This window comes from Desulfomonilaceae bacterium, assembly GCA_041662605.1.
Taxonomy (GTDB): Bacteria; Desulfobacterota; Desulfomonilia; order Desulfomonilales; family Desulfomonilaceae; genus CAJBEZ01.
On the sequence record JBAZSD010000004.1, the window covers coordinates 57,672 to 173,014 of the forward strand.

General features: G+C 47.2%; 113 protein-coding genes and 1 tRNA gene (2 of these 114 cut by a window edge). 73 read left to right on the plus strand and 41 right to left on the minus strand.

Going from position 1 to position 115,343, the window contains the following annotated elements:
- Both WC647_04610 and WC647_04615 read left to right on the plus strand, forming a co-directional pair.
- Positions 1-688, plus strand: partial view of an ATP-binding protein gene (locus WC647_04610; protein ID MFA6221574.1) — the 3' end only. The gene continues 980 nt to the left of window position 1, outside the view; only the last 688 of its 1,668 coding nucleotides appear in the window; the start codon falls outside the window, past its left edge; the stop codon is at positions 686-688.
- A gap of 296 nt (positions 689-984) precedes the next feature.
- Positions 985-2,505 carry a benzoate-CoA ligase family protein gene (locus tag WC647_04615; protein MFA6221575.1) on the plus strand — a complete coding sequence of 507 codons (1,521 nt, stop codon included), beginning with the start codon at positions 985-987 and terminating at the stop codon, positions 2,503-2,505.
- 29 nt (positions 2,506-2,534) lie between these two features.
- Here WC647_04615 and WC647_04620 read toward each other — a convergent pair whose 3' ends face one another.
- Positions 2,535-3,089 carry a hypothetical protein gene (locus WC647_04620; GenBank protein MFA6221576.1) on the minus strand — a complete coding sequence of 185 codons (555 nt, stop codon included), beginning with the start codon at positions 3,087-3,089 and terminating at the stop codon, positions 2,535-2,537.
- A gap of 279 nt (positions 3,090-3,368) precedes the next feature.
- Between WC647_04620 and WC647_04625 the strand changes: the two genes are divergently transcribed.
- Complete coding sequence (locus tag WC647_04625; protein ID MFA6221577.1) at positions 3,369-4,553, plus strand: pyridoxal phosphate-dependent aminotransferase; 1,185 nt, start codon at positions 3,369-3,371, stop codon at positions 4,551-4,553.
- A 75-nt stretch (positions 4,554-4,628) separates the two neighbouring features.
- Here WC647_04625 and WC647_04630 read toward each other — a convergent pair whose 3' ends face one another.
- Positions 4,629-5,429, minus strand: coding sequence for a hypothetical protein (locus WC647_04630; GenBank protein MFA6221578.1), 801 nt, complete (start codon positions 5,427-5,429; stop codon positions 4,629-4,631).
- 521 nt (positions 5,430-5,950) lie between these two features.
- Here WC647_04630 and WC647_04635 point away from each other — a divergent pair.
- Positions 5,951-6,562 (plus strand): hypothetical protein, encoded by a 612-nt coding sequence (locus WC647_04635; protein MFA6221579.1) that lies wholly within the window; start codon positions 5,951-5,953, stop codon positions 6,560-6,562.
- A 133-nt stretch (positions 6,563-6,695) separates the two neighbouring features.
- Here WC647_04635 and WC647_04640 read toward each other — a convergent pair whose 3' ends face one another.
- On the minus strand, positions 6,696-7,334 hold the full coding sequence (locus WC647_04640; GenBank protein MFA6221580.1) for an endonuclease III domain-containing protein: 639 nt from the start codon (positions 7,332-7,334) through the stop codon (positions 6,696-6,698).
- A 144-nt stretch (positions 7,335-7,478) separates the two neighbouring features.
- On the opposite strand from WC647_04640, the gene WC647_04645 reads away from it, so the two are divergent.
- Positions 7,479-7,961 carry a hypothetical protein gene (locus tag WC647_04645; protein ID MFA6221581.1) on the plus strand — a complete coding sequence of 161 codons (483 nt, stop codon included), beginning with the start codon at positions 7,479-7,481 and terminating at the stop codon, positions 7,959-7,961.
- 36 nt (positions 7,962-7,997) lie between these two features.
- Here WC647_04645 and WC647_04650 read toward each other — a convergent pair whose 3' ends face one another.
- The 5 genes from WC647_04650 to WC647_04670 form a co-directional block, all read right to left on the minus strand.
- Complete coding sequence (locus WC647_04650) at positions 7,998-8,507, minus strand: DUF721 domain-containing protein (GenBank protein MFA6221582.1); 510 nt, start codon at positions 8,505-8,507, stop codon at positions 7,998-8,000.
- A 62-nt stretch (positions 8,508-8,569) separates the two neighbouring features.
- Positions 8,570-9,061: a MogA/MoaB family molybdenum cofactor biosynthesis protein gene (locus tag WC647_04655; protein ID MFA6221583.1), complete on the minus strand. Its 492-nt coding sequence runs from the start codon at positions 9,059-9,061 to the stop codon at positions 8,570-8,572.
- Entirely contained in the window at positions 9,027-9,449 is a 423-nt protein-coding gene (gene speD, locus WC647_04660; protein MFA6221584.1) for an adenosylmethionine decarboxylase, read from the minus strand. The genes WC647_04655 and speD overlap by 35 nt, the downstream gene beginning before the upstream one ends.
- A 43-nt stretch (positions 9,450-9,492) precedes the next feature.
- Positions 9,493-9,705 carry a hypothetical protein gene (locus WC647_04665; GenBank protein ID MFA6221585.1) on the minus strand — a complete coding sequence of 71 codons (213 nt, stop codon included), beginning with the start codon at positions 9,703-9,705 and terminating at the stop codon, positions 9,493-9,495.
- A 287-nt stretch (positions 9,706-9,992) separates the two neighbouring features.
- Entirely contained in the window at positions 9,993-10,850 is an 858-nt protein-coding gene (locus tag WC647_04670; protein ID MFA6221586.1) for a PrsW family glutamic-type intramembrane protease, read from the minus strand.
- Between the two features lie 138 nt (positions 10,851-10,988).
- Here WC647_04670 and WC647_04675 point away from each other — a divergent pair, with 138 nt between their 5' ends.
- The 4 genes from WC647_04675 to thyX all read left to right on the plus strand — a co-directional run bounded on the left by WC647_04675 (position 10,989) and on the right by thyX (position 16,182).
- Positions 10,989-12,005 carry a dipeptide ABC transporter ATP-binding protein gene (locus tag WC647_04675; protein ID MFA6221587.1) on the plus strand — a complete coding sequence of 339 codons (1,017 nt, stop codon included), beginning with the start codon at positions 10,989-10,991 and terminating at the stop codon, positions 12,003-12,005.
- Positions 12,006-12,422: 417 nt separating this feature from the next.
- Positions 12,423-13,862 carry a diadenylate cyclase CdaA gene (cdaA, locus tag WC647_04680; protein ID MFA6221588.1) on the plus strand — a complete coding sequence of 480 codons (1,440 nt, stop codon included), beginning with the start codon at positions 12,423-12,425 and terminating at the stop codon, positions 13,860-13,862.
- The gene (locus tag WC647_04685) at positions 13,859-15,343 is read left to right on the plus strand and encodes a diguanylate cyclase (protein ID MFA6221589.1); all 1,485 of its coding nucleotides are present in this window, start codon (positions 13,859-13,861) and stop codon (positions 15,341-15,343) included. The genes cdaA and WC647_04685 overlap by 4 nt, the downstream gene beginning before the upstream one ends.
- A gap of 95 nt (positions 15,344-15,438) precedes the next feature.
- Entirely contained in the window at positions 15,439-16,182 is a 744-nt protein-coding gene (thyX, locus tag WC647_04690; protein ID MFA6221590.1) for an FAD-dependent thymidylate synthase, read from the plus strand.
- Here thyX and cobK read toward each other — a convergent pair.
- From cobK to cbiB, 3 genes are all read right to left on the minus strand, one after another.
- On the minus strand, positions 16,125-16,931 hold the full coding sequence (gene cobK, locus WC647_04695) for a precorrin-6A reductase (protein ID MFA6221591.1): 807 nt from the start codon (positions 16,929-16,931) through the stop codon (positions 16,125-16,127). The genes thyX and cobK overlap by 58 nt on opposite strands.
- A gap of 68 nt (positions 16,932-16,999) precedes the next feature.
- On the minus strand, positions 17,000-17,644 hold the full coding sequence (gene cbiE / locus WC647_04700) for a precorrin-6y C5,15-methyltransferase (decarboxylating) subunit CbiE (GenBank protein ID MFA6221592.1): 645 nt from the start codon (positions 17,642-17,644) through the stop codon (positions 17,000-17,002).
- A 58-nt stretch (positions 17,645-17,702) separates the two neighbouring features.
- Positions 17,703-18,668 carry an adenosylcobinamide-phosphate synthase CbiB gene (gene cbiB, locus WC647_04705; protein ID MFA6221593.1) on the minus strand — a complete coding sequence of 322 codons (966 nt, stop codon included), beginning with the start codon at positions 18,666-18,668 and terminating at the stop codon, positions 17,703-17,705.
- A 187-nt stretch (positions 18,669-18,855) separates the two neighbouring features.
- Here cbiB and WC647_04710 point away from each other — a divergent pair, with 187 nt between their 5' ends.
- The 5 genes from WC647_04710 to dtd all read left to right on the plus strand — a co-directional run bounded on the left by WC647_04710 (position 18,856) and on the right by dtd (position 21,838).
- The gene (locus WC647_04710; protein MFA6221594.1) at positions 18,856-19,974 is read left to right on the plus strand and encodes a rod shape-determining protein; all 1,119 of its coding nucleotides are present in this window, start codon (positions 18,856-18,858) and stop codon (positions 19,972-19,974) included.
- Positions 19,975-20,037: 63 nt separating this feature from the next.
- Entirely contained in the window at positions 20,038-20,508 is a 471-nt protein-coding gene (locus WC647_04715; protein ID MFA6221595.1) for an AsnC family transcriptional regulator, read from the plus strand.
- A gap of 14 nt (positions 20,509-20,522) precedes the next feature.
- On the plus strand, positions 20,523-20,834 hold the full coding sequence (locus WC647_04720; protein ID MFA6221596.1) for an MTH1187 family thiamine-binding protein: 312 nt from the start codon (positions 20,523-20,525) through the stop codon (positions 20,832-20,834).
- 36 nt (positions 20,835-20,870) lie between these two features.
- Complete coding sequence (locus WC647_04725; GenBank protein MFA6221597.1) at positions 20,871-21,392, plus strand: NUDIX domain-containing protein; 522 nt, start codon at positions 20,871-20,873, stop codon at positions 21,390-21,392.
- Entirely contained in the window at positions 21,389-21,838 is a 450-nt protein-coding gene (gene dtd / locus WC647_04730) for a D-aminoacyl-tRNA deacylase (GenBank protein MFA6221598.1), read from the plus strand. Before WC647_04725 ends, dtd begins: the two co-directional genes overlap by 4 nt.
- Before the next feature lie 48 nt (positions 21,839-21,886).
- On the opposite strand, the gene WC647_04735 is transcribed toward dtd, so the two are convergent.
- The gene (locus WC647_04735; GenBank protein ID MFA6221599.1) at positions 21,887-22,369 is read right to left on the minus strand and encodes a hypothetical protein; all 483 of its coding nucleotides are present in this window, start codon (positions 22,367-22,369) and stop codon (positions 21,887-21,889) included.
- 55 nt (positions 22,370-22,424) lie between these two features.
- The gene (locus WC647_04740) at positions 22,425-24,578 is read right to left on the minus strand and encodes a transglycosylase SLT domain-containing protein (GenBank protein ID MFA6221600.1); all 2,154 of its coding nucleotides are present in this window, start codon (positions 24,576-24,578) and stop codon (positions 22,425-22,427) included.
- A gap of 245 nt (positions 24,579-24,823) precedes the next feature.
- Here WC647_04740 and nifA point away from each other — a divergent pair, with 245 nt between their 5' ends.
- The 10 genes from nifA (at position 24,824) to cbiR (ending at position 36,050) form a co-directional block, all read left to right on the plus strand.
- The gene (gene nifA / locus WC647_04745) at positions 24,824-26,389 is read left to right on the plus strand and encodes a nif-specific transcriptional activator NifA (protein ID MFA6221601.1); all 1,566 of its coding nucleotides are present in this window, start codon (positions 24,824-24,826) and stop codon (positions 26,387-26,389) included.
- Positions 26,390-26,670: 281 nt separating this feature from the next.
- Positions 26,671-27,909 carry an ammonium transporter gene (locus WC647_04750; protein ID MFA6221602.1) on the plus strand — a complete coding sequence of 413 codons (1,239 nt, stop codon included), beginning with the start codon at positions 26,671-26,673 and terminating at the stop codon, positions 27,907-27,909.
- 102 nt (positions 27,910-28,011) lie between these two features.
- Positions 28,012-28,350 (plus strand): P-II family nitrogen regulator, encoded by a 339-nt coding sequence (locus WC647_04755; protein MFA6221603.1) that lies wholly within the window; start codon positions 28,012-28,014, stop codon positions 28,348-28,350.
- Between the two features lie 347 nt (positions 28,351-28,697).
- The gene (locus WC647_04760; GenBank protein ID MFA6221604.1) at positions 28,698-29,909 is read left to right on the plus strand and encodes an ammonium transporter; all 1,212 of its coding nucleotides are present in this window, start codon (positions 28,698-28,700) and stop codon (positions 29,907-29,909) included.
- 98 nt (positions 29,910-30,007) lie between these two features.
- Entirely contained in the window at positions 30,008-30,346 is a 339-nt protein-coding gene (locus WC647_04765; protein MFA6221605.1) for a P-II family nitrogen regulator, read from the plus strand.
- A 118-nt stretch (positions 30,347-30,464) separates the two neighbouring features.
- Entirely contained in the window at positions 30,465-31,877 is a 1,413-nt protein-coding gene (gene glnA, locus WC647_04770) for a type I glutamate--ammonia ligase (protein ID MFA6221606.1), read from the plus strand.
- A gap of 200 nt (positions 31,878-32,077) precedes the next feature.
- Positions 32,078-33,793, plus strand: a complete 1,716-nt coding sequence (locus WC647_04775) for an NAD+ synthase (protein MFA6221607.1) — start codon at positions 32,078-32,080, stop codon at positions 33,791-33,793.
- The gene (locus WC647_04780; GenBank protein ID MFA6221608.1) at positions 33,790-34,485 is read left to right on the plus strand and encodes a type 1 glutamine amidotransferase; all 696 of its coding nucleotides are present in this window, start codon (positions 33,790-33,792) and stop codon (positions 34,483-34,485) included. Before WC647_04775 ends, WC647_04780 begins: the two co-directional genes overlap by 4 nt.
- A gap of 10 nt (positions 34,486-34,495) precedes the next feature.
- Positions 34,496-35,245, plus strand: coding sequence for an adenosylcobinamide-GDP ribazoletransferase (cobS, locus tag WC647_04785; GenBank protein ID MFA6221609.1), 750 nt, complete (start codon positions 34,496-34,498; stop codon positions 35,243-35,245).
- Between the two features lie 13 nt (positions 35,246-35,258).
- Positions 35,259-36,050: a cobamide remodeling phosphodiesterase CbiR gene (cbiR, locus tag WC647_04790; GenBank protein MFA6221610.1), complete on the plus strand. Its 792-nt coding sequence runs from the start codon at positions 35,259-35,261 to the stop codon at positions 36,048-36,050.
- A 128-nt stretch (positions 36,051-36,178) separates the two neighbouring features.
- Here the strand turns inward: cbiR and WC647_04795 are convergent.
- Together WC647_04795 and WC647_04800 are read right to left on the minus strand one after the other, a co-directional pair.
- Positions 36,179-36,265: transfer RNA gene (locus WC647_04795), tRNA-Leu, on the minus strand.
- A 91-nt stretch (positions 36,266-36,356) separates the two neighbouring features.
- On the minus strand, positions 36,357-36,641 hold the full coding sequence (locus WC647_04800; protein ID MFA6221611.1) for a hypothetical protein: 285 nt from the start codon (positions 36,639-36,641) through the stop codon (positions 36,357-36,359).
- Positions 36,642-37,064: 423 nt separating this feature from the next.
- On the opposite strand from WC647_04800, the gene WC647_04805 reads away from it, so the two are divergent.
- From WC647_04805 to WC647_04820, 4 genes are all read left to right on the plus strand, one after another.
- The gene (locus WC647_04805; protein MFA6221612.1) at positions 37,065-37,394 is read left to right on the plus strand and encodes a hypothetical protein; all 330 of its coding nucleotides are present in this window, start codon (positions 37,065-37,067) and stop codon (positions 37,392-37,394) included.
- A 373-nt stretch (positions 37,395-37,767) separates the two neighbouring features.
- Positions 37,768-38,058 carry a nucleotidyltransferase family protein gene (locus WC647_04810; protein ID MFA6221613.1) on the plus strand — a complete coding sequence of 97 codons (291 nt, stop codon included), beginning with the start codon at positions 37,768-37,770 and terminating at the stop codon, positions 38,056-38,058.
- Positions 38,059-38,476: 418 nt separating this feature from the next.
- A complete protein-coding gene (locus tag WC647_04815) occupies positions 38,477-40,399 on the plus strand; it encodes a thiamine pyrophosphate-dependent enzyme (protein MFA6221614.1) in 1,923 nt (640 codons plus the stop codon).
- Positions 40,400-40,402: 3 nt separating this feature from the next.
- A complete protein-coding gene (locus tag WC647_04820) occupies positions 40,403-40,987 on the plus strand; it encodes an indolepyruvate oxidoreductase subunit beta (GenBank protein ID MFA6221615.1) in 585 nt (194 codons plus the stop codon).
- A 46-nt stretch (positions 40,988-41,033) separates the two neighbouring features.
- Here the strand turns inward: WC647_04820 and WC647_04825 are convergent, their stop codons facing one another.
- The 6 genes from WC647_04825 to WC647_04850 form a co-directional block, all read right to left on the minus strand.
- Positions 41,034-41,858 carry an amidohydrolase family protein gene (locus WC647_04825; protein ID MFA6221616.1) on the minus strand — a complete coding sequence of 275 codons (825 nt, stop codon included), beginning with the start codon at positions 41,856-41,858 and terminating at the stop codon, positions 41,034-41,036.
- A gap of 77 nt (positions 41,859-41,935) precedes the next feature.
- Positions 41,936-43,654, minus strand: a complete 1,719-nt coding sequence (locus tag WC647_04830; protein ID MFA6221617.1) for a discoidin domain-containing protein — start codon at positions 43,652-43,654, stop codon at positions 41,936-41,938.
- 161 nt (positions 43,655-43,815) lie between these two features.
- Positions 43,816-43,968 (minus strand): DUF5989 family protein, encoded by a 153-nt coding sequence (locus WC647_04835; protein MFA6221618.1) that lies wholly within the window; start codon positions 43,966-43,968, stop codon positions 43,816-43,818.
- Between the two features lie 105 nt (positions 43,969-44,073).
- Positions 44,074-44,514 (minus strand): SxtJ family membrane protein, encoded by a 441-nt coding sequence (locus WC647_04840; protein MFA6221619.1) that lies wholly within the window; start codon positions 44,512-44,514, stop codon positions 44,074-44,076.
- Positions 44,515-44,566: 52 nt separating this feature from the next.
- Positions 44,567-46,384 (minus strand): carbamoyltransferase, encoded by a 1,818-nt coding sequence (locus WC647_04845; GenBank protein MFA6221620.1) that lies wholly within the window; start codon positions 46,382-46,384, stop codon positions 44,567-44,569.
- A gap of 6 nt (positions 46,385-46,390) precedes the next feature.
- On the minus strand, positions 46,391-47,974 hold the full coding sequence (locus tag WC647_04850; protein ID MFA6221621.1) for a discoidin domain-containing protein: 1,584 nt from the start codon (positions 47,972-47,974) through the stop codon (positions 46,391-46,393).
- A gap of 517 nt (positions 47,975-48,491) precedes the next feature.
- On the opposite strand from WC647_04850, the gene WC647_04855 reads away from it, so the two are divergent.
- The 4 genes from WC647_04855 to WC647_04870 all read left to right on the plus strand — a co-directional run bounded on the left by WC647_04855 (position 48,492) and on the right by WC647_04870 (position 51,932).
- Positions 48,492-49,022 carry a hemerythrin domain-containing protein gene (locus WC647_04855; GenBank protein MFA6221622.1) on the plus strand — a complete coding sequence of 177 codons (531 nt, stop codon included), beginning with the start codon at positions 48,492-48,494 and terminating at the stop codon, positions 49,020-49,022.
- 297 nt (positions 49,023-49,319) lie between these two features.
- The gene (locus WC647_04860) at positions 49,320-49,583 is read left to right on the plus strand and encodes a hypothetical protein (GenBank protein ID MFA6221623.1); all 264 of its coding nucleotides are present in this window, start codon (positions 49,320-49,322) and stop codon (positions 49,581-49,583) included.
- Between the two features lie 164 nt (positions 49,584-49,747).
- Complete coding sequence (locus WC647_04865) at positions 49,748-50,989, plus strand: 2-hydroxyacyl-CoA dehydratase family protein (GenBank protein ID MFA6221624.1); 1,242 nt, start codon at positions 49,748-49,750, stop codon at positions 50,987-50,989.
- A gap of 151 nt (positions 50,990-51,140) precedes the next feature.
- Positions 51,141-51,932 carry an acyl-CoA dehydratase activase gene (locus tag WC647_04870; protein ID MFA6221625.1) on the plus strand — a complete coding sequence of 264 codons (792 nt, stop codon included), beginning with the start codon at positions 51,141-51,143 and terminating at the stop codon, positions 51,930-51,932.
- A 32-nt stretch (positions 51,933-51,964) separates the two neighbouring features.
- On the opposite strand, the gene WC647_04875 is transcribed toward WC647_04870, so the two are convergent.
- The 4 genes from WC647_04875 to WC647_04890 are packed head-to-tail and all read right to left on the minus strand — an operon-like array spanning position 51,965 to position 55,078.
- The gene (locus WC647_04875; protein ID MFA6221626.1) at positions 51,965-52,720 is read right to left on the minus strand and encodes a metallophosphoesterase family protein; all 756 of its coding nucleotides are present in this window, start codon (positions 52,718-52,720) and stop codon (positions 51,965-51,967) included.
- 16 nt (positions 52,721-52,736) lie between these two features.
- Positions 52,737-53,498 (minus strand): dihydropteroate synthase, encoded by a 762-nt coding sequence (locus WC647_04880; protein MFA6221627.1) that lies wholly within the window; start codon positions 53,496-53,498, stop codon positions 52,737-52,739.
- Positions 53,499-53,552: 54 nt separating this feature from the next.
- Entirely contained in the window at positions 53,553-54,143 is a 591-nt protein-coding gene (locus WC647_04885; GenBank protein ID MFA6221628.1) for a cyclodeaminase/cyclohydrolase family protein, read from the minus strand.
- Positions 54,144-54,163: 20 nt separating this feature from the next.
- Positions 54,164-55,078, minus strand: coding sequence for a CoA ester lyase (locus tag WC647_04890; protein ID MFA6221629.1), 915 nt, complete (start codon positions 55,076-55,078; stop codon positions 54,164-54,166).
- Between the two features lie 437 nt (positions 55,079-55,515).
- On the opposite strand from WC647_04890, the gene WC647_04895 reads away from it, so the two are divergent.
- The 7 genes from WC647_04895 to WC647_04925 all read left to right on the plus strand — a co-directional run bounded on the left by WC647_04895 (position 55,516) and on the right by WC647_04925 (position 64,148).
- The gene (locus WC647_04895) at positions 55,516-55,926 is read left to right on the plus strand and encodes a hypothetical protein (GenBank protein ID MFA6221630.1); all 411 of its coding nucleotides are present in this window, start codon (positions 55,516-55,518) and stop codon (positions 55,924-55,926) included.
- Between the two features lie 91 nt (positions 55,927-56,017).
- Entirely contained in the window at positions 56,018-58,027 is a 2,010-nt protein-coding gene (gene metG / locus WC647_04900; protein ID MFA6221631.1) for a methionine--tRNA ligase, read from the plus strand.
- Between the two features lie 130 nt (positions 58,028-58,157).
- Complete coding sequence (locus tag WC647_04905) at positions 58,158-59,540, plus strand: TrpB-like pyridoxal phosphate-dependent enzyme (protein MFA6221632.1); 1,383 nt, start codon at positions 58,158-58,160, stop codon at positions 59,538-59,540.
- Positions 59,541-59,620: 80 nt separating this feature from the next.
- Complete coding sequence (locus WC647_04910; protein ID MFA6221633.1) at positions 59,621-59,911, plus strand: hypothetical protein; 291 nt, start codon at positions 59,621-59,623, stop codon at positions 59,909-59,911.
- Positions 59,912-60,057: 146 nt separating this feature from the next.
- Positions 60,058-61,470, plus strand: a complete 1,413-nt coding sequence (locus WC647_04915) for a UTP--glucose-1-phosphate uridylyltransferase (protein MFA6221634.1) — start codon at positions 60,058-60,060, stop codon at positions 61,468-61,470.
- Between the two features lie 91 nt (positions 61,471-61,561).
- The gene (locus WC647_04920) at positions 61,562-62,638 is read left to right on the plus strand and encodes a mannose-1-phosphate guanylyltransferase (GenBank protein ID MFA6221635.1); all 1,077 of its coding nucleotides are present in this window, start codon (positions 61,562-61,564) and stop codon (positions 62,636-62,638) included.
- Positions 62,639-62,774: 136 nt separating this feature from the next.
- Positions 62,775-64,148 (plus strand): phosphomannomutase, encoded by a 1,374-nt coding sequence (locus tag WC647_04925; protein MFA6221636.1) that lies wholly within the window; start codon positions 62,775-62,777, stop codon positions 64,146-64,148.
- A gap of 82 nt (positions 64,149-64,230) precedes the next feature.
- Here WC647_04925 and pyk read toward each other — a convergent pair whose 3' ends face one another.
- Positions 64,231-65,712, minus strand: a complete 1,482-nt coding sequence (gene pyk, locus WC647_04930; protein MFA6221637.1) for a pyruvate kinase — start codon at positions 65,710-65,712, stop codon at positions 64,231-64,233.
- Positions 65,713-66,014: 302 nt separating this feature from the next.
- On the opposite strand from pyk, the gene WC647_04935 reads away from it, so the two are divergent.
- Positions 66,015-67,415 carry an NAD-dependent malic enzyme gene (locus tag WC647_04935; protein ID MFA6221638.1) on the plus strand — a complete coding sequence of 467 codons (1,401 nt, stop codon included), beginning with the start codon at positions 66,015-66,017 and terminating at the stop codon, positions 67,413-67,415.
- A 17-nt stretch (positions 67,416-67,432) separates the two neighbouring features.
- Here WC647_04935 and WC647_04940 read toward each other — a convergent pair whose 3' ends face one another.
- The 6 genes from WC647_04940 to WC647_04965 form a co-directional block, all read right to left on the minus strand.
- Positions 67,433-69,004 carry a GAF domain-containing protein gene (locus WC647_04940; protein MFA6221639.1) on the minus strand — a complete coding sequence of 524 codons (1,572 nt, stop codon included), beginning with the start codon at positions 69,002-69,004 and terminating at the stop codon, positions 67,433-67,435.
- Positions 69,005-69,136: 132 nt separating this feature from the next.
- Positions 69,137-71,095 (minus strand): 1-deoxy-D-xylulose-5-phosphate synthase, encoded by a 1,959-nt coding sequence (gene dxs / locus WC647_04945; GenBank protein ID MFA6221640.1) that lies wholly within the window; start codon positions 71,093-71,095, stop codon positions 69,137-69,139.
- A 17-nt stretch (positions 71,096-71,112) separates the two neighbouring features.
- On the minus strand, positions 71,113-72,009 hold the full coding sequence (locus WC647_04950) for a polyprenyl synthetase family protein (protein MFA6221641.1): 897 nt from the start codon (positions 72,007-72,009) through the stop codon (positions 71,113-71,115).
- Positions 72,010-72,013: 4 nt separating this feature from the next.
- Positions 72,014-72,256 carry an exodeoxyribonuclease VII small subunit gene (xseB, locus tag WC647_04955; GenBank protein MFA6221642.1) on the minus strand — a complete coding sequence of 81 codons (243 nt, stop codon included), beginning with the start codon at positions 72,254-72,256 and terminating at the stop codon, positions 72,014-72,016.
- A gap of 56 nt (positions 72,257-72,312) precedes the next feature.
- The gene (locus tag WC647_04960; GenBank protein ID MFA6221643.1) at positions 72,313-72,903 is read right to left on the minus strand and encodes a hypothetical protein; all 591 of its coding nucleotides are present in this window, start codon (positions 72,901-72,903) and stop codon (positions 72,313-72,315) included.
- Positions 72,904-72,997: 94 nt separating this feature from the next.
- Positions 72,998-74,068 (minus strand): OmpA family protein, encoded by a 1,071-nt coding sequence (locus tag WC647_04965; GenBank protein ID MFA6221644.1) that lies wholly within the window; start codon positions 74,066-74,068, stop codon positions 72,998-73,000.
- 186 nt (positions 74,069-74,254) lie between these two features.
- Here WC647_04965 and WC647_04970 point away from each other — a divergent pair, with 186 nt between their 5' ends.
- The 11 genes from WC647_04970 (at position 74,255) to fdhF (ending at position 84,452) form a co-directional block, all read left to right on the plus strand.
- Positions 74,255-75,346, plus strand: coding sequence for an alpha/beta hydrolase (locus WC647_04970; GenBank protein MFA6221645.1), 1,092 nt, complete (start codon positions 74,255-74,257; stop codon positions 75,344-75,346).
- A gap of 151 nt (positions 75,347-75,497) precedes the next feature.
- Positions 75,498-76,043: a YceD family protein gene (locus WC647_04975; GenBank protein MFA6221646.1), complete on the plus strand. Its 546-nt coding sequence runs from the start codon at positions 75,498-75,500 to the stop codon at positions 76,041-76,043.
- A 17-nt stretch (positions 76,044-76,060) separates the two neighbouring features.
- Positions 76,061-76,237, plus strand: coding sequence for a 50S ribosomal protein L32 (gene rpmF / locus WC647_04980; protein ID MFA6221647.1), 177 nt, complete (start codon positions 76,061-76,063; stop codon positions 76,235-76,237).
- 18 nt (positions 76,238-76,255) lie between these two features.
- Positions 76,256-77,221, plus strand: a complete 966-nt coding sequence (gene fabD, locus WC647_04985; protein MFA6221648.1) for an ACP S-malonyltransferase — start codon at positions 76,256-76,258, stop codon at positions 77,219-77,221.
- Positions 77,218-77,982 carry a 3-oxoacyl-[acyl-carrier-protein] reductase gene (gene fabG / locus WC647_04990; GenBank protein MFA6221649.1) on the plus strand — a complete coding sequence of 255 codons (765 nt, stop codon included), beginning with the start codon at positions 77,218-77,220 and terminating at the stop codon, positions 77,980-77,982. The genes fabD and fabG overlap by 4 nt, the downstream gene beginning before the upstream one ends.
- A 102-nt stretch (positions 77,983-78,084) precedes the next feature.
- Positions 78,085-78,330 (plus strand): acyl carrier protein, encoded by a 246-nt coding sequence (gene acpP / locus WC647_04995; protein MFA6221650.1) that lies wholly within the window; start codon positions 78,085-78,087, stop codon positions 78,328-78,330.
- Positions 78,331-78,366: 36 nt separating this feature from the next.
- Positions 78,367-79,608 (plus strand): beta-ketoacyl-ACP synthase II, encoded by a 1,242-nt coding sequence (gene fabF / locus WC647_05000; GenBank protein MFA6221651.1) that lies wholly within the window; start codon positions 78,367-78,369, stop codon positions 79,606-79,608.
- A gap of 1 nt (position 79,609) precedes the next feature.
- Positions 79,610-80,050: a ribose 5-phosphate isomerase B gene (gene rpiB / locus WC647_05005; GenBank protein MFA6221652.1), complete on the plus strand. Its 441-nt coding sequence runs from the start codon at positions 79,610-79,612 to the stop codon at positions 80,048-80,050.
- Positions 80,051-80,189: 139 nt separating this feature from the next.
- The gene (gene glyA, locus WC647_05010; protein ID MFA6221653.1) at positions 80,190-81,443 is read left to right on the plus strand and encodes a serine hydroxymethyltransferase; all 1,254 of its coding nucleotides are present in this window, start codon (positions 80,190-80,192) and stop codon (positions 81,441-81,443) included.
- 1 nt (position 81,444) lies between these two features.
- Positions 81,445-81,912, plus strand: coding sequence for a hypothetical protein (locus WC647_05015; GenBank protein ID MFA6221654.1), 468 nt, complete (start codon positions 81,445-81,447; stop codon positions 81,910-81,912).
- Between the two features lie 464 nt (positions 81,913-82,376).
- Positions 82,377-84,452, plus strand: coding sequence for a formate dehydrogenase subunit alpha (gene fdhF, locus WC647_05020; GenBank protein ID MFA6221655.1), 2,076 nt, complete (start codon positions 82,377-82,379; stop codon positions 84,450-84,452).
- A gap of 118 nt (positions 84,453-84,570) precedes the next feature.
- On the opposite strand, the gene fdhD is transcribed toward fdhF, so the two are convergent.
- Positions 84,571-85,437, minus strand: coding sequence for a formate dehydrogenase accessory sulfurtransferase FdhD (fdhD, locus tag WC647_05025; GenBank protein ID MFA6221656.1), 867 nt, complete (start codon positions 85,435-85,437; stop codon positions 84,571-84,573).
- Positions 85,418-85,807: a LysR family transcriptional regulator gene (locus tag WC647_05030; GenBank protein ID MFA6221657.1), complete on the minus strand. Its 390-nt coding sequence runs from the start codon at positions 85,805-85,807 to the stop codon at positions 85,418-85,420. The genes fdhD and WC647_05030 overlap by 20 nt, the downstream gene beginning before the upstream one ends.
- A 239-nt stretch (positions 85,808-86,046) precedes the next feature.
- Here WC647_05030 and WC647_05035 point away from each other — a divergent pair, with 239 nt between their 5' ends.
- The 4 genes from WC647_05035 (at position 86,047) to WC647_05050 (ending at position 89,934) form a co-directional block, all read left to right on the plus strand.
- Complete coding sequence (locus WC647_05035) at positions 86,047-87,150, plus strand: D-alanine--D-alanine ligase family protein (GenBank protein MFA6221658.1); 1,104 nt, start codon at positions 86,047-86,049, stop codon at positions 87,148-87,150.
- A complete protein-coding gene (locus tag WC647_05040; GenBank protein MFA6221659.1) occupies positions 87,147-88,115 on the plus strand; it encodes an NDP-sugar synthase in 969 nt (322 codons plus the stop codon). The genes WC647_05035 and WC647_05040 overlap by 4 nt, the downstream gene beginning before the upstream one ends.
- Positions 88,108-89,133, plus strand: coding sequence for a phosphotransferase (locus WC647_05045; protein ID MFA6221660.1), 1,026 nt, complete (start codon positions 88,108-88,110; stop codon positions 89,131-89,133). The genes WC647_05040 and WC647_05045 overlap by 8 nt, the downstream gene beginning before the upstream one ends.
- A 150-nt stretch (positions 89,134-89,283) precedes the next feature.
- Positions 89,284-89,934, plus strand: a complete 651-nt coding sequence (locus tag WC647_05050) for a hypothetical protein (protein ID MFA6221661.1) — start codon at positions 89,284-89,286, stop codon at positions 89,932-89,934.
- Between the two features lie 169 nt (positions 89,935-90,103).
- Here the strand turns inward: WC647_05050 and WC647_05055 are convergent, their stop codons facing one another.
- Positions 90,104-91,519 (minus strand): sigma-54 dependent transcriptional regulator, encoded by a 1,416-nt coding sequence (locus WC647_05055; protein MFA6221662.1) that lies wholly within the window; start codon positions 91,517-91,519, stop codon positions 90,104-90,106.
- Between the two features lie 111 nt (positions 91,520-91,630).
- A complete protein-coding gene (locus tag WC647_05060) occupies positions 91,631-93,442 on the minus strand; it encodes an ATP-binding protein (protein ID MFA6221663.1) in 1,812 nt (603 codons plus the stop codon).
- A 515-nt stretch (positions 93,443-93,957) separates the two neighbouring features.
- Between WC647_05060 and WC647_05065 the strand changes: the two genes are divergently transcribed.
- The 8 genes from WC647_05065 to WC647_05100 all read left to right on the plus strand — a co-directional run bounded on the left by WC647_05065 (position 93,958) and on the right by WC647_05100 (position 101,311).
- The gene (locus WC647_05065; protein MFA6221664.1) at positions 93,958-94,608 is read left to right on the plus strand and encodes a hypothetical protein; all 651 of its coding nucleotides are present in this window, start codon (positions 93,958-93,960) and stop codon (positions 94,606-94,608) included.
- A 147-nt stretch (positions 94,609-94,755) separates the two neighbouring features.
- Complete coding sequence (gene ruvX, locus WC647_05070; protein ID MFA6221665.1) at positions 94,756-95,187, plus strand: Holliday junction resolvase RuvX; 432 nt, start codon at positions 94,756-94,758, stop codon at positions 95,185-95,187.
- Complete coding sequence (gene mltG, locus WC647_05075) at positions 95,184-96,242, plus strand: endolytic transglycosylase MltG (GenBank protein MFA6221666.1); 1,059 nt, start codon at positions 95,184-95,186, stop codon at positions 96,240-96,242. Before ruvX ends, mltG begins: the two co-directional genes overlap by 4 nt.
- A gap of 97 nt (positions 96,243-96,339) precedes the next feature.
- Complete coding sequence (gene larC / locus WC647_05080; GenBank protein MFA6221667.1) at positions 96,340-97,536, plus strand: nickel pincer cofactor biosynthesis protein LarC; 1,197 nt, start codon at positions 96,340-96,342, stop codon at positions 97,534-97,536.
- Positions 97,536-97,775, plus strand: coding sequence for a MoaD/ThiS family protein (locus tag WC647_05085; GenBank protein ID MFA6221668.1), 240 nt, complete (start codon positions 97,536-97,538; stop codon positions 97,773-97,775). Before larC ends, WC647_05085 begins: the two co-directional genes overlap by 1 nt.
- A 234-nt stretch (positions 97,776-98,009) precedes the next feature.
- Entirely contained in the window at positions 98,010-99,746 is a 1,737-nt protein-coding gene (locus tag WC647_05090) for an aldehyde ferredoxin oxidoreductase C-terminal domain-containing protein (GenBank protein MFA6221669.1), read from the plus strand.
- A 116-nt stretch (positions 99,747-99,862) separates the two neighbouring features.
- Complete coding sequence (locus tag WC647_05095; GenBank protein ID MFA6221670.1) at positions 99,863-100,387, plus strand: hypothetical protein; 525 nt, start codon at positions 99,863-99,865, stop codon at positions 100,385-100,387.
- Positions 100,388-100,603: 216 nt separating this feature from the next.
- Positions 100,604-101,311: a class I SAM-dependent methyltransferase gene (locus tag WC647_05100; GenBank protein ID MFA6221671.1), complete on the plus strand. Its 708-nt coding sequence runs from the start codon at positions 100,604-100,606 to the stop codon at positions 101,309-101,311.
- A gap of 42 nt (positions 101,312-101,353) precedes the next feature.
- Here WC647_05100 and WC647_05105 read toward each other — a convergent pair whose 3' ends face one another.
- The 4 genes from WC647_05105 to WC647_05120 all read right to left on the minus strand — a co-directional run bounded on the left by WC647_05105 (position 101,354) and on the right by WC647_05120 (position 103,848).
- Positions 101,354-101,566, minus strand: a complete 213-nt coding sequence (locus WC647_05105) for a hypothetical protein (protein MFA6221672.1) — start codon at positions 101,564-101,566, stop codon at positions 101,354-101,356.
- 61 nt (positions 101,567-101,627) lie between these two features.
- Entirely contained in the window at positions 101,628-101,867 is a 240-nt protein-coding gene (locus WC647_05110; protein MFA6221673.1) for a hypothetical protein, read from the minus strand.
- 186 nt (positions 101,868-102,053) lie between these two features.
- Complete coding sequence (locus WC647_05115) at positions 102,054-102,914, minus strand: ARMT1-like domain-containing protein (protein ID MFA6221674.1); 861 nt, start codon at positions 102,912-102,914, stop codon at positions 102,054-102,056.
- Between the two features lie 31 nt (positions 102,915-102,945).
- Positions 102,946-103,848, minus strand: coding sequence for a LysR family transcriptional regulator (locus tag WC647_05120; GenBank protein MFA6221675.1), 903 nt, complete (start codon positions 103,846-103,848; stop codon positions 102,946-102,948).
- A gap of 208 nt (positions 103,849-104,056) precedes the next feature.
- On the opposite strand from WC647_05120, the gene WC647_05125 reads away from it, so the two are divergent.
- From WC647_05125 to WC647_05140, 4 genes are read left to right on the plus strand one after another with little or no spacing between them, the layout of a single operon-like run.
- Positions 104,057-105,682 carry an NAD(P)/FAD-dependent oxidoreductase gene (locus tag WC647_05125; GenBank protein ID MFA6221676.1) on the plus strand — a complete coding sequence of 542 codons (1,626 nt, stop codon included), beginning with the start codon at positions 104,057-104,059 and terminating at the stop codon, positions 105,680-105,682.
- A gap of 10 nt (positions 105,683-105,692) precedes the next feature.
- Positions 105,693-105,953 (plus strand): hypothetical protein, encoded by a 261-nt coding sequence (locus tag WC647_05130; protein MFA6221677.1) that lies wholly within the window; start codon positions 105,693-105,695, stop codon positions 105,951-105,953.
- Between the two features lie 45 nt (positions 105,954-105,998).
- Positions 105,999-107,663 carry an NAD(P)/FAD-dependent oxidoreductase gene (locus WC647_05135; GenBank protein MFA6221678.1) on the plus strand — a complete coding sequence of 555 codons (1,665 nt, stop codon included), beginning with the start codon at positions 105,999-106,001 and terminating at the stop codon, positions 107,661-107,663.
- Positions 107,664-107,675: 12 nt separating this feature from the next.
- Complete coding sequence (locus WC647_05140) at positions 107,676-108,431, plus strand: 3-oxoacyl-ACP reductase family protein (GenBank protein MFA6221679.1); 756 nt, start codon at positions 107,676-107,678, stop codon at positions 108,429-108,431.
- A gap of 2 nt (positions 108,432-108,433) precedes the next feature.
- On the opposite strand, the gene WC647_05145 is transcribed toward WC647_05140, so the two are convergent.
- The gene (locus tag WC647_05145) at positions 108,434-108,559 is read right to left on the minus strand and encodes a hypothetical protein (GenBank protein MFA6221680.1); all 126 of its coding nucleotides are present in this window, start codon (positions 108,557-108,559) and stop codon (positions 108,434-108,436) included.
- 99 nt (positions 108,560-108,658) lie between these two features.
- Between WC647_05145 and WC647_05150 the strand changes: the two genes are divergently transcribed.
- The 6 genes from WC647_05150 to WC647_05175 form a co-directional block, all read left to right on the plus strand.
- Positions 108,659-110,341, plus strand: a complete 1,683-nt coding sequence (locus WC647_05150; GenBank protein MFA6221681.1) for a PEP-utilizing enzyme — start codon at positions 108,659-108,661, stop codon at positions 110,339-110,341.
- 89 nt (positions 110,342-110,430) lie between these two features.
- Entirely contained in the window at positions 110,431-111,456 is a 1,026-nt protein-coding gene (locus WC647_05155) for a PEP/pyruvate-binding domain-containing protein (protein ID MFA6221682.1), read from the plus strand.
- A gap of 32 nt (positions 111,457-111,488) precedes the next feature.
- Positions 111,489-112,148 carry a hypothetical protein gene (locus WC647_05160; protein MFA6221683.1) on the plus strand — a complete coding sequence of 220 codons (660 nt, stop codon included), beginning with the start codon at positions 111,489-111,491 and terminating at the stop codon, positions 112,146-112,148.
- Positions 112,149-112,300: 152 nt separating this feature from the next.
- Positions 112,301-112,621, plus strand: coding sequence for an antibiotic biosynthesis monooxygenase family protein (locus WC647_05165; GenBank protein ID MFA6221684.1), 321 nt, complete (start codon positions 112,301-112,303; stop codon positions 112,619-112,621).
- Between the two features lie 26 nt (positions 112,622-112,647).
- Entirely contained in the window at positions 112,648-113,226 is a 579-nt protein-coding gene (locus tag WC647_05170; protein MFA6221685.1) for an HD domain-containing protein, read from the plus strand.
- A gap of 13 nt (positions 113,227-113,239) precedes the next feature.
- Positions 113,240-115,343 carry the 5' portion of a molybdopterin cofactor-binding domain-containing protein gene (locus WC647_05175; GenBank protein ID MFA6221686.1) on the plus strand. The gene runs 554 nt beyond the window's last position, so the window shows 2,104 of its 2,658 coding nt (coding positions 1-2,104); it begins with the start codon at positions 113,240-113,242; the stop codon falls past the right edge of the window.

Here is a 115,343-nt window from a genome sequence, read left to right on the forward strand (position 1 = left end):
ACGAGAGCATGAACAAATGGCGTACGTTGGGCGACTCTCCGCTTCCCTGTCGCACGAAATAAGGAATCCTCTGTCCTCAATAAAGATGAACCTCCAGATACTTGAAAGAAAACTCGAACTGGATGGCTATGATCGCAGACGTCTTGAAATTACGGTTCATGAGGTTTCGAGACTCGAGGATATTCTGAGGCAATTACTCGACACCGCCCGTCCTCTGACTCTTAACAAAGCGCCTGGGGACGTGACATCAATCGCAAGGAGATGCGTTGAACTGCTTGAACCAAAAGCCCAGGAAAAAAGTCTCAGGATAATTGAGCGCCATTCAAAAGGCATCCCAACGACAGAACTGGACTCGGCAAAAATTGAACAGGCTGTGATAAACCTTTTGCTCAACGCGATTGACGCCGCCCCTTACGGGGGCCGTGTTTCCATATGGACGAAACTGGTGGAAGGCAATGAGTTCCCGTCCCTGGAACTTGGCGTTAGAGACAACGGCCCGGAGATCCCGCCTGATCAGGCTCGACAATTGTTCACGCCTTTTAGCACGAGCAAAACTCACGGAAGCGGACTGGGACTGAGCAACGTCAAGCGTATCGTTGAAGCCCATTCCGGCGCGATCGAAGCGCGCAGCCGTAAGGGTCAGGGAGCGACGTTCCTTATCAAGTTGCCGATACTAACCCGGAGTTAATATTTGCCAGGTAAACGGCAATTATTTGCCGGATGTGGGAAGAACCTTACCAGTCTCCTGCTCCTGACTCGCCTGCTAAAAATTTCCCCGACTCGGCTTTTATCCATGAATTCAAACCTCTCAGGCTCTCCGCCACATTCCGGCGCCTATTAGGCATAGAGTTTGCTCTTGGCGTTACATCGTCAACCGTCTTTCCAGGTGGTAAACGCGGAATCCCCTCGTTTCACCAGCCACGAAGCAAACATGATTGCCTGACGTTCCTTCAGACAACCCACACACAACAGGAGGAAAGAAACATGGCGGCATTGGAAGCCGGACAAGAATTTGACCTGGTAACTGAGCTTCTTGGAAATCATCCGCGTATCAATGGGGATAAAATCGCCATTTACTGCGGAGACTGCAATATTACCTACAGGGAGTTGGACGAGAACATAAACAGATTCGTAAATGTTCTAAGAGACCTGGGTGTCGCGCCTAAGGATCGGGTCATGATCGTCGCCCCTGATTCGCCGAAGTTCATCTACGCTTTTTTGGGCGCTATAAAACTGGGGGCGTGGCCGGTTCCTGTAAACACCATGTTGACGGAAGATGACTACATCTACCTCCTCAAAGACAGCGCAGCGCGTTTGCTGGTTACCACTTCGGACAGCCTCGTCGCCAGTGTGGAAACTGGGGCTTCCTCCACCAAAAAGCTTTTTCTCGACAACGGTTTTGACCCGACCTTCGCTTCGGCCTCACCCCACGCCGACCCATATCTAACAAAACCTGATGACATCGCTTTTTGGCTCTATAGTTCAGGCAGCACTGGAAGACCTAAAGGCACACCGCATAAACAGACCTCTCTGCTTTTCACGGCGGACAATTACGCCAAGAATATCCTGAATATCTCTTCAGAAGATGTGTGTTTTTCCGTCAGCAAACTGTTTTTCGCTTACGGGCTAGGAAACAGCGTTTCATTCCCATTCAGATTCGGGGCGTCTAGCGTGCTCCTGTCCGACAGGCCTTCACCCGAGAAAGTGCTTGAGACGCTTACGAAATTCAGGCCCAGCGTGTTTTTTGGGGTGCCGACACAATATAATTCCCTATTGAAAAAAATGAACGGCGCCAAATTCGGTTGGGTGCGTCTCTGCGCCTCCGCCGGCGAAGCGCTTCCACCCGAAGTCTTCAAGAAGTGGAAGGAAAAAACCGGTTTAGAAATCCTCGACGGCATCGGCTCCACGGAAACGCTTCACATTTTCATTTCGAACCGGCCAGGCGCAACCCGAGCCGGCACATCCGGCAGGCTGGTTCCTGGATATGAGGCCAAAATAGTCGATGATGACGGCCAGGAGTGTCCTCCTGGGGATACCGGCCATCTCCTGATCAGAGGAGCGAGCGTCACCCCTGGATACTGGAACAGACCTGAAGAAAACGCGGACCGGATGCTCGCCGATGGGTGGTTCAGGACAGGTGACATGTATAGTGGAATGGACGGATATTTCACCTATCAGGGGAGAGGAGACGACATGCTGAAAGCCGGAGGATTATGGGTGTCGCCTATGGAGATAGAGCACATCCTGCTGGAGCATGAAGCCGTCAATGAATGCGCTGTAGTGGGTCACGAGATTGAAGGTCTTGTAAAACCTTTCGCTTATGTGACACTGAACGAGGGATGGGATCAGAGCATTGAAAACAATCTGGTCCAAGCTCTTTTGGATTTTCTGTCGCCCAGATTGCCAAAGTTCAAGCGTCCATGGGGAATACGTTTTGTCGATGATTTACCCAAAACAGCCACCGGCAAGATACAGAGGTTCAAGCTCCGTGGGCCCAACAAATAGTGCTTTCCGCAATTTTTCAGAGGGATCGATCAGGGCTGTTCCGATGGGTCGTTTTGCGAGGGGTCCAATGACTTGACCCAGTATTCCAGGTCAGTCTTGAACAAAGGATTTTTTGTCAGCCTGACAGACATCGTGAAAAGATCTATGGCCCTGGATGTGAGGCCGAGGTCCAGATAAGCGGCGCCGGTCATCAACACCGACCCGGCCTTTTCAGGAAACAGCTCTATTGAGGCCACGTATTTGACGGGGCTGTTTCTGGGGGAGACGACCCTGATTATATCCCCCGTATAAAAGGCGTAACCAAACAGAGGAGCAATATCATCGGCCTTGCTCCAATCCGAGACCGCTTCATAGACGTGGCCGCTTCGCATAAAGGCTGCGCCCCGGTTGATAAGGGCTTCGTAGGTTTGCGGCCTTCTCGCGAGATATGAGCTGAAAGACCGGATTGCCAAATCATCCTGACCGGTATCCATCGCCACAATGCCCCGCGCAAATTCATCAGCGATAGCGGCGTCACTCCAGATCAGCAGCGACAGGCCTAGAATAAGAGCGACCAGAGTGGTATTCTTAAAGCGTCTAACCATTGAGATGACTCGCTAACCACGTGAACAGCGTTCGTCGGGCGTTCGAAGTTTAATAAATTAGACTTCAAATGACAATGAACAGGAAAAAAGGAGTTGATTGACTCTCAGGCGCCCAAACAGCATGTGCCCAAATTCCCTTGACATATTGGCGCTTAATGTGTTAGGATTGGTCACCCTTAGCAAAAAAGGGCTGATGCAAGGTCGAAAGCCCGGCTAAAACTCATCTCAGATTTTCCGCCGGGCTTTCGTTTGTACGCAATAACCCGAGGAGGTCTACATATGCCCGTATCCGCGAAAATAGCCGAATTCATGGAACGTTCTTCATGGATCAGAAAGATGTTTGAACAGGGGGCCCTTTTAAAAAGTCAGTATGGACCTGAAAATGTTTTTGACTTTAGCCTCGGGAACCCCAATCTGGAGCCCTCTCAGTCCGTCAAAACGGCTATTTTACAAGCAGCTTCGGACATATCTCCGGGCGTCCACGCATATATGCCGAACGCCGGTCTGCCGGCTACCCGGGCCGCAGTCGCCAGGAAAATAGCCAGAGACGAATGCGTTGAAATTGACGAAAAGACAGTTCTAATGACGGTCGGGGCAGGCGGCGCCATCAATGTCGCTTTGAAGGCTATCCTTAATCCAGGTGATGAAGTCATTATCCCTAAGCCTTTTTTCGTTGAATACGTTTTCTACGTTGACAACCACGGTGGCAAACCGGTTCTGGTACCGACCAAGGCCGATTTCTCCCTGGATATTGAGGCTATTGAATCTGCCATGACTTCGACGACCGCCGCCGTTGTAATAAATTCACCGAATAACCCCACTGGAAAAGTTTACTCCCAGGCCGAAATTTCCCAATTGGGCGCTTTGTTGGCCACCAAAAGCAAAGAACTGGGCAGAACCATCACGTTGATATCCGATGAGCCCTATCGAGGGATAGTATATGACGGAATTACCGTGCCAAGTGTTCTTAACGCGTATCCAAACAGCATGGTCGTCACATCTTTCTCGAAAGACCTTTCTTTGCCTGGAGAGAGGCTTGGATACATCGCCATGAATCCTGCCATGGAGAACGCCAAGCAGACTTATGACGGTCTGGTCCTTTGTAATCGTATCCTGGGGTACGTCAACGCGCCTGCGCTGATTCAGAGAGCTGTTCAATTGTGTCTGGACGATATCGTCGACGTCGGAGTGTACAAACGACGGAGGGACACGCTTTACAATGCGTTGACCGCTTTCGGATATGATCTGGTCAAGCCTGAAGGCGCCTTTTATCTATTCCCCAAATCGCCCATCGAGGATGATGTGGCGTTTGTCAACCTCCTCCAGAAGAAACTGATCCTGACTGTGCCGGGTACGGGCTTCGGCGGTCCAGGATACTTCAGAATCGCCTATTGCGTTTCGGACGCTACGATTGAAGGGTCGCTGAAAGGTTTTGAAGAGGCTATCAAAGAAGCTCGAAGTTAATTAGAAAGAACTCGATCAAAAGAACAAAAAAAAGCGGGCATGATCCCGCTTTTTTTGTCTCCCGGCGTTGCGCTTCTAGCGTCTTTCAATGGCGTGCAGCTTGGTGCCGATCTCAAGAAGAGCGGATTTCTGGGCGGCTACAATATCCTCCAGGTCTTTAACCTTACCGAGCAATGCCTTCATATCCCTGGATGCGTCCGCGGTTACGGTCTGAGCCTTGGACGAGATGTTCTTTTTCTCTGTTTCCACTCCGCTTTTGAGTGTGCTTATGGATTCTTCCAGGGGCTGAAGTTTTTCCTTTAGTTCGGCTACAGCGGCCTCCTTCACCTTGGGCAGGGTTTTCTTTACGGCGCTGATGAGCTTGGTATTGTTGTCGAGGACTTCTTTTCTTACTTCACCCAAGCCCTTTGTGAGTTCATCCACTCTCTTGTTCATCGCGTCCAGGGACCTTTTTTCCGCAATTGACTCTTTACTGGCTGCGGCGATTTCCTTGCTCTTGGAATCGTATTTCTTCTTTAGATCCGTCAGACTTACTTCAAGCGTCTTAATTTTGTCCTTGACCGCTTCCCTTTCCTTCTGAGCTTCCTGAGCCCAGTCCCGAAATTCCTCGAGTTTACTGTTCAGCGGTTCTACCTTGGTCTTGATTGTCTGAGAAATTCGATCATTTTGATCTTCCAGCCGTTGGATATCAGCGCTGAAATCCTTCGCAGGAGCGAATTTGGTTGAGAATTCCCGCAGATCCTTGTCTTGCTTCTGGATTTTTTTGTCTAACTCGGCGATTCTTGTTTTCAGTTCCGCGGTGTCGTCGGTACAGGCCGAGAACATCATTGTTGCAGGAATCATTAACGTTATTATAACCTTAGTTAGGAGTCTCACAGGAACCTCCATGGCTGGAATTATTAGATGTTATCATATCAAATTTCAAGAAAAACGCAATGATGAATAGTTTAGTTGGCGTGGTTTATCAAATAAATTATTTTTTTCACGTTTCCTCTAGGGCTTTTGAAAGGAACAATTTCTTGACACTTCGCCGGAATTTGCTATATAGTCAGGCCTAATAGTCTATTGTTATTATTATTTTTCGTTATTAACACAAAGAGGTATGGATTGAAGCGAAATTAAATTTGCCTGCGGCGGTTCTTCCCTTTGCGCTCTTTGTGGTCGTTTGTCTCACCCTTTCAGCCACACCGTCTCATAGTTAGGATCTTTCTTCGTGGTTCTCATCAGGGACATGGTGGGACTGGTCGGATTATCGTTTCTTCGCCCCGCGATTAGTGTCCGGCTCTGTCACGCGACATTCCGGCGCAGAATATGATCGGCTAGCGTCTGCTTCAGGACTCAATTCTACAGCAGGAGGGCTTAACTTCGATCCTCAGCCAGAGCCATTCAATTCGTTCATGGCGCAACTACAGGTTGATAGACTTGGACTTCGATTGACTGTAGATGAAGACCTGATTTTTCGGGGGACAATCGGATCTAAAATTTTCACTAATACCCAATCCGCCGCGGATGACTATATAAGCGTGTCCGAACTGGACATCAGTTCAAGTCGGCTGGGCTTTTTCCTCGACATAATACGTAACCCCTTTCTACGTGCGGGAATTGACTTTGAGTGGAATGTCAACCCAGTAACTTTCCGTGACATGAAATTGGCAGTGACCCCTAAGCAGGGTGGCAGCACGATCACCGATTCCAAATATATCCCAACAATTCCCCCTGATCCTACTCCTCCTTGGTACCTCGAAGAGTACCGAATCGACGCTGTATATGGCGTTGGACGTCAACGCCTTCGGCAGAGTAGCAGCGGCCCTGCCTGTCTAGGTCTTCACATGTTCGCTATTCCGGCTCGGGTGAGAGAAGTTCCCATTACGGTACAGGCTAAAATCAATTTCCCCTTTCCTTACTGGCAAAAGATTTGGGGGATTGAGTATGAAGCCAGAATGTTGGGATGGGAGGTGACGGCCGGGGCGAGGCCCGCAGTCTGGGACGCTAGCGCCTTTGGCGCTTAGCACTTTCTCCCTTGGAATAGAAGCAGGTTTTCGGTCCGTAACCCTTGACTCGGATCTCGAGTATTCAGCAAAAGTCCATGCCCAGTGGCAGGGTCCTTTCTTTCAGATCGCTCTGTATTACTGACCCCCTACCCTACATTCCCTCCAAAGGACATCCTGAGCATTTGGGTTTGGTTCCACAATAATTGGAGCCTACAGCTACGAACTGCGCGTGAAAATCATTGTACAAGGCTACATCAGGCTCAATGTTCCTGTGAAAAACCGATTGAGCCTCATCGTAATCCGCTTCCGCGCCTAAAATTCCGTGCCGCCTCAAGACCCTTCTTGTGTAAACATCTATTACAAATATTGGCTTTCCGGCCGCATAGAGTATCATGCTGTCCGCAGTTTCCCTGCCAACTCCATTTATGGAAAGTAATTCCTTCCTGAGGTCATCCACAGAAGCCAGGAACATTTTATCCAGGGACCCGTCATGTTTCTCCACAACATGAGTTATGAAATTCTTTAGCCGTTTGGCCTTGATGTTATAGTAACCCGCTGGTCTTATAATGGTGGCGAGGTCTTCTTCCCGGATCTCATAGAGCCTGAGCGCATCAAGGCGGTCAGCTTCATCAAGATTCGAGATGGCTTTGACAACATTCTTCCACGACGTGTTCTGAGTGAGAATCGCTCCTACACACACTTCGAAAGGCGTCCTGGCGGGCCACCATCGCCTGTGCCCAAAGTGGGCGAAAAGTATCTGGTATATTGACCTCAACCTGTTTTCAATCAATGGAAACACCTCAAATTCCTTGGAGGCGGTCCCGGGAAATCCGGGTTGCCACAGGGACTGAATTTGTAATATGCTCCCTCAAATGACCCCTCAAGACAAGGGGAAGCGGCGCCTATATTAATCCCATGATTCGGAGTCGAAAATTTGCTGGATCTCCAGGTTCTCATCCTGACACTCATGCCTCTTTTTTCAGGCGTCACACCCCAGGAGGCGCCGGGCCTTTCTCCATCCACAAATCTTGTGGGTGTGTCTGACCCCATTACCGCCGATTTTATCGTGGGAAAATGGAGAAAACTGGATGAGTTTTCAAAGTGGGGCGTTACGGACAAGGAAAAGTCACGCGTGGTCCCAAATAACAAATCGCAGGCCTTTCTGGAGATAAACCCGGACGGCACATTTGTAATGAGCAACCTGTTCAAGCCGTCCAAAGGTCGATGGGATCTTACGGCCAAGGGACTGCTTATCTATGACCCCGAAGCCCCTGAGCGTGGGACACAGTTGATTCCTGTAAGGAAAAGGGATGCAAACAAGGTGTGGCTACTTCTACCGTTTTCCCGCGGATCTATTGGAATCGGGATGGTCAGGGACACATCCCCGCCGAAACCAGGCAAGGCCGAGTCCAAGTAACTCTAACCTCCCACAAAATTCAGGATTGAATATCGGCTATTTCGACGAGATTTTCTTGGTCGCCTGGAGACGAGCGTCCTTATATATAAGCCTCTCGATAATCTTTCGAACTTCTTCGTCTTTAACCAGGTTGATGTTGCTTCTGGATATTCTTAATGATTTCTCGTCGGGCTCAACTTTGGCCGACGAGGGCGCAGGTTGATCATTGGCCTCTTTTAGCTCCCCTCGCCGCCATGAAACCTGGCCAAACCTGATTTCCCGGATTTTGGGAATTCCAGGACCAAGCCAAGCGTTCAACTTGTCAAGCAGAGTTAGTCTGATGGCTGAAAGCTCATTCATCCACACGGACGAATCTACAACAACATAGAGGGTGTCACCAACCAGTCGTTCAGCCCTGGCGTGTTTAGCCACCGCAGACGCGACTATTTCAGGCCACCTTACTACAATAGACTGGCGGGCCAGAGAAGAACTCAGCCCCATTTCTCTTAGCGCGCCGTTCAGGATTGATCCCGCGGCCTGAGGAAAAGTCCTTTTCCTGATCTTCATGAGGGGCTCTAATTTAAATATTTCCTCGGGGATCGCTTCTTTCAACGACTGCTCGCAAGGGATCAAGCGCAGTCCGAAGGGTCTCCCTGGATTTTTGAAACAGCGTGTTCAAGCGCTTTGGCTATTGCGTCCAGATTCTCTACAGCTCCCCTTGGACTTCCCGGAAGGTTTACGATCAACGCCCTTGAGCGCACTCCGGCTATGGCTCTCGAAAGCATAGCGTGGGGGGTCTTACGAAGGCTGGCCGCTCTCATTGCTTCCGGTATTCCAGGGATAAGACGCGTGATCACGGTCTGGGTCGCCTCGGGAGTTACATCCCTTGGCGCCAGACCTGTGCCGCCCGTCGTCAGGATCAAATCCGCGACGTCTTTATCAGCCCATTCAATGAGCTGTCTGGATATGCTTGTCTCATCATCAGGACAAATAGCCGTGTCCACGATCCGCCATGACAAAGATCGAACACTGTCGATCAGGGCCGGGCCAGAGGCGTCCGGTCTGATTCCTTCCGATGACCTGTCACTAACAGTTAACACCGCTACACGAAGCATGCTCATGCTCTATCGCTCCATGACTGGACACTGCGTCGGTAATTTCCCAGGGAATTCCTCTTTGAAAATCCCTGACCTGCATATCGACAGCTTCTAGTTCCTGCCTCAGAAAAACGGCTGCTTTCCAGGGATCGACCTTGGACCCGCAGGTAAAGATGTCGATAGCGGCGTAGCCGTACTCAGGCCATGTATGTATGGTTAAATGTGATTCAGCTATAACAACGACACCTGAAACCCCTTGAGGGTTGAAGTTCTGAAACGCTGTCTTCAGCACTGTAGCCCCTGCGACTTCCGCCGCGGTGGCCATAATTTTTTCAAGGTAATCCATGTCGTCTAACTTTTGCCGGTTACAAGAGCAAAGCTCGATCAAGAGATGAATCCCTAAAGCTTTCATAGTCATCCCCCGTACCGAGTGGACCTAATCGCCTCTCGAAATATTATACGGATATTACGATTCTACACCCACCACATGCCGGGTCATCAGATCCGGAGTCATGAGCGCCTACACTTGAGTTTTCGGCCTTTGCCGGTTCAATGAACCGAAGCGCCGGCTCAAAAAGCCGATTGAGAGGAACCGCGTTCCTCCAACCCAGTGGGACTAGGATCTCAACCTTACGAGGAGGCGATCTAAGATCTCCCCGCTCAGGCAAACCCCTCCGTCAAACGATTTTTGAAGTGTGGAAATTGAATGACAGGGACGGACGCGACTTGAGACGTAGTTTTGCCCATAAAGCAATGGGGAACACTCTGTCGTCAAGGAAATATTCCAGTTCATAAGCCGTCCTGTTTTTATGGATCGTTATCATACCTTAACCTAGAGTTTATGCCGCTCCACACGACTAATTGTCAAGGAAAAAGATCCATACAAAATGAAATCTTTTCCAAATGTATTCATAAAAATTGTCCCGTCAATCATTTTTTTATTCAAACCGGAGGGTTATCCAGATTTTTTTAAAGATTCTTCATGAACGTCAGGAGCCTTGAATTGCCTGATGCGCACGTAGCATCTGGGGCAGCGCTTCGCTGTAGGCGCTATCCTGTGACGACATTTCCAGCAAAACCTGGGAGCCTCGGGATCAAGTTCGGTCAGGTTAGATCCGCATCGCTCGCACTTTTCCGAAGATTCGGGTGTATACGCCTCGCAGGAGGGGCAGACAATCAATAACGCGTCACCCAAATAAGGATAAGGGGAAAGTCTGGTCAATCTCCTGACAAGATAAACCGCCACCGCCGCAAGAACCAGCAACAACGGAATGAGGTTAATCTTTGCCCTGGCCGGGTCCAGGGCTACCACAAGGTTGTAAGAGCCGTGAAACAGTACCGAGACCAGAAATCCCCGCAGGATGATCCATATTTCTCCTGACGGGACAAATCTGGCGACCCCCAGGGAATAGCCCCAAACAGCGGAAAAAAGAAGATGGGCCGGGGTGGAGTAAAGCATTCGGGACCAGAGAATCTCCGGTCCCAGGCGTAATGTATACAGGGCGTTTTCAATCGCCACAAAACCTAGAGCCGCGGTAAGGGCATATATCAGGCCATCCATCGGACCCCGGAAATCCGATCTTCTGTATGCCCCCACCCATACAGCCAGCAGCTTGAAAAATTCCTCTATCGGCGCTATCAGGACAAAGCTTGCGAACAATGACTCCTGGAGTGTCCCCTTCTTCAGTGTCGCGTCAAAGGCATGCTCCAGAATCGCTGCCGGGATAGTAAAAGCCGCGGACCAGACGAACACCCGAAAGACGGTCTCGAAAGACTTCGCCTCGTTACGGTTAGCTATGAAGAAATAAAGCAACCATATTATTCCGGGCGCTATTCCCACCAGAGCGTATAAGAATTCTATGACTGTGGCCCTCGTTTGACTTTCTTTGCGTGACCGTATATCACGGATTTAAGAGGCCGCCAAGCTGGACGCCTCAAACGGAGACATGATTTGTCATCACATTCCGAACAGCTTCAGGAAACATATGAAAATCCGGTGGAATTGGTCCGGATCGAAAATATCGTCAAGACTTTCCCCATAGTCCAAACTTTTTTTCGACCGGGCAAACTTGTCGTCAGAGCTGTAGATGGAGTTGATTTATCCATTACCGAAGGTGAAACCCTCGGTCTTGTGGGAGAATCGGGATGCGGAAAAAGCACTCTGGGAAGACTCGTTCTCAGGCTCGAAAAACCGGATTCAGGGAAAATATGGTTCGAAGGTCGCGACATTGCCGATATCCCAAACAGCGAGATGAAACATTTACGCCGAAGGATGCAAATAATATTCCAGGATCCATATTCCGCTCTTAATCCTCGACGCACAGTCAAAAGCGCAATTATGGAACCCTTGACGATTCATCACATTGGATCAAGGAAAGACCGAATTGATAGGGTCAAGCAGCTAATGGAAGAAGTCGGTCTGAGAGCGGAATTTGCCGAGAGATACCCGCACGAGTTTTCGGGAGGGCAACGTCAGAGAATTGGAATCGCACGGGCCCTTGCGCTCAATCCCAGCCTCATTGTGGCCGATGAGCCGGTTTCAGCTCTGGACGTCTCCATCCGCGCTCAGGTTCTCAATCTAATGGAAGATCTCCAGAGGAAGTATAATCTTACATATCTATTCGTTTCTCATGATCTGTCCGTGGTAGAGCACATATCGGATCGTGTGGCGGTGATGTATCTTGGCAAGATAGTGGAAATAGGCCCTAAACGCGCCATATATGAAAATCCTCTCCACCCTTATACTGAAGCCCTTCTGAGCGCAGCCCCCATACCTGACCCGGAAATTGAGCGTCATCGGATCATCCTGGAAGGAGACGCGCCTAGCCCGATCAGTCCACCATCCGGATGCCGTTTTCATCCCCGGTGTCGGCTTAGGATAGAAATATGCCCGCAAATTACGCCTGTTCTGAAGGAAATGGGCAGTGGCCATAGCGCAGCGTGTCACGTGAGGGCCCCGGCGATTTAGGGTATACTTATGAAAAACAAAGCCCTGGATCGATTTGGTTTAAAGTTCCGTTGGGAAAACATTTTTCATTCAAAAAAATATGTTTATCAACAGATGTTTATAAGTATACCTCCAAAAATAAAGGGTATTTTAGGCGCCTCCTGAGATTACGGTCGTTTACACTTTTTGTTGATTTTATTGGCTTTTTTTGTGGCGCCCTATAATGGTACAAAGTGCTTTTCGTTGGGGTCATGCGTCCGGTTACCAAACTTATCAACAGGATTACACACCGGTTATCAACAGCTTCTGTGGATGTTCATTCTCATGCCTATGGTATTGCTTGCAAAAGGCCGCGAAATATGGTCTTGATTACTGCCGTTGATTATTTTGGGCAGTGTTCAATGTAAAATGTTATCTTTAAGCTTTTCAGAGATATAGATGTCGTTTATCAAGGAATTTATTCTTTCAATTAGCATCATCAACCTTATCGATATCGGCTTGATCTCGTTCATTCTCTATTTCGTCGCCATCTGGTTCAAGGGAACCAGATCTATGCAGATCCTGGTCACGCTCATAGGAACAGGCATATTCTATTTTCTGGCTACCAAGATGGGGCTGATCCTGACTTCGGTTTTGTTTCAGTATATATGGGCGGCGATCCTAATTGTGCTGGTGATTGTGTTTCAGCCGGAAATCCGGCAGATGTTAGACAGGGCTTCACCGATCAGACACTGGAGAAACAGGCGTTATCCGGATGCGGATTCAGTTCTGATCGAAGAGATCGCCGACGCCGTCACTGAACTGGCCCGCCAGAAAACCGGCGCTCTCATTGTTTTCCAAAGGCTTGACGGTCTGGACAATTTAATAGTAAAGGGCAAGGAATTGGATAGCGCCCTGTCGGCGGAATTACTCCAGGCCATTTTTCAAAAGAATTCTCCGCTCCATGATGGGGCGGCTTTAATATATAGGGATCGTATCAAGGCAGCGGCCTGCATCCTGCCATTGTCCCGCGCCGAGGATCTGAGCGCGAAATATGGGACCAGGCATCGTGCGGCAATTGGAATTTGTGAGAGGTCAGACGCGATTTGTGTCGTCATATCGGAGGAACGAGGAGAAGTTTCTCTTGTAGATGGGACCCAAATCACGCATTTCAAGAAGAGGAGCGAGTTCACTGAGGCCATTGATAAAAGCCTTTCGAATCACCGTGGCGCGGCAGGGGAGCATTCTCCCCGAACATGGCGATCCATATTCTCTTCCAACTGGCGTCTGAAGCTGCTTTCGGTAGCTACGTCCATATTTCTCTGGTTCCTCATAGTGGGTCCTCAACGCTCGGAAATCGGGATTTCCGTCCCGATTCAGTATACCAATCTTCCGTCTTCCATGGAAATTGTGGGACCCTGGATGGACAGGATAGATGTTCGCGTGAGAGGATCATCGTCCGGCCTGGAAAGCTTGAATCCCGGCGTTGTTAGGGCTGTGGTCGATCTCAGCAAGGTTACGCCCGGCCTGAATTTTTTTAGAATGACTCCAAACAGTCTCCAGGTTCCTCCCGGCATAACAATCGCCCAGATCAGGCCGTCAGATCTTCAACTCAACATTGAAGCGGCTTCTGTTAAGGTTTTTAAAGTTGTGCCGACAATTATCGGGGTCTTGCCGGAGAAGAGCAAAATAGTGGTGTCTCCTCCTGATGTCCGTGTCAGAGCTTCACAGGGAGACCTTAAAAAGCTTGTGTCCGTCACTACTGATCCGGTTAACATCTCCGAACTGGCCTTGAAGCAGCAAATGAAAGTTCCTGTCGCTATCAAACCAGATGGACTGAGAATCGATTCAATTGAGCCTATTCAGGTAACAGTAATCTTCGAGACGGAAAAACCTTGAAAGACGCTGATTATTCATCAACAAACTTTAGGTCAAGCCTGGTTCATCCCTTGAATACCGTGGTCCACTCCGCGCTTGAAACTGTCGAAGCCTTTACTGTGGCGCTGTATCTGAAATCCAGTATTGACAGGGCGTTTCGTTTAATTTCCCACAAGACTCTCAGCAAGCATTTCACCTGGGACATCCCGTTACTTCCGGAAAAGAGCCGAATAGTCGGTTTGGCGAGGAAAGGCTCTATCAGTCACGAGACTCACGCAAGCGTTCCCCCATTGGTCCAGGAGATCTATTCAAGACCTGAACCGGTTCTCGCAATGCTGATAGCGCCGATTGCGGACAGCGCATTACTCATCGTCGACACCACGGAATCTCCCGCCTTTCAGCCAAGCCAAATCAAATTTGTTCAGGGTCTTGCCAGAACCATAGAGGGGATTCTTGGCCTTGTGAATTCATCAGAAGGTGTGGAAACATCACGATCCGAGTTTTCCTCAATTGCCGAACTTCTTAATGAGTACCGCCTGGCGCCGAATATTTCCGACACCTTTTTTGATGGCATGGTGTCGAATCTGGTCAATAAAGGCAGATTCGATGGGGCGCTAATAGCCACGGTCTCAATCTCAACTATGATGTGTCGTATTCGTTCGGTTACGGGTTTCTCCAAATCCCTGAATAAGGGGCGCATTATCAAAATTAGGCCGGGTTGGGCGAAATGGGCCATCGAGAACCTTCAATCGGTTGTAATGGGCAGTCCCAAATCCGGCGAGGCGTTCATACCGATCTTTCACACGGGAGAAGCGTTAGGCTTTCCTGTCAAGAGCGCTGTAATAGTCCCCTGGACTAGGGATCAGGGAGTTGATGGGTTCCTGCTTCTGGCGGCCCGGAAAGAGGATCCTTCGCTCGACAAGGACAGGGGAGTATGGGAGTTCCTGGGGTCAGTCCTGGCCATAGTGAGAAGAAACATTGTTAATGAGAAGTTACTTAAGGCGGTCCGTTTGTACGATGGGGAATCCGGCCTAATGAACGAGAGTTTTTTCAGGGCGCAAACCCTGATAAAATTGTCACAGCTTTCAGGGGAACGCTCCTCTTGTCTGTTGATCCTGGTTCAAATTGAAAATATGGACTCGATTTACCTTGAGCACGACATTTCAAGAATCAAACGCTTTCTGACTATTTTCACGGAGAAACTTCTCAATCTGAGCAAGCGTAAATCCCTGGCCGGCAAATTCAGGACAGGCGGCTTCGGCGCTTTCATTGAAAATGTTCCGCTGGATGAGGCCACTGAGATAATCCACAGGGTTCAGGGCCTTTTCAGTTCTGAAAGCACCCACGTTGACGGAATTGAAATATCTCATTCCGTAAAAATCGGCTGGAGCCATTTTCCCACTGAGTGCAAGAGCTTCGAAGAGTTGTGGCGACAGACGCTTGCAAGGTTGTCCAAGAGCAAGCCGTTTACAAGGCAGGCCCAGGGTTGGACTAACCTGTAGATTGAGAATAGGCGGATTCAGTTTTTTGCGTTCCCATTAGACGCCCTGACCGAAATTCGCAACACAGCGACATCTTTTGAGACAAGGACAATATTATGGCTGAGACAACATTGCCAATGCTTACTATTGATGACCCATGGAAAGAATTACGGAAACAGTGTTTTGGAAATGTTGAGCCCGAAGTCACGCTCGAAGCGGTGACAGCGCCGCTTGACGCCTTTGGGAGGCTCGAAGAAACACGGGATTTGTGGACCAGAATTGAGACTCTTCCGGCGTGGTCGGCGGCTATCAGTTATGGAAGCAGGGAAAAGATGGCTGACGATCCGGATCGAAAAAGGGCGCTAAACAAGAAATTAATAAGCCTTGGTCATTTGACGCCGATTGAGTCAGTCCAGTTCAACTTTCACGTGTCGGGAATTTCCAAAGCGTGTGGGGCTCAAATCTCCCGCCACAGGATCGGCCAGGGTCACGTGAGTTCCAGCAGAAGATTCCAGGCCCAGGGAATTTCGTTTGTTTATCCCATTCTGAACTACATTACGGAAGAAGAGATTGTCAGAGACGCTCTGAGGCGCCTAAGCGAGGCCAACGAGAAAGCGTTCGAAGTATACGAGAATCTCCGGGATTCCAGTAAATTGCGCAAGGAAGACGCACGGAGGGCCATACCTGTGGCTTCATCCCAGGAAAGGATCTGGTGGATTAACGCTCGGGCGCTTCGCGATTTTCTCCGACTCAGACTCCCAAAAGACGCCGAGTGGGAAGTCAGAAGAATCGCTGTAAGGCTTTACAACCTGGTGACGGGGGTCGCCCCTTCCCTCTTCGAGGATGTGGTCGTCAAATAGCTCTTGACCGCTCCGACCATTTCGGGAGCGTCGCTGAACGACTCCAGTTCCTCATGATCCGGCCTCCTAACTACTATCAATTTACATCCCCGGCTTTGCGCGGCTCGAACCTTTTCCTCAACCCCGCCGCGCGAACCGCTGTCCTTAGTCACCACCGTTCTCACGCCGAATTCCTTGATGACGCGAATATTATCCTCGTAAGAAAACGGGCCTTGACCAAGGATCATGTCTCCCGGCGCTATTCCATTATCGGCCAGCGTTTTTATGGATTCAGGGTTAGGGAGCGCCCTTACCACCAATCTTACGCTTGTTTCACTTTGGATCCATGCGTAAAGACTTATATTTCTGACGCCTATCGTCAGCAGAATCGGACCTCCCGCTGCCAAAGCCTTTGTTGCGGCGTCCTGGTGGCTATCCGCGAAAATTATGTCAGGACCTTCCGGGACAACTGTATCTCTTGTCAGTCTGAAATATCTTATCCCAAGCCTTCTGGACACCTTTATAGCGTTCCTTGTAACTTCCTCCGCGTACGGATGGGTAGCGTCCAGCAACGCGATAGATCCACTATTCAGGATCAAGGCCTCCATTCCAGCCTCATCCAGACACCCCCGCCTTACAGTGATCAGTTTGGATTCCGGAAGATCCACCGGGATTTCGGTGGCCATTGAAAAAATCAGCGGTAGTCCTTCCTTGATAAGGAGCCTTGAGAGATCTATGGCGTCTGACGTTCCACCCAGGAGTAATATCATGTCATTTTTCCGAGTATTCGTTAAGCCGGCTCAACTTTTGCCTATCGTGAGAATCACGGCTTTTGTGATCATTCCAGCAGGTCGGGATGAACCATTACAACCACCGACCTGGAACTCACTCGAAGGCCCTCCAGTTTCTCACATGAAACCTCACGGACAGTTTCATCCTCGAGAGTAAGATTTTCAAATACAAAGATCCTCCTGGGAGCGGGGTACATCTGGAGGAATTCCTGCAGCCATTTCATGGAGCCTAATCTACCAAGCAGGACCGCGATCTTGGGTTCCACGGCCAATGACCTGCTCAATTCGTCTCCCGGGTCAGCCATGTGGGCGCTTATGATCCTGGCGTCAGCCCAATCGAGGGCAAGCCTTGCAAAAGCTACATGCGCGGAGCTTATCCCAGGAACAAACCTGACCTCATCCCTGCCGAATCTCTTTACAATCATTCTGGCAAAACTAAAAAGACCTGGATCCCCGCTGACCAGCACAGCGACCGGACCCATGGCTTTGGCTTTTTCAATTTTGTCCAGGGCCGCATTCATCTCAGAACCCATGACCAATCTTTCGGCGCATGAATCCGGAAATAATCCCAGCAGCCTTTCGGTCCCAACTATTGTTGTAGCCCTTTTTACCGTAGAACCGGCTGCGCCTGAGATATAGTCCGGTGAACCCGGACCACAACCAACCACCATTATTTTCGGGAGTTCCGCCATAAGTCTCCATGGTGGGCGCCATCACTGAGTCCCGGTTTTCTGACCGGAACTGATCGCCTTATATATAGCCCCATAGTAATCTTGCTATTGTCCATAATGCTACGAATGAGACAAACGATACGATGGTTGTCGCGTTCATCAGTTTGACACTTTTTCCAATACTTTCGGAATTGATCTCGGAAACCGGGTCTCCAATGAATGGCTTTTCATGCGCCACCCCCTGATAAGAGCTGGTACCCCCCAGCCTAAGCCCCATAGCCCCTGCGAAGGCCGCTTCAGTATGCCCCGAATTGGGACTGGCATGTTTCAACCGATCGCGTTTAAATATTCTAAATGAGTCCTGGCTTCGCATACCCAGGATCCATGCCGCTATTGGTACGAGAAAACCGGTAAGTCTGCTGGGCGCGAACGCGGCAGCGTCGTCCAGTCTTGCTGAGGCCCACCCGAATTGTCCGTACCGTTCATTCTTGTATCCAAAAGTGGAATCCAGGGTACTGACCGCTTTGTATACTATAACACCCACAGGCCCGGCCAGAGCGCCGTAAAACAAAGGAGCGGTTACACCATCGACGCAGTTTTCCGCCACACTTTCTACAGTCGCTCTCACGACGCCCTCTTTATCAAGATTTCCGGTATCCCGGCCGCAAATCATTCCAACCCTTTGTCTGGCCAGTTGAAGATTTGACGTATCAAGGGCCATCTGAATTTCTCGGGCGTGCTTTGCGAGATCGTGGGCCGCGATGCCCGTGTACATTATAAAAATTGAAACAGCGCCCCCCAGCCAGGGGGTAAGCCAGTCCGCGACGTATATACACGCGTATGTTATAAAACCTGATGACGCCACGATGATCGTCGCTGTCAACACGCCCGCGACTCGTTCGTTCCTGATGGACATCCTGGCTCTATGCTCAACAGCCGAGGCAGCGGTGCCTATGAGGCGCACCGGATGCGGCCACCATCTCGGATCACCGATCAGGGAATCCAGAACAATCGCGGCGAGCAATTGAATCTCTTGTGCGAGCATTTTTCTCAGATCCTGTTTCTTGTGGGCTCACGGGGCCAACAGCCATTACCTATGAAAGTGAGGCAAATTCATGGAATAGCGTTATTATTACTCGACTCGACGCAGGTTTAGCAATATTATCTCGCTCTTGAGGTTATGGGTAGACATGGATCAAGACCACACAGCCTCTGAATCCGGAGACTTAATTGTGAACTTTGAAGCCCTGGAAAAAATTATCAACGGCTCAGCTTCCAAAAGATGGTCAAAAAACCTGAATGGAGGGATCGACAGGCTTGGCAGGGCCATCGAGGCGTTCCGTGGGGTATCCGGTACAGAACTTGCCGTAGACATGGGGACAAGCAATACCAGACTCCATTTAAGAGGCAGAGGAATCATCAGTGATGAACCGTCGTTGTTCGCGACCGATCCCGCAGTTGAGAAACCCGTAGCGGCCGGATCTAAAGCCAGATCGCTGATAGGGAGGTCTCCTCATTATGTTTCGCTTCACAAGCCGGTAAACGAAGGGGCGATTTCAGACTCCGAATCAGCAGGCTTAATGTTAAGGCTGTTCATCGAAAATTCATGGAAAACAAATTCCTCTCGCTGGCTACGAATGGCGTTATCCTCTTCAATTTGCGCAACCAAACTTGAGCGCAGGGCCCTGGTGGAAGCCGCGACAAAAGCTGGAGCAAATAAAGTGTTTCTGGCTTCATCTATTATGGCCGCAGCGATTGGATCCGGTTACAAAATCGATTCTCCCCGGGCCCAGATGCTGATCCTGATCGGGGGTGGCGTTACCGAGTTGGGCATAGTCGCTCTGGGGCATGTCATTTATTCCGACTCCACGCGCATCGGTGGGGAGACTCTGGATTCTGCCATTTGTGATTATTTGCTTCGCCGTTACAATCTTGAGATCACCATGGAATTGGCGGAAGACATCAAAAAGAAACTTGGGTACGTTGAGGCTCCGGTTCCTGAAGAGAAGATGAGAATCACAGGCAGAGAGGCCGGAAAAGGCGGTATCAAGAGCCTCGATATATCGTCCTCTGAAATATCAATGGCTATTGACGAACCGATAAATTCTATTGTTGAGATGATTCAGGAAGCTATGGAAAATTCCTCTCCCGCCGTATTGTCCGACCTGGAACATTTTCCAATCGTGCTATCCGGCGGTTCGTCCAGGTTACCAGGGTTACCGGAACTGATTTCCAAAATGACCGGATTTCGGGTTATCATCGGCGCCAATCCGATCCATGGTGTTGTGAGGGGACTCTCCATCATAAGAGATAATCCGAAGGAATACGCCTACCTTTTGAGTCAGGCTTGAAATTAGACGTAGATGTTTCTATGATTTGAAATCACATATCGCAACCCGGTTTTTCAAGGAAACATGTCCAAAGAGATTTTCCATCCAAACCTGGATGTTATGGATCGAGCGCTTCTTAACCAGGCGCAATCAAACTTCCCGGTTCAATCCCATCCGTATCGGGTTCTTGGCGAACGCCTGGGCATTTCCGAAGAGGAAGTCCTGGCAAGAATAGCCAAACTTAGGCAGGACGGAATAATCAGGCGAATAGGAGCTTCCATCAACTCCCGCGGATTGGGATTCGTCAGCACCCTGGTTTGCGCTAAAGCTCCGGTTGAACGCCTCGAGGATTTCGTGGCCATTATTAATTCATACCCGGGAGTGACTCACAACTATCTTAGAAAGCACGATTACAATATCTGGTTCACTTTGATCGCTGAGTCTGAGACTGTAAAACTGCAAATCATACGCGACATGTCTGAAAAAACCGGTGTTGAACTCTTCGAATTCCCGGCGAAAAAGATATTCAAAATTCGCGTTGACTTTAAATTCTAGGTGGGGACAAAGAAATGCTAGCTGAAATTAGTGTATTCCCTTTAGATAAGGGGTCAAAAGGCCTTAGTTTTTACGTGGCTCAATCCATGAGAATAATCGAGGACAGCGGTCTTGATTTTGAAATCCACGCTTTGGGAACCCTTATAGAAGGGCCTTCAGACAAGGTCTTCGAAGTCATACGCAAATGTCATGAAAACATCGTAGATCAATCGGACAGAGTGGTAACCTATGTCAAAATCGACGACAGAAAAGGCGCCACCGGACGAATAGCAGGAAAGATCAAATCGGTTGAAGAACAGCTCGGAAAGGAGCTGCCAAAGGGTTAGGTCACAAGAAGCCATTGAGGAACAGACGTAGCAAATATGGATGAGTGTGAAAAACAGTCGAGCGAGATACTTGATGTCGTGGATGAAAATGACCGTGTAATCGGTCAAGCTACTCGCTCTGATGTTCACAAGAACGACTTGACGCATCGGGCCTCGCATATATTGCTGTTTAATTCCGCAGGCTCCATTTATGTCCAGAGGAGATCTCCGTCCAAAGATCGACATCCGTCAAAACTGGATTCTTCCGCCGCAGGACATGTTGACAGTGGCGAAACCTATCTTAATTGCGCAATCAGGGAACTCAAGGAAGAACTGGGGATCGAGGCTATCCTTGTAAAGGTTCTAAAAATCGCAGCATGTCGGGAAACCGACAACGAGCATGTCGAGTTGTTCGAGATCCATTCCGATGTAGCCCCATCGCCGAATTGGGAGGAAATTACATCAGGGTCTTTTATGACTCCCGCAAATCTTACGGATCTGATGAGAACGGATCCTGAGGATTTTGTGCCGGTCTTTGTTCTTTTGTGGAGATTGTATTTGAAGATGAAATCCCAATGAGAGCCGTAGTACAGCGAGTGACCCGAGCCAGTGTAAGTGTCGGAGATCAGACCGTAGGCTCCATAGGCCAGGGCATTTTAATCCTCCTTGGGGCCGCGGTGAACGATACGGCGGATCAAGTCAGGTGGCTGGCGGACAAGGTGTTGGGGCTAAGAATATTCTCTGATTCTTCAGGTAAGATGAACCTGGATGTCTCTCAGATCCAAGGCGACATACTTGTAGTGTCTCAATTCACTTTGTACGGCGACTGTCGAAAGGGGAAACGGCCCTCATATTCTTCCGCCGCTCCCGCGGAAGCCGCCGAAAAGCTGTATCTGAATTTTATCTCCCTGCTCGAAGGATCAGGCCTCCTGATAGAAAGAGGACAATTCGGAGCCATGATGAAAGTGGAATTGATAAATGACGGCCCCGTTACCCTGATTCTTGAAACACCTGCCGCAAATTAGAATTTCAAGAACTCAAAAGGAATTTTCCAGAGTCCGGCGCCGAAAGGTTTAGGTTTTCTCCGGGGACTTTATGCGTATTCTTTTTCCGTTAAGGCTGATAAAAAAGGCCTGCTCACTGTCATCAAAGTCCAGCCGTTCAGCGAACTGATAGTAGGCCGGACGACTAAAACGGACGGGAAATTTCCCATTGCGTACCATGCAGTACGGAATGTTACTACCATTAATTCGCAACGTTTCCGGATTGAAGATTTCCAGCGTGCCATCATTTAACTGGAGTAACACATTGCCGTCTTTGTCCTCGGAAACTCCTGTTACAACAAACGGAGTGTCTTCGACCTCGACCGAACAAACTTCCCTCCCTATTCTTATCCTGTAATGGTTGTCCGAATCTGTTTCCAGAGCCCCCATGAACTGGCCCAAAACCCCTGGGTGAATTATCTCCACGCTATTTTGATACCACTTGCCGTCCTTGTCTATGAATAGCCGCAAATATGGGGTAACGTCAAAACATTCGAGATCTTCAGTGTTCAATCTTAAATGTCCTTGTTTTCGCAGGGTATTGTGTGAGCTGGATACTTGTGATCCGCTACCGATGTTCGGCCAGATCCTGCCTTGAATAGATTTTTGAATACCCCGACAGATTGGCCAAAACCTTTTTTACATACAGACGGGTTTCGGAGTATGGGATGTTCTCTATGAATTCATCCTGTCTCATGCGACCGTTTCGTCCCACCCACTGCTTAACCTTGTTAATGTCAGCGTTATACGCCGCGATTGCCGGAATGATGTTCCCTTTGAACTGTTTCATGTTCTGGGACAAGATCAGAATTCCCAGAGCGAGATTCTTCCTGGGGTCCAAAAGATCCTGCACAATCTGATGATTTGAGCAATCGCTCTGCTTGCTCACTACAAGGGCCGTCCTCGGTGTAACCTGCATCAACCCCAATGCCCCTGCCGGAGAAACAGCGAATGAGTCGTATCTGCTTTCCTGTCTTACAATGGCCCAAACAAGCAGTGGGTCAATCCCGCCTTTTGAGGCGTTCTTGGAAGTCTCGGCCTTATGCGGTCTTGGGAAGATCATCTCCAGGAATTCTTTCGGAGCGTTGTCCGGAGGATTGTCGACAAGTCCCGAAAAACCCGACACGATTATTTCATGAGCCAGTCCGTAATAGCCGGATTCCTGGGCCGCCTTCGCCATCAGAAAAGTGACCGACCTAGAAGAGCGAAGACTCTTGGGCAGAGCCTGGAGATTCATCAGAGCAAATACCGGAAGTCCCAGATCCATCAATTTTATGGAATGGCTTACAAGTATATTTGATCGCGCTGCCGGGTTCAAGGTCAGATCAGGAAAGGATGTTCTCCCTGACGCGCCATTTTTGACAACCGGCTGTTTGGCTGAGACAAGTATCTTGTGAGCCTGCGAACCATAATAATCATACGGTGATTCCTCAGCCAGAGACTTGAACAGAGGGGCCACTTTATCAAAATTGCCTGCAAGTGTAGAAGAGCGAGCCTCCCAGTATTTTGAGGCTTTAGCCAGTTGGCCATCATTCGAAATCTGTCTTATTTCCCTGAAAGTGGCGGCAGCGTCAGTGTAATTTCGCGATCTGTATTTTATCCACGCGAGCCTCCATTTAATCTTGGCCTTGAGTGACGGTTCCGGGGATTCAGCGAGCAGGCGTTTATAATAGACCTCTGCTTTGGCCAATCGTCCCTTTTCGTAATTGAACGCCGCCAGATTGGCAAGGACCCTTTTCTTAAAAGCCGGTGTCCCTTTTTCCAGAATCCTGGCGCACGAGGATACGAACTCCGTGTCCTGTTCGGTCCTCCAGTAAACAAGGCTCAATATATATAGCGCATCGAGTCTCTTTTCCTCCGGAATGGGTTTGGCGATAACCTCCTCAAGAGTTTTTATGGCTAATTCGTTTTTACGATCCTTGTAGAGCGCTCGGGCATACTTCAGAGTGAGGCTGTAATCAGTCGGCTTTTGAATGAACAGGCTGTGATAAACCTCAGCAGCCATGTCATGACGACCTGCGGAAGCCAAACGAGAAGCCCGCGTAAGGAGTTCGGCTTCGGTGAATTCGGGTTTCGGGATTTTACCGTTGAAAACCATCCGGCTAATGCGTTCTTTGGCCTGCAAACCTTCCTGTCCCGCCGGATAATTTATGTAAAGTTTCCTGTAATAGGTTTCAGCCTTGCTGTACGCCCCGTGACGGACCTCTATGTCGCCCAGTCGCAATAGGAGGGTCTGTTTACGGGCTTCAGAGGCGTTTGGCAAAGCGTTGAGCATGAGCTTGGACGCTTCCGGTTTTCCCTGTTGATAAACATAGTCTGTTAGATCTTCAATTGAAGCTTCACGATATGGGCTCGCAGGATAGAGTTTGAGAAACTCTCTCACCAGGTTTTCGCTCTTGGGAAACGCCCCCTCCTGGGCGAAGCTTCTTGCCAAAAGCAGGTAGGCGACGGGACCGTATAAATTGTCGGATAGAATAGGCTTCCATAGATGTTCCGCCCTGGAGCTGTTTCCCGCGTCAAGCGCTTTGCTACCCTCAAGAAAAGAGTTTTGGGCAAGCTCCTCAGATGGTTTAGCCGCAATGGCATGGGAACAGATTACAAGACATAATAGCAATAAGGAGACTGAGAAAAAGCCCATCCTCAATATCAGGATCTTCCTTGAGGCCTTGAATGGTCGATGTTCAGCAAGTCTCGAGATCATTTTATTATTGTGGTCATGCATGTTCAATTGTTGTTACAAACCGTCCTAAAATTGCTGCACCTTTAGTTAAATTCCCTTGGCAAAACAGTGCGGGGCCGGACAAAAAATATGGCCCCAGATGGTTTGTATTTATAACATTCTATCATTATTGAGCTTTTTTAGCAATGGCTTTGATTCCAGTTCAAACACAAAACAATTTTGACAAAAAGCATTATTCAACCTACAATTTTGTAGGTTGAATAATCGTGCCTTATGAAAGGGTTTATATGGCTATTAAAAAAGATAAGCAACCAGCGGTTAAAAGAGAACTACAGGAACTTTTGCTGCTGTTTGAAGTTAGTCAAATTCTTGATCAGTCAATAGAGTTGGCCGAAGTTGTAGGCCCAGTTCTGGAGGCCATCGCCAGGCAGATGGGGATGATGCGGGGAACCATTACGCTCTTGAACAGACAATCCGGTGAAATCATGATTGAAACTGCCCACGGGTTATCTGAAGTTCAGAAAGAACGGGGAAGATACCGACCCGGTGAGGGAATTACCGGACAAGTCGTAAAAACAGGAAAACCCGCTATTGTTCCTCACATATCGGATGAGCCCATGTTTCTGGATCGGACGGGAGCGCGCAAGCGTTTACAGAAAACCGACATATCCTTTATTTGTGTTCCCATAAAAATAGGAAACGAGGTCATTGGAGCGCTCAGCGCCGACAGACTTTTCGAAGAGGGCGTTTCATTTGAGGAGGATGTTCGCTTACTATCCATTATCGCATCCATGATCGCTCAGGCGGTTCGCTTACGACAGGAGGCTCAGGAAGAACGGCAGAGGCTCATGGAGGAAAACGCGCGGCTGCAGAGTGAATTGCGGGAAAAATTCCGGCCGTCCAATATCGTTGGCAACTCCAAAGTCATGCGCGCTGTTTACGATCTGATTTCTCAGGTTTCGCCAAGTGAGGCCACCGTTTTGGTAAGAGGGGAAAGCGGCACTGGCAAGGAGTTGGTGGCTCACGCTATTCACTATAACAGTCCAAGGGCCGACAAGCCTTTTGTGAAGGTTAACTGTGGGGCCCTGCCTGAGAGTGTTGTGGAAAGCGAGCTATTTGGCCACGAGCGAGGAGCGTTTACCGGCGCTATCGCCACACGAAAAGGGCGTTTCGAGTTGGCCCATGCGGGGACAATCTTTCTCGATGAAATTGGTGACTTGTCCCCTACAACCCAGATCAAGCTCCTTCGAGTGCTTCAGGAAAAGGAGTTTGAGCGTGTAGGCGGTTCTACTACTCTGAAAATAGACGTAAGAATCATAGCCGCGACAAACAGGGATCTTGAGACCTTAATCGCGGAGTCCTCTTTCAGGAGCGACCTATATTACAGGCTCAACGTATTTCCCATACACGTTCCCCCTCTAAGGGAACGAAAGACGGATATACCATTACTGGCGGACTATTTTATTGAAAAATACAGCCGCGCTAACGACAAGCCTGTCTTAAGAATTGCGACGCCCGCTATAGACATGCTCATGAGTTACCATTGGCCGGGTAATGTCAGGGAGTTGGAAAACTGCATCGAAAGAGCGGTTCTCTTGAGTTCCGACCAGGTGATTCATTCCCATCACCTACCGCCAACCCTGCAGACAGCGGAGGCTAGTGGCACAGCCCATTTCGGGACGTTGGACTCCACACTTACAACGGTTGAGCGTGACCTGATCGTTGACGCTCTTAAGGCCGCTGGGGGTAACAAGGCCAAAGCGGCTCGGGCTTTGGGCCTGACGGAGCGTATCATGGGTTTGCGTGTCCGAAAGTATGGGATAGATCCGACCAGGTTTCGTACGTTATCGTAACAACAACGTAGTTTAAAGATACATTTGTGTATCTTTTTCATTCAATTTTCGCGGCGCAATCGTTGATGACTTCAGGCTATCCAAGGTTATTTCGAAGCCTTACGTATTTTGTTCCTGATGTTTACAACTTTGGCGCCACGCTTGCTCTGTCTCCATTAAAACTTAAGCCCCGGTTCACATTAGGAACCTGTTACTCGAAGCAAAATCGCACAAGAGCGCTCAGCAAAGACGAGAAGATCATAGGCTTAAGACTAAGCAACAATAATGGAGGTCGTAGAAAGATGAATCAAGCTGATAATGCCTGGGTTCTAGTATCCTCAGCCCTAGTTTTGCTGATGACGCCCGGTCTGGCGATGTTTTACGGTGGCATGACCAGGGCCAAGAACGTTTTGTCAACGATGATGCATAGTTTTTTTCTGATTGCTCTGGCGTCAATAATCTGGATGTTTTACGGTTTCAGTCTCGCATTTGCTCCGGACGCTCTAGGCGGATGGCTGGGAGGGTCTCATTACTTCTTTCTCAACAATATAGGGGCGTCTTTGTTTCCGGACCTCGTGGATCCTTCAAAGACCATGACTATTCCAGGCACAACATTCATGATTTTCCAGTGCATGTTTGCGGTTATTACTCCGGCTCTAATTACTGGAGCTTTCGCCGAGAGAATGAAGTTCAGCTCGTTTGTGCTGTTCATGATATTGTGGATCACGTTTGTATACTGTCCGGTGGCTCACTGGGTGTGGGGTCCGGGCGGGTGGCTCGCCGGCATGGGGGCTCTTGACTTCGCAGGCGGCACGGTTGTCCATATAAACGCTGGTGTAGCCGCCTTGGCTTGCGCTATCGTAGTAGGCAAAAGAAAAGGTTATGGCCAGGCGGCGATGATTCCTCACAACCTCACATTGACGCTGCTTGGCGCAGGCCTGCTATGGTTCGGCTGGTTCGGTTTCAACGCTGGTAGCGCGCTGGCCGCAAGCGAAGGAGCGGCAATGGCCTTTGTTGTAACTCATATGGCCACATCGGCCGCTGCTCTCTCATGGCTGGCCGCTGAATGGATTATTAGAGGTAAACCCACCACTCTAGGCGTAGCCTCAGGCGCAGTCGCCGGTCTGGTAGCGGTCACGCCCGCTTCCGGATTCATAGGGCCCGTATCTTCGGTAATTCTGGGAGCAGTGGCTGGTGTGGTGTGTTACCTGGCAGTGCTTGCCAAGTCTTCTCTTGGTTATGACGATGCCCTGGACGTTGTGGGCGTACACGGAGTTGGCGGTATCTGGGGCGCAATCGCCACTGGGCTGTTCGCGTCGAAAGCTATCAATCCGGCCGGCAGTGACGGGCTATTCTTTGGTAACCCCGGGCAACTCTGGATTCAAATTGTGGCTGTGCTTGCCACTGTTGTCTACTCTTTCGTGGCCACATTGATAATCCTTTACGTAGTGAAGGCCATAGTTGGGCTCAAAGTGTCTGATGACAACGAGGTAATCGGCTGCGATACCTCAGAACACGGGGAAACAGCATACAATATTTAAAAAATGGAAAAATCATGTCCTGGAATCGTGGCCACTGGCTACAGAGTCCCGGACATCATAAAGTGTTGAACAAATTAACGAAGTAGCTGGAAGGGGATACGAATGAAAAAAGTAGAAGTAATCATCAAACCTTTCAAACTGGACGATGTAAAAGAGGCCTTGCACTCGATAGGAGTCCAGGGGATGACCGTAACTGAGGTCAAAGGTTTCGGCAGACAGAAAGGACACAAGGAGATTTATCGCGGAGCCGAGTACCTTGTCGACTTTCTTCCGAAGATCAAGATTGAAATGGTGGTTGAAACAGCCATCGTGGACCAGATCATTGAAAAGGTCATAGCAGCCGCAAGAACGGGAACAATAGGTGACGGGAAAATCTTCGTATTTCCTGTAGAGACGGTAGTCAGAATAAGAACTGGGGAACGGGACGCGGACGCCATCTAGATATTGCCAGGAGAAATCCTGCCGAAATGTAGGATTTCTCTTGGCAACGCTTCACCGAAGAACCTACAAAATTGTCCTACAATGTCGTTTATTATTACCAAAACGTAGGCATTTTTCAGACACAAGACATGTAAACGAGATTGAGCTAATTAGTTAAGTTCTTTGATTTCAATTTGTTAGCTAATGTTTACTTGAACGTTGATCTGTTGGCACATCAATTGCTGAAATGCCAAAATTGTGAATTCGGCATACCAACGGATCCACGTTCAGGCCTTGTGAGTTGGTCGAATGTTTACCGGCGGACCTCCTCCGTAAAGGCTCTGGACAATTTACGAGGAGGGCTTTTTATGAACCCTGCCGACACTGCGTTTGTTATGATCTGCTCGGCTCTGGTGTTGGTTATGACTCCGGGTCTGGCAATCTTTTACGGCGGCCTGACAAGGTCCAAGAATGTGCTCTCGACAATGATGCACAGCTTTTTTTTGATGGGTCTGGCGTCAATATTCTGGTTGATATTGGGCTATACCCTGTCATTCGGCCCTGATGTCGGAGGATTTATAGGAAACCTGACTTACTTCTTCGGACACGGGGTAGGATCTGAGGTAAAAGAGGGGCTAACTATACCGCATTCCGTATTTTTCGCCTTTCAGACAATGTTCGTAATTATTACTCCAGCGCTGATTTCCGGAGCGATTGCTGAGCGAATGCGTTTTGGCCCTTTTGTGCTCTTCACACTTTTGTGGATGACTGTTGTTTATGCCCCTATCTGTCATTGGGTGTGGGGCGGTGGATGGTTGTCGAAGTTGGGAATACTGGACTTCGCAGGCGGCCTGGTAGTTCACCTGAACTGCGGTGTAGCGGCTTTGGTGGCCGCCCTGGTAGTTGGAAAGAGACGCGGTTATGGAGCGCGGGCGTTTATTCCCCATAACCTGACACTGACGCTGCTTGGCGTCGGTCTGTTGTGGTTCGGATGGTTTGGGTTTAACGCCGGAAGCCGTTTGGCGGCCGACGGGGTTGCGGGCAACGCCTTTATAGTCACTCACATGGCAGCGGCTACTGGAGCGATCACCTGGGTAGTAGCCGAATGGATTCATAGAGGAAAGCCCACCACCTTGGGGCTGGCTTCAGGAGCGGTAGCCGGTCTTGGATCTATCACCCCTGCTTGTGGATACGTAGGACTGGAGGCTGCCCTCTTCATTGGAGGAATTGCGGGAGTAATTTGTTATATAGCGGTGCTGGCAAAGGATAGTCTCGGCTATGATGATTCCCTTGATGTTGTCGGAATTCACGGTGTCGGCGGTATATGGGGAACATTTTGTACGGGACTTTTCGCTTCCCGGCTGATTAATGCGGAAGGAGGAGATGGTCTTTTATTTGGTAACGCTCATCAACTGCTGGTTCAGGTCATTGGGATAGGAGCTGTCTTAGTGTACAGCGCTGTTGTGACAGCTCTGCTGCTCTATGCGATCAAGGCTTTAATGGGCCTGCGTGTAACTCAGGAGGACGAAGAGCTGGGGGTAGACACGACCGCTCATGGAGAAGTGGGATACAGCCTCTGATCATTACGACTCGAGTTGTCACGATCAGCTTGTTTTATGGAACTCAAGCGCGTAACACTGGTCCAGTGGGATTGGATGGAAAGGGGAACTGAGCAGTTATGAATAAAATTGAGGCGATCATAAAGCCTTTCAAACTTGACGACGTAAAAGAAGCGCTTAATTCTCTGAGTGTTCAGGGCATGACCGTCACTGAAGTCAAAGGGTTCGGACGTCAGAAAGGCCACAAGGAAATATACCGGGGAGCTGAGTATCTGGTGGATTTCCTCCCAAAAATCAAGGTGGAACTGGTTGTCCATTCGTCTTTGGTAAATCAGGTTATAGAAAAAATAATTGCGGCGGCTCGCACCGGTAGCATTGGTGATGGAAAAATATTTGTAACGCCGGTAGAAACTGTCATAAGAATTAGAACTAGCGAGCGTGACGAGGACGCTCTTTGAGTCAACCCCAGCTCTGTGGGAAACTTGCATGTCTGAGTCAGCGCTACGGGCCAACTGATGAACTCGGTCGATAAAATGGCCGTTTGTTTAGGATGAAGAAAGACCAAAGGAGTAACTAATGGGACCAAAAGGAGTATTGGAATTCGCAAAAGCGAATAAGGCTGTAATGGTTGATCTGAAATTCATGGATTTTCCTGGCATGTGGCAGCATTTCAGCGTGCCTTTGCATGAACTCGAAGAAGATTCATTTGAAGATGGTTTTGGTTTTGATGGGTCCTCGATCCGGGGTTGGCAGCCTATCCACGCGTCGGACATGTTGGTAATACCTGACCCAAACACGGCTATCATGGATCCGTTTATGGACCACCCTACACTATCGCTGATCTGCGATATAGTGGATCCGGTAACCAAGGAAAAATACTCTCGTGACCCGAGAAACATAGCGCAGAAAGCCGAGGCTTACCTCAAATACACCAAAATCGGCGATACGGCTTTTTTCGGCCCGGAAGCGGAATTTTTCATATTTGACGATGTCAGGTTCAGCTATGGCCCCAACCACGGTTTTCACCAGGTTGACTCAATAGAGGGCGTCTGGAACACGGGCCGTGATGAAGAGCCCAACCTTGGATACAAGCCCAGGCATAAAGAGGGTTATTTCCCTGTATCCCCAACTGATTCCCAGCAGGATTTGAGAACCGAAATGGTTCTTACGCTCGAGAGTCTTGGTATCATCATTGAAGCCCAGCATCACGAAGTCGCCACCGCCGGCCAGGCCGAAATAGACATGAAGTTTAGTCCGCTAGTGCAAATGGGCGACCAACTCATGTGGTTCAAGTATGCGCTGAAAAACGTGGCCAAGCGTCATAACAAGACTGTAACTTTTATGCCCAAACCACTTTTCGAAGACAATGGATCCGGAATGCATACCCATATAAGCATCTGGAAGGGTGGAGAACCTCTTTTTGCCGGCGACAAATACGCCGGACTTTCACAAATGGCTCTTTGGGGAATCGGAGGGATTCTAAAACACGCTCCTGCTCTATGCGGTATTTGCAATCCTACGACCAATTCATACAAGAGACTGGTCCCGGGGTTTGAGGCTCCAGTCAACCTGGCGTATTCCTCCAGAAACCGTTCGGCCTGTTGTAGAATTCCAATGTACAGCGCGTCCCCAAAGGCAAAGAGAATAGAATACCGCACGCCCGATCCTTCATGTAATGGTTATCTCGCGTTCAGCGCCTTGCTGATGGCAGTGATCGATGGAATTGAAAATAAGATGGATCCAGGCCAGCCTCTGGATAAAGACATTTACGCATTGAGCCCTGAAGAACTCAAAAACGTTCCGTCCACTCCTGGAGATCTTGCGGACGCTCTGAAGGCTCTTGAAAATGACCATGAATTCCTGATGAAAGGTGATGTGTTTACCCAGGACGCCATCGACAAATGGATCGAATACAAAACGGATGCTGAACTTAACCCCATTCGAATGAGACCTCATCCTTATGAGTTCGCTCTATACTTTGACATTTAAGAACAGGCCCAAGTTTTTCACTCTGTTTCCTACGCTATTGTAAGAAAAGACTGGACCAGTTGGCCGTCAAAATCACTCTTTGATGTTGACGGCCATTTTTTTCAGATAAGGCGCGTATCAAATCCCGGGTATGTTACAATTAAATCCGGGCCGTATGGCTAGTTTTCCGACAGTAAGCAGCAAGAGGTTCAACAAGAACAATGATTCTGAGAATAGCTCAAGCGCAAATTAATCCAATAGTCGGCGACATCAAAGGCAATATGAGGAAGATACTGTCGCAAATCAGATTAGCGGAAGCGGCGGAAGCGGACCTTGTCACATTTCCGGAGCTTGCATTGACCGGGTACCCGCCGGAGGACCTTCTTCTCAGATCAAGATTTCTATCCGACAATCAAGAGGCGCTCAAGGATTTGGCTCGAGAGCGTTTTGAGGTGGCGGCGCTTGTGGGATTTGCCGATGTTGTGGACGGTGGAGCGCGAAACGCCGCGGCCTTACTATTTGAACGAGAAGTTGTTGGAATTTACCATAAAATGGAACTCCCCAATTACGGGGTTTTTGATGAAAAGAGATATTTTGCCCCTGGGAACAGATGTTTTGTTTTTGATCTGTCTGGGGTCCGTGTCTCGGTGACAATTTGTGAGGATATATGGATACCAGGGTCCATAACAGAGTCCTGCGCCATCAATAACTCCGCGGATATAGTCTTGAACATATCAGGATCCCCGTTCTTCGCCGGGAAATACCAGATAAGAAAGAACATAGCCACACGATTTGCACAGGCTGTAGATTGCGTGGTCTGCTTCAACAACCTTGTTGGAGGCCAGGATGAACTGGTTTTTGACGGAGGCGGTTTCGTTGTTGACGCAAATGGCCGGCTCATTGCGTCGGCCGCCAGATTCAGGGAAGATCTTCTGATAACGGACATTGATGTTTCCCCAAAGCTGAAACCTGTCAAATGCTGGAATCCAATCAGTCCGTGTCCCGAGATTCGTCGGCACGCTGAGGCCAACGTCCGAACGGCTAGTCTTCCTCGCATAACAGAGGAATTGGGGGAGATTGAAGAAATCTTTCAGGCTTTAATATTGGGGCTAGGCGATTACGTTGGAAAGAACCACTTTAAAACGGTTGTGGTCGGTTTAAGTGGCGGTATAGATTCGGCTCTCACCGCGGCCATGGCTGTAGAGGCGCTGGGAGCGGATCGAGTTGTAGGCGTGACTATGCCCTCGGATTTCACGTCAAGCGAGACGTTTTCCGATGCAGGTCTACTGGCGTCAAATCTGGGCATAAGACTGCTAACCGTTCCCATTCCCGACATACACACTGCATTCCTGTCTGCGCTTCGGGACCCATTCGGCCCAGGGCCTTTAGGGCTTGAGAGCGAAAACCTTCAGGCCAGGATTCGAGGGGCAATACTCATGGCGCTATCCAACAGATTTGGATGGCTGGTGTTGACGACTGCAAACAAGAGCGAGACAGCGGTTGGATATTGCACATTGTACGGGGATACGGCGGGAGGCTTCGCCCTGATCAAGGATGTTCCGAAAACCCTGGTCTACAGACTGTCAGAATACGCTAACGAAAAGGCGGGCACGGATATCATTCCTAAATCAATTTTGATGAGGCCTCCCACTGCGGAACTGAGGCCCGATCAGAAAGACGAGGACTCGTTGCCTCCTTACAGTGTTTTGGATCCTATTTTAAAGGCCTATGTTGAAGACGACATGGCCTGTGAGGACATTTCGGGGTTTCCACCGGATACAGTAAGAGAAGTCGCTCGAATGGTCGACATAAACGAATACAAACGAAGACAGGCGCCTCCCGGTGTTAAAATTACTCCCAAAGCTTTCGGTAGGGACAGGCGTCTACCTATAACCAACGGGAGTTCCAATTGCATTCGAAGGGAAAGAGAAAAATGAGAGCTTTAGTATTGACCCACCATCCATCGGAGGGTCCGGGAAATATAGGAAGTTTTCTTCAATCGAGAGGAGTCTCTCTAGATATAATTCCACTTTTCGCCGGTGGAAAAATTCCGCCGGACGCGTTGTATTACGACTCGATAATATCAATGGGTGGTCCAATGAATGTGTATGATGAGGATCTCTATCCTTTTCTGAGGGAAGAGACCGCCCTACTCCAAAAGGCTCTCAGATTTAAGACGCCCTTGCTTGGTATCTGTCTGGGGGCGCAAATGATAGCGAAAGCAGCAGGAGCCAGAGTAGTTCAATCTCCCGAAAAGGAATTGGGGTGGCGGAAGGTCGGATTGACGGGTCTTGGTAAGTCTGACAGGCTCTTTCTCGGGTTACCTACAGAATTTACCGTTTTTCAATGGCATGGAGACATGTTCCAGATTCCCGTCGGGGGCGGTTTGCTGGCATCCGGGGATGCATGCCCTCATCAGGCGTTCAGGTTCGGATCTGGCTACGGACTTCAGTTTCATGTCGAGGTCACCCGCGACATGCTTGCGGATTGGTTCTCCGGGACTCCTGAATGTGAGCCCATAACGGATGAAATGAACAAAATCCAAGGGAATCTTTCAATTATAGCCGATCTTTTGTTCAAGAATTTTTTCAGCTTCATGAAGACTTCCAGCTACACCAGGGGCTTATAAGGAGTAATAGTTGTCGGAAACATCGGGCTTTGAAAAGATAATCCGGGAGTTTAGGATAACTGTCGGATTTCTGACTGTATTTAGAACTCCGGTCGCTCCGGCCCCGGACATGATCGAAATTGGTCGTTCATCCTGGGCCTTTCCCGTCGTGGGAACCATGATAGGGCTTATTCTTGGCCTTTCATACTGGTTTTGTTCCATTCTGTTCCCTCCGACGATTCTTTCGCTTCTGGTTGTGACCTTGTGGGTTGTCTTGACGGGTGGATTACATCTGGATGGCTGGACAGACTGCTGGGACGCTTTCGGAGCCTCCGTTCCGACGGAAAGAAGGCGCGAGATACTTAAAGACTCGAGGCTCGGCGCTTTTGGCGCCATCGCCTTGATATTGTTGATATTGGCCAAAATCTTGACCATCATGAGCATAAAATCCCCTGTGTTAGGAATTTTCATCGCTCCTGTTGTTGGAAGATCGATGATGATACTTGCGTCGCAGGAGGCTAAGACCCCCGATATCGGAATTGGCTCCGGTTTTCTCCAGGGTGTCGACCGAAGGGCTTGCGTTTTTTGCTGGATATTTTCTATAATTACGGGATTATTCGCCGGACTAACAGGCTTGCTCGCTGTCGCCGCCGCTTACGGAGCAGCGACCTGGTTCCGGACCTTCTCCGAATCAAAAGTAGGTTTTGTTAACGGGGACGTTTTGGGGTCCATGTGCGAATTGACTGAAGTAACCGTATTGTTGGCGCTTTGCCTTAAATAGGAATTTCCGGATAATGAGACTAGGCACTACCTCATATATTTACAGGGCTGGAGTAAACACCAATGTTCGCCTCCTGGCGGGCCACACCCAAGACATCGAGTTGCTCTTTTTTGAATTGAACGATTCATGGAACAGCTTTCCATCAGAAGAAGAGATCGATGAATTGGCCCAACTGTCATCCGAGTATGACTTGACCTATACGGCGCATCTACCTTTGGACTTATACCTAGCGGATGAAGATCCAGCGTTAGATAAGGCGATAACGGTGATTGAAGCGACTCGAAAACTTAAACCGCAAGCCTATATTGTTCATGTTGACTCCAAACACAAGCAGTCGAATTACGATTTCAAGGCATGGGAGAGAAACACTCGCTCGTCTTTAGAAACCCTTATACAAGTCGCTGGTGACCCAGGGAAAATTTGTGTTGAAAACCATGATGCGCAACTTCCTTCAATGATGGAGCACATATTGGACATGGTACCAGTTTCATGCTGTCCCGACGTTGGTCATTTGTGGAAACACGGACATAATGCGCTAAAATATCTGGAACAGTGGCTGCCTAGAGCAAGAGTCGTCCATCTTCATGGGGTGGCGGAAACGGACCATAGGAGTCTCGCTTTCGTCCCCTCTTCTCAATTAGACCCCATAGTGGACACTCTGCATAAACACTTTCGAGGTGTAGTCACTATCGAAGTGTTCAATAAGGCTGATTTTCTCGATTCGGTAGAAATTTTCTGGAATTCCCTGGCTAGGCTTATGAGAAAAACGAGGACTCTTGATTCCTTCGCGATGGAAGCCCAATAGGATTTTTTATTTCTCCGATGAAAGGTTCGGGGCGTTGGACCGTTCAGCGTAACTGTCGACCGCGCCGTGAGCAAAAACAAAAAGCCGTCTGAATAATTTTCAGACGGCTTTTTCCGTTCTATGGTTTATGGTGCCGAAGAGGAGACTCGAACTCCTACAGGCTTACGCCCACCAGACCCTGAACCTGGCGCGTCTACCACTTCCGCCACTTCGGCCCATCAGGTATTTTCACATCTTAGCCGGGACCTGTCAAGACCAATATTATGGTCTCAAATCGTCACCTATCATGAAACGTTGATGGTCTTGTCAGCGAACTATTCCAGGACCTTTATGGGCCTGAGGCGGGACAGTAGCTTGGCTGGTTGGTTTGGGGTCGACGATTGCGTCTATTATACGGACAGGGATCTGTAACACTAAATACGGGATGTATAGGACGCTGGCAATCACGGAATTTTCTTCATGAGCCATTGTGGACCAAGATGCTGAATAGTCCGTGGCCTGACATGTTTGGGCCAAACAATATGACTTGGCGCCGAACAACGACACGACCAGACAAATCAAACAAACGGCCTTTTTCATGGACACCGGCATGTGAACCCGCCAAACGAGAGTACTTGAACTAATCTTCGTATGTCTTCGAATCCTTAATTCGATTACTACACTTGTGCAGTAATTGTCGCATAAAAAGCATCCGCAGTCAAGAACGGTTTTGAAGACTGTTTTCGCTAATCAAACTTGACCTGACTGGTTGATCCGTATAATCATAAAAGTTACATTTCAAATATCGGTTTTACGGTTACTCAAAAAGGGGGACGCCCCAACAGGCCCTAATTTATGGATGGCAGACCTTACTGCAGAACTTGATCGACTGAATTTCCAGGCAGAAAACTTGCCATTGTGATTCCTACGATAATATTATGACTTAAAAATAACCGTTGGGGCATTATGTTCCTTTGCCGAAAAGCGCCAATAGCCCATAGGCAAAATAAGAGAGTCTTCCAGGAGGTGAGGTCAATGATTGAATTCTTTGGGAGGAAGGTGTCTCAAAAGGGAGGAGGAAGACCCTATATAATGTCGGCAAAGCTAAAACCGCCGGTAAAATTCTTTATTGATGATTTTCACTATCATCTTGATAAAAAGCCCTTATTAGTCAGAGTTAGTCGTTATAGACTTGTTCCCTGCGTTTTTGAGTTGCTAAGATTTACTAAACAATGGCCTGAGAAGGGAACCGGCGAGAATTATTACGCGTTTACAGGTCAAACACCAGACGGAACATGTTTCAAAGTAGTCGTAAGGAGGGAAAATCCAAACTACGTTTTACAGACTATTTATCCGTTTAAATAAAGAAAACCCATGTGCTCTCATGCCGTGGTTTGAAACCGTTGGGTTGGGACGAGCAGACGGTTAGCCTCTCGATTTATCTTACCCCTCGGACGGCAACGTGGTGAGGCGCTTATGTCCTCTGCACATGGGGTGTCCAATACATTTAAATGTATAATATGTTTTATTTTTATGTCAATTGTTTATATTACACTGCAAACGCTCTAACTTCTCTCCTAAATAGTTCCCCAAGGCTGCGCCATAAACTCCCCCAAATCGAATTGGCAAAGCCAACCCGAGAACAGTAGCAACTAAAGTATTATTGACAGGCGCCCTAATTTAGTCGTAGAAGCTGTACTGATTTTGTTGAGGTTATTGAGTCTACAAGGGTGTCGCAATGGCCAATCTAGAATTGTTGTGTGAGAAAAGGGATGATATCTTACGTTTAGCCGCTACTTACGGGGCCAGAAATGTTCGTATATTCGGTTCCGTGGTGAGGGGCGAGACTGGCGTGGACAGCGACATAGATTTTCTTGTTGATATGGAGCCTGGGCGCACGCTTTTTGACCTTGGAGGGTTGCTCTTTGAACTCCGAGAGTTGCTTGGCGTTGACGTGGATGTAGTGCATGAAGGTGGCCTCCGAGAAAATGTTCGGTCTCAAATCTTGAAAGAAGCGGCCCCGTTATGAGGGATGACCGAGGCCGGCTTGTCGACATGTTGGACGCCATGAATAATATTCAGAATTATACTGTTCTTGGGAAAGAACGCTTTCAAAGAGCTGAAACACATCCCAATATTCCAGCCAAGCAATTTAATATTCTTCGGATTTCTACCAGATGGTAGCGCCACCGCCACTGAATTTTCCGGCAGTGAACTGATTGTAATTACGAATGATTGTTTGTTCAAAATGTTTACGGTCGCAGACCTCGCTAAAACCAGTCTAATTTATGTCTCAACGTTTTTGAAGCGCTTTTTTGATCTTGACCTTTTTAGCGCCTTTCTTGAACAAACTTTATTTCTGTTACTTGACAATCACGGTTCTCAAAACAATACTAAATAACATATACAAAGGTAACTCATCAAAAAAAGGATGGCTCAGGGACAAAATGTCGGAATACGATATTCTTCTCGAAGAGTCGGGGACAAAAGCTAACCTCATGGGGAACTACGCTTTTGTGAGAGGCATGATTGAAAGTGGGGTACAAGTAGCTACATGCTATCCTGGAAGCCCTACGGCCGAGATGGCGAACGCTTTACTGGCGATATCGCAGAAAGCCGGTATTTATTTCGAAATTTCTACCAACGAAAAGGTTGCTTTAGAAATTGCGGCGACATCCGCGATTGTTGGACGTCCATCCGTATGCTGGATGAAATCAGTCGGCCTCAATGTCGCTGCTGACACTGCTGTTCAACTCTCATACCTGACCATGCCGGGTGGACTTGTGGTCATTCTGGGCGATGATCCAGGGCATCTAAGTTCACAGAATGAGCAAGACAACCGTTATTACGCCAGACTCGCCTATGTTCCCTTTATAGAGCCTTCTGATCCCCAGGAAGCAAAAGATTTCCTGGTATCCGCGATGGAGGTTTCTCAAAAGTATCAGGCTCCGATTTTCGTTCGGGCCACTACTCGAAATTGTCACCAGGTCGGGCCTGTAATATTTGGTGAAAAAGCTCCTCCAAAAGCTGAACTAAACTGGAATAACGCAGAGATGAAGCGTGAGGGCGGCTATGTTCCATTACCAGGGACCTTCCCGCCTCTCAAACGTAAAGCTCTCCAAAATCTTGCCAAAATCAGGGATGAATTTGAAAACCTCGGCGTCAATAAATCAATGCGGGTCGGGCCTGATGAGCCTACGACAAAAATAATTTCTTACGGACATACTTTTCAGGCTACGGTTAGCGCTCTGGAGCATATTGGAGGAAGCGCGGACATTCTTAAACTGGGCATGACACATCCCCTACCCAAAGCAGCCATCGAAAGATTTATAGAATCCGGGGACCAGGTTCACATCCTTGAGGAACTTGACCCTATTCTCGAAAACGAAATAAAGAGTTTTTGTTATGATCAGGGGATACAAGCCAATATTATCGGAAAGTCCGGCCTGGAAGAAGAACTCGATTTGATGATAGGTGAATACGATCCTACGAGACTGGTCAAGATATTGGGACAAAGACTTGGACTGGACACATCCCTGGATTACTACGAAAGTTCGGTGACAGTTCCCGTGAGATCTCCGCAACTTTGTCCGGGCTGTGGGCACAGAACCGCCTTTTACGCGACCAAGAAGGCTATTGGGAAAGACAAGGAAGCTTTTTCCATGGCTGACATAGGGTGCTACTCCCTCGGGTATCTCCCCCCTTATAATCTGGGAAACCTTCTTTATTGCATGGGATCAGGCGCTCCTGCAGCCAGCGCAGTTTCAAAGGCGTTTCCGTCGGAGCCGGTCATAAGTTTTGTGGGCGATTCGACATTTTTTCACGCCGCTATGCCGGGAATAGTTAACGCGGTTTATAACAAACACCGTCAGGTGATTATGGTGATGGACAACGGCATCACAGCCATGACAGGCCATCAACCGAATCCAAATAGCGGGTTCGGAGCCAACGGCCCTGCTCCAAGAATATCAATTGACGAAATTCTAAAAGCTTTCGGAATCCGTTTTATTGAACGAGTGCCTTCCTATGATTGCGCAAAGGTTGAAGAAGCCTTGAAAAGAGCCTTTGAGTTCGCGCAATCTCCCGATGGAGGAGTGGCTGTTGTCATTCAGCAGGAGCCGTGCGCTCTATATAGAACACGAATGGAACGTAAAGCCGGAAAACTGGCGAACCCTCTTCGAATTGACTTGGACATATGTCGAAACATACAGAACTGCCTCAAGGGCTTCGCTTGTCCGGCTATTGAAAGGTTAGATGATCAGAGAGTCTTTATCAACACCGATTTGTGCATTGGCTGCGCTACCTGTGTTCAAACTTGCCCTATGAAAGAAAAGCCGATGAAAAGGATCGAAGATTTCCAGAGGGTTTAAAAAATGAATGGATCTAACTTGAACATCTATGTAAGCGGAGTTGGAGGATTCGGAATTGGGTCCGTTACTCGCATTCTTTCTTCAGCGGCTCAAATAAAGGGTTGGAAAGCTATAGGCTCGGAGACACACGGTTTGGCCCAACGCGGAGGAGTGGTAATCTCAACCCTGAGAATTGGTCAGGACATTGAGGGAAGCCCTTTGATAATTAAGGGCGAGGCCAACATAGTTGTTGCTCTTGAACCTCTTGAGGCGTTGCGCTCGATGCCTTTTTTGAAACGTAACGGAGTGATCATCTATAACACGCAGAGATTTCAGCCCTTGGCAGTAAGGCTCGGGATGGCCGATTACCCTTCCCTGGATGCAATTAAGCTGGAACTTGAGAAAGTCACAAACAGGGTTATACCTGTCGACGCAAGCGCAAAAGCGAAGCAATTAGGTTTGTCGGAAAGCGCTAATGTTATCCTCCTGGGTAGACTTACTCGTGAGAAGGCTTTGCCTTTTGACATGGAAACTATGATAGAGGCTGTGCGGCAAACTACCCCCCCACAATATATTGATATCAACATCAAAGCCCTTGATGTTGGTTAGGCGCTGGAAAGATTCCGGGCGTAAAGTCGGGATTTTCAAGTAAGATCTAAAGTTCCAGACCAAGAAGACGTGAAGCGTTTCGCCATAAAATGGCTTCTATGACTTCAGGATTGTACGGCAACCTTCGCACCTGCTCAACCTGTGACTTGATAGACCAAAGGTTAGGCCAGTCACTCCCAAATACAAAGCGATCATAGTATTGCTCGAGTTTTGGGAAATGGTCAGGTATTTGAGCCGGAGGGATACCAGAGATGTCGATGTGAAGATTGGAATGTCTTCTCAACATCCACTCGGCTTGCTTATACCAGAAGGGTCTGCCACCATGACACATGAGAATGCTAAGATGAGGAAAATCGTTCGCCACATCATCGAGGAGAAGCGGGTCGGCAAAACGAATTAGAGAGTTGGGAAACAGTGATGTCCCTGTATGAAACATCACTATCGAATCAAGGCTCTGAGCGACTTCATAAGCCGGGTACATTCTAGAATCGTCTGGGTAGTAATGGCCGTAAGATGGTAAAAGTTTCAAGCCCTTGCACCCTAAAGACTTTAGAGCATGTTCCGCCTGGACTCCGCAGCCAATCGACGAATTTATATCTATGGCGCCAAAAGGTACCAGATTGGTGTCACCTCCGGCGAACTCTACTGTGAATTCATTCGGAACCACCCCTGTGACCTTTGGTGAGTATTCGGAGAGCAAAACAGCCTTGTCAACTCCTTCAGCCCGAAGAAAGGCCCCGAAGGTTTCGGGAGTCAGAGCCTCCATCGCCTTTAAAGCCTCAGTTCCATACTGCGTTATGAAATAATCTATGAAGGAGCTGATAAGATGCTCGCGTTTCCCTACATGCACGTGAAAGTCAATAACATTCAATTTTATTACCTTCCCTACTGATATTCAGGACCGATGAGCGCCCATCATCAAGAGTCCCCCAATAGGTGTTTCCACTTTCATCTGAAAAGACTTAGCTGTCGCAAATAAATTTGACCGAGGCTGGGATCCTGCGAATACCTCACATATCTGGCATTGGTTTCATTAGCTGAGTAATGTTCAAAACCCGGCCACTGGTCATAAGGGTCTGTTTTTGTTTTTTCTTCGGTAAACCAGTTTTTCCAATTCTGGCCATCTTCCGAGAAATCTATTTTCCATGACTTTGGAACGGTCTCCTCATTTCCCCAGACAATTCTGAGACGTGATATCGGGACGGATTTTTCAAGATCCAAGAGCACAGCGGAATCCTTCCCGGCAGGAATTTCCAGGCCTCTTGGGCCGGGATATCCTTTCAGGATGCTAAGCCCGTCATCTCTGGCTTTGCCGGAAACCAACACCTTTGCGTCCTTTGAATAGTCAGCAAAATATGAGTCAGGTGGCGACTGCAATCTGTTGGATTCCGTCAACGGAAGGCCAAATATTTTCTGTTTGACATCATTGAAAAGAGCTTTCGCCATGACAAAATTGGCGCCATTAGTCACGTGACACCAATCGGTAAATACCCATTCACGAGTGCGGTCAAATATTTGAGTGAGATCCAGAACTTCAAAATGAGCTTCCTGCGCCCTTTTCTTAATCTTGTCCACAAATTCGTTATATGTCATACGAGAATCGTAGAATCCTATCTTCTCCATACCCGTGACTTTTTCTATTTCCTGTTCGATAGGCGTACGCTCTTTCTTGCTGTTCCTGAACATCGGCTGCAAGGCAAACACGTGCGGGACACGATCCGACTGCAAGCTGGAATGATATATAGCCATCACATCAGCAACCTGCTGAATATTATTTCTAAGGTATTGCATCATTTCCGGAGTCGGGTCCTGCGGGTGAGCGGCAAATCCCCTATTCTCCATCAGAATCCCGGGCCCTTCGCCTTTTTCCATGGCCAACCAGGTAAAAAAATATGTGTTGCGTTTTAGCCACAGAGTCGCGTAATTGAGTAGGCCTTTCCGACTCATGTCCATGATTTCACTGGTAACTTCGAAATAAGGCCCTTCAGAGAAATAATTCCAATCCTTCAAGGGCCGAGCCACAGTATGGACCTCATTAGCCCCATCAAGAGCGATGACCAAATCCGGACTATAGAGACGGAGTTTAGCCAGGTAGCGCATTAGATTGTTTTGATAAACAAAACCTGGCACACCGGCGTTGATTACACGAACTCTCTTCCCTCCTATTTTTTGCCTGATGTCGGGGTCCGCGTTCATCAATTCCTGGATAATATGGGGGATAGTCCACCGAAAAGTAACTTCGTAATAATCACAGATAGCGTCCGAAGGAGGAACAGGGCCTCTTCCATAAACTACAGAACCGCCTGTAACGATAACCCTGAATTCATCTTTAGGTTTTTCCGCTGGAACGTTTTCAAAATCCTTGAAGCTTTCATCGTCGATATACTCGAGGGAGTTTCCGAGGCGGGTGTTCCTGACAGCAGCGAATCCCGGGGTAGGCTCATACCCGAATTGAGGAGCCACCGTCTGGGAACTCCTTCTGGCAAGATCCATGTCCTTGCCCTTATAAGCTTGTCCGAGCGGAGAATCCTTGACTTTCAGATACGCGTAGTATTCAAGCCCAGCTAGAGCGCCAAAAATGACCGCAAAAATGAAAGTTATATAGAGAAAAACAAATACAAATTTCCTTAAAAATCCCTTTGGTTTCCTGTTTTCTGTAAGACTCACTTTTCTTTCTCATCTGGAGCAAAATATTGCTAAGGCGCTTCTGAAGGAAGAATCTCTTCAGAAACGCCTTTGGATTGAACTACGCATCGAGCGTCGTCTGAGCCTAAATTGACCTGTTTCAAAACACCGTTCAGCAATAGCGGACCAAGTCCCAAGGTCGTTTAGAACAGAGTGTAAATGAACGGCGCTGCGGCGGGCGACAAAGAAGCCAAAATTATAAATCCAGAAAGAATCACAAGGACTATCAGTATGGGGGCTAACCAAAATTTCTTTCTGACCTTCATAAAATCCCAAAACTCTTTTACCAACGACATGTTTGTTCCTCCTTAGCGCCCGGCCCCTAAAGCCTTCATTAACAAGCTGATCTCATCACCATTAAGTATCTGCGTCAACTCTTCTTTCCCATTGCGGAACCAATACTAAAATTGTTTCTGATATCTCTCGACACTGACGTCCGGTTCCTGTTCCTTTTTCTGCCAATAGGTGGTCGCATCAGGATCCAATTTCCTGTCCATAGGATCCTTTGCGAAAACCTTCATGGCAAGTCCCGTAGGGACAATCACAAGAAAAAATGTCACTGTCAATAATGCCCGTGAAACAAAGTACCCTAAAATAATCGAAAACGATACCCAGACTTTATAGATGAGTCTGAACAACGGCGGAACAAGTCTGCAAAGGAACAACACCGCCCCAACGCATATCCATATGTAGCCGTTGGAGGATCCTTTCCAATATACGAGATAAGCCCCAATTACACCAGGCAACCCCAGAAATATCAGAGCTAGAATGTTCAGGTCCCGCTTGGTTGGTTCACGATACGCCGCTTTGATCTCTTCTCTTATTTCCGAGACAATACTCATAATATCCTGTCAACTCCATTCATGGAAACGTATCCCTGTTGCGATTTTTCGGTTAATCAAGCTCATATTGAGTTCTCCAGTTGGTATCATCTTTCAAGGGTGGCTGCGCTTTCTTGTCCAGAAGATAAGAACCTAGAACCAGATAATCCATTTCCGTCCTCATAAAGCATAGATACGCATGTTCAGGGCTCATAACAATGGGTTCACCGCGTACGTTGAATGACGTGTTTACAATTACAGGACATCCGGTTTTTTCAAAAAATTTGGAAATCATCTTGTGATAGTCAGGGTTGGTCTCCTGGTGCACCGTTTGAATCCTGGCTGAATAATCGACGTGTGTCACCGCTGGAATATCAGATCTTGAAACATTCAATTTATCAATTCCCCACAGTTTTTCCTGTTGATCCGTCATATGCCGACGAATCTTCTTATTTACATCAGCTACCAACAACATGTAGGGGGACGGTCTGTCGAGGTCGAAAAAATCCTGGACTTTCTCCATGAGTACTGAAGGAGCGAAAGGCCTAAAGCTCTCCCGATACTTGATTTTAAGGTTCATTTGACTCTGCATCTTAGGATTCCGGGGGTCTCCAATTATGGATCTGGCGCCCAAAGCTCTAGGGCCGAATTCCATCCGACCGTTAAACCATCCTATCACCTTACCTTCGGCGATGAGATCAGCCACCCTGTCAGGTGAACTTCCGTTCCCCATGAATTGATAAGGATAACCTCTATCATCGAGAAATCTTTTTACGTCTTCGTCGGGAAATTCCGGACCAAGATAGGATCCGTACTGGGCGTCATGAGCGTTATCAGTTTTCCTTTCAGCGCCCAACAGATTGTACCAAACAAAAAGCGCTGCGCCTAAGGCGCCTCCTGCGTCACCAGAGGCTGGTTGAATCCAAATGTCTTCAAAAGGGCTCTCACGTAAAATTCTGCCATTTCCCACGCAATTGAGAGCAACCCCTCCCGCCATGCACAAATACTTTTCCCCGGTAATTTTGTGGATGTGGCTCGCGGTACGAAGCATCACTTCTTCCGTTACAACTTGAACGGATTTCGCTATATCCATTTCTCTCTGAGTGAGCTTGCTTTCAGGCGTTCTAGCCGGACCGCCAAACAGTCTTTCGAAAGCTGAACCGGTCATCGTGAGTCCATACGGATAGGTGAAATAATCCATGTTGAGCTTGAATGATCCATCTTCTTTTATGTCAATGAGTTCCTTAAGAATCAAATCCACGTATTTGGGTTCTCCATAGGGCGCTAACCCCATGACTTTGTACTCTCCCGAATTGACCTTGAACCCGGTGAAATAGGTGAAGGCGGAATAAAGCAGTCCTAAAGAATGAGGGAACTTTAGTTCATAATCGATTGTGAGTTTGTTGCCTACCCCTACGCCAAAGCTAGTTGTAGTCCACTCCCCTACTCCATCCATTGTCAGGAAAGCGGCTCTATTGTAAGGGGAAGGGAAAAAAGCGCTGGCAGCGTGTGATTCGTGATGCTCAGGAAAAAGTAGCGTCCCCTCATACCCCAGACTTTTTTTGATCAAAGATGGTAAATGGAGTTTCTGTTTGAGCCATAGAGGCATAGCCATAAGAAAAGATGCCCAACCTCTCGGCGCAAAGGCAAGGTAGGTTTCCAAGAGCCTTTCAAACTTGATAAAAGGTTTGTCGTAAAAGACCACATAATCCACGTCTTTTATTTCTATCTTAGCGTGTTTTAGGCAGTAATCGATCGAGTCATAAGGAAAACGATGATCGTGTTTAATTCTGGAAAACCGCTCTTGCTGAGCGGCCGCCAGTATAACTCCATCTTGAACCAGACACGCAGCGCTATCATGATAGTATGCGGATAAGCCGAGAATATTCATTTAAACCTACCTGAACAAATTCCATGTCCTTAGCTTGATAACGGGTTCAGACATCTTGATCTGCCTGTATCTTACGAAACGAGCCTGAACAGGTTCGGAACCATAATATTCAAATCCAGGCCAACGAGAGTAGTTATCTGTGTCCTTGTTAGAACCTGAACAAAAATGTTTCCAGTTGTTGTTGTCCTCTGAAACTTCAATAAGCCATTCCTCAGGTGTTGATCGCTCGTCGCCCCAAACAATCCTGAGACGACTGATATTGTAAGTCTGCTGGAAATCCAGAACAATCTCGGGCTTGAGATTTTCGTCTAGCTTAGATGAAACGTAAAGCGCTTCCCCCGGATATCCTCTCTGGAAATTCTGCGGACCAGACATAGGATTTGCCGAAGGTGGGGCACTCAGGACCTCGCTACCCGCTACTAGATCCCAAAAAAAACTGTCCTTGTTCTCAGTCGAATCTCCGGGCCCAAGAGGTTTGCCCAAGAAACGCTCCTTGACAACATCACATAATTCCTTGGCCAGCAGATAATTAGCGCCTGCGGTCAAATGACACCAATCAGTGAAAACCCATTCGGAAACGTCATCAAAATACTGTGAAAAATCTATCAAGAAGTATCCCTTTTTTTGGGCGCTCTCAACAAGTTTCTCAATCAACAGTTTATACACCTTATCAGAAGGGACCCCATAATATTGGCGATATCCTTCCATTTCAGTTATGATTTTTTCTTTCTCGTTAATCGGTTTATTGGTCAAGTAAAACCATGGTTGTAGAGCTAGAATATGCGCTACTCCATCGTTTTGAAGCAAGGAACTGTAATCTTCGACTGTCTTGACCACAACACCTACGTTACGATCGAGATAACGGGAACTCTCTTCAACCGACAGGCCTTGTTCGTCTTCTGATTCCTTGAAGTCTTTTTTGGAGTCGGCTACACCCCTATGGGAGGGGGTTTTCACATTGATTTCCTGAAAGAGATCCTGTCCCGCCCAAAGATAGGTCATCAAATATGTGTTGTTCTTTAGCCACAGTGTCAGATAGGAGGAGAGGCCTCCTGCGCTGTACGAACACATGTCTCTCAAGATGTTATTGTACTGTCCTTCGTGAAAGTAGTTCCAGTCTTTTTCAAGTTTACTGATAAGCGGAAGTTCATTGGCGCCATCTAACGAGATCACCATGTCCGGCTGATAACGCCTAAGTTTCACAGGGTATCTTACCAGAAGGTGTTGAAACGCATGACCCCAAACAGCGGTGTTATAGACCTTTATTTTTTTGCCTTCAATTAAAGGAGTGGAATTGAGAATCGCTTCCATGTAATGGGAAATAGTTTCTCTAAATTCTATCCCGTAATAGTTCATCGCCGGCGCAGCCTCTCCAATGGGCCCCAGCCCGAAAGCCGTAGATCCTCCAGTGAGAAAAATTCTGAACTCATCAGCCGGTTTGTCGACCTCGATGTCTCGAGGATCACGAAAGCCCGCATTGTTGGCGTACTCATAGCGGTTGCCCTTGAGAATATTGTATTCCACACACGCCCCGGGCGTAAAATCATAGTCATAGTGCGTGACTGGGTGTATTGCGTCTTTACGAACCATCTCAAAGTCATGCGGATACACTTCTGAGAAATACGATCTGCTCAAAGCGAATTTTGAGATCTTTTCTATCCCTGCAAATAGTCCGACTACCGCTAACAGAACAAAGATGACGTAAAGGCCAGCTCTGAGAGTTGTTTTGAGAAAATTAATTATGATAGCTCTCCTGAACTAGTTTATCTTGACCAATCTTCGCTTGAACAAACGAATCATAAATATTTCAGGACAATAGGAGCCCAGAATCAAAAGCTTGGTTCTATTTATATCAAAGCTACGTGTAAGGCAAGCCGGCTGGACTGACTCTTGGCTCCCGGATTGGAGAAAATACACAAAAGTGTTATAATTAACCCCTAGATTCACCTATTCTTGGGCAGTTCAGATATGATTCGTAGGGAGGTTCGGACGTTCAGCGAATAGAATTCTGAGACCACTCTACTGAAACTTGGACAAAATTGGCTCGGAGTCCATTTGACGCGTCGACAAACGAATCAGCGACCGAAAATTCAAAGGAGGTCCTATTATGCAGCCGCGTGGTCCACTGATGATAGAGCATCGACTTATTGAGAGAATTCTGGTTCATTTCAGAGCGGAACTTGAAAGGATAGCTATTACAGGAAAAACAGACCCGGTTTTTGTTGATATTGCTGTGGATTTTTTCCGTACCTATGGTGATAGGACCCACCACGGCAAAGAAGAAGAAATATTGTTCCGGGAACTCGGCAAGAAAAATATGTCCGAAACTGATGGCCGAATAATGCAAGAATTGATCAGTGATCACGTAATAGGTCGATCCGTTACCTCTGAATTGGTGGCTGCGAACAAACGTTATCGAACCGGGGATGAAGCCGCCTTGAGTATAATTACCGATAAACTGGCGTTTCTGGCGGATTTTTATCCTCGTCACATTGAAAAAGAAGATAAAGTCTTTTTTCCCTCAATGATGAGATACCTCTCCGACACGGACCAACAGCTAATGCTTCAAGAATTCTGGGAATTTGACAGGAAGATGATTCATGAAAAGTATAGATTGGTAGTCGAATCACTCACATAACGGGTCAATCTCTCTGAGATGAAAACTACAGATTGCAGAAACAGAGCCTTGGATAAGGAATGGCGACGAACTTGACTCTTGATCCCAGCGACCCTGATTTTGAAGCTCGTGTGCGACAAAGCTTCAGCAGACAGAATATGATGAAAACAATCGGGGCCGAAATTTTTTCATCGCGGAAATGTGAAGTTTCGTTGATAAAATACAAAGAATAAAATGAGTTGGAGAAACCTGGCCGGCTGGTGTAATCTTTCGTTACTCATGGCGGAATTCAAAACAGAAAAACAAGAGGAGTTCGTTATGAAAAAGCTATCGATGTCATTTATAGGACTGGTGGCATGCGCTTTTTTACTACTCGGCGCATGCTGCGTGTCATTCGCGGCCGAAGCGCCGCTCACCAAGTCCGGCGCTCAAGTTACGACCGGAGCGACAGACCAGCGCCTTGCCTACAGAATCTACCATAGACCATATTGTTACAAGGTTAAACGTTGCGTGCGCGTAAACAGATTCGGATATTGCAAGCGTTGGAAATGGGTCAGAGTCTGTCCTGGTTGGCGACTTTGATAACTGTGACTGGTTCCTTTCAAGGCTAAATTGGTGCGGCGGCGTACGATTCTTAACATTGCTGCGTGATATGGCGTCGTCCTCCCAAACAGCGGTTCAATGAGTGACTTCCAGAATTGCGTGGAAGCAGGGGGATTAATATTGTCCAGAATGGAGAGGAAATAGTGGCGGAACAACAAAAACAGGCTCGTGCGCAAATTGCGGCAACGGCGCAAATGAAAAAGATAATGGCGTCACATTTTCTTGAAATAGATGAGGCCAAGAAAACCGGAAAACAGAAAGTCGCCTGGTGCACCTCAGTTGGGCCTGCTGAATTATTGCACGCCATGGGTTTCCTCGTCTACTACCCAGAAAATCATGGGGCGCTCCTAGGAGCGACCAGAATGGCTACCGATGTCATCCCGCTCGCCAACGCCGTAGGCTATTCTCCCGATATTTGTTCATATCTGACTGCCGACGTAGGAGCGTATCTTCAAGGTATCACTCCATTAACAAAAGCCTATGGGATTCAAAGTATCCCCAAGGCCGACGTCCTGGTCTACAACACCAACCAGTGCCGAGACGTCCAGGACTGGTTTTCCTTCTATGCCCGTGAATGGAATGTTCCCATAGTTGGGATACATACACATCGCAACATACGTGAGGTTAACGACTACCACGTGGCTGACATTGTCGCTCAGATGAAGTCAATGATCCCTACGTTGGAGCAAGTCTCCGGAAACAAGTTTGACATTGACAAGTTGCGAGAAGTCATCCGTTTATCTTTGCAATGCACTAAATTGTGGCGTCAGGTGCTCGAATGTGGAGCGGCGGTACCCGCCCCATTGACGTTTTTTGACTCCACAATTCACATGGGCCCTGCGGTAGTCCTGAGGGGTAAACCGGAGGCAATTGAATACTATCATCTCCTTATAGATGAGTTGAAAGACCGGATCAAAAACAAACAAGGGGCCATCCCAGGGGAAAGACATCGATTATATTGGGACGGAATGCCGGTGTGGGGAAAACTCCGGGAGTTAAGTGACCAATTCTTTGGGTTGAAAACCAGCGTTGTAGCATCAACATACTGTAATAGCTGGATATTTGACGCGTTTGATGCCAACAAACCATTCGAATCGATGGCGGAAGCATATACCGAGTTGTTCATTGTACGGGATGAATCATACAAAGAATGGTACATGGACAACTGGATAAAGAATTTCCATATTGACGGCGTAATCTTTCATGACGCCAAGACCTGCCCAAACAATTCTAACAACAGGTATTCATTGCCACAACGCATGGCCAAACGCCTCGGACTACCCACGCTAGTAATTCATGGTGATCTAAATGATCTCCGATGTTATTCGGACGAACAGACCAGAACCAATATTGAGGCGTTTGTCGAACAGCTCGATCAAGGATGACCTATTCCGATCCAGCACAAGAGCGTGGCAGCTAGATTGAGGAATGTTTAGTTCATTGGGCAATTACATGAGGTTGCGAATTGTTTTGTCAAGCGAGTAAAACTCTTCGTGGCTGAGACACATCACCAGAATTTCACCGTGAGAGGCTAAATTGGTCTGTGAGTTTGCCGGGGGAATCGACGTTGGTTCCTGCACTACAAAATCCGTCGTTCTCAATAATCAAGGTAATATCGTGGGAAGCCACGTGCTTTACTCCGGCACTGACTTTCAGGAAGCGGCGAATACGGCATGGAGAGAGGCGATAGCCCAGGCCGGGCAAGACATTAGCGCGCCTATCCCCGTTTTTTCAACCGGTTACGGTCGTAATAGCGTAAGTTTTTCCGTCAATAGCCTCACAGAAATTTCCTGTCACGCTCGCGGATGTCTTCATTATTTCAAAGGCCCAATGACTGTCGTTGATATCGGGGGTCAAGACAATAAAATCATAAAGCTAAACTCGCAGGGGAAGCGTGTAAGTTTCAAGATGAACAGAAAATGCGCCGCCGGAACAGGCGCTTTCCTTGAAGAAATGTCTTTACGCCTTCGTCTGCCCATGGCTGCATTGAACGATCTAGCTAAAAGCGCTGACGGCGAAGTGGCTCTCGGCAGTTATTGCACTGTGTTCTCCGGCACTGAGGTTTTGGAGAAGATCAAATCAGGCGCGGCTGTAGATAGAATCGTTAGGGGCCTCTTCCATTCCGTAGTCAAAAGAATTCTGGAAATGGACACCTTGACGGACACCGTTGTAATGACGGGCGGAGTAATCGAACATAATCCATTTCTTATAGATCTGTTGAAAACTCATATACAAAATCAAGTCGTCACACCACCTCATCCCCAGATAATGGGCGCGCTTGGCGCGGCGCTTTACGCCCTTGAAGATTGCCGGCAGACGGAGGATTGAACTTGTCGGTGAATTCTCGGGATGTCAGGCTCCTACTGACGTAGGCCAGTCAAGTAATAGGCCAGTTCAGCAGGAAGTCCAAATGAGAGCATTTTCTCAGCGGTTACGGATGGATTGTAGTTTAAAAGTCGACGCCAAACTATTTTCCTGGTTTCACTGTCATAGGTGATATAGCTGGGATCGGAGCGGCCACCCCTGGGTTGACCGATGCTGCCAGGATTGAGGATAAGTCTTGATTCTCCCGTGTCCAGATAAGTTGTTCCATCTGAAAAAAGGCTCATAAAGAGGACCTGATCTCCATTGTCATCAAGCAGCATCGGCTGATGCGTATGTCCGACACAAACGATCCTACGGGGAGCAAAATCGAGACACATTTTTGATTTGAACCTCTGTCCGGGCCGTATGTAATCCCATTTTTCGGGTTCAAACGCTGAAGAGTGATAAAAACAGTAAGAATTCCATTCCGCCATTAGGGGCAAGTTGCTTATGTAGGCGAAATTGTCTCCAGTAAGTCTTTGGGATGTCCAGACTATAGCCCTGAAAGCAACGGGATTCATTCCCCACTCAGATTCTGCAAGATTCATGGCCGACCACTCGTGATTGCCCAACAAAACAGTGGCGTTTCCAAGGCCCCGTAAAAGTTCCAGACACTCATTCGGATTCGGGCCGTATCCTATCGAATCCCCTAGACAGAACAGACTGTCCGCTCCTTTAACATCAGCCTCCTCCAGAAACGCTTCAAGAGCTTCAAGATTTGAATGCACATCGCTAAAGATTACCATCCGCATTTTTATGGTCCTGGATTTAGCTCATCGTTTCTATTAACTCAAAACTATGCAGCAAACGTGAATCAAGAGCGTCAAGCATAGCATAATCCAAACCCGCGCCGGCAAGCATTCCAAGACAAGTGATATCGATACCAATCGGTTGGCGCCTCCTGTAACCGCTTCTAAGGTTCGACAGCCCCACTACGGTCTTCACCGGCTCACCGAAAATCGCTCCCGCGGCCAGAAGCCTAATCGTTTTTATGGCAGAGCCCATGCGAAACCAGGAATCGTCCCAACTCAAGCTAGGGAGGATCGGGTCAAAAATCAATCTTTCCAATGGGATGTTTGCAACCGAACAGTGTGTATTAATTTGAAGAGCCAGGGAAATCTTTTCTTCAACACTTGGAGGACTGAATGAGAATTCGTCCATCAGCAATATTACCAGATCGCAGCCACTCTCCGCAGCTAAAGGCAGTATGCGTTCAAGCTTTACTCTTTCCATTGAAATAGCATTAATGATAGGTTTTGACTCGCATACTGAAAGCCCTAGCTCTATCAATCTCGGGTTGGGGCTATCGAGAATCAACTTCATTCCGCAATTTTCCTGAACGGTCTCCACAAGAAACCTCATACGATCTTCGTAGCGCTTGGGCAAGTGCCCCGGATTAACGTCAACCATCTGTGCGCCCGATTCTTCGATCCTCTGGAGTAAATGTCGAATCGGCTCAGGATCCAGGTTCTTCATCGCTTCACTAACTACCGGATTTAGGCCGTGTAGATTGTCGGCCACGAAAATCATAGAGTCCCTCTAACATATGTCAGTATCTAGCCTGGAAGTAATCAATGCGTTTCTCTAAACCCTTAATCTTTTCAGGACGCTGGAATAATTTTGTTCAGCCTCACAAGCAGCCGATTCCAATTCATCGATTTGAAACCGCCTTGCTTCATGGTCTTCGACATATTCAACGTTTGCCATAGCTATGTGAAATGCGGATTTGGCTGAGCCTCTCAATATTTCCAATACCACCATCAAGTCTGGAACCAGCCACCTACGACAATTGCGGCCTACTTCAAGAATCAATTCGAATGAGTCCGCAACTTCCACAACCATTTTGTAAGGGCAGGCTATAGCTTCGGAAACAACACCACTGATTTTCGGCCACCGCTCACCATTTCTAATAGAATCTGCAAGAGAATCATATGCCGAGATATCTCTTTCAATCAGTTTCTTGAAAGAGTTGATCTTGCCTTTTATTTTCTGAAGCAGTTCATCACAGATTTTGCGGGAACATCCCGTTTTCTCAGCCCTTAGCGCCTCGATGTGACAAATTTTTTCAGCCAGGGTTAAGCCCACTAGCGCAGTATAAGAAGATACAGATCCACCACCAGGATAAGGTCTGGGTTGTCTTAACGCATCCAGAAAAGTGGACTCTTCAAACGGCATTTTTCACCAGGAATTAGGACTCAGGGACATTGGCTGCTCCTAGTCTTCATGTCTTCGTACCGCTCTATCGCGTGGAGTCTTTCCAGGATACTCAAAGCCTGCTTGTATATAGGGGTGTCTACCATGCGTCCATCAAGACTGGTTGAGGCTCTTCCGTCCTTGACGGCTTCAGTGAAAGCGTTAACTATCCTCTGGGCTAATGATACATCTTCTTCAGTCGGGGCAAAGACGCGGTTCAATATCGGAACCTGATCAGGATGAACACAAATTGACCCTTCAGATCCGAGATTTCTTGCTTTTGCCGCTGAAGTCTCAAAGGTCTCCAGGTTCCTGAACTCCGCCACACTACCCAATACGCCAATAGGGGTTATCCCAAAAGCCTTTGCCGTGATGATCATCTGAGTCATGGGAACCAGAAGAACTGACAAATCACCCGATATTCTGACTCCCAAGGCAGCGCAGTAGTCGTCCACGCCTATGCTCATCGATTCAATCCTGGAGCTGGACCGGGCTATTTCAGACAAGAGTAAAATACCCTGAGGGCTTTCAATATGAATGGAGAATCTGATTTTACCCAATTCCAGTCCTCTTGAGGCTTCGATTTCACGAGTCATGTAGTCTAACTTGACGACTTGAGCCGCTGTTTCAACTTTGGGGATGAAGATGGCGTCCAAGCGCTCACAGACGGCGGCATCGATGTCATCTTCCAGCAATTCCGGCTCGTTGTTGACTCTTACCATCAGCTTGGAAACGCCTTTTCCAGTTATTGAGATAGCATTCTTGAGCATAGTTCTGGCGTGGATCTTTTCGTGGGCTGGGATCGAATCTTCAAGGTCAAGCACCACTGCGTCAGCGCCACGAAGGCAAGCCTTCTCAACAAATTTCGTAACATTTACGGGTGTCATAAGGACCGACCGCAATATTGTCAAATTCATCAGACTGTCTCCTCAACCATTTCAGAACTACATTTATTTGATATCAAAATTTCTCAGACGAGAAAATAATGCCCCAAATGTCCAACTTTTTAAAGTACTTCTTTCGCTAATAAATCATGGGGCATATATATAGTCCTGGACACTGGAATCATTCAGTTCTCGCCAGGAAGTTGGCCGGTCATTTCACAACGCTGATTGTCACAAAGAGCGCTTGGCTTACCGTACACGCCTGTCCAATTGTCAGCAGGCAATGCTTGCGCAATTGGAACTTTTGTGGCCGTTTGAAAATCGCTCGGCGCAGAACTGGACGTTTAGCCGGATTTGTGGGACTATAACCGGATACTGAGAAGTCTGTACTGTGAACCATTTTTTTTGACTCCGAAAAGCGTTTGAGCTAAAATATGAAGTTCTTCTACAAGTATCGTGAAGACTCATTTATGACTAACCACAGATTAATTCTAGCTTGCGCTCTGGTAACGCTGGTATCCTTCGGATGCAGTCCGTTGAATTACATTCGAGGCGGGATATACAGGAACCTTGATGAAGACCTGACAATTGTAAGCCTCACGGAGAACCCCAACAAGTATCTCAACAAACAGATTGTGATTTCAGTCAGGTATTACAAGAAAAGTGATCTTCCATGTCCACTTGGAGACGATTACGTTAATTTCATCATTGCGGACAGAGTTAGCTACATTACGCTAAATAAAGTTTGGATCAAGAAAGACAAAGCGCAAGTTCTTGATACCCTTAAAGAGATGGAGACCATCGTGATGAAAGCGAGGGTTTTTAAAATCGACAAGGAAAAGGACCCTAATCTTGAAGCGCTTGAAATAGTCAAGGAATGACGAGAATATCTTCTCAGAGCTACTCCCGATACCTGCCGGGACTGGAAAGAATTCACAGTGTAAACGCAGGATAAATATTCAGGAGATTATTTTGAATCGAACGCTTGTTACCAGCGCCCTGCCCTACGCCAACGGAGACATACATATAGGGCATTTGGTAGAATATATACAAACAGATATCTTCGTACGCTTTTTGAGGCTGACCAGGGAGGATGTCATATATGTCTGCGCCTCAGATTCTCATGGCGCTCCAATAGAAATCAACGCCGCAAAAAAGGGGATGACTCCTCGGGAACTCGTAAGCGAATTTCATAAACGTCATCAAACCGATTTTGCAAGATTTGAAATAGGCTTTGACGAATTTTACTCTACTGACTCTCCGGAAAACCAGAAGCATTCAGAAATTATTTATCAACGAGCCAAAGAAAAAGGTCACGTCTCATCTCGAGAAATTGAGCAGTACTATTGTGAGAGGTGCGGTCGATTTCTTCCGGATAGATACATTAAAGGAACTTGTCCAAGGTGCTCCGCCCAGGATCAGTATGGAGATGTTTGTGAATCGTGTGGCGCTACCTATCGCCCTACAGACCTGAGCGACGCTCATTGCGCAATTTGTGGAGCCGAGCCTCAACTTCGCAAATCGACGCATTTATTTTTTAAACTTGTCGATTTCTCCGATTTTCTTGACGAATGGACTTCGTACCCCGGTCGGTTGCAGGATGAAGTTAGAGGCTTTGTTAAGTCGTGGATAGATCAAGGACTTAGGGATTGGGACATATCTCGCGACGGTCCATATTTTGGCTTCAAAATACCTGGAGAAGAAAATAAATTTTTCTATGTCTGGTTAGACGCTCCGATAGGCTACATAGCCGCTACCGAGCATTACTGTTCGAAAGGACACGGAGCTACCCTTGAAGAGTACTGGATAGACCCAAAATCCGACGCGGTGATTCATCATTTCATAGGTAAGGATATTGCGTATTTCCATACACTCTTTTGGCCGGCAATGCTAAAAGCCGCCGACTATAGAACCCCAACGTTTGTTCATGTTCACGGGTTTCTGACTGTGGATTCTCGAAAAATGTCTAAGAGTCGTGGCACGTTCATCACGGCAAGACAGTTTGCCGATCGGATCAACCCATGGTTTCTCAGGTATTTCTATGCTTCTAAACTTGGGCCTAGTATTGACGATATAGATTTGAATCTCGAGGAATTTATAAACCGAACCAACGCGGAGTTGGTCAATAATATTACCAATCTCATCAGCCGTTCAGCCGGTTTCTTAAACAAAAGGCTGGACTCAAGGCTAGGGACAATTCCCAAAGACCTTGATGATGTCAAAACAGAGATATTGGCGCATGTTGACAGGTGTTCCGACGACTACAGATCCCTAAAATACGCAAACGTTGTTAGGAACATCCTCGCCATATCGGATATTGCAAACAATTATGTCCAGAAGAATGAGCCGTGGTCCTCAATAAAGTCCGATCCTGAAAAGTCTCGAAATGACCTTACTTTTGCGATAAATTGTATAAAAATACTCACAGTGCTTCTAAAACCGATTCTGCCGGCTTACACGCTTAAGGTTGAACAACTGTTAGGAGTTCAGAGCCTGAGGTGGGAAGACGCCAAGTTCGATTTTGAAAATCGTACCATAAACACTTTTGAGAAGCTCGTCGACAGGCTTGAGCCAGGGATTATGGACAGGCTCATTGAGGCTTCAATAAACAATGTACCTTCAAAACAATCAAGAGCAGACATTACGGATTTCAAGGAAGAAATTTCAATAGAGGACTTTGGTAGGCTTGATCTCAGGGTAGGAAAAATACTCTCCGCAACAGATGTAGAAGGAGCCGACAAGCTCGTAAAACTTCGAGTTGATGTCGGAAAAGAGATCAGGACTGTTTTCGCCGGTATAAAATCGTCTTATGCGCCGGATGAACTGGTGGGACGTACTGTCGCTGTCGTATGCAATCTGGCCCCTCGGAAGATGAGGTTTGGGGTCAGTGAAGCGATGGTAATGGCAGCCAGTTCACCTGAAGGAAAAATAATCCTGTGTGAATTCGACCAGGAGGCTTCGCCGGGTTCAATAATAAAATAATTTGTCTACAATTCTTGTGCGATCATATTAGATCACGTGTATAGATTGTTATTATGAACAAGGTATTTATTGTAAATCGCAAGCCTATCAGGGCTGGATCAATTCACTATTTTTAGGGAGGAAGATGGAAATGCCGGTTAAAATTGTCTTGAACGAAAGCGAGATACCGCGAGAGTGGTATAACATTGCCGCTGACATGCCAAACCCTATGCAACCCCCTCTTCATCCTGGCACTCACCAACCAGTGGGTCCAGAGGACCTTGCCCCTGTTTTTCCCATGAATCTTATTGAACAGGAGGTGAGCACTGAAAGATGGATACGAATCCCTGACGAGGTCTTAGACAAGTTGCTGCTCTGGCGCCCTACCCCATTATACCGTGCGCATAAGTTAGAGAAATTCTTAAATTGCCCTGTAAAAATATATTATAAAAACGAAGGCGTGAGTCCTGCTGGGAGTCATAAACCCAATACTGCGATTCCTCAAGCGTATTACAACAAAGTTTTCGGTGTAAAGCGGATCTCCACGGAAACGGGAGCCGGTCAGTGGGGCAGTGCGCTGAGTTTTGCCTGTTCGCAATTCGGCCTTGAAGCCAAAGTGTACATGGTCAGAATAAGTTATGAGCAAAAACCTTATAGACGTCTCATGATGAATACCTGGGGGGCTACATGCGTCCCGAGCCCCAGCACCGAAACGGAGGCCGGTCGAAAGATGTTGGCCATCGACCCAAATTCGCCAGGCAGCCTTGGTATAGCGATTAGCGAAGCAGTCGAGGACGCGGTTACAAGTGAAGCTCAGGGTCGTCCATTGACTCGCTATTCGTTGGGCAGTGTGCTTAATCACGTTCTGCTGCATCAAAGCATCATAGGTCTGGAAGCTCAAAAACAGTTGGCGCAAGTTGGTGATTACCCTGACATAGTGATTGGTTGCGCTGGTGGTGGCAGCAATTTCGCAGGGATATCCTTCCCATTTGTGCGGGATAAAATTGCTGGGAAACAGATTCAGATTATCGCCGTCGAACCGATGTCCTGTCCTACAATGACCAGAGGCCCGTTTCTGTACGATTTTGGTGACACGATGCAAATGACGCCGTTGCTGCCGATGCACACACTGGGACACGCATTTATTCCGGCGCCTGTTCACGCCGGAGGCCTTCGTTACCATGGGATGGCCCCTCTAGTCAGTCAGTTGATCTTGGATGGTCTCGTTGAACCTCGAGCTGTCTATCAACTCGAAACGTTCACAGCAGGTGTCACATGGGCCAGAACTGAAGGTTTCATTAGCGCTCCTGAAACAAATCACGCTTTGGCGGCGGTTTTTCAAGAAGCAAAAAAGGCTAAGGAAGAAGGCAAAGAGAAGGTGATTCTGGTCAACTGGAGCGGTCATGGTCTGGTGGACCTCGCAGCATATGACGCTTTCTTCCAGGGGAAACTGGTTGACTACGAAATGCCGCAAGACGAAATTGAACTCGCTCTAAAAGCGCTAGAGGGATTCCCTAAACCAAACTTTAGCTAATTTTGGGAATGGGACAGTTTTTCTTGGAAGCTGTCCCACTGCAGACCCCCTGTCCTCAAGATCAGAGAAGGTTATCCGGTATGAATGATCTAGAGAATCATTATGAAGAGATAGAGATAAGATGTCCGAGGCTGGGGGGACCAGTGACATTCGGCTATTGTGTAATAGAAGCTATAGACCGCCCGTGCGCTAGATCGATTGCCTGTTGGAGTGATCACTTTGAGGTCGAGTCTTTTCTCCGAAAAAAACTTGGAGATGAAATTTTTCAACTCACTTTTAACACTCCTCAAAAAACGAAACTTGACAACATCCTTGAGTTAATTGAGAGAGCGAAGAAATCCAGTTTCGACAATTCAGAGAGCCCTGAATAACAAGATTCCATGAACAGGGACTCAAAATCGCGCCCAGAGAGTGAGATTTTCAAGCTATTACGAAAACACATCTTCTCCGGTTTTCAATCTTTCGGCAATCAGCGACTTTGTGACTTTATGGCGCCGATTGGTCGGAGGGCAGTTTTATGAGAATCGAGTCCAGCCTTGATTTGATTCGAAAAAAGATGCGAGATAAGGACATTTCTGAGTCATATATCGAGAATTTTGTGGCGCAGGTTAGGAAGGTTGCCCAGTCAATGGATACCACGGTCGACATGAGGTCGGTCAGAAGTCCACAATCTGATCTCCTGCTTGAACCACCAGACAATGTAGAAGATTTAAAAGAACTTGAACAGGTCGGCCTGAATCTGCTCGCAAATGTCGCTGTAATAAAGTTGAATGGGGGAAGAAGCACGACTATGGGTGGAAACACCCCCAAAGGGATACTCACCGCCAAGGATGGCTATTCCTATCTAGAGATTATTTGCAATCAAATCAAGTTTCTAAGGCATGAAACGGGCTGCGATATCCCACTTGCGCTTATGAACAGTTTTTTCACTCATGAACCTACTCTGAGTTTGCTTTCAAAGATTGGATTCGAAGCTACTACATTTGTTCAAAACCAGGTTCCAAGGCTGTTGGTGGATGATTTCACTCCTCTCGCCCTAGGGAATCATGAAGATTGGGCTCCACCAGGCCATGGCGATGTTTATGAAAGCCTTCTGGATAGCGGAGTGATTCAAGGGCTTCTGCGTCGCGGAATAAAATGGGCGTTCATTTCAAATCTGGACAACCTGGCGGCTTTCTTGGATCCGTGGATTGTAGGTCTCATCGCCAGAGACAAGATTGATTTTCTCCTTGAGGTAACTCCTCGGACAGTGGAAGATTCGAAGGGCGGAATACTAGTGGCAAAGGACGGGGCTATAAAATTGGTTGAAATAGCGCAGGTCTCTGATGACGACAAACCGCTATTCATGAACATTCAGGACTTTAGGGTATTCAACACCAACAATGTATGGATAGATTTGGAAAAAACCAACCAACTGCTTCTTTCAAATCAGCTTGAACTCCCTATTATTCAAAACAAGAAAGTAATAGAAGGACACTCGGTTGTTCAGCTAGAGACAGCGATGGGAGCCGCGATAGGAAGCTTTGAGCGTGCACGAGGGCTCATTGTAGGAAGAGATAGATTTTTCCCCACAAAAAGAGTGGAAGATCTTTTTGTTTTGCAGTCAGACGCTTGCGTGTTAGATTCCTCATTCAGACTGCTACGGAATCCAAAGAGGCCATGCAGCTTATCAAACAGACCAATGGTAAGATTTGACAATAGTTTCTTGGACTCCCCATTAGAGTTTTCCAGAAGGTTTGAAGATCCTGCTTCAGTATCGTTGGCGAGAGCCGAATATCTCAACGTGTCTGGGGACGTATACTTTGAACGCAATGTTAAAATAGAGGGATCTGTGGACGTGGCGCCTAAGGACGGGATGACCTACAGAGTTTCAGCAGGCTCTACACTGAAAGACGCACGTTATCCCTACCACCCAGGGAGTTGGCCTTGATGGCGACTCCGCCTCGCCCGTCATCTGAACACTTGGAAAGAATTGATCCTCATGGGCAACATATGAAGCGGTTAAGTGGAAGGAGCGCAATATGAACCTGTATTCAGTAATCATGGCCGGTGGAAGTGGCGTTCGTTTTTGGCCGCAGAGCCGACGACGTAGGCCTAAGCAGCTCCTCAAAATTGTCGGTGAAAAAACGATGATCAGGGCCACTATAGATAGAATAATTCCTGTTACCGCTCCGGACAGGATCATGGTCGTCACCGGGGCCCACCACGAAGAAAACATTCGCAAGCAAATACCGGAACTACCAGTAAACTCAGTTGTAGCCGAGCCTGTTGGCAGAAATACAGCTCCCTGCGTGGCTCTCGCTGCCTACAAAATCGCCAAACAAGATCCAGAGTCAGTAATGCTGGTCCTACCTGCGGATCATTTGATCACAAAGGAAGATGAATTTATTAGCGTTTTAAAAGCTGCAACGCAGTTGGCGTCAGAAACCGGAGATCTTCTCACCTTTGGTGTAGTCCCCGATAGGCCTGAAACCGGCTATGGATACATTCACGTCGGTTCTGAAGTCACGCAATTCGATGGCCTCAAAGCTCATAGGGTGGAAAGATTTGTTGAAAAGCCAGACATAAAAACCGCTCGATCCTATTTAAGTTTGGGAAACTATCTATGGAACAGCGGCATGTTCATATGGAAAGTTTCCGCAATCATCGAGGCGTTCCAAAGATATTTGCCGGTTGTCAGTCGGGCCATGGAAAAATTGATCCCGGTACTGAATACGAATGATGAACCAAGAGCCCTATCTGAGATTTACGAGTCTCTTCCTGACATTTCTATTGATTATGGAATCATGGAAAGGGCCGACAATGTTCTAGTAATACCTGTCGATTTTGGCTGGAATGACGTTGGCAGTTGGACTTCACTGCAGGATGTCTGGAAAACTGATGAAGAAGGAAATGCCGTAAAAGGGAAAATACTGAGCCTCAACGCCAAAGGTTGCGTAGTTTCTTCTCCACAGAAATTGACTGCCCTGGTAGGAGTTGAAGACCTCATAGTCGTTGATACTCCAGACGCAATTTTGGTGTGCCGAAAAGATAAGGCTCAGGATATTAAACAACTTCAGGAATTGCTAAAGAAGCATGGCTATCAGGGACTGCTGTAAGCTCGATAAACGTGGTGTTTTATGGGAATATCTTTTGCCCTCAATCACCATTTTGTTTATTACTCTATATAAGTTACTTATTTATCTAACGATTGAAAATAAGCCAGAAGGCTCTCCAGTCTGAAAAGGAACTGTCATGAAAGATTCTATCTCAAACATTCGTAACAGCTTCAAAGCTTATGACATCAGGGGACGAATCCCTGATGAACTGAATGAGGAGATTGCTTTCAAAATTGGCCGGGCGTACGCTTCGCTGCTAAAACCGCGAAGAGTTTGTATTGGCAGAGATGTCCGTTTATCAAGCGCTGGATTAGTTGCCGCAGTATCTGAAGGTCTCAATTCTCATGGATGTGATGTTGTGGACATTGGCCTTTGTCCTACTGAAATGGTCTATTTCGCGACATCTCACCTCAAGCTTGATGGTGGGATAATGGTCACGGCGAGCCACAATCCAATGGACTACAATGGAATGAAACTCGTCAGGGAGGATTCCAGACCAATAAGTGGCGATTCAGGTCTTCAAGATATAGCTGACATGGTTATGAGCGAGAGGTTTGATCCTGAAACAACCCAAAAAGGCGATTTCTCAACTGTCGACGTGACAGACGAGTATGTTGATCATTTAATGAGTTATGTGAATCCTTCCAAGATATCTGGCCTAAGGATCGTGGCCAACTGCGGCAACGGTTGCGCTGGTCCCATACTCAACAAGCTTAAATCAAGACTTCCGCTGGATTTGATTTTGATATTTCCCGAACCGGACGGAAGTTTCCCCAACGGCATCCCCAATCCCATTCTTCCCGAGAATCGGGGGGTTACAGTAGAGAAGGTGTTAAAGAATAATGCCGACATTGGAATAGCCTGGGACGGAGACGCTGATAGGTGTTTCTTCTTTGACGAAAATGGAGGCTTTCTGGAAGGTTACTACTTGGTTGGCTTTCTTGCGCAGGAATTCTTAAAGGTGAATCCTGGAGCCAGAATTGTTCATGACCCGAGGTTGATCTGGAACACAGTGGAACTCGTAGAACAAAATGGCGGAGTGCCGGTCATGTCCAAAGCTGGACACGCTTTCATCAAGGAACGCATGCGAATCGAGGACGCTGTTTATGGGGGCGAGATGTCCGCTCATCATTACTTTCGGGATTTTGCTTACTGTGATAGCGGGATGATCCCTTGGCTTGTTCTGGTTCAAGCGGTAAGCGCATCTGGTCGTCCTCTCTCGGACTTGGTCAAATCAAGAATGGACAAATACCCTGTTAGTGGAGAAATCAACCGTACAGCTTCCAATCCCCATTCTGTCATCTCTCAAATAGAAGGGCATTATAAAGGTTCGGAGATTTCTACAGATCACATTGACGGGCTGAGCATGGAATTCATGGAATGGCGGTTTAATTTGAGACCTTCCAATACTGAACCGGTAATAAGATTAAATGTCGAAACCAGGAGCGACAAAATTCTCCTTGAAGAAAAAACCAAGGAGATTTTATCCCTGATTGATCGTTTCAAATAAGATGGGTCTAACTGGGGTGTGTCCTCTGCCTAGAAAAGGGGACACACATCAACTAACACTCTTCTAAAACAATTCAGGCCACTTAGAATACTCTTGATAGATCCACTAGCTCCATACGGTTGTTGGTTTCCGGGTGTTTGGATGACGGGCCCTCCGTCAAAATCACCAATTTTCCAATCATATCGTTTTGAGCAAGCCAACTAGTGGTAAAATCACGCCAGTTATCCGGATGTTCGAATTCAAGTTGCGGATACACCCCGTAGGAGAAATGAAGTCTCCGGCAAGTAGTCTGAAGTGAACTGACAGCCACTATCCACACGGGAAGTTTGAAACGACTCATGCTTCGCGCTGATGCCCCCGAACGGGTTGGCACAAACACCGCATCCGGTTGAATATGCTCCACAGCGTTCTTGACACTCACGGCTATCAAATCCCTAATATTTATGTTTTCCTGTATCTCAGGCATGGGTAAGAAATGACCAATCGGCCTGCGACTCCTATAATTTTCAGTCAGGGTAGCTATTTTTGCTAGTGTAAGCACAGCGTCAACAGGGTAATCGCCGGTAGCAGACTCGGCTGAAAGCATGACACAATCAGTCCCGTCCAGAATAGCGTTTGCGACGTCCGTACACTCGGCCCTAGTGGGCCGACGATTGCCCGTCATGGATTCCAGCATTTGAGTGGCTGTAATCACTGGCTTAGCCATCAAATTAGCTTTAGCCATGATCTCTTTTTGGAGCAAAGCTATGCTCTCTATTGGTGTTTCTACCCCCAGATCGCCGCGAGCTATCATTACCCCGTCAGCGGCTGCAAGTATTTGATCGATATTTTGAAGAGCCTTGGACCTTTCGATCTTGGCTATTACAAAAGGGCTAGCGCCAAGCACTGAAGCGGATTTCCTCAGAGAATCTATATCTGAGGCGGATTCTACAAACGACTGACTAACGGCGTCCACTTGTTGTTCAAGAGCAAATCGAAGACACTCATAGTCGCGGTCGGTAAATGCTCCTATCCCCAAAGATATTCCAGGAAGATTCAATCCTTTTCTTGATCTGAGTTCCGCCCCAACCTTTACCTCACATTTCACATCCCGATCAACTACAGCTAAAACTTCTAGCTGAATCAAACCATCATTCAAAAAAATCTGATCACCCTTTTTCACCGCTTGGGTCAAATTGGGTAGGTTAACCGAAACACGGCGTTTGTCCCCTATTATGTCGTCAGTAGTAAGACAAATCACATCGCCTATTCTCAATTCAATTGGTTCTTCACGAAGAATTCCTATACGAATCTTAGGCCCCGGCAGGTCTGCAAGAATCGCTACATCTCTACCCAGTCTCTCAGAGACTTCTCGGATGGTTGAGATAATATCTGCATGCTCTTCAAAATCTCCGTGAGAGAAATTTATCCTGGCTATGTTCATCCCTGCCATAATCATCTGTTCGATTATTTTTGACGATTTAGAAGCGGGGCCGATTGTGCAAACAATTTTAGTCTTATTGAAAGGAAGCGCCATTTTTCGCCTATTCATCCACTTTGAGAAAACTATAAGGTCTAAGTTCATAATATATCTCCCCCGTACACTTTCAAACTCTTTTTTGTTTCACATAGCCTAATGGATTGGCCGCCAAATTAGGACTTACTGAGGTTTTCCGAGCTAAATTCCGGAGCATCATAGGGTCGAAACCAATTCAAACTTTCCATGGCAGTTTCGATTAGCTTATGGTCGCTATGCTGAACATCCTTAATCCAAACATGTCGCTGCGCCTGGGTTTGAATATGTCCACTAAGTCCCATACCCAAAGACGTTCAGATGATATATAATAACGCTACTAAGAGACACCTGATTGTTCAGTAGGAGGAACAATGATCGTTCAATCTAGTCCCAGCCACAGCCTTACCATAAGAGTTCGGTTTGAAAGGCGCCCGGGAGCCCTGGCGCGCGTGGCTACTACCATAGGGGAAATGGACGCGCTCGTGGGCTCAATACCAATTGTAAAAATCGAGAAAGATCACGTTATTAGGGATTTTGATATTTACGCCTGTGATGAAAGCCAGGAAGTCAGAATCGTAGAAGCATTGAAAGCTTTACCTGAGGTTGAAGTGCTTGATGTCACAGACAGAACTTTCCAATATCACATAGGTGGCAAGATAGAAATTACGCCTTCAAAGAGACTTGCCGGCAGGGAAGACCTTTCCATGGCCTACACTCCAGGAGTCGGTCGTATTTCAATGGCCATAGCCAGAAATAGTGATGACGCCTACAAGTACACTATGAAGGGAAACACGGTAGCAATAGTCACCGATGGATCAGCAGTGCTTGGGCTTGGAAACATTGGACCGCTTGGAGCTTTGCCTGTCATGGAGGGCAAGTCCATGATCTTCAAAGAGTTCGCGGGGATTAACGCCTTTCCCATCTGCTTGAATACTTCAGGAATTGACGAAATTGTGGCGACGGTAAAAGCGATAAGCCCAAGCTTTGCAGCGATAAATCTCGAAGATATCTCGGCGCCCAGATGTTTTGAGATCGAAAGGCGGCTCACTGAAGAGCTTGATATCCCCGTGTTTCATGACGATCAACACGGTACTTCCATCGCGGTTCTGGCGGCATTGAGAAACGCCCTGAAAAGAGTCGGCAAGCGACTGGCCGATACTCGGATAGTTGTCTCTGGAACTGGAGCGGCGGGAGTCGCCTGCATCAAGACGCTGTTGGAAGCTGGGGCTAATCAAATACTCTGCTGTGACAGGGCAGGTTCATTATTCCCGGGCAGAACCCAGGGTATGAATGCGATCAAGGAAGAAATAGCCCAAATGACTAATCCCGAAGGGATCCAGTGTAATCTCAAGGAATCTCTGGTAGGGGCCGACATATTCATTGGCCTGTCCGGAGGAAACCTCCTTGAGGCAAAAGACCTAGCAGTTATGACTCCCGAATCGATCGTATTCGCTCTGGCTAACCCGATACCTGAAGTAAACCCATGGGAGGCTCTCGATTATGCTCACATAGTAGCTACGGGAAGAAGCGATTTCCCGAATCAGATCAATAACGCTCTTGTATTCCCAGGGATATTCAGAGGCGCATTAAATGTTCGGGCCAGGAAAATAACCAGGGAAATGAGGCTTGCAGCATCAGCGGCTATTGCCAATCTGATTCCGGAAGATGAACTGGCTGATCAAAACATAATCCCAGGAATTTTTAATAAGGATGTTTGCCCGGCGGTCGCAGCAGCCGTAGCTGACGCAGCGGCATTTAGCGGAGGATTATGAATGGGCTTGGGTTGATATTAGCCGACAAGTCGCTCTGGAAATTCAATAAGGAACTCTGTTCCACCGTTAGAAAAGCATTCATCCGGCCCTGAGCAACATGAACATTTGGTAATATCTCCAGGGCAGACGTCTCTAGACGTCGGAACGCACGAACACCTTGAAGAATTGAACGAGATCCTGTAGCCAAGTCGCTCAGAGAATATTTTGATTTTCAACAGGTCCGCACAAGCGCCTCCTGCATTAAAACCATATGGTCTTCCTGAAGAATAAAGATCTGTTTCCTGGATCGGATAGAACCCTTCGAAGATGTTAGGTTTTTCATGTTCCGGTATACCGACACCATAATCGTGAACAGATATAATGTATCCAGCGCCCGCCCTGTGTCCTGTGACAATGATTTTCCCATAATCCGGTGTATTCTCGATCGCGTTTCTAACCACCCCGCGCAATGTGGATTGAAGTATGTGGGGTTGAATCTTCAAAATAACTGGATCAGGTTTTTCGAAAGTAATTTCTAATTTGCGGTCCTGTTTCATCATGAGACAGTAATCTCGTTCTATCTCAAACACATTATCCAGAGAAACGCCTAAAGGCTCAACTTGTGGATCTGGAAATGTCTGATTTATCCTGTTTCTAATTATCGCTAGAGAATCAGACAGCCATGGTTTTTCTTCCTCTGTGATTTCGATTAGATCTTCAAACGTGTCAAGGAATGTCATATAAGCCGGTTTGTTCGAGAATTCTTTGCCCTCAATGATATGACTTACCTGTTTTTCAATTATTTTCAAACGATCCAGATTTCTCTCTATCCGCTCAAACGGGAAATTCTCAGCGCTTAACCCACTGATCTCCAGTTTCCTCTTCATGATAGCCAGAGATGCCTCTATGATAGCTACAGGGGTCTTCAATTCATGAGAAAGATGGTGCAGTGTTTTGCTTTTTACACGATTCAATCTCTCCAGTTCTTTTAACGAATTTGCTAGACGTTCATAGTAAGAAGCGTTTTCCAGCGCCAGCGCCACATTGCTCGCCAAAGCCGACATCACATCCACGTCTTCCGTGTCGAATGAACCTTTGGTTTTGTTTAAGGCGTACAGAACACCCAAACGTTTCTCACGTGCCTGCAATGGGACACAGACCATGTTCCGGGTCTGGAAACCTGACTTATCTTCAACCAATCGATACAAACGGGAATCATTAGCGGCGTCATGCACCAGAGCAGGACGTCCAGTGTCAAAAACCCATCCGCAAACTCCCTCGTTCTTTGGAATCCGAATTCTCTCACTGGCGGAAGACAAGAAACTTTGTCTATCCTGAACGATTTTCCAGTAAAAATCGTCCTTTTCCGAATCGTACAGTAGTACGCCCGCCCCCTCACAATCGATAACGTTCTGGACCTCACCAACAATTATTTGGAGCAACTGGTCAAGATCAGTTGTCGAAGCCAGAGCCTTGGACGCGTTTAGCAGCAGGTCCATACGAGCTGGAGCCAGTTTACCGCCGTTTCCAGCGACATCGTTTAAAAATGCTGCGGCAGGTTTCTCATCGGGGCATTCTTGAACGTCAGCCTTGTTTTCCGTTCGATTCACAGATGATCACTCTCCGCCAGTTCAAAAACGTTAAGATGGCCCATGTCGTGGTTGGTTTTAGGACTCAAACGGATTTTCGGGGTATGGGCCTGGAAGTCAGAAAAACTTTTTGTAGAGCTGCATCAAACTACCTCAATGCGGACTAACTCCCAAAGAGTCCCTTCCAGGGACCAGATTCATAGTCATTCGCTTGTGAAAAGCGTAAGCGGTGTTTGCTATTCCTTGCGAGGTAAGACCGTAGTCCGCCAGTAGCTCGTCTCTCGATCCATGCTCCACAAACTCGTCTGGAATTCCAATTCTAGTGATTTTGACATCTGACAGACCTTCATCTGACAACAACTCAAGCACAGAGCTTCCGAATCCCCCGGAGAGAACGCCCTCTTCCACTGTAATGACATGCTTTGTAGCCTTGGCCATACTGCTAATCAACTCTCTATCCAACGGCTTGACAAATCTCGGATTTACTACAGCAGCCGAGATTCCGGAGGATTCAAGTAATTCAGCAGCTTGAATTGCCGGAGATAGCATCGAACCCAGAGCAATTATAACCAAATCCGGTCCGTCCTTCACCAGTAATCCTCTACCTACGGGAATGGTTTCCGGAAAATCTTTCAAACGCGCTCCGAGTCCTTTGGACCGAGGGTAGCGGATGGCGCAGGGGCAGTTAATTTGTATGCCGGTATATAGCATGTCGGCGAGTTCATCTTCATTGGCCGGGGCCATAACCACAAGATTCGGAATATTTCGCATGAATGCTATATCAAAAACCCCATGGTGTGTAGGCCCGTCTTCTCCCACAATTCCAGCCCTGTCCAATGCGAAAACGACCGGAAGATTCTGCATGCATACGTCGTGAATAATGTGGTCATACCCCCGTTGCAAAAAGGTGGAGTATATGGCGACCACAGGTTTGTATCCATCCAGGGCCAAGCCTGCCGAAAATACTATCCCATGCTGCTCCGCTATACCAACATCAAAGAACCGCTTGGGAAAAATCCGACCAAAATCCGCAAGACCAGTCCCGTATTCCATTGCCGCCGTAATGGCTATAATTTTTGAATCCTGCTCAGCCAGCTTGACCATGGTACTACCAAACACTGTCGTAAAGCTCGGCGGACCTTCTTCTGAAGACAAAACCATACCTGAGAGAACATCGAATGGTCCAACACCGTGAAATTTACTAGGGTCTTCTTCAGCTTTGCTATAGCCTTTGCCCTTGCATGTGAGGACATGGACTAGTACAGGTTCATGGAACCGCTTTACATTGGTGAGAGTCTCGACAAGATAGCGCACGTGATGGCCATCGATCGGTCCAACATATTTGAACCCGAGATCCTCGAACAATCTGCCAGGAGTAATAAACCCCTTTAGAGCATCCTCAAATTGCCGGGCCAAACCATAAATTGAGCGTCCCATTACTCCAGGAAGATTTTTAAGAATACTTTTGATTTCATCTCTGAATCGAGTAACAAGTTGGCCGGTCATTATCCGGTTCAAATACGCCGCCATGGCCCCCACGTTTGGCGATATAGACATTTCATTGTCATTAAGAATTATTATGAGATCTTTTTCCGCTGCGCCCGCCTGATTCAATCCTTCATAAGACACCCCGCAGTTTAGGGACCCGTCTCCTACCAGCGCTATAACTTTGTGGATATTTCCGCTCAAACACCTAGCCTGGGCAAGTCCCGCAGCGACACTAATAGCGTTGCCCGCATGGCCGGTATCAAAGAAGTCGTAAGGACTTTCCCTCCTCTTCGGAAAACCTGCTATTCCACCTTTTGATCTTAGTGTATTAAACCTGTCACGACGGCCGGTGAGAATCTTGTAAGCGTAAGATTGGTGGCCCACATCGAAAACGATCCGGTCCAGCGGCGGGGAAAAAACCCTTAAAAGAGCTACGGTAAGCTCTACCACTCCAAGGCTGGAAGCCAAATGGCCGCCTTTCTCAGACACCGTTTGGATTATTACATTTCGTATTTCCTCGCTAAGTGTCTTGAGGCATTCAAACGGCAAAGCCTTAATATCTTCAGGAGATTGGATACGGCCTAAAATCGATTTTTCAAATGAAATGTTTTCTTTATCTTCCATCTGCTGTCCGACTCGAATCAGCTAACTCGCCGACCCATATATTCTGTGAGCTGGCGCAAGGTCAAAGCTTTCGCTCCAAGCTTACCAATTAATTCTCCGGCCTCATCGAGGAGGCTCTTAATAAGATCTCTCGCTAGTTCCGACCCGTACAAAGAAGGATAGGTAGCTTTACCGCGATTCCTATCCTTTTTTACAGCTTTTCCCAGTTTCTCAGCATCTCCCTCCAGATCAAGCAAATCATCCCTGATCTGAAAGGCCAATCCCAGTTTTTCCCCGAATGCTGAAAAAATAGCTGATTCATCGTCGGTGGCTCCAGCCAGTTTAGCTCCACCAGTCAATGAAACCATTATCAGAGCGGCCGTTTTGTTCAGCATAATTTTCCGGACCGAATCCTCATCAACCATTTTGCCCTCGCATGACATGTCCATAACCTGTCCGGCTATCAAACCACCGCAGCCACATGCGTTACCTAAATCCCTGATAACCGCTATAATCCTGTGGCATGGAAATATCCTGACCAGCTCCGCGGAACTTAGTATTTCAAATGCGAGTGTCAGCAGCGCATCCCCAGCTAATATCGCTGTAGATTCACCGAAAACCTTATGGGAAGTAGGTTTGCCCCTCCTCATGTCGTCGTTGTCCATAGACGGCAGATCGTCGTGAATTAATGAGTAAGTATGGACACATTCCAAAGCCACCGCAAATGGCATGATATTAGATTTGTTTTCCCCAAGGATCTCGGCGGACGCTATAGCCAGAATCGGCCTGATACGTTTCCCTCCAGCGAAGACACTGTAACGCATTGCTTCATGCAATACATAAGGTTCGGTATGGGCGCTAGGTAAATGGTGGTCCAGAGCTATGTCCACCAATTCACGGTTTTCCAAAAGGTATTTCTGAAAAGCTTGGTTCAATGGGCTAACTCTCGCTTCGATCAAACGGAACACGATCGAGGTCAGCTAGAAGCTCTTCAACCCTTCCTTCCGAACGGCTCAATATTTCAAACAAACGGCGTGAAACCCCAACACCCTCCTCAAACAGTTTTAGACTTTGCTGTAGACCGGATCCCCCACTCTCCAGTTCTTCGACTATTGTCTTGAGTTTTTCCAGGCCAATATCAAAATTATCCGTCTCGTTAGATTCTTCTGTCTCAAATGACATATGTTCCTCATGCGCTGGTTATGTTCCCGTTCGTTTGAAAGCAGCGCGTCTGCTTTTCATTTTGTCTCTTTATCGTCACTCGCTATCAATTCGCTCAATTCACGCTTGGCGGCTACCGAGCCGGGATCAATTTTGAGCGCCTTCAAAAAATTTATCTCGGCCTGTTTCCGCCTCATGAAAAACTTCTTGTGAATAAAACCTTCGAGGTAATAACCATCTGCGAGTTTCTGCGGAGCCGTTTTGTCAGATCTCTCTCTTATTCTATTTGAAGCCTGAACGTCCTCCAAGGCTGTCTTAACATAGTAAGCAGGAAAATCCTGGTACAATCTAGCCTTAATCTTGGCCTGAGCGGCCTCGTACAGGATGTCGGCATACAATTCCGGCCGATTGGAACCGGAAACATCAAGTGAATCTCTAGCCTCATCAAGAAGATCTAGCGCCTCAAGATAGTAAGTTCTTTGCGCCAGGGATCGTCCTACACTAAGTAATTTGAGAACCTGAGATTCCTTGGCCGGACTAATCTGGCAAAGGCAATCACCAAGCAATAAAAAATTAATTATTACAAAAAAAAGTGCGTACAGCGCAAGCTTAGACAAGCAACCTACCAGAATTTTTTCTAGTAATAGTATAAACGTTCTTTTTATCAATGGGAAAATTCCAGCAAATGTTCAAAGGCTAAAGACGACAGCATCTCAACAATTAGGCCCCCAAAGAATTTCCACTTAGCCAAGTTGCTCAAAATCACCGGCTAAGTTCAATTTCTACCCGTCGCCCCATACGATCATCCTGCTGATGAGGAGCCCCTAGTCCTTGCACTGACGCTCCCATTCCCTGAACAGACATTCTCGATTTGGGAATCCCGTAAACAGTTGAGAGGAATTGGCTTACCGCTTGAGCGCGCTTACGGGACACAGCCAGATTTTGTTCCGGTTTGCCACGACCGTCGGAATACCCTTTGAGAGTAACCCTGGAATTTGGGTTCTGTCTCAACGCCAGAGCTAAAGAATCCAGAGAGGCTCTGTTCGCTGCGTTAATTCCCGGGTCTTTGGATGCCACAGAGAAGTTGTTAAAATCAAACAATATGGGAGCAAATGACGCGGGAGCAGCCCCGGAACTGGGAGAGGCTCCAGTCGTTCCACACGGTTTCACCCAGTATTTTAACATCCAGGCGTGCCAACCTGCCGGTGAATTGAATTGGTCCGTTTTATAATATTGCCCCCGACCCTTCTGAGCGATTCCCTTCATGAAATAGGCCCCATCCTGGGCGTTTCCGATTTGGAACGTGTGTATTTCAACATCGGGATTATTCTGACAAATTTGTTCGGCGATTCGAATAGGATCAGCTTTGCATGATTCTATTCCTCCACCAACTACAACAATAATGCTTTTACCGTTAGCTGAGGCGATTTCGTCTCCAGCAGCCCTAAGTCCGGCTGCCAGAGAACTGGTACCATAGGACACGGACTTGGGGAAGGAATTGATAAATCTCTCCGGGTCCCACGGCTGTATTGAAAGAATACTTTCCGTGCTGGCGCATCCCATGCCAACCTTTAACCCATAATGCCTAAGACCTATATTGAAAAAGCCATCAGCCGTTAATGGGATGGCTTTGGAGAAATAGTCCATCTGTTTTAAGAGGGTCTGATAGTGGTCCTTTTCCTTCATAAATCCGGAGGCGTCAAACAAAACGAGTATATTAGGTGTCTTGCGACAATCATCACCGAAAGACCCATCATTAAAAAGCCAGGTTGATGATACAATGACAGTGAGTATTAGAATAAATCTACCGAGAAAACGCCGCATAGAACGCATTATTTCGCTCCTAATAGCGTCAATGGCCACATGATGGCGACCATATTCTGATTTGCTTGCAATTAATCAGAGCATGCGACTATTGTCAAGAATTATGCCCCAATACCTAGACTCCAGTCCAATTTCCACTTTGCCGAAATATCCGGGATATGGGATATTTATCGAATCATCTCTATCGAGCGTCTTATGATTATCATCTTTCTAGATTTGATAGTGTTTATAATTTTTCTTTCGACTCTGATTTATTGTCTGGCCAGATTCTGGGAGTACTTCGAAACGGGTCCGACAAACCAGGATCGGACTGATTTCATCTGGACACAAGATGGACACCGAATAGCCGTCCATCGTTACTTCACTGGAACAAAGACTGAGGGACAACCAGTCATTCTCTGCCATGGTCTCGCGGGAAACCGATTCATATTTGATTTGAAAAATAGTCCCTCGCTTGCTGAATTCCTGAAAACAAGGAATAGAGACGTCTGGGTGCCTGAACTCCGAGGATCGGGTTACAGTGGTCGACCGGGAATACTCCTTACTGACAGCCCCTTAAAATGGAATTTCGATGATCATCTGAATTATGACGTCAGCGCAATCATTAACCATGTCATCAAAGAAACGGGATCGAAGTCAGTGCATTGGGTCGGTCACAGTATGGGAGGGATGCTTATTGAAGCCTATCTAGCCAGAAACCAGGGATCTCAACTTACCTCTGCCATAGCGATTGGTTCTCCGGCCGATTTTAGCGCGATGGGCGACTATCCTTTCAAGAGAATTATGGGGGCAAAACCGGCGTTAAAAATATTTCCTTTCAATCCAATGATTCCTTTGACTAAGTGCGTTTTCCTTTTTTACAAATTTTTCCCCAAGTTCCCATCAGCGTTTTTTTGCCTGGAAAATATTGACGCTGGTGTAATGAAAAAAATTGTCGCTATTGGAACTGAACTGATCTCATCGAGCGGATTATGGCAGGACATGGCACGTTTCCTTGAAGAAGGCAAATTCGAGGACCCAGAAGGACGGCCTTACCTAAAAGGTCTTGAATCGTCGGCAACTCCGCTGCTTGCCATGTGTGGAACAAAGGATCGCGTAGCTCCCAGAGCCTCGGCTCTTTCCGTTTGCGCAACATCTAGCGCCTCATGCGTGAGAGAGAGCGCTCTGATGGGTAAGGAAAGCGGTTGTAAAAGTGACTACGGACACGTAGATCTGCTGCTGGGCGTAAGAGCGCATGAGGAGGTGTTTCCAATAATTGAGAATTGGTTGAAAAGATGGGATTCGTGATTACTATAAACAGAATATCGTTGACTGCGAGATTGATAAAAAATGGCTATGAATATTTTCATGTTCGCTTTTTAGCTTGACTTATGTAGTCAAATGTCTATATTTTTTCAGTTTGTACTTGACAATGAGTCTTTCCGCCCGTGATGACAGAATGAAAATTCATATTGAAGACATACCCAGGAATGGTCTGGAAATAGAGTTCGACGGATCAAACGATGTTTTGACTGAGGCTTTGGCGTCTGTCACATTGCCTCCCGATGTGAGCGTCAATCCACGGATCACCGGCCGGGTGGAAATCAAGAGAGACTTCGACAAATTCTTAATACACGGGGATGTCGAAGCTAAAATGATGTGTAAATGTTCCAGGTGCCTTTGCCCTTATGAACAGACAATTTCTGTGAATGTTGATCTTGTTGCAACCAGCTCTTCAGATCAGGCCGATGATTATGAACAGGAATCCAAATTAGAATATAATGAAATTTTGATTGAAAACGATGAAATCGATATTGGTGAATTGATTGTCCAGGAAATTTTTCTGGACATTCCTATGAAACCATTGTGTAAAGACGATTGTCCTGGGCTTTGCCCAAAATGCGGCGCAGTCTTGGGGGCCGACGGATGCGAATGCTCCAACGGAACTGAGATTGACTCAAGGTGGGAAAAGCTCATTACATTGAAGCCAAGATTGAATAATTGATTTGAAAAGGATCAAAAATGCCAGTCCCCAAAAAACGGGTTTCCCGTACAAGACGTGATAAGAGAAGAACTCACGACAAGTTGACTCCGGTAAATCTTTCGAAATGTCCGGAATGCTCCCAGCCTGTGGTTCCTCATAGGGTGTGCCCAAGCTGTGGTTATTATAAGAACCGGACAGTCCTCAATGTTGACTAGCGAACTGTGACTCAAAGAATGGCGACCGATTTGTCATCCCCGGGTAACTCTTCTATTGCCGTAATGTTTCCTGGACAAGGGTCGCAATTCCCCGGAATGTGCTCAGATGTGGTGGCCCAAGACCCTGAGTCCCGCGAGACCTTGGAGTTTGCGGATGGGATCCTCGGTTATCCATTGAGCCAAATAATGGAGGGTAAAATCGGCGATGACCTAAATCAGACCGTGTATACCCAACCCGCCATATTTGTCCATTCCATGCTGATATGGCGTTTGATTCAGCGAAAAATCGGACTCAAACCTGCCGGAGCCGTCGGTCATTCTCTAGGTGAATACAGCGCATTGTGCGCGGCAGGGGTGTTGAGTTTCGAGGATGGTCTAAAATTGGTAAAGATTAGATCCGAGGCTATGAATAACGCCCAGGCCCCTGGATCTTGCGGAATGGCAGCTATAATCGGTGTTCCACACGATAGGATAAGTGAAATACTATCATCTGTCAGACAGGAATCCGTTCTGGCTATTGCCAATTACAATTCTCCAGACCAATGTGTAATCTCTGGGTCAATTGACGCAGTTGATCGAGCTGTTGAAGCCTTAAATAGAGAGAAGCGTTCACGCGTTGTCCGCTTACCTGTTTCGTCCGCGTTTCACACTAAACTTATGGGACCCGCGACCCAAACACTGGAGAAAAGTTTGGAAGGTGTTAGTTTCATATCCTCGAGAATTCCCGTTATAGCCAACTATAACGCTCAACCTTATCCCACAAGTCCCGGCGAAATGAGATCTCTCTTGTTGAAACAGTTAGTGTCCCCCGTTCTTTGGGAATCCTGTATAAGAAAGATGATAGGAATGGGAATGGGCCTCTTTGTAGAAATCGGTCCAGGAAAGGTCCTTTCAGGCCTGATAAAGAGAATAGACCGGTCGGTGTCGGTTATTGCCGTTCAGGATGTCCAGGCTATTGGCGATCTTGTCGGAGCGATCTCATGAATCAAGTCTCGACCCTGCTCGACCTTAACGGCAAAACGGCGTTGGTAACAGGGGCGGCAAAGGGAATTGGAAGAGAAATAGCGGTTCAACTTGCTCTCTGTGGCGCTTTCGTAATAATTAACTACAGATCTGACGACGATTCTGCAAAAAGAACTTTAGAATTAATTTCTGAAATAGGTGGCCAGGGTAGCCTCCACAAATTCGATGTTTCCGATAGTGAGGCTGTAGATTCGAACATCATCAAGGCTCTCAGTGAAAGGTTGTCCATTGAAATCCTCGTCAACAACGCGGGCATAGCCAGGGATGGTCTTCTCGGGCGCATGAAGGACGCGGACTGGCGAGATGTTCTGGATACCAACCTCACGGGGACATTCAACATGTGTAGGGCCTTAGCGAAGACCATGATCCGAAAACGCTACGGAAGAATAGTAAATATTTCCTCAACCGCAGGAGAACTTGGGAACGCCGGGCAAGTAAACTATTCAGCCTCAAAAGCCGGAATAATAGGATTGACTAAAGCGCTTGCTCGGGAACTCGCTCCACGAAACATACTTGTGAACTGTGTGGCCCCAGGAATGATATGTAGCGGAATTTCAGAACAATTGAACCAGGATCAACTCCAGACGATTCTACGTCATGTGCCGTTGGGAAGGCTCGGTCAGCCACGTGAGGTTGGTTTGGCAGTCGCTTTTCTGTGTTCAAATATGGCTGACTATATTACCGGTCAAGTGTTGAGAGTTAACGGTGGCCTATATATGTAAATAGGCAGATGAAGATATGAATCGCGAAACTTTTGTTCCGACCTTCATTAGGAACTATTTTTCGCTCTAGTTCATAGTGACAACATTTCAAGGAGATCCAGTATGGACGATATTGAGAAAAAAATCGTGGAACTCGTCGCTGAAGTTTTAGTAGACGTAAACAAGGAAAACATAAGGTTGGATTCAAAGATCGTTGAAGACTTAGGAGCGGAGTCTTTGGACATCTATGATATGATCGCCCTACTTGAGGACGAATTTGGAATGGAAATTAGCGATGAGGAAGTCGAGAAGATTAGAACTGTTCAGGATGTGGCCGATTTTATCAAAGCCAGCCAGACGAAGTCCTAGATTTTACTTCCATTCTTGAAAGATCGGGAGGAACGCTTGCGGCGTAGGGTTGCAATTACTGGAATGGGATTGGTCACCTGTCTTGGATCAGGTGTGGACCAAAATTGGAAGGAACTTACAAACGGTCATTCTGGCATTACGGCTATAACTTCGTTTGACCCTCATAGACTTATCACAAAAATCGCCGGTGAAGTTCGATCCGACTTCGATCCGGAGGCGCGAGTTTCAGCCAAGGAACTACGACGCCTGGACAGGCACCAGCAAATCGGTCTTGTAGCTGCGTGTCAGGCCGTTGCGCAAGCTGGTCTGACGACTCCACCTGAGGATCCCTACCGTTATGCAGTCATAACAGGTTCTGGAATTGGGGGACTGAGCACGATTCAGTTGGGGCAAGAGGTATTAAGAGAAAAGGGCCCGAAGAGAATGCCCCCCTTGATGATTCCTATGGCGGTTGTGAATTTGCTGCCTGGCTTGGTTGCAATGAGATTCGGATTTAAGGGGCCCAATTTTGGAGTGGTCAACGCGTGCGCTTCAAGCGCTTCCGCTATTGGGGAGGCGTATCGACTTGTGGCATTAGGAGTTTCCGATGTCGCTGTCTCTGGTGGTACTGAAGCGGTTGTGGGTGAGTTTGCTATTTCAGCCTTTAATGCATTAAGGGCTCTCTCTACTAGAAACAGTGATCCGGAAAAGGCTTCCCGACCTTTCGACGCTGGTCGAGATGGGTTTGTGCTGGCCGAGGGCGCAGGGATGATGATTCTGGAATCTTTCGATCATGCTCAAAGCAGAGGCGCGTTGATTCTTGGAGAAATAGCTGGCTACGGAGCCACTTCTGACGCCTACCATATTGTAATGCCGGATCCAGAAGGCGCAGGTGCCTATGAAGCCATGCGTCTCGCTCTTGAAGACGCCGGGATATCGCCTGAGCAGGTCCAGTATATAAATGCTCATGGAACATCCACGGAACTCAACGATAAGACTGAAACCGTGGCTATTAAACGCCTATTCGGAGATTCGGCTTATGACATTTCAATAAGTTCGACAAAATCCATGACTGGTCACGCATTAGGAGCCGCAGGGGCTATTGAGGCTATTTTTACCGCTTTGACCCTGCAAACGGGTGTGATTCCTCCAACAATAAATCTTGAGGATCCTGATCCCGAGTGTGATCTTAACTATACGCCAAATAAGAGTGTGGACCGGATTGTGGAATTCGGCTTGTCCAATAGCTTCGCGTTCGGGGGGCAAAACGTCTCGCTTCTCCTGAGGAGAACACAGTAGAATGGCAAATATTTTAGTCGGCTCTGATCATGCTGGATTTGCCTTCAAGGAACTTGTCAAGAAACGCCTCGCAGCGTTGGGTTTTGAAGCCGTGGATGTTGGTTGTTTTTCCGAGGCTTCTTGTGATTACCCTATATTTGCGCGTGATTTGTGCGAAAAAATCCAGCAAAACGTCGAAAAAAAAGGTGTCCTGATATGTGGCACAGGGTTGGGAATGTCCATGGCGGCCAACAGATTCAAAGGTGTAAGGGCTGCGCTGTGCGCAAATGAATATCATGCTAGGATGAGCAGAGCCCACAATGACTCAAATGTGTTGTGCCTTGGGGCCCGTGTACTGGGACAAGACCTTGCTTTATCAATTTTGGAAGTTTGGCTCGCCACCGAATTTGAAGGTGGGCGGCATCAAGGAAGAGTAGACATGATTGAGTCAATCTGCACATGAAACTCCTTGTTTACAGGACCGTAAGACTTAAACCGACATGAGACATCCAAATTCCTTGCACGTTACAATTTCAAAAGACATGTCTGATAACTAGAGCACCCTGACTCTCATCAAGTCAAGGCTTCCATAAAGGAACGAAATGAGTTCACTTCAAAGCACTGATCCAGAAGTATATGACATCATTCAGCAGGAAAGGCTGCGGCAAGAATATCGACTTGAATTGATAGCGTCTGAAAACTTCACATCAAAAGCGGTCATGGAAGCCCAAGGCAGCATTCTAACAAACAAATACGCTGAAGGCTATCCTGGTCGTAGATACTATGGAGGCTGTGTCAACGTTGATTTAATCGAGGAACTGGCTAGGGATCGAGCCAAACAAATTTTTGGGATGGAACATGCAAATGTGCAACCCCACTCCGGAACCCAGGCAAATATGTCCGTCTACTTTTCAGTCATGGGCCCGGGAGACAATTATCTCGGTATGGACTTGGCTCACGGTGGCCATTTATCTATGGGGCACCCCAAGAATTTTTCCGGTAAAATTTACCATGTTATTCCCTATGCCGTTCGACGTGAAGATCATCGGATAGATTATGACATGGTCCGGGATCTCGCAATAAGATTTAGACCAAGAATGATTATTGCCGGCGCAAGCGCCTATCCCAGGATCATTGATTATTCTATATTCGGGGAGATATGCAAGGAAGTGGACGCTATTTTGATGGCTGACATCGCTCATATCGCCGGCCTTGTAGTCGCTGGTCTCCATCCTTCCCCCGCTCCGTACGCCGACTTTGTGACTACTACCACCCACAAAACCCTTCGTGGGCCTAGAGGCGGCATCGTGATGTGCCGAAAAAAATGGGCCTCTGTTCTAGACTCCTGCATATTTCCCGGTATGCAAGGAGGCCCTCTTATGCATGTCATCGCCGGCAAGGCCGTAGCTTTGAAAGAAGCCGCCACACAAACATTCAGAGACTACCAGGCGCAAGTTATACGTAATGCTCAGACACTCGCGGAAGAATTGATGAATCTCGGTTTCTCCATAGTATCCGGCGGCACAGACAATCATCTGGTCCTGGTAGATCTCACCGAAAAAAATGTTAATGGGGCTCAAGCTCAGGAAATTCTTGAATTAGCCGGTATTACAGTTAACAAGAATACCATTCCATTTGATCCACTGCCTCCGGGAAAGGCGTCCGGGATAAGAATTGGAACACCAGCGGTTACTACGCGAGCCATGGGAACGGAAGAAATGCGCTTGATAGCGTCTTGGATATCGGAAGCCCTGGACAATCGATCAAATGACATTGTGATAGGACGCATTAAGAACAGTGTTAAAGAAATGTGTAGCAAGTTCCCTCTTTACACTGAAACGGAAAATGGGATGTAAAATGACAGGCATAAACAATTTGAGACATGTTGAATTATTTCCTGAAAGACGTTTTGAAGATAGCTTCCCGTTTGTTTTTTGGTTCGCAGGACTTTGGTTTTATCTCAAGAGTTTTCTTTATTTATGCTATCTTTACATGCTTGGCCTAGATCCAACCCCCTATTCAACCGCCGCCTCTTTCGAGATTTTTTACTTTGCAATAGCCATGATTCCGGCATTTGTCCTTGGGGTGGCTTTTTGGAACGAGAAGGCGATTTCTCTAGCGGCAGGAATAGTTTATCTCATTATAGATACTCCTATTCTTAGTTTTCACGTTTTGCGTATGGCGGACGAAGGCTATCTCGATTCTGGTCTTACACAGTTTCTTGAAATCGGCAGTTTGGCTATGAACGTTATAATATTGGGGTGGCTCATTGGATCGCGTTCCACTGTGAAAACCGGCTCATCAGGTTCACATAAACTTAAGTAATTATTACAGCAGCTCTTTCAATCTATAGGCTAATGACTTGATGTTTTCTTCAGACTCGCTCTACTATATCTAGTTGGAACTCAGTGGGTAACATAAGTAATTTAGAGCGCAGAATTGACAATAACGTTAATTATTGATATAATACCTCTATAAGTTAAAGCGAAGCTTTATGACTAAAAACCTCAACGCTTCGTTACCTCCTAAAGCCGAGCCACCGTTAAGCTCGGCAATTTTTTTTGCCTATTCTTTGTCGAATCCCCAACCTTTAGCCGTTGATTGTGTCTTGATTAGAAACAGAGCGAGTGATACATTGATCTCTACTTCGGTTTTAGTATGTCCATAGAACTTAATCGAAATTATTTGTCTCGTTTGTTTTGATTGTCACACTTAATTTTCTTCCACCGCGGCATTATTTTATGCTGGTCGGAGGTGGACAGCGTGAACTCCTGTGAGGTGACGGCGTGATGGATCTTAAATATGTAAGAACAACCTGCCCTTATTGCGGATGTGGATGCGAGATGCTGCTGGAAACTGTGGACGGTAAGATTACCGGTACAGTGCCTTCCAAGACAAACCCAATGAATCAGGGAAAGCTATGCATAAAGGGTTGGAATGTCCATGAGTTTGTACAGAGCCCCAAAAGGCTTACCCAACCTTTATTGAAAAAAGAAGGGGTCTTGCAAGAAGTTTCTTGGGATGAGGCGCTTAACTTTACGGCGTCCCGGCTCCAGGAAATCAAGTCCAAATACGGTGGAGACAGCATGGCCTTTCTCACCTCGGCAAAATGCAGCAATGAGGAAAATTACCTCTTCCAGAAGTTCTGTCGAGTAGGATTTGGAACCAATAATATAGATCATTGCGCACGCCTTTGACACTCTTCCACGGTGGCAGGTCTTGCCGCCGCTTTCGGAAGTGGAGCCATGACCAACTCGATCCCCGAAATAGAGGACGCTGACTGTATCTTTATCATAGGGTCAAATACATCGGTGGCTCACCCCTTAATCGCCACCAGAATTTACAGGGCAAAGGCGAAAGGGGCTAAAGTCATTGTTGCGGACCCAAGAAAGATTCACCTCACTGGAATAGCCGATGTCCATGTTCGACAAAAGTTGGGGTCGGATGTAGCTTTGTTGAACGGCATGATGAATGTGATTATATCCAAGAATCTCCATGACAAGGCTTTTGTTGATGAGCGCACTGAAGGGTTTGAAAAACTCGAAGAAACCCTAAAGAATTATCCTGTCGAGAGAGCGGCGGAAATCACTGGAATTTCGGCCGATCTAATTGAAAACATAGCGGTAATGTTCGCGTCATCAGAAAAATCCACAATATTGTACGCTATGGGGATCACGCAGCACTCCCATGGAGTTGACAATGTTAAGTCATTGGCCAACCTGTCAATGTTGACGGGCAAGATTGGCAAAGCTTCCTGCGGGGTGAACCCTCTACGTGGACAAAACAACGTTCAAGGCGCCTGCGACATGGGAGGGCTTCCCAATGTTTATCCCGCATACCAGGTTGTGACTGATGAGAATAACCGAAAGAAATTTGAGGAATTCTGGGGCTCCCAGATGTCATCCAAGGTCGGATTCACGATCATGGAAATGATGCATGGTCTTGAAGACGGATCTGTAAAAGGAATGATGATTCTTGGAGAAAACCCTCTAGGTAGCGACCCGGATGTTCGACATGTCAAACACGCTTTAGAGGAAGCGGAATTTCTGTGCGTTATTGACATCTTTTTGACCGACACCGCCAAGATCGCGGATGTTGTTTTCCCCGGATCGGCGTTTGCAGAAAAGGATGGGACATTTTCCAACACCGAGCGGAACGTGCTTCGCATACGCAAAGCCATCGAGCCTCCTGGTGAAGCTAGGGCTGATTGGCGCATTATCTGTGATATTTCGACCAGTTTTGGACTCCCCATGAGCTATGAGTCCCCTGAAAAAATCTTCGAGGAAATCTGCCAGGTCACCCCCAGCTATGCGGGCTTGAGCTACGAACGTCTGGAAAGTGGGGGCATCCCTTGGCCTTGCCCGACCAAAGAGCATCCAGGCTCCCCCATCCTTCACAAAGAAAGGTTTACCAGAGGAAAGGGACTCTTTCACGCTCTAGAATACCGACCGCCTGAAGAACTGGCCGACGAAGAATATCCTTTGTTACTAACAACAGGGAGGTTCTTTCCACACTACCATACTGGAACCATGACACGAAATTCTCCTACACTGGACAACGAGATGCCCGAGGGTCACATTGAGATTCATCCATACGACGCAAAGGATATCGGATTGACAAATGGCAGGGATTGTAAAATCGTCTCCCGCCGCGGAGAGGTTGTAACAAAAGCTTTGGTGACGGACGTAGTAGAACCCGGAACCATATTCATGAGTTTTCATTTCATGGAAGCCAACGCGAATGTACTTACCAATGCGGCTCTCGATCCTATATGCAAAATTCCTGAGTACAAGGTATGCGCTGTTAGAGTTGAAAAGCTGGCCGTGTCATCAGAAGGTGAAATGAAAGCCGCTGCAAACGGCTGAAATCCTATCACTACAATTACGGCCCGGATTGGATCTGCTTGTCACGTCCCGCTCTGGGCCGTTAATACAATTGCAACAAATTCCTGACTAAAGCCACAAAAGCATTTTTAGAAAAAATTTATTGGTTTTCCGAACTAGGAACTATCTGAGTAGCGCCATGGTCGAATAAATTGAACCGACCTGCTCTGGCGTATGTGACCACATCCAGACGAGCGCGACTGGCCATGTTAACCGCTGTTGAACTCGCGCTCGATCGAGAAACAATGATAGGGAATCTAAATCGGGACGCCTTGGACACAGCTTCCGAAGTAATCCTTCCTGTTGTCAACAACATCTTGTCATGCGGCTTAATTTGATTTAAGAAGCAGTACCCCACTATTTTGTCGATAGCATTGTGCCGTCCTATATCCTCAAGTATTATTATGTTTTCGCTCAATGAGGCTACCGCCGAAGCGTGGGTGCCTCGAGAAATACTGTAAACTCCCTGAAATAAGTCTACTTCTTTCATTCTCTTCGATATGGTTTCCGCGGGGATTGCTATCCTATGTAAAACTTCAGATTTGAGTTGCACACTAGTTTCTACCGAAAACACGATCCCTCCTGCGCAACCTGATGTGAGCATCCCCTTTTTCTTGATTCTCTCCAGACGATCTTCCGGGACGTCTAATTCTATTGAAACGATTCTGGCGGCTCGGTCAACCATGGTGCTTAGTATCTCCACGGGATCCAATAATACGCCCTCAGAGACGAGAAAACCCGTGAACAGTTCCTCCAGTTGGATCGGTAAAGTGGAAATCGAAAGTATTTCTTCGTCATTTACAAACAAGGTGTAAGGGGTTTCCTTGGCTAAAGATATCGAACGGGCGCTAGCGACTCCGTTTACGAACCGAGTAATAGGAAAGTCTTGAGTCAACTCCGATTTTCCCGAGTCTTCTTGATACGCCGGGTCGATTAACTGAGTATCTTTAGTCTGATTCGTCAACACTGTTTTTTTCCTCCCTCGCTGCCACTTTTTCGGCGAGTGTTTGGAAATCCTCAAAAAGCTCTCGAAACTGCGTGTCTGTAAATTTCTCGCATCTGTTCCTGAGCCTGATATAAGCCCACAAAAGATCCAAACCTTCACGTGTAAGCCTGGTTCCTTCTTTGGTGGCTGTAACCAGCTTAAATCCACAACGCTCCTCAGTCGCCCGTATTTTACCCCAAACTGCGCGGAACGGTTGTTTGAGCTTTTGAGCCGCTTTGTTCATGGAACCCACTTCTAAAATTGCTTCGAGTATTTTTAGACGACCGGTTCCAATGACGAGTTTTCCATCGTCGTTTTCAATCCAGATTTTCGATCTTACCCGAAGAGACATTTTGGCCTCTCGAATCATTCCTGGGTTATTGGTCTTGCAGATACAACCGGACTATCATAATCAATGATAAATTATTCGCATAATCAGGCTCAGGTTGCAACCAACCTCAACAGTTGAATTTTCTTGTCTCTGGTTAGAGTAATCTGTTCACAGATCCAATTACGATCTTGAAAAAGGTTCCTATATACCACAGTTTGTGCTATTGGCGGATTGTTAAGAGCCAACCGACGGGAGGGCCGATGATTAACTCCAAACTTAGGATAGGCATACTGTACGGGGGAAAATCCGCGGAACACGATGTTTCTTTAAGATCAGGGGCTTCCGTTTTCTCTGCCATGGACAGGAGCAAGTATGCGCCCATACCAATATTCATAACCAAGGGGGGCGCGTGGTACGCAAGGAATGAAGAGATTAGCTCTTTTTCGCCACCAGAATGTTTGCAGGATGAACAGAGATTGATCCTCTCGCCTGATCCCGAGCACAAAGGCTTTCTTAGATTATTTAGCCAAAACTGTTTTGAGCCGTTTCCTGTTGACGTTATTTTCCCAGTATTGCATGGCACTTTCGGTGAGGATGGAACTTTACAGGGCCTGCTTGATCTGGCGGACATTCCATACGTAGGATGTGGAACGCTGGCGTCGTCTGTGGGCATGGATAAGATTGTGATGAAGTCTGTTTTCAGGGATAGTGGACTTAACGTTGGACCATTTTCTTGGTTCTACAGGTCTGACTGGTTACGATCACCTGAACCCATTCTGGAGGAATTGAAGGATCGTCCAATGCCTCTATTCGTAAAACCTGCCAATCTTGGTTCCTCAGTTGGTATATCAAGAGTGCCAGATTTCTCGGGGCTAAGAGAAGCTGTAGAATTGGCTTCCAACTATGATAGAAAAATTCTGGTGGAAGATTGCGTGATTGGTCGAGAATTGGAAGTCAGCGTATTGGGCAATGAAACTCCCTCAGCTTCCGTGCCCGGCGAAATTGTGTCTCATAACATATTTTACAATTATGATGAAAAATATTTGAATGCCACTGCGGAGCTGGTGATACCGGCAAAACTGACTGAGCCTCAGATCGTAGCGGCCCAAGACGCTGCTTTGAGGGCCTATCGAGCAGTTGATGGAAGTGGTTTGGCTCGGATAGATATGTTTCTAACTCCACATGACACCTTAATAGTTAACGAGATAAACACATTGCCTGGATTTACTTCGATCAGTATGTATCCTAAACTTTGGGAAGTCTCAGGACTGCCTTATGACCGATTGATAGATAGTCTGATAGATCTAGCCATCGAGCGGCATGGACAGAGAAACGCTATACTCACTGATCGTAAATCAACATGAAGGCAATGGTCCTGACAGCGGGTTATGGAACTCGCCTTAGACCTCTAACGCTAGAAACGGCTAAACCCGCAATTCCTGTGCTCGGAAAGCCCCTGATTGCTCAAACGTTGCAAAAACTTGCGTCTTCAGGGATCACACACAGCAGGCTCAATCTCCACTTTCTTCCTCACACCATTAAACAGGCGCTTGAATCATTCCAATTCGGTCTCCCCGAAATTTCATATTCTTACGAGACCCAAATTCTTGGGACAGGTGGTGGTCTCAAGTCGAATGAATCTTTTTTTGACGACGAGAATTTCCTCATGGTAAATGGAGACATTTTCTTTGATTTCAGCATAGAGCCTATTATTGATTTCCATATTAAGAACCGAGCAATGGCTACTCTGGCCTTGTACCCCCAGAGGCAGCCGTATCAATACACCCCTATAAGAATTGATTCCGACTGCAGGATTCGATCATTCCCCAGATCCCGGCCAACAAAGGATGACAGCGAAGATTCATATGTATTCACAGGCGTCACTGTATTGTCAAAAGACATTTTCAGTCTGATGAAGCCCAATGGATTCTCTGACATAATTTCTGAGGCGTATGAGAATGCAATAGCATTGGATCAAAAAATAATGGGATTCCCCGTCACCGGATATTGGAATGATCTCGGAACGCCGTCACGTTATCTTTGTACCCAAAAAAAGCTTTTTAGACGTTATCACTGGGATCCTCAGATATTTGTAGCCAACGACGCAATACTGGGCGACGGTGTGAGGTTAGGGCCATATGTCTCTGTCGGAAGCGGATGTTCCATCGGAGATCATTGCCACATTGAAGATTCCATATTGTGGGACAACTGTCACGTGGGTTCGGGGTCAACTATCAGGCGCTGCATTCTTGGCAAAGGTGTCTCGATTCATGGAAATTATCACGACAGGATAATGACGACTGCTCATGGAGAATCATTCATTGACTGATGACTCAAACACACTTGAAAGAGTCAGAAAAATAGCGTTGAGATTGAGAGAAGTCTCGTTTGTAAGTAAGCTCGTCGGCGACGCTTCGTCCCGCTCCTACTTCAGGATAACTTTTTTGAACACAGACACTGCAATTGCAATGGTTTCACCCACCGCTCAATCTAAGAATGAATTGAACTTTCTTGAAATTCAAACATATCTTGAAGATCTTGGGTTACCGGTTCCAAAAGTCTACCTGCGTGACCAATTGATGGGAATCGTTATACTTGAGGACCTGGGAGATAATTTACTGGAAAATGTAGTTTCAAACGCAAATCTTCCGCAGATTCGACACGTCTATACCCTTGCTCTGGAAACTCTTCTGAACCTTCACAGGCAGACATCCATCAGTGACTCCCGTTGTACGGCATTCGATCTGGCCTTTGATGCCGCGAAGTTGATGCAGGAAATGGAATTTTTCTCGGAACATTTCGTCAGAGGATGGGCCGGGAAAACTCTTCAAGGCAATGCGAGACGCCAATTGTTTCAGTTCTTCGAGAACATCTGTACCGAACTGGCAAGTGAACCACGGGTTTTCACCCACAGAGATTATCATTCGAGAAACCTGATTCTCAAAAATGATCGTTTTTACATGATCGATTTTCAAGACGCAAGAATGGGGCCTGCGCAATATGATCTTGCGTCTTTACTTAGAGATTCTTACGTGTCTCTGCCTGATGATCTGACGCAGGAACTAGTTGCCCAATACTTGCAAGGCGCTGATTTCCTAGAAACACGTGAAACAGAACATTTCGTTAGGGTGTTTGACATGATGTCTCTGCAGAGGAATATCAAAGCATTGGGGACTTTCGGATATCAGACCTACGCAAAAAAGACCTCGAGGTATTTGTCGGCAATTCCCAGGACTGCTGCCCACATATCAAGAACCCTAGTCAACTATCCTGAATTCAAAAATTATCTATCCGTGCTGGAAGACTATATAATTGCCCCCGCGTATGCCTCAAGACTGAACGACTAATAGGTCCTCTTCGCCATTAGACTTGAAGCCGAATCCAGACACCTGCGTATATATAATACTAAACATTAGTTTATTATTGTAACAAATTGTAATTAATGGTATATTATTACTGGTTGTTGCAAATAAATGTTTATGATCGGAAGAATGCTTATGAAAATACATTACCAAGCGTTCGCCGTTTTACTGGCGCTGTGGATGGGCGCTTCACTGGCCCACTCCCAGACAACTGCCGATGTGTTGACTCGCATCGACAGCTTGAAAACAGCTATCGACACCCAGATTGAGCGCATAAAAGTGACTCGGGATTCAACTGATGGTCAAATATCTCTTGCCAGGCTGCGGATTGGGGAACAAATAAGAAAATCTCAGGAAGACCTCGCCGTGCAGATGGAACTTCTGCAGCGCCTTAGAGAGCAACTTGAAGAACAGAAAGCTCAGGCTGAACAATCCGTGGCGCGTATGAATAATGATCTTTCTACATTATCGACTACGGCATTCAGCGCCATTGAGGAGCAAATCAGCAAGACAAATGATCTCATAGGGCGGATGGACAAAATCCGACAGGAAGTTTCGGGAGAGTCTTATCCGACTTCGTTGGCCACGCCATCGGTTTCTGCTATTTTGGGAAGTTCTCTATCAACGGGCTTCGTGGACTCTACGACCGTGTCAACAAACGCCACTACTCAAGAAAGCGCTACGCCCACGACTTATTCGCCCATCACGGTTACAGTTGCCCCCAGCGCTCAACCTACTGCCGATTCGTCATCGGAACCCATATCAACAGCCCCCGGGAGCACGTGACCATTTGCAAATCAGCAGCCCTCTAGTTAAGAGGTCCCCAAATCGTATCCGTTATCATACCCTCTGCTAATTGGGGGCAGATTCAACCTCGAATTAATCCCCCAATTTTTTTTCTCAGTTCTTCCAAATAACATTCAGAACCGAATGTGGCGGGTTGGCAGACTTCTGTCTACAAATGGGCTTCGGTCTGGTCCAGTTGCGCATCCGATCCATGATGATCAATACCATATTCTTTCAGTTTGTTTTGGAGGGTTCTACGTGTAATCCCGAGTTCTGCAGCGCTTCTCGTCCTGTTGCTGTCATTGTGTTCGAGCGTAACAAGAATAAGCTCCTTTTCCATCTCACGAATGGTCATGCCCGGTCGTATTCCCTCCTTGACTTTCCATGTAGCTGGATCTCCCGCTGCGCGGGCCATAGCTTCCGGCAATTCCGGCAATGACACGTACTCATCACGAGTCAATATAACCGCGCGCTCCACGACATTTTCCAGTTCTCTGATGTTGCCTGGCCAAGAATATCGCATCATCGCATCCAAAGCCCTAGGATGGAAACCTCTGAGAGATCTTCCGTTCTTCTCGTTGTAAATCTTGAGAAAATGCTCAATCAGTAAAGGGATGTCTTCTTTACGTTGTCTCAGAGGAGGTAAATGAATAGGCACTACATTTAGCCGGTAAAAGAGGTCCTCCCGAAAGACTCCTTTTCTCACTTCTTCCTTCAAATCTTTGTTCGTAGCGCTCAATATCCTGATATCCACCTTGACAGTCTTGGTTGATCCCAATGGATCAAACTCTCGCTCCTGAAGGACTCGCAGTAGTTTGGCCTGGGTAGAAGGAGTCATCTCACCAATTTCATCCAGGAATATTGTACCCCCATCGGCCAGTTCGAATCTACCAGGTCTTCTTCCAACAGCTCCTGTGAACGCTCCTCTTTCGTGTCCAAACAGTTCACTTTCGAGAAGCGTCTCAGGCAGAGCAGAGCAGTTAATTTTGATAAACCTCTTGTCTGATCTGGATGACCCCTGATGAAGAGCGTTGGCTATCAATTCTTTTCCTGTGCCGGACTCACCCAAAATTAGCACGGAGGCTTCAGTGGGAGCTACCATTGCTACAGTTTCCAGAACTTGCCTCATCTTTTGAGAACGTCCTATAATTTGGGACGCGTCGAACAGATTCTCTATCCGCCTCTTCTGAAGAATATTTTCTTCTTTCAGTCTCCAGAACTCTAAGGTTTGCTGTACTTTTATTCTTAACTCTTCAATATCCAGTGGTTTAGTCAGATAATCGTGGGCTCCAGCCTGCAAGGCTTCCACCGCTGTTTCCACCGAAGCGTAAGCTGTGATTATAATGACGGGAATGCCAGGTGATATTTTCTTTATTTCCCGAAGCGCCTCTATTCCATCAACGTTGGACATTCGGTTGTCCATGAGGATTAAGTCGTAAAACTCTTCAGAGACTCGATCTATTGCGTCTTTACCGTCCTCAGCCTCAAAAACCTGGTAACCATCGAGAGAAAGGTTGGCTTTGAGCATCTTTCTTTGGGATGGTTCATCATCAACAACGAGAATTTTAGCCTGTCGACCAGTCATGTGTCATCCGTTCGCTAACACCAAGGTGTCAAGAATAAATTTTACAAACAAAGAACGATCATTTTCCGATGATTCTGAGCCTCTGATCAAACCTTTGTGGAGCCACAATCACTAGGCGATTTCATCTCCGGCAAAGGCCACGAACACTTCCTGAGGTGGTTCATATGGATTGAGGATTACTATGAACCTAGTTCCCTTCCCATGATCCGACTCAACTTCTATTTCCCCACCATGACCCTCGATAATGCTTTTGACAATCGCTAGGCCCAACCCAGTGCCTTTTTTCTTTGTTGAGAAAAATGGGTCGAAGAGTTTATCGATATTCTCACGTGGGACGCCTTCACCGCTGTCCTCGGTGACTACCTGCAATCTACCACTCGAGTCGGTCTGTAATCTTACGCTGACCTTTCCGCCTTGTTGCGAAGCTTCAATAGCGTTTATTAAAATGTTCAGAAATACCTGCGTCATTTGATCAGAATCAACCATGACAAGAGGCAGATCGGGGTCAGGACGATCTACATTGATTTCTACACCGGCCTCACGCGCTTCACGCTCGACTACTCTTACGCAGTGGTCCACAATTTCTTCGGCGGATCGAATCGTCAGGCGCGGTTCACGAGGCTTGGAATACGCCAATAGTTTTGAAATGACACGATTGAGACGATCTACTTCAGTCAACATAAGCTCCGTGTACCTGTAGTCTTCAGGCTCTAGAGAAAGCTTCTTTTGAAAGTACTGAATAAAACCTCGTATCGAATTTAGAGGATTACGAATTTCATGCGCTACACCGGCAGATAGACGACCAAGAGCGGCGAATTTTTCACTCACGATAACTTTTTGCTCAAGCTCCCGAATTATTGTCATATCACGCAGGATTACCACAGCCCCACGAGGAGTCGCCGACTCCTGGTCTTTCAAAGGTGAAACTGTTAGCGCCAGAAAATTCTTACTCTTGCCTTCTCCATTCATCTTAACTTCTTTTTCGGAGATAAGATCAGGCTCCGACAGAACTTTCCTTATCTCATTCTCTACCGGCAGAATTTCCGATATTAACCTGCCGTCCAGGTCTTCCTTGGTCTTCCGGAGTATCTCAAGCGCGTTTGGATTATATGTTGCGACTCTTAAGGTTCGATCTACCGTGATAAGTCCATTTGCCATGCTTTCAAGAACATTTCTGGTATATGTTCTCATCTCATCAAGGGTTCTTCTCACTAAATACGCGTTTTGAACTACAAAGACGAAATAAACGCTGGCTGAGCCCACTATGAATAGAACTGCGCCCATAAATACGGCGAAAACGATCTCCTGTCGCCGTATTTCCTTGAAACGATCCATTTTAAGGCCAAGAAAAAGAACTTGCTTCTGTTCTCTGTCAAACAGATTGAGCAATTCCTGACCAATTCGCGTGTGCTTCGCAGCGATTTCGCTCTCGGCAAGCTGATCTGGAAATGGGGTGAATGGCTTCCAAATTTCAAATATTGTCCTGCCGTCCGGCAATTCACGCTTGAATGAAAGAGGCTCACCGGTTCTTATTACTGTCTGAACTGTCTGAAGTTCTTTCCCCATTAACAACCGAAGGCCTATTTTAGCCGGCTCGCTATGGGCCACTATCATCCCATCACTATTTATGAGACCCACCCATGCCACGTCAGGGTCCTTTGCCGCCTGTTCAATAAGCATCTGTAAATACTCGATCCCCCAGTCGCCCTCCATGAAGCCCGTTCTCGTGCCGGCCTCAAGCGTTCTAATAACTGAAATCCCCTGTCGTAAGGTAAACTCCTCCATTCTCTGATTCTGCGCGTTTATATTCCTAATCGTGAAAATGATGACGATTACAAGTAACGTTCCGGCTACGAGAACTATCGACAAAACCGGAAGATATCTCATCAAATCCCTTATTTTCATTACACCCATCTTATCCATCGAAAAGCTCTTAACCAGTAAGGACTTCCAAAATGACTCTTCAACCGAACGCCCGTTTAAAAAGGGGTTTTCTCAGGCTCAGTGTTGTTTCTCAAGCAGTCCTATCATCTTAGTGGCGCCGCTTCAACAAGTATAACCGATCTCGGCTCAGTTGAACTTCTTAAATGATATACCTAAAAAACAGGATGTATCTAATACAAAAAATGTTGATTAGTTAACATCTATATGTTATGCATCGCTTCACTAACTGAGCATAACTGCTCGTTTGATTTGTTTATTTTACTACTTATTTTATTTGTATCCGAAATTACGATTCTGCGAATTATTTCTGTTTACTAAGAAACACTTGGAGTTTCTCGGCATCCATGAAAACAGATAGTGATTCGGATTCCTGAGCTTAAGGGCGGTTGTCAGTTAATGTCAAATATAGGCGCCAATATTAGATTCATGCATGCGTTTTGTTTTAACCGGGGAATCCCACTAAACTAAATCCACAATCTGGCGAGTGTCGTAAAATGCAAACCAATACAGATGATTTGTCATACATTGCGAAAGCGCGGGAGTTTCTGGACAAAGGTGATCTTTCTTCAGCCGTAGAATGTTACGGGAAGGCTTTCGATCCTGAATCACTTGACGAACCAGAAGCCAGAAACATGCTTATAGAGGCAAGATCCAATCTATCGAGAAAATTTTTGTTCGAAGCGTTGGACAGTTTCGAGGAAGCCCTGATAGTAGGTGACCAAATTCAGCGCAGACAAGCTATGGAAGGGGTTATTGAGATAGCGGAAATTCGACTACGATTAACCCTTCTGAACCAGCTATTAAGGTCGGGCTTAAAGGCCCTAGTGGGAAGAAAGAATAAACAGATCCCAGGCCTTGGGTTTGTCTCGGAAAATGAGAATCTTGTCCTGATATCGAACGAAGCAATCTCAAAGCTTCCTGAACGTTTATTGCGGGGTGTCCGAATCGGCCGCATTCCAGAGCGTTTGAGAGGCTCCACTTTGCCTATAGAGGCTCAAAAGTGCATACCCTACTCCAACGAAAAAGATGTCGATTACATCTTGGAAGTCGCTAAAGCAATCGTTAATTTCAAAGAACCTCATCATCACTTGGCCAACCATTTCGAAAGCGTCTCCTCTATGACCGGGCTCGATCAGACCTTGTAGGGAGCGCTCCGCTTGGTTCCCAACGAAGCGGCCAGACTTCATTCTCAGAGGCGCCGAAGCTTGACACGACAATTATAATTGATTAAACGCTCTTTTGAGAGTTCATCTGAACAGCTTATCTGAATTGTCGAAAATGGGGGCATGTTTTTGAGAGCCTTGGGGTTAGACATTGGATCAAAAAGAATAGGCGTGGCAATCAGCGATGAGTCCGGCTTGATTGCTCAGCCTCTACAAACCATATCTTCAACCGGCGCTGAGCGGGATATTATAAGCATCCTTGAAATTGTGAGGGATTATAGCGTAACAGAGATTGTTGTCGGTCTACCGTACAATATGGACGGCTCTGAAGGTCCACAAGTAGAAAAAGTGAGAAAATTCAATGGCCTTTTGCTACAAAAAGCTGGTGTGCCTGTGTTTGAGTGGGATGAACGTCTGACGACCATCGCTGCGGAAAGGACTTTATTGGAAGCTGACATGAGCCGCGCTAAACGCAGAAAATTGGTGGACAGAATCGCAGCCGCGCTGATACTTCAGGGGCATCTTGACCGTCGACGCAACGAGGCCCGTTCTGCATCATGAAAGTCCCCGTCATATCTATAATTAGAACGGCGTCGGCAATTATTCTGATTCTTTTTCTGGCGATAGGAGGTCACTTTCTCTACAAGAGCCTCCCGGACATCGTGAATCATTTACTTCCAAAGCCTTCGCAAAAAGAACAGCCCATCCATGAGATCATTGTAACCATTCCAAAGGGAGCCTCTTTTAATGAGGTGGGAGCCATACTTCAGAACAATGAGGTAATATCCAGCAAGTTAGTTTTTAAGATTATTGCTTTTATCAGAGGTGAGCAGCGGCATGTAAAAGCTGGAGATTACTTGCTCAAGACACATAGCGACCCTGGCGATGTTCTGGATTTACTCATTTCGGGAAAAACTCTCGTTTATGCCATAACCATTCCTGAGGGATACAATATCTTTCAAATCGCGGATCTATTCGAACAAAAGGGTGTCTCGTCAAGAAAAGATTTTTTAAGGTTAGCGACCGACTCTGAATTCCTGAGCGAGTTGGACATTCATGCGTCTAGCTTGGAGGGGTTCCTGTTTCCAGACACCTATTTTGTACGGCCGTCGGAGAAGTCGAACCTGAAATTTGTCGTACAGAAGATGGTTTCCAGATTCCGATCTGTCTATGACAAATACGTTCGCTCAACTGCTGATCAATACGGCTGGACCCCATTGCAGGTGGTAACCCTGGCGTCTCTTATCGAAAAGGAAGCCAAACCAAATGAGCATGCCCTGGTATCGGCGGTGTTTCACAACAGGCTGCGACATAACATGAAACTTCAGTGTGATCCGACTGTCATCTACGGCATTAAACCAATGGGAGCAAAAATTACACGAGCGGACTTGGATCGAAAACAACCTTACAACACATATCAGACCAGGGGCCTACCTCCAGGACCGATAGCCAATCCCGGCAAGGAATCTCTGATCGCTGCGGTACACCCTGCGGACGTCGATTATCTTTATTTTGTGGCCAAGAATGATGGGAGCCACCAATTTTCGAGCAACCTTGCCGACCATAACAAATCGGTTAATGTGTACCAACGACAACCAAGTTCTCTGACACCTTGATTGCTTTATCGTCGATCCTCTCTGACACTTATTGGCTCCACAGAATGGAAATTTAGCCGGTCACGCGCTTAATTCTCAACCCCTCAGGAAGAACAACATGCCGATCGCCTATTTTGACTGCTTTTCGGGCGCTTCCGGGGACATGATCCTGGGAGCGTTCCTGGACTTAGGGCTGCCGCTGGAGGTTCTAAGAACAGAACTCTCTAACCTTAACATACACGGATATCAGATAGACAAGCTCGAAGTTCTCAAAGCCGGTTTAAGGGCGGCCAAGGCAATTGTAAAGGTGGAGCATGCGCATGAACCTCACGCGAACCACATCAGCGACATCTATCAGACTATTCTAGAAAGCAGTCTTGATGAAGAAATCAAAACCAAGAGCATTATGGTGTTTGAACGGCTTGCAGCGGCGGAGGCTTCGGTTCACGGGACCCCGGTTGAGGGCGCTCATCTTCATGAAGTCGGGGCCCTCGATTCGCTGATCGACGTAGTGGGTGGGGTAATAGGATTCAAGTGGCTCAGGATAGACCATGCTTTTTTTTCGAAGGTCAACGTAGGCGGAGGGACCGTAAAATGCGCTCACGGCATCCTCCCTGTCCCAGCTCCAGCCACGCTGGAACTGCTAAAAGGCAAACCAATATATTCCTCTGGTGTGGAGGCTGAACTGATCACACCAACTGGAGCCGCCATTCTTACCACACTGTGTGAAGGTTTCAGTCACATGCCCAATATGGTCGTTGCATCCATAGGATACGGCGCCGGTGATAGAGATCTGGAAACGCCAAACATCATGCGAGTCACACTTGGGGAAAAACCTAGCGGTTTTTCAGACTCTACTTCTACATTGGTGGGTGTCATAGAAACCAACATTGATGACATGAACCCTCAGCTTTATGACTATATGATTAGCCTTGCCCTGGATAGAGGCTGCCTGGACATAGGAATCCAACCAATTAACATGAAAAAGAACAGGCCTGGTTCGTGCCTACAGATGATCTGCCCTGTTGAGAAAATAGAGGAAATGGCTGAACTAATTTTCAATCAGACTACGGCCATCGGACTCAGGTGGAGAGTTGAAAACCGTATCGTAGCTGAACGCTCCATTGAGGATATGAATACAAGGTTTGGAACGATCAGAGTCAAAATCGCCCGGTTCCAGGGTAGAATTGTAAATGTCAGTCCCGAGTATGAGGACTGCAAAAAATTGGCTCAAAGAAGTCAGACCTCGATCAAAAAAATAATGTCCGAGGCTGTGCGAAAATGTGAAGAGATCTTCTCAGAGGAAGCGAGCTGATGAAAATTAATCTGGTTCTTTACGCCTCCTTGACACGGTTCGTGGCGGGGTCATCGGCCGGAGAAGTCATGAACCTAGACATTCCTGGCGACTCGACAGTCCATGACGTAATGGTTAAAATGGGCATACCGTCCGACCTGAAGTTGATATTGCTAGTGAACGGGAGGTCCGTTTCCAAAACACAGAGGTTGAATGACGACGACCGTTTAGCTGCTTTTCCTACAATAGCTGGAGGGTGATCGGTAAAGGGAGACCGCACTCTCAAGTTGCAAATTATCTCCTACGATTATGTCTAATTAGGCATAACAGCTAAATATTATTACGTTTTTCTCCTATTTCTTCTTGACTCATTATCTCTAAAACCATATCATCAGATCATATCGATATTTATTCCCGGGGAGTTTTACCCGGGAACTATTTTAATCAATTTTCCTTTTCCCATCTTGTCATATCTAATCAGTGGAGGAAGACCCATGGAAAAAATTATCCGTGTTGACATGGGAGCTGAGGGAGGCCCTAAAGCTCAAATATTCCCAGTAGGAGAATATGCCGGACTTGGTGGCAGGGCTTTGACATCGGCCATCGTTGCAAAAGAGGTCCCACCTTTGTGCCACGCATTGGGGGAAGAAAACAAGCTGGTGATAGCTCCTGGAATGCTAAGCGGGACAATAGCGGCAAATTCAGGCCGTTTGTCTGTGGGATGCAAGAGTCCTCTGACTGGTGGGATAAAGGAATCAAACGCCGGCGGGATGGCCTCTCAAACACTAGCCAGGCTGGGTTACGCCGCCATTGTCCTAGAGGGAAGGCCTCTAAGCAATGACCTCTACACAATTTTTGTGAACAAAGAGGGTGTCAAGATTGAAGCCAACAACAGTTTGAAAGGACTAGGCAATTACGCTTTAATTGAAAAGCTGAAAAACAAGTATGGCGATAAGGCGTCTTACATGTCGATCGGCCCGGTTGGCGAAATGAAATTGGCGGCGGCCTCCATCGCATGCACGGATATGGAATGTCGTCCAACCAGACACGCCGGCCGCGGAGGAACCGGAGCCGTCATGGGTTCAAAGGGAGTCAAGGCTATTATCCTTGACGACAGTGGTTTGTCCATGAGACCACCAAAGAATCCAGAGAAGTTCAAAGAAGCTAACAAGCAATGGGTCGCAGGTCTGAAGAAACATCCCGTAACGGGAGAAGGTCTTGCGGCTTACGGTACCAATGTATTGACAAACGTTTTGAACGAAGCTGGAGGATATCCTACTCATAACTTTATGTGGGGGCGATTTGAGGGGCACACCAAGATTAGCGGAGAGACTCAGGCTGCCATGGAAACAGAGCGAGGGGGCAACCCTACTCACGGATGCCATCGCGGTTGTGTCATAAGATGCTCCGGCGTATATATGGACAAATACGGTCAATATCTTACGAAACAACCCGAATATGAAACTGTCTGGGCCCACGGCGGCAATTGCGGAATTGACGACCTTGACACCATAGCGATGCTCGATCGCCTGGATGACGATTACGGTATCGACACTATTGAGATGGGCGCGACTATAGGGGTCGCCATGGAAGCTGGGCTCGCAAAATTTGGAGATGGCGAAGCAGCTTTAAATTTCGTCAATCAAGTTGGAAAAGGCACTGATTTAGGAAGAATACTCGGAAGTGGGGCCGCTGTGACCGGCAAAGTGTTCGGAGTAGAGCGCGTACCGGTAGTGAAAAACCAGGCCTTGCCTGCTTATGACCCCAGAGCTGTCCAGGGGATGGGGGTCACATACGCCACGAGCCCGATGGGCGCGGACCATACCGCTGGATACGCGGTAGGATCAAATATCCTTGGTATTGGCGGTAAGACCGACGCTCTGGCGCCGGAAGGACAAGTGGAACTTTCCAGAAACCTGCAGATTGCTACCGCAGCGGTTGACGCGACAGGAATGTGCCTATTCATTGCGTTTGCAGTCCTTGACCAACCTGAAACATTCCAGGCCTTGATCGATATGATCAACGCTTTTTATGGGCTGAATCTTACTGGGGATGACGTTGCGGCTTTAGGTAAGAGTATTCTGAAGAACGAACGCGACTTTAACAGCAGGGCTGGTTTCACGTCCGCTCATGATCGTTTACCCGCTTTCTTCACAAGAGACGCTCTGCCTCCTCACAACATCAAATTCAAGGTCACGGACGCGGAGTTGGATCAGGTTTTTAACTTTTAGACAGACCTATCGGTTCCGCTGTCGCCAAATTCACACTAAGGACCCGTTGATACAATTATTCTAGGCTAATCCGCGCTCTATGAGGCGGATTTGCCTTTAGGTTCAGGAAGATGCTCATGGATGACGCAAAGGCGATTCGCATACTAAGCCCGGTTCTCCAAAAGGGATTTTGGCACAAAGCTGTCACTGGCGTAACTATCAGAAAGTTGCTTGAAGACCAACTCCGATTCACTCCGGATTTCGTCGAAAAGGAAATTGCGACCGTTTTCCTGAACGGAAAGGCCGTCGACAACATCGATACAGCCATTGTCGCAGACCGCTGCGAACTAGCCCTGTCAGGACCAATGCCGGGTTTTGTAGGGGCTGCCATGCGTCGTGGAGGTTACTACAGTTCCATGCGCGAAACTATCAGCTATTCCGGCGAAAACAAAAGCCATCAAATTCATGATGGGTTCATTAAAATTAAACTGTACAATAAGCTGGTCGAACGGCTAGGCCTCTATTTCGTCCGAAGAGGACTTCTGCTCGAAAAAAGCGAAGTCATTGACCTATCTCAAACAGAGATCGCCCCCTTCATGAACATATCGTCTGCGCCTGAATTTAATGATTTCGTCTTGGTTGCGTTAGACCTGAACACGTGATCCACCAACCATATTCAAGTATATTTTTGATAACTGTTGGCGCATTGGATAACCAGCCAATATCGTGTATAATTTGCAGTCATTGAATTTACGTGTTGGGGTCATCACAGCCGTTAAGCTGGGTTATTCAAGGAGAGGCGCCTGCTATATCAAGAGGTTCACAATAAATTTGAATCTAAACTCAAGTATGCCCATTTCTCTCAAATAAGGGAATCTTTGAGGCAATATTCTCTGGATGAGCCTCATGCGTCACTCAGAGTCTTGGACATGGCCTGCGGCCCTGGAAACATGGGTCTCTTCAGTAGAGGGATTCCGAATATCGAGTGGTACGGACTTGAACTGTGGCCGTCTGAACTCAAACAAGCGGCCCAAAGTGGGGCCTATTCGGGTCTTATACAGGCGAATCTTATCGAAAAGCTCCCCCTTCGGGCATCGAGCGCAGACGCTATTGTCCTAAACGAAATCCTCATGTACTTGGGAAACGCCTCCGATCTTCTCGCTGAACTCTTCGACATCCTCAAACCCTCGGGAATCTTGTACGTGTACAACCCCATATATACTATCCCCAATTTTCTGTCTTTTTTTAAGAAATTAGGCCGAAGAATATACCAATCTCGAGAAGCCGTATCGTTTGACAGCCAATGTGATTGGAAAATAGCTGCCAGAGCTTCCAGAATCAATTTCTATTCTTTCGATTCTCTCCTTGAAGAAATTAGATCTGCGGGATTCAAGATTCAGGGTGTTTCCGGGTTCAGGATTTTCAGGAATCGCATACGGTTAATGAGGAATCTTGAAAGATACAGATGGTACAGGGAAACCACGAAACGGCTGGCAACAAGTAACCCACGTTTGGCTTCAGACGTTCTTGTCATATCTAGAAAGGAGTCTCGTAGGCCTCCTCTGGTACGAAATTTGGGAGGCTGAGCCGTTATTTGTAAAGGTACAACAGTAAGAGTTATAAAACGGTCAAAAGGAAAATTTGCAGGAATCTCCCACACATGTAGGGGCAAATGAAGGGTCTAATGCCGCCAAAGCGTCATTGGCGTCGGATTTTGCCATATCGATATAATCCTTATTGGCCGCAACATAGGCTGAGGCGTCCGCAGAATTAGTGATATCTCCCATCAGCGCCATTAGTTGTTTAAGAGAGTCGAATAACAACTTTTCGTTTACTGTCATGCGCAGAGGCTCCATCCGGACCAAACGGCCACAAAATATCAAGGTCAAAAAAATGTTGTTACTACTGGATAATATCGCATATCCGCTGATATTCAAGGTAATCCAACAGGCCCGATTCACACGTGGCCGGCAAGCGATATCCACAACTGCCGCATTCGTACCCAACAAAGTCACAGTCTTCAATTCGTATGTCTCCATGTTCGATCTCACCGTCAACGAAGACAATTTCTGAGGAGACTTTAGCCCCAGCGCAAACCTCGACAATCTTATCTTTTCCACATTTCGGGCATTTCCAATCCATGTTTAGATAGCCTTTTCCAAAGAAACTATTACGTTTTTTATTTGGCGCTACTTCGCTCTTGTACCTTTATCGCCTTTTCTGAGACGGATGTCCATATTCGTTGCAGGAAACCGGTGTTATTGGGGCCGAATACAATTATCCCCGGTCAGGTTTGAGAAGATTCGGGGTCTTGTTAATTGTGTCTGTTCATAGGCTATGCATATTCATAAACACGTGGGTACCGATTGGATAACCAGTGATCTCCTCCACTACACTGCACTTGACCTTGAACAGAAAAAAGATGTTCTTTTTCTCTTCATTAAGTGATTCAAAATTTCCCTGACCCTTTGCGATTACCAGATCAGCTTCATGAAATTCTCTCTGAAATGACTCGCTACACATGGAAAGCACGGTACCAGGCAAGTCTGACCCGTTGTCGATAACTCTTACCAAACTTGTAATTCCAGTCACTTGAGCATCGAGTATTGTCACGTCGTTGATCACAGGTCGGCCTCTGACGACAAAAGTAATTTTCTCGCCTGGCAGTAATTCTAAAAGTAACCGGTCGAATACAATTTCTCCGGCGTTATCTCCCAGGTACAGTATTTTTGAGGCGTTATTCACATCATTCACGAATTTTGCCAAAACTAAAGCAGGAATTACGGCTGCTAATGATTCCATGGCGGCGGTTTTAATGTTTGCCTGATCCGCGTTTGGGTCAACAGCCAAGTCGATAGTATTACCTGCAATCGCCAGGCGGACAGAACTCAGGAGAGGATTTGAAGACCCGTCGATCAGTTCCCTCCAATCATCGTTGAACTTCATGACATTAAGATTACAGTTTTGCTTGGCTTTCTCATATGGATCAACCAGGCCAGTAACGTCTTTGATCATCCGATGAATTTCCCCCATCAACACCGGTGGCGATTGTGTTGGATCAGTCTCGCCTATAACTCTCGATATATCCTCTATAATTTTGTTGTTAGTTTTTTCCTGAAGATTAAGACGCCCTAACAAAGCAGTAGACTGTTTCATCAAGCAGGAAAGGCATTCTGAGTGGGTTTTCATTGTCACATTCCTTTCACGGAATGACGCCGTATCATAAGAGAGGTTGAACGGGGATCAGGAACTCGAGGAAAGCAATATCGGCGCTTGAAAGATTTCTTTTGCCATTCACTATCACATCAATTCCTAGTATGAAAGGTCCTTCCGAAAGAGGAATTACAGCCAAACGTCCTTCCCGCAGGTCCGGTTCAACTCCCATACGCGCCAGCATGGCGATACCTTTTCCCATCTCAACCAGTTCTTTTATAAAATCTACATTCCCTGTTTCAATAAACACTGAAGGAGCAAAACCATGATTTTCAAATATTTCCTCAACAAGCTGACGAGTGCCGGACCCCTTTTCCCGTAGAATCAGATTTTCATTCCTCAATTCCTGAATTGAAACAGCCGGGCGGGAACAAAATTTGTGACTGGGCGCCGTCACAAGGATAATTTCGTCCTGAAGAAAAGGAATTACTTTCAACTTCTCAGCATATTTCAGCCTCCCAACTATGGCTAGATCATTTCGATCTTCTAGAACGCTTCGAATCATTTCTTCTGAACTTCCTTCATCAATCTGAATCTGGACAGTTGGATAAGCTTCACGGAATTCAAAAATGTATCGACTCATGAGATAACGCACCAGGGTCTTTGTGCTTCCGATTTTAAGAATGCCTCTGGAATCCTTATGGCTGGCATTCAACAGGCGTTCCGCCTCGGCGACGAACCCAAATATCTTTTCAGATATTTTAAAGACTTTTTGGCCTGTCTCTGTTAATTCAAGCCCCCTTTTCTTTCTTATCAACAGACGAACGCCGAATTGTTCTTCCATGGCTTTAATCTGCATACTTACCGCCGGTTGACTGATAAACAGTTTTTCCGCCGCAAGGGAAATGCTCCCACAGGTACTTGCCACATAGAAGGCTCTCAGTTGGTTGAGATTAAGTTCTTTTACCATGTCCGTCATTCCCGAAATATAAGTTTTTCTTATAAAAGCATAAAATTTAGTGATTTGACATGTCAAGCAAAATACTGTGGTCTTGTACTCAACATGAGCTGATAAACAATTGTGTTGCGCTCTACCTTCCAGGCTCGGCGCAATAACTCGTGTTCTGGATCCAAACGCCCACGTTCCAACTTTACCCCTAGCAAGGAGGAACCAGAGAATGGCTGAAGAGTACGACGGGATTATCCTCGGCGCCGGCCCTAATGGTCTGACTGTGGCGGCTTATCTCGCCAAAGCCGGCCTGAAGATTCTTCTTTTGGAAAAACGTTTTGAGGCGGGAGGAGGGCTGGCGACGGAACAAGTGACCTTACCGGGATTCCTTCACAACACGCACGCTGTCTATATGCCGATGGTAGATTATGCTCCCCCCTTGATCGATTTTGATGACTATTTAACCAAGGACTATGATCTTAAGTTCGCGTTCCCATCTCTGGTAATGGCGATGCCTTTCGCTGACGGCTCATCATTGAGGTTGTATCAGGATGTCGAAAAAACGTGCGAATCCATAGCGCAATTTTCAAAAAAAGACGCCGAAACTTACAGTAAAATCCAAGTCAGATTTAAGGAATTAACGGAAGATTTCCTCGGACCGGCTACCTATGAAATGGCGAAACCGGCTTTTGAACAGATGATCAAGCTGGTGGCCACGGATGTTGGCCGGGAAATCACCGCTTACACGGAAAAAACCCCGAGAGACATAGTCAATGACCTGTTCGAAAATGATCGGGTTAGAACCATGTTCCTTTACCTGTCCTGCATGTGGGGACTTAACTATGATCTCGAAGGCGTGAGTTATCTGGTTCCCCTCCTGATCAACAGGGCCACTAACTACAGACTTGTGGTAGGCGGATCACACCACTTGGCTCATTTATTCACCAAGGTCCTTTATCGAAACGGTGGGATGATCATTTCCCCTGTCACGATAAAAAGAATCATACTGGAAAATGGAGCGGCTGCCGGCGTGGAACTCGAAGACGGCGTTGTCTACAAGGCTAGAAAATTCGTTGCAAGCAGCTTAGACCCATTTCAAACATTTTTTAAGTATGTGGGGGACAACAATCTCGATCCAACCTTCGTAACCAGACTCAAGGACTGGCAGTGGGAAAGATCGAGCCTTTTCCATGTACATCTAGCGCTGGATGAAGCGCCTCAATTCAAAGCGGCCGCACAAAACGCAGACATGAATAACGCGCTGATCACCGTACTTGGTTACGAAAATCTTGACAATCTTATCAAGCATTATGACGCCATCCACAGCGGCGAGATGTTCCCAGGAGGATTCAACTGCTGTTTTCCGTCCATGCATGATCCCAAACAGGCGCCCCCTGGGAAACACACGGCCCTAATCTCGTTGCACGCTCCATATGACCTCAAAGATGGTGGAGCGGAAAAGTGGTATCGCATCCGAGAAAAAGAAGCCGATCGATGTGTTGAATTGCTCGGGAAATACGCTCCAAATGTCTCTGGGTCAAACATTCTGTGGAGATACATAACCTCGCCTCTCGACATTGGGAACAAGTTTGCCGACATGGTGAAAGGCTCCTACAAACAGGGCGCTTATCTGCCACTGCAAATGGGATATCTACGCCCCAACGAAGAGTGTTCGCAATATGCTACTCCTGTTAAGAACCTGTACGTTTGCGGCGCAAGCACGTTCCCCGGTGGCCTTATCACTTTCGGTCCCGGTTATAACGCAGCCAACAGAATCGCCGAGGATCTAGGTATAGATCGTTGGTGGGGCGAACCGAAATGTGTGCAAAAGGCAAAAGCGAAAGGCACACTTTAGGAGACGAAATATGAAAGTCAACTCGACTGGTCTGGGAAAAACCACCATGGTGGCGCACTTCGCCAGCCTGGAAAAGATTAGCGGCGAATCTGAGCCTGCCATGAGGCTGAGCATCGAAGCGACAGAACCTGTTCATTGGTCCATCAAAGCGACTGTGGGCGGGGATGATCTCCGAACTTTCGCCCGTCTCATGTTCAAACCGTGCAATTTCTTCGCCGTGTTAAAATTATTGTTTTTCGGCAAGAAGCTTTCATCACCGGAAGCTCATTAGCCGACGCTCCTGTCCAAACCCTGAACAAACAAAGGAGGCCTCTCCATGCCAGATAAGATTTACGACGCGATAGTGGTCGGCGGCGGTCACCAGGGAACTATTATAGCCTGCTATTTGCAGCACGCCGGTATGAAGACTGTTGTATATGAACGTCAACATGAACTGGGAGGCGGGGCCTGTGGAGAGGAATTACCCCTACCCGGATTTCTTCAGAACCCATGCGCCCATTGGACTAGATTTTATGGTCATCCAGCTTATGAAGATTTTAAACTGCGTAATCTTGGCCTCTCATATGTGTTTCCGGACCATAGCGAAGGCATGATTTACGACGACGGCATGGCCTTCATGGGCTACACGGCCTGGAAAGTGATCGACGAAAATACCGGACGAGCTGAATTTAATGAGATCAACGCACAGAAGACGATAGATCAGATTTCCCGGTTTTCAAAAAGAGACGCTGACACAGCTTATGATCTCCTGGAGAAATACAAGAAGAAATGGCGAGCGGCCTTCCATGAATGGAGATACAACCCACCTACCCCATGGGGAGTAAATGACGCCTTTGAACGTCTAATCGGCGATAAAGAAGCCCCAATACCACCGGAGTACCAGTTCTACACTTCCCAGCAGATTGCTTTTGATCTCTTTGAAAGTGACTACCTGCGCACGCTTTTTATGCGCTCCTGCATGACATCCAGTGGGGTCTTTCCCAACGACGGCATAGGCATCTACAAGACTCTTCATACGCTTGGACTAATTCTGTCATGGGAACCCGCTTCCATTGCGATAGGTGGAACACATGCGATAACTCACGCTCTCCAGAGAGCCTTCAGTTCCATGGGCGGTGAATTTGTCGTAGAAACCGGAGTTGAAAGAGCTATCATCGAAAACGGAAGAGCTACTGGAGTATTACTCAAGGATGGCAGGGAGATCGGGGCCCGACATCTAGTTGTCAGTGACATGAACACCACTCAGACAATCCTGCAACTCATCGGTGAAGAACACGTTCCATCCAAGATAGCTCATCGGGCCAAGAATATTCTTCGGGATCGCGCCCAATTGTTTTGGGGGAACTTCGCTCTTCATGAACTCCCCGAATACACGGCCGCCAAGGATAATCCGGAAATCGGCTTGTGCCCGAGGTTGAACTGGGGTCCGAAAGACCCTGATTATTTTGCGACGAGGCATCAGGCTGAACTTTTTGTAAAGGGCATACCTGACAAGCTGGTAGCAATTGTGGCGCCTGACAGCATTTGGGATAAGACGAGGTCCCCTGACGGAAAACATACCATTCTAATCGAACAGTTTACAGCTCCTTATAGATTTTTCAGCGATAGGGAATGGTTGAAAATGAAAAGCGATGTTGTCGAAATCATGAGAGAGCAATGGTCGTGGTATGCTCCCAATATGACCAAAGATAACGTTATCGCTACTCATATCACCACCCCAATGGATGTTCAGATGCGCAATATAAATATGCCGCAAGGGGGTTGGACGGGCGAAGACATGATTGCTTCCCAGATGGGGCGCATGCGACCGTTCCCCGAGTTAGCCTTCTATAGACTGCCTGTGAAAAATATTTATCTGGCTTCGGCTGCAGCTCATTCAGGCCCTGGCATAGGTCGAGGCAGCGCTTACAATTGCTTTAAAGTGATTGCAGAAGACTTTGGACTCCCTAAAATATGGGAGCAAAAAGGTAGAGCCTACTAGAAGGGAGCGTAGATGAGACGACTTGAAGGTCGAGTCGCTATTGTGACAGGCGCGGGCAAGGGTCTGGGCCGAGCTTTCTGCGTTAAACTCGCCGGCGAAGGAGCAAAAATAGTCGCTGTTACAAGGGCCGACCTGGACGGGCTCAAAGAAACCGAAAAGCTTGTAAAGGATGTTGGCAGTGACGCTATAATCAGCCAGGTGGACGTGTCCAACGAAGCCGACACCCTAAGAATGGCCCAGGAAGCTCTTGATAAATTTCACAGAATCGACATTCTGGTGAATAATGCCGCATATTACTATGGAGTAAAAAGAAAGCCTTTCCATGAGATTACATCAGATGAATGGGACAAAATGATGGCGGTCAATCTAAAAGGCCCCTGGCTATGTTCCAAAGCGGTTTTCGAAGCGATGAAATCTCTGGGCAAAGGCAAAATTATCAATTTGACCTCAGAAGTTTTCTTTACAGGTTCCCATGGTTTTGTTCACTACGTCTCATCCAAGGGAGGCGTCATTGGTCTTACCCGAGCCCTGGCCGTGGAACTCGGGCCTCACGGAGTATGTGTTAACGCTGTGGCCCCTGGATATACAGATACTGAAGCAAGCCGCACAATTGCGGACGTCAACAAATATGATACCAGCAAGACGCCTCTGAAAAGGCTGGAAAGTCCTGAAGACCTGGTCGGGATTGTAGCCTTTCTTGCTTCTGATGAAAGTAATTTCATAACCGGACAGACCATCCTGGTCGATGGAGGCAGAGCCATGCATTGATACTATGCAAACACCATCGTCGGAGAGGGACATTCTCTTCCACTTATTGGATCGTGGGTAGAATCGCTCATCGCTACGAGGAACTCCGATTGCCTGTTCCTCAAGTGGCGCTCATAAATTCTGTTCATGTTCTCTCCGACAGGTGTGCACGCATATACTGGGCCAGTCGTTATGTTCCAGCGTTCTATCAACCCTTTCCAACATTTCAAAAGGAAGAGAGAGAACCCATGAAAGTTTACGATGTTGTACCTGGCTTGGAATTTGACGCAGAGCGCGACCTGGCGCAATCACCCGCATGGTTTTTAGACGCAACGCATTCCGTCCCACCATGGACACCTATGTTCGGATGGTTCTGGATCAATTTTTGTCGTCATGGGATGCAGTATGGCGCGGAGAAGTTGTCCTTGCCCACGGTTCATGGATGGGATTGGCGATTCATGAACGGAGGCGGCTATCTCACACTGCTCCTTGTAAAAAGCGAAGAAGAAAAACAGAGAAGAGAAGTAGAGTTCCGGAAGGCCATCCTCCCCTTGATTCAAGACTATGACGGGGTCTGGAACGGATTCGTCAAAGAAATCCTGGGACATTATGAGAATTTGAAAAAACTGGATCTTGACTCTGCTTCAAACATCGAGCTTCTCGACAACTTTGAAGAGACTATCAATACTTGTCGGCGTATGTGGGAAATACATATGTACATGATGTATGGAACATATACCGCCTACATTCTTTTCGAGAACATGTGTCGTGAATTAGCTGGGATAGACGACACGTCTCCTGTGTTCCACCACATAGTCTCAGGCTTCGACAACAAGGTGTTTCAGGTTGACCGACGGCTCTGGCAGTTTTCCAAGATAGCGTCAGAACAGGGACTTGCCGGCGTATTTCTTGAAAACCAAGAAGTGGACATACGTGGAAAATTAGAGGAATCGGAAAAGGGAAGAAACTTCTTAAAGGATTTCAGTGAGTTCCTTAAGGAGGATGGATGGCGTATGCAACGAATGTCCGAGATGAACCTGCCGACATGGGTAGAAGACCCAACCCCACCACTTTCTATGGTCAAACAATTTATCCTTAAAGGAGGATCGTTTGATCTCGACGAGGAAAGAAATAAGCGAAGTATCGAAAGAAATGAAGCTGAAAAACAGCTCCTTGCCAAGGTTCCTTCAGAGCGACGAGCCTGGCTCGAACCTCTGATGCGTCTGGCTCAAAAAAGTGGCATTTTCAGTGAGGAGCACGACCATTATCTTGATCTCTACACACATGCGATGATGCGCAGAAGCGCATTGGGAATCGGTAGACGTTTCGCGAAAAGCGGAACAATCGATAATCACGAAGACATTTTTTTTCTCATCCCCGATGAAGTTCGGCGCGCAGGACTAAACCCCGGTTCATTTGATCTCCGTTACGTTGTGGACAGACGGAAAACAGACTGGTTGGAATGGCAAAAAACTCCTAATCCACCTGCCATCTTAGCTGAAGGATTCGATTTAGACCAAGCAATGGGAATCTTGGTCAAATCAAATGATCCTATAGCCCTTAAAGTGGTAGTAGGCTCAATGCCGCAGGTTAAGCCTGAACTAAAAGCTGACTTGTATGGCACATGCGGATCACCGGGTGTGGCGGAAGGAACAGCTAGGGTTATCGTAACGGAAGATGAACTTCACCTGATAAAGGAAGGAGACATCTTGGTTGCGGTAAGCACTTCGCCTAGCTGGACTCCTGTTTTTTCGATGATCAAGGGTGTTGTAGTAGACCGTGGGGCAAGCCTATCCCATGCGGCCATTGTGGGACGTGAATACGGAATTCCGGTCATCATGAACGTTTTTGAAGGCACAGCCAAGATCAGGTCGGGCCAACGAATAAGAGTGGATGCCAACTTGGGGGCGGTTTTCATCCTCGACAAGTAGTCTAGGGCCTGAAGGACAGATATCTGAATCGTTCATTCGGGTGAGTTTTTTACCCGGACCTTCTCCCTCTCCGGAAAGGACGGATTCATATGGCCAAGAAATGGATCTACTGGTTCGACGAACTCGGCGCGGATTTTAATGAACTGGTTGGCAAAAAATGCGCCAACCTCGGAGAAATGACGAAGCTTGGCATGAAAGTGCCGCCGGGCTTCGCTATATCTGTGGATGGGTACGAACGATTCATGGAAGAAAGTGGAGCTGGGGAAGAAGTAAAGCGATACTTCCATGACAATAGGCACGAGATAAATCAAGTTGGAAAAATGATAGAGGCGAGTCGTGAGATACGTCGCATCATCGAGTCCAAGAGTTTACCCCAAGAAATGGCTCAGGAGTTACATCAAAGTTACGCTTCTCTCTGCGATCAGGTCGGTCTCCACGACCTACCTGTAGCCGTCCGATCCAGTGGCGCTGTTAGTATGCCAGGTCAAATGGAAACCTATCTGAATGTACGAGGGAAGAACGATGTCGAAAGAAAGGTGATAAAGGTCTGGGGGAGCGCTTTCACCACTAGGGCGATAGCGTTTCGGATTGAGAATAATATGGACATTGCCAAGGCCCCGATAGGCGTAGCTGTTCTTAAAATGGTCAACGCAAAATGCGCAGGGGTCGTTCTTACAGTCTTACCAACAACTGGTGACATGACCAAGGTAGTAGTCGAGGGCAATTGGGGACTTGGTGAGAGTGTCGTTAGCGGAGAAATTACTCCGGATCAGTTCATCGTCGACAAGACATGCGGGGAGTGTGAAACCACAATAAGCTCAAAGACGAAAATGGTTTGCTACGGCCCAGTTGGGACCTGCGTGGCGGAAGTACCGCGCGATTTACGATGTGCAGCATGTTTGGGCTCCGATGAGCTGACCGAGATAGTCCGCATAGCTAAAGAAGTGGAAGCTTACTTCAATCTACCCCAAGACATGGAATGGGTAATCGATCAGGACCTGCCTTTTCCCGAAAACATTTATTGGGTTCAGGCTCGTCCAGCGAAGTTCACCAAGAGAAAACAGGACGAATCGCAATATCTTGCGGATCTAATGTCTCAGATCTTCAGGATGTGATGAAGCCAAATCCCAGTTAGCGGAGGGCATCTATGACCAGCCTTTTCACTCAGTATTGGGATGTAATCCCAGGAAAATTCGACGAGTACTCTGGATTTATAACCAACGAGTACGTTCCGACAATGGAAAGACTGGGCCTCAAGCTTCTCGGCGGTTTTTATGTCGCGGTAGGCCAGGGACCTCGGATAATTGTCGTGGGCACAGTCGAGAAAGAAGACTATTTGCGACGAATTCTGGCCACGGAGGATTACAGGATCGTTACGGAAAAACTTTTGTCTCTGGTTTGCAAGTACGCCAGCAAATTATATGTTTCCAGCGGTAGACTGACTAAGGAACCTTACCATATTCAAACTGGAGCTTGGAAATTCAATCAGTACTATAACGTTCTCCCTGGGAAAGAAGTCGACCATTATCTGTTTGTTAAAGATGAATGTATTCCCGGCATGAAAGAGTTGAGTGTGCCTGTGACCGGCGCATGGCGCATGGTGATAGGTGATGGCCCAAGAATTCTTGCCGAATGTACAGGCCGGACGATGGTCGACATCGCAGGCTGTATCGACTCAGATCTTTTTCGAAAACTTGTCCGAAAGCTTAAGAAAAATTTCGCCACTGATTATAATAGCCGAATACTTGCGCCTACAGGAAGGATTGAGATTCCGTCACTTATCAGGGACATGATGAAGGGTTTTTAGTTCGATCCAACATGCTTCCGGTCTATGGATAGCCGGGAAATGTTCGAAGAAGACGTTTCAGCCTTTTGCAACATAGGTTTGTCTATGATGGGTCAGCTAAAAACCGTATTTCTCTTCTCTCTAGTAGTTATGGTTTAGAAAGGAGTTCGACGATGTACGTCCGAATGACATTCTTTCGTGTCAAAGAAGGTAAAATGGATGATCTCCGAAATCTTTACAACAAGGAGGTCATACCTGCCCACAAGAACCATAAAGGTGTCAGATTTGTTCATCTTCTGGAATGCCAGGACAGCGTTAACGATGGTATCTCAGTAACCGCATGGGATACTAAAGCCGACGTAGACGCTTATGAGAAGAGCGGTGATTATGAAAAGCTCGTCACGATGTTTGGAGAGATGTACAGTGGCGAACCGGTCTTAAAGTCCTATGAGATAACAGCAAGTTCCGAACCTATTCTTCTAAGAATTTTCTAGATAAATCGGCCGCCTCGAACTCAGATATGCAAGCGCCATTTTGGGAAATACGCGAAAAGGTAAGGCCATTTCTTGACACACGAAACAACCTGATCCATATGGAAGTTTCCGAGGCTTTCGCTGTTAGATTGCTGGAAACGGAACAGGGTGACGCTACAGTGGTTCTGCCGGCAATAATCCTACACGATGTAGGATGGAAAATGGTACCTGAGGAATTGCACCTTCAGGCATTCGGCCCGAAAGCCAAAGACATGGAAACCAACAGAATTCACGAGGTCGAGGGAGCCAGAATAGCCCGTGATATCCTGGAAAGCCTTAATTTCTCCAACTCATTGGTCGATGAAATAGTTGAGATCATCCTGGGACATGATTCGCGTAAAGACGCTCTGTCCCTTAACGACGCTATTGTGAAGGACGCAGACAAGTTGTGGCGTTTCTCTGCTGAGGCCTTTAAGATAAACCCAAAAAGGTTTAAGATTGATCCCAAGGTTCACGTAAACTGGCTGGGCCAACAAATCGATGGGTGGTTTATAACAGAAACCGGTCGGAAGATAGCGCGTGACGAACAACGTCTTCGGGCTGCGAGTCTCGAAGCAATCCGCTGAGTAGGAAACTGTCATGAAAAAAGTCGAGCTGACCATCAACGGGCTCATGTACACATTCTATGTTGACGACCAATTAGTTCTGTTGGATCTACTGCGTGACAAACTCTGCCTGACTGGAACGAAACAATCTTGTGATCGAAAGGGACAATGCGGATCTTGCACGGTATTAGTGAACGCCAAACCGACGCATTCCTGCCTTGCAAAAGTGGCTGATCTTGACGGGGCCGATGTGATTTCCATAGAGGGGCTTGGCACTCCGAAAAATCCTCATCTGATTCAGGAGGCTTTTGCAATCGCAGGCGCCGTTCAATGCGGATTTTGCACTCCAGGCATGATCATCTCCGCTAAAGCTCTCTTGGGTAGCAATCCAGACCCCAACACAGAGGAAATCAAAAAAGCCCTTCGAGGAAATCTCTGTCGTTGCACGGGGTACAAGAAAATAATTGACGCTGTTAAGCTGGCGGGAAGGTTTCTGAGAGGTGAGACAACCCCAAATCAAGAACACCCCGATTCATTCGCCGGCTCTATCGGAGTTTCGCGCCCAAGACCCAACTCTTTAACGCTCGCATGTGGCGTGGCAAAGTTTTCGGCTGACATCCGAATGGACGGCATGCTCGAGTTGGCGATCGTTCGAAGCCCCTACCCTCACGCTCTGATAAAATCCATCGATACTACTGAAGCGCAAATGACGCCTGGTGTGGTCGGTATTATAACAGCCAAGGATATTAAAGGATCCAACCGACTAAAGGATGATCAGCCTCTATTGTGCGACAAAAAAATTCACGTGTTGGGTGACGCTGTCGCTATAGTTGCGGCTGAGTCTAAAACACAGGCATTGGCCGGCGTCGAAGCGGTGAAGGTAGAATACGAAATACTTCATCCCGTAATGACCACGGAAGAGGCTTTAGCTCCAGACAGCCCCCAAGTGCATGAAGGGTCTCTGAACCTTTGTTACGAACACCCTCAGATTAAAGGGGACGCTGATGCGGCGATGAATCGGGCGTCAACACGTGTAGAGGCTGAATTTTCAACTCAACTCATTCATCAGGCAGCGTTGGAACCGGAAGCGTCGGTGGCGTACATGGAGCCGGATGAGGAGGACAATCCGAAGCTGGTCGTAATCGGACGCAGTATCTATATTCACCATCATCTGATGGTTTTACAAGAGGCGTTGGGCTGGAACAACATACGTTATGAACAGGCTTTTATCGGCGGTCAATTTGGCATGAAAATGGATATTACCGCTGAAGGAATTGCAGCCGCAGCAGCCCTCCACTTTCGACGTCCTGCCCGCTATATTTGTAGCCTTGCAGAGTCCATGCAAATAACTACAAAAAGACATCCATTCCAGATGAAAGTCCGACTCGGGGCGGACAAACAAGGCAAGCTTACCGCATATACCATAGACTTCATAGTTGAAAACGGAGCATATACGTCCGCAGGGAAATCGGTGCTAAACCGTGCTTTGTATATGCTAAGCGGATCATACGATATTCCAAATGTCCTAGCCAAAGGCCAGTTGGTGTATACGAACAACGCATGGGGGGGCGCTGCCAGAGGAGCCGGACCACCTCAAGTTAACTTTGCGCTCGAATCCGCCATGGAACTCCTGGCCTCCAAATTGGGAATGGACCCTCTGGAATTCCGTCTTTTAAACTCCCTCAAACCGGGGGGATCAATCTCTACTGGCCAGGTTATCGAGGAGTGGCCTTATCCTGGATGCCTTGAAGCTCTCAGACCCCATTATCAAAGAGCTGTTCGAGAAGCGGCATCTAATAAAGATGGCCGGTTCAAACGTGGCGTCGGAATAGCCGGAGGTAGCTTCGGTATAGGCAGAGGAGGACCAGACAGATCCAATGTCGCAGTGGAACTCAACCCAGATGGTGGACTAACAGTCTATGGCTCTATCGCAGATCCAGGTGAAGGCAATGACGCGATGCTCACCCAGATAGCCTCTCACCTCACAGCTATTCCTCCAGAGAAAATTCGCCTGATCATCTGTGATACTGACAGGACCCCCGATTCCAGTTCAGCGTCCGGTAGTCGTGTAACTTATATGAGTGGGGGAGCCATGATAAAAGCCATAGAAGGCCTCAAAGCCACGATGGAGGAAGTTG

Bases quoted from the DNA above. Each gene is read 5' to 3' on its own strand.
- WC647_04650 (MFA6221582.1), bottom strand. From the start codon at position 8,507: ATGAAGATCAGGAAAAGGACTTTTCCTCAGGCCGCGGGATCAATCCTG.
- fabG (MFA6221649.1), top strand. From the start codon at position 77,218: ATGAATCAAGTCTCGACCCTGCTCGACCTTAACGGCAAAACGGCGTTG.
- WC647_04800 (MFA6221611.1), bottom strand. From the start codon at position 36,641: ATGCCGGTGTCCATGAAAAAGGCCGTTTGTTTGATTTGTCTGGTCGTG.
- WC647_04860 (MFA6221623.1), top strand. From the start codon at position 49,320: ATGAAAAAGCTATCGATGTCATTTATAGGACTGGTGGCATGCGCTTTT.
- WC647_04760 (MFA6221604.1), top strand. From the start codon at position 28,698: ATGAACCCTGCCGACACTGCGTTTGTTATGATCTGCTCGGCTCTGGTG.
- cbiR (MFA6221610.1), top strand. From the start codon at position 35,259: ATGAGACTAGGCACTACCTCATATATTTACAGGGCTGGAGTAAACACC.
- xseB (MFA6221642.1), bottom strand. From the start codon at position 72,256: ATGTCATTTGAGACAGAAGAATCTAACGAGACGGATAATTTTGATATT.
- WC647_04720 (MFA6221596.1), top strand. From the start codon at position 20,523: ATGCTAGCTGAAATTAGTGTATTCCCTTTAGATAAGGGGTCAAAAGGC.
- WC647_05160 (MFA6221683.1), top strand. From the start codon at position 111,489: ATGACCAGCCTTTTCACTCAGTATTGGGATGTAATCCCAGGAAAATTC.
- glnA (MFA6221606.1), top strand. From the start codon at position 30,465: ATGGGACCAAAAGGAGTATTGGAATTCGCAAAAGCGAATAAGGCTGTA.
- WC647_04725 (MFA6221597.1), top strand. From the start codon at position 20,871: ATGGATGAGTGTGAAAAACAGTCGAGCGAGATACTTGATGTCGTGGAT.
- WC647_04810 (MFA6221613.1), top strand. From the start codon at position 37,768: ATGGCCAATCTAGAATTGTTGTGTGAGAAAAGGGATGATATCTTACGT.
- WC647_04925 (MFA6221636.1), top strand. From the start codon at position 62,775: ATGAAAGATTCTATCTCAAACATTCGTAACAGCTTCAAAGCTTATGAC.
- WC647_04850 (MFA6221621.1), bottom strand. From the start codon at position 47,974: ATGGTTCGTAAAGACGCAATACACCCAGTCACGCACTATGACTATGAT.
- WC647_05120 (MFA6221675.1), bottom strand. From the start codon at position 103,848: ATGGTAAAAGAACTTAATCTCAACCAACTGAGAGCCTTCTATGTGGCA.
- WC647_05090 (MFA6221669.1), top strand. From the start codon at position 98,010: ATGGAAAAAATTATCCGTGTTGACATGGGAGCTGAGGGAGGCCCTAAA.
- WC647_04615 (MFA6221575.1), top strand. From the start codon at position 985: ATGGCGGCATTGGAAGCCGGACAAGAATTTGACCTGGTAACTGAGCTT.
- WC647_05130 (MFA6221677.1), top strand. From the start codon at position 105,693: ATGAAAGTCAACTCGACTGGTCTGGGAAAAACCACCATGGTGGCGCAC.
- larC (MFA6221667.1), top strand. From the start codon at position 96,340: ATGCCGATCGCCTATTTTGACTGCTTTTCGGGCGCTTCCGGGGACATG.
- WC647_04935 (MFA6221638.1), top strand. From the start codon at position 66,015: ATGATCGTTCAATCTAGTCCCAGCCACAGCCTTACCATAAGAGTTCGG.
- cbiE (MFA6221592.1), bottom strand. From the start codon at position 17,644: ATGGCGGAACTCCCGAAAATAATGGTGGTTGGTTGTGGTCCGGGTTCA.
- WC647_05035 (MFA6221658.1), top strand. From the start codon at position 86,047: ATGATTAACTCCAAACTTAGGATAGGCATACTGTACGGGGGAAAATCC.
- WC647_05115 (MFA6221674.1), bottom strand. From the start codon at position 102,914: ATGAAAACCCACTCAGAATGCCTTTCCTGCTTGATGAAACAGTCTACT.
- WC647_04965 (MFA6221644.1), bottom strand. From the start codon at position 74,068: ATGCGTTCTATGCGGCGTTTTCTCGGTAGATTTATTCTAATACTCACT.
- WC647_04775 (MFA6221607.1), top strand. From the start codon at position 32,078: ATGATTCTGAGAATAGCTCAAGCGCAAATTAATCCAATAGTCGGCGAC.
- cbiB (MFA6221593.1), bottom strand. From the start codon at position 18,668: ATGCTCGCACAAGAGATTCAATTGCTCGCCGCGATTGTTCTGGATTCC.
- WC647_05135 (MFA6221678.1), top strand. From the start codon at position 105,999: ATGCCAGATAAGATTTACGACGCGATAGTGGTCGGCGGCGGTCACCAG.
- WC647_04875 (MFA6221626.1), bottom strand. From the start codon at position 52,720: ATGCGGATGGTAATCTTTAGCGATGTGCATTCAAATCTTGAAGCTCTT.
- WC647_05155 (MFA6221682.1), top strand. From the start codon at position 110,431: ATGGCCAAGAAATGGATCTACTGGTTCGACGAACTCGGCGCGGATTTT.
- rpmF (MFA6221647.1), top strand. From the start codon at position 76,061: ATGCCAGTCCCCAAAAAACGGGTTTCCCGTACAAGACGTGATAAGAGA.
- WC647_04620 (MFA6221576.1), bottom strand. From the start codon at position 3,089: ATGGTTAGACGCTTTAAGAATACCACTCTGGTCGCTCTTATTCTAGGC.
- WC647_04820 (MFA6221615.1), top strand. From the start codon at position 40,403: ATGAATGGATCTAACTTGAACATCTATGTAAGCGGAGTTGGAGGATTC.
- WC647_05050 (MFA6221661.1), top strand. From the start codon at position 89,284: ATGAAAATACATTACCAAGCGTTCGCCGTTTTACTGGCGCTGTGGATG.
- WC647_04920 (MFA6221635.1), top strand. From the start codon at position 61,562: ATGAACCTGTATTCAGTAATCATGGCCGGTGGAAGTGGCGTTCGTTTT.
- WC647_05040 (MFA6221659.1), top strand. From the start codon at position 87,147: ATGAAGGCAATGGTCCTGACAGCGGGTTATGGAACTCGCCTTAGACCT.
- pyk (MFA6221637.1), bottom strand. From the start codon at position 65,712: ATGAACTTAGACCTTATAGTTTTCTCAAAGTGGATGAATAGGCGAAAA.
- thyX (MFA6221590.1), top strand. From the start codon at position 15,439: ATGGCTGAGACAACATTGCCAATGCTTACTATTGATGACCCATGGAAA.
- WC647_04635 (MFA6221579.1), top strand. From the start codon at position 5,951: ATGGCGCAACTACAGGTTGATAGACTTGGACTTCGATTGACTGTAGAT.
- WC647_04655 (MFA6221583.1), bottom strand. From the start codon at position 9,061: ATGAGCATGCTTCGTGTAGCGGTGTTAACTGTTAGTGACAGGTCATCG.
- WC647_04975 (MFA6221646.1), top strand. From the start codon at position 75,498: ATGAAAATTCATATTGAAGACATACCCAGGAATGGTCTGGAAATAGAG.
- WC647_04625 (MFA6221577.1), top strand. From the start codon at position 3,369: ATGCCCGTATCCGCGAAAATAGCCGAATTCATGGAACGTTCTTCATGG.
- dtd (MFA6221598.1), top strand. From the start codon at position 21,389: ATGAGAGCCGTAGTACAGCGAGTGACCCGAGCCAGTGTAAGTGTCGGA.
- WC647_04890 (MFA6221629.1), bottom strand. From the start codon at position 55,078: ATGAATTTGACAATATTGCGGTCGGTCCTTATGACACCCGTAAATGTT.
- cdaA (MFA6221588.1), top strand. From the start codon at position 12,423: ATGTCGTTTATCAAGGAATTTATTCTTTCAATTAGCATCATCAACCTT.
- WC647_04910 (MFA6221633.1), top strand. From the start codon at position 59,621: ATGAATGATCTAGAGAATCATTATGAAGAGATAGAGATAAGATGTCCG.
- WC647_04895 (MFA6221630.1), top strand. From the start codon at position 55,516: ATGACTAACCACAGATTAATTCTAGCTTGCGCTCTGGTAACGCTGGTA.
- dxs (MFA6221640.1), bottom strand. From the start codon at position 71,095: ATGGAAGATAAAGAAAACATTTCATTTGAAAAATCGATTTTAGGCCGT.
- WC647_04750 (MFA6221602.1), top strand. From the start codon at position 26,671: ATGAATCAAGCTGATAATGCCTGGGTTCTAGTATCCTCAGCCCTAGTT.
- WC647_04885 (MFA6221628.1), bottom strand. From the start codon at position 54,143: ATGCCGTTTGAAGAGTCCACTTTTCTGGATGCGTTAAGACAACCCAGA.
- WC647_04855 (MFA6221622.1), top strand. From the start codon at position 48,492: ATGCAGCCGCGTGGTCCACTGATGATAGAGCATCGACTTATTGAGAGA.
- WC647_04840 (MFA6221619.1), bottom strand. From the start codon at position 44,514: ATGAGTATTGTCTCGGAAATAAGAGAAGAGATCAAAGCGGCGTATCGT.
- WC647_05170 (MFA6221685.1), top strand. From the start codon at position 112,648: ATGCAAGCGCCATTTTGGGAAATACGCGAAAAGGTAAGGCCATTTCTT.
- WC647_05140 (MFA6221679.1), top strand. From the start codon at position 107,676: ATGAGACGACTTGAAGGTCGAGTCGCTATTGTGACAGGCGCGGGCAAG.
- WC647_05150 (MFA6221681.1), top strand. From the start codon at position 108,659: ATGAAAGTTTACGATGTTGTACCTGGCTTGGAATTTGACGCAGAGCGC.
- nifA (MFA6221601.1), top strand. From the start codon at position 24,824: ATGGCTATTAAAAAAGATAAGCAACCAGCGGTTAAAAGAGAACTACAG.
- WC647_05015 (MFA6221654.1), top strand. From the start codon at position 81,445: ATGACAGGCATAAACAATTTGAGACATGTTGAATTATTTCCTGAAAGA.
- WC647_05110 (MFA6221673.1), bottom strand. From the start codon at position 101,867: ATGGATTGGAAATGCCCGAAATGTGGAAAAGATAAGATTGTCGAGGTT.
- WC647_04755 (MFA6221603.1), top strand. From the start codon at position 28,012: ATGAAAAAAGTAGAAGTAATCATCAAACCTTTCAAACTGGACGATGTA.
- WC647_04740 (MFA6221600.1), bottom strand. From the start codon at position 24,578: ATGCATGACCACAATAATAAAATGATCTCGAGACTTGCTGAACATCGA.
- WC647_05060 (MFA6221663.1), bottom strand. From the start codon at position 93,442: ATGGATAAGATGGGTGTAATGAAAATAAGGGATTTGATGAGATATCTT.
- WC647_05165 (MFA6221684.1), top strand. From the start codon at position 112,301: ATGTACGTCCGAATGACATTCTTTCGTGTCAAAGAAGGTAAAATGGAT.
- WC647_04715 (MFA6221595.1), top strand. From the start codon at position 20,038: ATGTCCAAAGAGATTTTCCATCCAAACCTGGATGTTATGGATCGAGCG.
- fabD (MFA6221648.1), top strand. From the start codon at position 76,256: ATGGCGACCGATTTGTCATCCCCGGGTAACTCTTCTATTGCCGTAATG.
- WC647_04915 (MFA6221634.1), top strand. From the start codon at position 60,058: ATGAGAATCGAGTCCAGCCTTGATTTGATTCGAAAAAAGATGCGAGAT.
- WC647_05055 (MFA6221662.1), bottom strand. From the start codon at position 91,519: ATGACTGGTCGACAGGCTAAAATTCTCGTTGTTGATGATGAACCATCC.
- WC647_04765 (MFA6221605.1), top strand. From the start codon at position 30,008: ATGAATAAAATTGAGGCGATCATAAAGCCTTTCAAACTTGACGACGTA.
- WC647_05085 (MFA6221668.1), top strand. From the start codon at position 97,536: ATGAAAATTAATCTGGTTCTTTACGCCTCCTTGACACGGTTCGTGGCG.
- WC647_05030 (MFA6221657.1), bottom strand. From the start codon at position 85,807: ATGTCTCTTCGGGTAAGATCGAAAATCTGGATTGAAAACGACGATGGA.
- WC647_04805 (MFA6221612.1), top strand. From the start codon at position 37,065: ATGATTGAATTCTTTGGGAGGAAGGTGTCTCAAAAGGGAGGAGGAAGA.
- WC647_04835 (MFA6221618.1), bottom strand. From the start codon at position 43,968: ATGTCGTTGGTAAAAGAGTTTTGGGATTTTATGAAGGTCAGAAAGAAA.
- WC647_04780 (MFA6221608.1), top strand. From the start codon at position 33,790: ATGAGAGCTTTAGTATTGACCCACCATCCATCGGAGGGTCCGGGAAAT.
- acpP (MFA6221650.1), top strand. From the start codon at position 78,085: ATGGACGATATTGAGAAAAAAATCGTGGAACTCGTCGCTGAAGTTTTA.
- speD (MFA6221584.1), bottom strand. From the start codon at position 9,449: ATGAAAGCTTTAGGGATTCATCTCTTGATCGAGCTTTGCTCTTGTAAC.
- cobK (MFA6221591.1), bottom strand. From the start codon at position 16,931: ATGATATTACTCCTGGGTGGAACGTCAGACGCCATAGATCTCTCAAGG.
- glyA (MFA6221653.1), top strand. From the start codon at position 80,190: ATGAGTTCACTTCAAAGCACTGATCCAGAAGTATATGACATCATTCAG.
- WC647_05145 (MFA6221680.1), bottom strand. From the start codon at position 108,559: ATGAACAGAATTTATGAGCGCCACTTGAGGAACAGGCAATCGGAGTTC.
- WC647_04845 (MFA6221620.1), bottom strand. From the start codon at position 46,384: ATGAATATTCTCGGCTTATCCGCATACTATCATGATAGCGCTGCGTGT.
- WC647_05065 (MFA6221664.1), top strand. From the start codon at position 93,958: ATGCAAACCAATACAGATGATTTGTCATACATTGCGAAAGCGCGGGAG.
- WC647_04905 (MFA6221632.1), top strand. From the start codon at position 58,158: ATGCCGGTTAAAATTGTCTTGAACGAAAGCGAGATACCGCGAGAGTGG.
- mltG (MFA6221666.1), top strand. From the start codon at position 95,184: ATGAAAGTCCCCGTCATATCTATAATTAGAACGGCGTCGGCAATTATT.
- rpiB (MFA6221652.1), top strand. From the start codon at position 79,610: ATGGCAAATATTTTAGTCGGCTCTGATCATGCTGGATTTGCCTTCAAG.
- WC647_05105 (MFA6221672.1), bottom strand. From the start codon at position 101,566: ATGACAGTAAACGAAAAGTTGTTATTCGACTCTCTTAAACAACTAATG.
- WC647_05095 (MFA6221670.1), top strand. From the start codon at position 99,863: ATGGATGACGCAAAGGCGATTCGCATACTAAGCCCGGTTCTCCAAAAG.
- WC647_04970 (MFA6221645.1), top strand. From the start codon at position 74,255: ATGATTATCATCTTTCTAGATTTGATAGTGTTTATAATTTTTCTTTCG.
- WC647_04880 (MFA6221627.1), bottom strand. From the start codon at position 53,498: ATGATTTTCGTGGCCGACAATCTACACGGCCTAAATCCGGTAGTTAGT.
- WC647_05125 (MFA6221676.1), top strand. From the start codon at position 104,057: ATGGCTGAAGAGTACGACGGGATTATCCTCGGCGCCGGCCCTAATGGT.
- WC647_04815 (MFA6221614.1), top strand. From the start codon at position 38,477: ATGTCGGAATACGATATTCTTCTCGAAGAGTCGGGGACAAAAGCTAAC.